Annotated in this window: 110 protein-coding genes (2 of these 110 cut by a window edge); 92 read left to right on the plus strand and 18 right to left on the minus strand. The window is 39.8% G+C overall.

Going from position 1 to position 115,343, the window contains the following annotated elements:
* The 15 genes from F0Q01_RS11560 to F0Q01_RS11630 all read left to right on the plus strand — a co-directional run.
* Window positions 1–136, plus strand: the final stretch of a protein-coding gene (locus F0Q01_RS11560; protein WP_090489488.1) for an MFS transporter. It extends 1,337 nt beyond the left edge of the window; the window shows 136 of its 1,473 coding nt (coding positions 1,338–1,473); its start codon lies off the left edge, out of view; its stop codon occupies window positions 134–136.
* Between the two features lie 828 nt (window positions 137–964).
* Window positions 965–1,969 (plus strand): flavodoxin family protein, encoded by a 1,005-nt coding sequence (locus F0Q01_RS11565; protein WP_090489486.1) that lies wholly within the window; start codon window positions 965–967, stop codon window positions 1,967–1,969.
* A 180-nt stretch (window positions 1,970–2,149) separates the two neighbouring features.
* The gene (gene buk, locus F0Q01_RS11570; protein WP_177209300.1) at window positions 2,150–3,256 is read left to right on the plus strand and encodes a butyrate kinase; all 1,107 of its coding nucleotides are present in this window, start codon (window positions 2,150–2,152) and stop codon (window positions 3,254–3,256) included.
* A 134-nt stretch (window positions 3,257–3,390) separates the two neighbouring features.
* Entirely contained in the window at window positions 3,391–4,686 is a 1,296-nt protein-coding gene (locus tag F0Q01_RS11575; protein WP_090489482.1) for a thiolase family protein, read from the plus strand.
* 15 nt (window positions 4,687–4,701) lie between these two features.
* The gene (locus F0Q01_RS11580) at window positions 4,702–5,124 is read left to right on the plus strand and encodes a Zn-ribbon domain-containing OB-fold protein (protein WP_090489479.1); all 423 of its coding nucleotides are present in this window, start codon (window positions 4,702–4,704) and stop codon (window positions 5,122–5,124) included.
* Window positions 5,125–5,277: 153 nt separating this feature from the next.
* A complete protein-coding gene (locus F0Q01_RS11585; RefSeq protein WP_090155059.1) occupies window positions 5,278–5,517 on the plus strand; it encodes an acyl carrier protein in 240 nt (79 codons plus the stop codon).
* 26 nt (window positions 5,518–5,543) lie between these two features.
* Window positions 5,544–6,554 carry a phosphate acyltransferase gene (locus F0Q01_RS11590; RefSeq protein ID WP_090489478.1) on the plus strand — a complete coding sequence of 337 codons (1,011 nt, stop codon included), beginning with the start codon at window positions 5,544–5,546 and terminating at the stop codon, window positions 6,552–6,554.
* Between the two features lie 38 nt (window positions 6,555–6,592).
* On the plus strand, window positions 6,593–6,985 hold the full coding sequence (gene acpS, locus F0Q01_RS11595; protein ID WP_090489474.1) for a holo-ACP synthase: 393 nt from the start codon (window positions 6,593–6,595) through the stop codon (window positions 6,983–6,985).
* Between the two features lie 155 nt (window positions 6,986–7,140).
* Window positions 7,141–7,524: a Fur family transcriptional regulator gene (locus F0Q01_RS11600; RefSeq protein ID WP_090489472.1), complete on the plus strand. Its 384-nt coding sequence runs from the start codon at window positions 7,141–7,143 to the stop codon at window positions 7,522–7,524.
* Window positions 7,525–7,550: 26 nt separating this feature from the next.
* Window positions 7,551–8,138 (plus strand): NADH peroxidase, encoded by a 588-nt coding sequence (locus F0Q01_RS11605; protein ID WP_090489470.1) that lies wholly within the window; start codon window positions 7,551–7,553, stop codon window positions 8,136–8,138.
* Window positions 8,139–8,385: 247 nt separating this feature from the next.
* Entirely contained in the window at window positions 8,386–9,237 is an 852-nt protein-coding gene (locus F0Q01_RS11610; protein WP_143096675.1) for a Rossmann-like and DUF2520 domain-containing protein, read from the plus strand.
* Window positions 9,238–9,254: 17 nt separating this feature from the next.
* A complete protein-coding gene (gene panB / locus F0Q01_RS11615) occupies window positions 9,255–10,133 on the plus strand; it encodes a 3-methyl-2-oxobutanoate hydroxymethyltransferase (RefSeq protein WP_090489466.1) in 879 nt (292 codons plus the stop codon).
* 13 nt (window positions 10,134–10,146) lie between these two features.
* A complete protein-coding gene (gene panC / locus F0Q01_RS11620; RefSeq protein WP_090489464.1) occupies window positions 10,147–10,989 on the plus strand; it encodes a pantoate--beta-alanine ligase in 843 nt (280 codons plus the stop codon).
* Window positions 10,990–11,090: 101 nt separating this feature from the next.
* Window positions 11,091–11,483, plus strand: coding sequence for an aspartate 1-decarboxylase (gene panD, locus F0Q01_RS11625; protein WP_090489462.1), 393 nt, complete (start codon window positions 11,091–11,093; stop codon window positions 11,481–11,483).
* Window positions 11,484–12,030: 547 nt separating this feature from the next.
* Window positions 12,031–12,351 carry a putative heavy metal-binding protein gene (locus F0Q01_RS11630; protein WP_090152834.1) on the plus strand — a complete coding sequence of 107 codons (321 nt, stop codon included), beginning with the start codon at window positions 12,031–12,033 and terminating at the stop codon, window positions 12,349–12,351.
* A 63-nt stretch (window positions 12,352–12,414) separates the two neighbouring features.
* On the opposite strand, the gene F0Q01_RS11635 is transcribed toward F0Q01_RS11630, so the two are convergent.
* Window positions 12,415–13,299 carry a LysR family transcriptional regulator gene (locus F0Q01_RS11635; RefSeq protein ID WP_090489460.1) on the minus strand — a complete coding sequence of 295 codons (885 nt, stop codon included), beginning with the start codon at window positions 13,297–13,299 and terminating at the stop codon, window positions 12,415–12,417.
* A 219-nt stretch (window positions 13,300–13,518) separates the two neighbouring features.
* On the opposite strand from F0Q01_RS11635, the gene F0Q01_RS11640 reads away from it, so the two are divergent.
* From F0Q01_RS11640 to F0Q01_RS11665, 6 genes are all read left to right on the plus strand, one after another.
* Window positions 13,519–13,758, plus strand: a complete 240-nt coding sequence (locus F0Q01_RS11640) for an acyl carrier protein (protein ID WP_090152827.1) — start codon at window positions 13,519–13,521, stop codon at window positions 13,756–13,758.
* A gap of 72 nt (window positions 13,759–13,830) precedes the next feature.
* Window positions 13,831–15,120: a thiolase family protein gene (locus tag F0Q01_RS11645; protein WP_090152825.1), complete on the plus strand. Its 1,290-nt coding sequence runs from the start codon at window positions 13,831–13,833 to the stop codon at window positions 15,118–15,120.
* 11 nt (window positions 15,121–15,131) lie between these two features.
* Complete coding sequence (locus F0Q01_RS11650) at window positions 15,132–15,572, plus strand: Zn-ribbon domain-containing OB-fold protein (protein ID WP_090489458.1); 441 nt, start codon at window positions 15,132–15,134, stop codon at window positions 15,570–15,572.
* Window positions 15,573–15,585: 13 nt separating this feature from the next.
* Window positions 15,586–17,553 carry an FAD-dependent oxidoreductase gene (locus F0Q01_RS11655; protein ID WP_090489456.1) on the plus strand — a complete coding sequence of 656 codons (1,968 nt, stop codon included), beginning with the start codon at window positions 15,586–15,588 and terminating at the stop codon, window positions 17,551–17,553.
* 14 nt (window positions 17,554–17,567) lie between these two features.
* Window positions 17,568–18,824, plus strand: a complete 1,257-nt coding sequence (locus F0Q01_RS11660; RefSeq protein WP_090489454.1) for an MFS transporter — start codon at window positions 17,568–17,570, stop codon at window positions 18,822–18,824.
* The gene (locus F0Q01_RS11665; RefSeq protein ID WP_090489452.1) at window positions 18,821–20,362 is read left to right on the plus strand and encodes a BglG family transcription antiterminator; all 1,542 of its coding nucleotides are present in this window, start codon (window positions 18,821–18,823) and stop codon (window positions 20,360–20,362) included. Before F0Q01_RS11660 ends, F0Q01_RS11665 begins: the two co-directional genes overlap by 4 nt.
* Before the next feature lie 89 nt (window positions 20,363–20,451).
* On the opposite strand, the gene F0Q01_RS11670 is transcribed toward F0Q01_RS11665, so the two are convergent.
* Window positions 20,452–22,011, minus strand: a complete 1,560-nt coding sequence (locus F0Q01_RS11670; protein WP_090489566.1) for a xylulokinase — start codon at window positions 22,009–22,011, stop codon at window positions 20,452–20,454.
* A gap of 190 nt (window positions 22,012–22,201) precedes the next feature.
* On the opposite strand from F0Q01_RS11670, the gene F0Q01_RS11675 reads away from it, so the two are divergent.
* From F0Q01_RS11675 to F0Q01_RS11700, 6 genes are all read left to right on the plus strand, one after another.
* Entirely contained in the window at window positions 22,202–23,350 is a 1,149-nt protein-coding gene (locus tag F0Q01_RS11675) for an iron-containing alcohol dehydrogenase family protein (RefSeq protein WP_090489450.1), read from the plus strand.
* 39 nt (window positions 23,351–23,389) lie between these two features.
* Complete coding sequence (locus F0Q01_RS11680) at window positions 23,390–24,049, plus strand: class II aldolase/adducin family protein (protein WP_090489448.1); 660 nt, start codon at window positions 23,390–23,392, stop codon at window positions 24,047–24,049.
* A 68-nt stretch (window positions 24,050–24,117) separates the two neighbouring features.
* On the plus strand, window positions 24,118–25,164 hold the full coding sequence (locus F0Q01_RS11685; RefSeq protein WP_090152806.1) for a 2-hydroxyacid dehydrogenase: 1,047 nt from the start codon (window positions 24,118–24,120) through the stop codon (window positions 25,162–25,164).
* A gap of 86 nt (window positions 25,165–25,250) precedes the next feature.
* Window positions 25,251–26,081 carry a ThuA domain-containing protein gene (locus F0Q01_RS11690; protein WP_090489446.1) on the plus strand — a complete coding sequence of 277 codons (831 nt, stop codon included), beginning with the start codon at window positions 25,251–25,253 and terminating at the stop codon, window positions 26,079–26,081.
* A 76-nt stretch (window positions 26,082–26,157) separates the two neighbouring features.
* Window positions 26,158–27,411, plus strand: coding sequence for a CynX/NimT family MFS transporter (locus F0Q01_RS11695; RefSeq protein WP_163927249.1), 1,254 nt, complete (start codon window positions 26,158–26,160; stop codon window positions 27,409–27,411).
* Between the two features lie 151 nt (window positions 27,412–27,562).
* Window positions 27,563–28,720 carry an MFS transporter gene (locus tag F0Q01_RS11700; RefSeq protein ID WP_090489441.1) on the plus strand — a complete coding sequence of 386 codons (1,158 nt, stop codon included), beginning with the start codon at window positions 27,563–27,565 and terminating at the stop codon, window positions 28,718–28,720.
* Between the two features lie 75 nt (window positions 28,721–28,795).
* Here the strand turns inward: F0Q01_RS11700 and F0Q01_RS11705 are convergent, their stop codons facing one another.
* The gene (locus F0Q01_RS11705; protein WP_090489438.1) at window positions 28,796–29,563 is read right to left on the minus strand and encodes a TraX family protein; all 768 of its coding nucleotides are present in this window, start codon (window positions 29,561–29,563) and stop codon (window positions 28,796–28,798) included.
* A 34-nt stretch (window positions 29,564–29,597) separates the two neighbouring features.
* Complete coding sequence (locus F0Q01_RS11710) at window positions 29,598–30,494, minus strand: hypothetical protein (protein ID WP_090489436.1); 897 nt, start codon at window positions 30,492–30,494, stop codon at window positions 29,598–29,600.
* A gap of 157 nt (window positions 30,495–30,651) precedes the next feature.
* Between F0Q01_RS11710 and F0Q01_RS11715 the strand changes: the two genes are divergently transcribed.
* The 3 genes from F0Q01_RS11715 to F0Q01_RS11725 all read left to right on the plus strand — a co-directional run bounded on the left by F0Q01_RS11715 (window position 30,652) and on the right by F0Q01_RS11725 (window position 32,603).
* Window positions 30,652–30,864, plus strand: a complete 213-nt coding sequence (locus F0Q01_RS11715; RefSeq protein ID WP_090489434.1) for a hypothetical protein — start codon at window positions 30,652–30,654, stop codon at window positions 30,862–30,864.
* A 9-nt stretch (window positions 30,865–30,873) separates the two neighbouring features.
* A complete protein-coding gene (locus F0Q01_RS11720) occupies window positions 30,874–31,977 on the plus strand; it encodes a hypothetical protein (RefSeq protein WP_090489432.1) in 1,104 nt (367 codons plus the stop codon).
* Between the two features lie 152 nt (window positions 31,978–32,129).
* Window positions 32,130–32,603, plus strand: a complete 474-nt coding sequence (locus tag F0Q01_RS11725) for a DUF2798 domain-containing protein (RefSeq protein ID WP_177209299.1) — start codon at window positions 32,130–32,132, stop codon at window positions 32,601–32,603.
* An 81-nt stretch (window positions 32,604–32,684) separates the two neighbouring features.
* On the opposite strand, the gene F0Q01_RS11730 is transcribed toward F0Q01_RS11725, so the two are convergent.
* The gene (locus tag F0Q01_RS11730) at window positions 32,685–33,329 is read right to left on the minus strand and encodes a DUF4867 family protein (RefSeq protein ID WP_090489430.1); all 645 of its coding nucleotides are present in this window, start codon (window positions 33,327–33,329) and stop codon (window positions 32,685–32,687) included.
* A gap of 410 nt (window positions 33,330–33,739) precedes the next feature.
* On the opposite strand from F0Q01_RS11730, the gene F0Q01_RS11735 reads away from it, so the two are divergent.
* The 5 genes from F0Q01_RS11735 (at window position 33,740) to F0Q01_RS11755 (ending at window position 39,714) form a co-directional block, all read left to right on the plus strand.
* A complete protein-coding gene (locus F0Q01_RS11735) occupies window positions 33,740–34,579 on the plus strand; it encodes a sugar phosphate isomerase/epimerase family protein (RefSeq protein ID WP_090489429.1) in 840 nt (279 codons plus the stop codon).
* A 265-nt stretch (window positions 34,580–34,844) separates the two neighbouring features.
* A complete protein-coding gene (locus F0Q01_RS11740; RefSeq protein WP_090152752.1) occupies window positions 34,845–36,128 on the plus strand; it encodes a Gfo/Idh/MocA family protein in 1,284 nt (427 codons plus the stop codon).
* 72 nt (window positions 36,129–36,200) lie between these two features.
* A complete protein-coding gene (locus F0Q01_RS11745; protein ID WP_090489427.1) occupies window positions 36,201–37,304 on the plus strand; it encodes an extracellular solute-binding protein in 1,104 nt (367 codons plus the stop codon).
* 1 nt (window position 37,305) lies between these two features.
* Complete coding sequence (locus F0Q01_RS11750; protein ID WP_090489425.1) at window positions 37,306–38,964, plus strand: sensor histidine kinase; 1,659 nt, start codon at window positions 37,306–37,308, stop codon at window positions 38,962–38,964.
* 9 nt (window positions 38,965–38,973) lie between these two features.
* Window positions 38,974–39,714: a response regulator transcription factor gene (locus tag F0Q01_RS11755; protein ID WP_090152744.1), complete on the plus strand. Its 741-nt coding sequence runs from the start codon at window positions 38,974–38,976 to the stop codon at window positions 39,712–39,714.
* Window positions 39,715–39,735: 21 nt separating this feature from the next.
* Here the strand turns inward: F0Q01_RS11755 and F0Q01_RS11760 are convergent, their stop codons facing one another.
* Window positions 39,736–40,578, minus strand: coding sequence for a DegV family protein (locus tag F0Q01_RS11760; protein ID WP_090489423.1), 843 nt, complete (start codon window positions 40,576–40,578; stop codon window positions 39,736–39,738).
* 192 nt (window positions 40,579–40,770) lie between these two features.
* Between F0Q01_RS11760 and F0Q01_RS11765 the strand changes: the two genes are divergently transcribed.
* The 25 genes from F0Q01_RS11765 (at window position 40,771) to F0Q01_RS11885 (ending at window position 66,057) form a co-directional block, all read left to right on the plus strand.
* Window positions 40,771–42,135, plus strand: coding sequence for a TrkH family potassium uptake protein (locus F0Q01_RS11765; RefSeq protein WP_090489421.1), 1,365 nt, complete (start codon window positions 40,771–40,773; stop codon window positions 42,133–42,135).
* A gap of 10 nt (window positions 42,136–42,145) precedes the next feature.
* Complete coding sequence (locus F0Q01_RS11770) at window positions 42,146–42,799, plus strand: potassium channel family protein (protein ID WP_090489419.1); 654 nt, start codon at window positions 42,146–42,148, stop codon at window positions 42,797–42,799.
* A 102-nt stretch (window positions 42,800–42,901) separates the two neighbouring features.
* Window positions 42,902–44,038: an ABC transporter substrate-binding protein gene (locus tag F0Q01_RS11775; protein WP_090489417.1), complete on the plus strand. Its 1,137-nt coding sequence runs from the start codon at window positions 42,902–42,904 to the stop codon at window positions 44,036–44,038.
* A 66-nt stretch (window positions 44,039–44,104) separates the two neighbouring features.
* Window positions 44,105–45,817: an ABC transporter permease gene (locus F0Q01_RS11780; protein ID WP_090489415.1), complete on the plus strand. Its 1,713-nt coding sequence runs from the start codon at window positions 44,105–44,107 to the stop codon at window positions 45,815–45,817.
* A gap of 18 nt (window positions 45,818–45,835) precedes the next feature.
* The gene (locus F0Q01_RS11785; protein ID WP_090489413.1) at window positions 45,836–46,897 is read left to right on the plus strand and encodes an ABC transporter ATP-binding protein; all 1,062 of its coding nucleotides are present in this window, start codon (window positions 45,836–45,838) and stop codon (window positions 46,895–46,897) included.
* Window positions 46,898–46,921: 24 nt separating this feature from the next.
* Window positions 46,922–47,611 carry an MgtC/SapB family protein gene (locus tag F0Q01_RS11790; protein ID WP_090152722.1) on the plus strand — a complete coding sequence of 230 codons (690 nt, stop codon included), beginning with the start codon at window positions 46,922–46,924 and terminating at the stop codon, window positions 47,609–47,611.
* Between the two features lie 373 nt (window positions 47,612–47,984).
* Window positions 47,985–49,208: an ROK family transcriptional regulator gene (locus F0Q01_RS11795; protein WP_090152719.1), complete on the plus strand. Its 1,224-nt coding sequence runs from the start codon at window positions 47,985–47,987 to the stop codon at window positions 49,206–49,208.
* A gap of 36 nt (window positions 49,209–49,244) precedes the next feature.
* On the plus strand, window positions 49,245–50,780 hold the full coding sequence (gene mmsA, locus F0Q01_RS11800) for a multiple monosaccharide ABC transporter ATP-binding protein (RefSeq protein WP_090489411.1): 1,536 nt from the start codon (window positions 49,245–49,247) through the stop codon (window positions 50,778–50,780).
* A gap of 32 nt (window positions 50,781–50,812) precedes the next feature.
* The gene (locus F0Q01_RS11805; RefSeq protein WP_090152713.1) at window positions 50,813–52,018 is read left to right on the plus strand and encodes a sugar ABC transporter permease; all 1,206 of its coding nucleotides are present in this window, start codon (window positions 50,813–50,815) and stop codon (window positions 52,016–52,018) included.
* Between the two features lie 23 nt (window positions 52,019–52,041).
* Entirely contained in the window at window positions 52,042–53,181 is a 1,140-nt protein-coding gene (locus F0Q01_RS11810; protein ID WP_090152711.1) for a sugar-binding protein, read from the plus strand.
* 90 nt (window positions 53,182–53,271) lie between these two features.
* Window positions 53,272–54,255, plus strand: a complete 984-nt coding sequence (locus F0Q01_RS11815) for a carbohydrate kinase family protein (RefSeq protein ID WP_090489409.1) — start codon at window positions 53,272–53,274, stop codon at window positions 54,253–54,255.
* 4 nt (window positions 54,256–54,259) lie between these two features.
* Window positions 54,260–55,063 carry a Cof-type HAD-IIB family hydrolase gene (locus F0Q01_RS11820; protein ID WP_090489407.1) on the plus strand — a complete coding sequence of 268 codons (804 nt, stop codon included), beginning with the start codon at window positions 54,260–54,262 and terminating at the stop codon, window positions 55,061–55,063.
* Window positions 55,064–55,091: 28 nt separating this feature from the next.
* The gene (locus F0Q01_RS11825; protein ID WP_090489405.1) at window positions 55,092–56,372 is read left to right on the plus strand and encodes an AGE family epimerase/isomerase; all 1,281 of its coding nucleotides are present in this window, start codon (window positions 55,092–55,094) and stop codon (window positions 56,370–56,372) included.
* Between the two features lie 395 nt (window positions 56,373–56,767).
* A complete protein-coding gene (gene abc-f / locus F0Q01_RS11830; protein ID WP_090489403.1) occupies window positions 56,768–58,300 on the plus strand; it encodes a ribosomal protection-like ABC-F family protein in 1,533 nt (510 codons plus the stop codon).
* 77 nt (window positions 58,301–58,377) lie between these two features.
* On the plus strand, window positions 58,378–59,256 hold the full coding sequence (locus F0Q01_RS11835) for a hypothetical protein (protein WP_090489401.1): 879 nt from the start codon (window positions 58,378–58,380) through the stop codon (window positions 59,254–59,256).
* 8 nt (window positions 59,257–59,264) lie between these two features.
* Entirely contained in the window at window positions 59,265–59,885 is a 621-nt protein-coding gene (locus tag F0Q01_RS11840) for a radical SAM protein (RefSeq protein WP_090152695.1), read from the plus strand.
* On the plus strand, window positions 59,882–60,250 hold the full coding sequence (locus tag F0Q01_RS11845) for a GNAT family N-acetyltransferase (protein WP_090489399.1): 369 nt from the start codon (window positions 59,882–59,884) through the stop codon (window positions 60,248–60,250). Before F0Q01_RS11840 ends, F0Q01_RS11845 begins: the two co-directional genes overlap by 4 nt.
* A gap of 5 nt (window positions 60,251–60,255) precedes the next feature.
* The gene (locus F0Q01_RS11850; RefSeq protein ID WP_330584331.1) at window positions 60,256–60,543 is read left to right on the plus strand and encodes an AAC(3) family N-acetyltransferase; all 288 of its coding nucleotides are present in this window, start codon (window positions 60,256–60,258) and stop codon (window positions 60,541–60,543) included.
* Between the two features lie 143 nt (window positions 60,544–60,686).
* Entirely contained in the window at window positions 60,687–61,577 is an 891-nt protein-coding gene (locus F0Q01_RS11855; RefSeq protein ID WP_090489395.1) for a hypothetical protein, read from the plus strand.
* Between the two features lie 94 nt (window positions 61,578–61,671).
* Window positions 61,672–61,950, plus strand: coding sequence for an acylphosphatase (locus tag F0Q01_RS11860; RefSeq protein ID WP_090152684.1), 279 nt, complete (start codon window positions 61,672–61,674; stop codon window positions 61,948–61,950).
* A gap of 15 nt (window positions 61,951–61,965) precedes the next feature.
* Entirely contained in the window at window positions 61,966–62,451 is a 486-nt protein-coding gene (gene msrA / locus F0Q01_RS11865) for a peptide-methionine (S)-S-oxide reductase MsrA (RefSeq protein WP_090489393.1), read from the plus strand.
* A gap of 112 nt (window positions 62,452–62,563) precedes the next feature.
* Entirely contained in the window at window positions 62,564–63,727 is a 1,164-nt protein-coding gene (locus tag F0Q01_RS11870) for a trans-sulfuration enzyme family protein (RefSeq protein ID WP_242941883.1), read from the plus strand.
* Between the two features lie 16 nt (window positions 63,728–63,743).
* On the plus strand, window positions 63,744–64,592 hold the full coding sequence (locus F0Q01_RS11875) for an amino acid ABC transporter substrate-binding protein (RefSeq protein ID WP_090489389.1): 849 nt from the start codon (window positions 63,744–63,746) through the stop codon (window positions 64,590–64,592).
* A 21-nt stretch (window positions 64,593–64,613) separates the two neighbouring features.
* Entirely contained in the window at window positions 64,614–65,291 is a 678-nt protein-coding gene (locus F0Q01_RS11880) for an amino acid ABC transporter permease (protein ID WP_090152674.1), read from the plus strand.
* A 13-nt stretch (window positions 65,292–65,304) separates the two neighbouring features.
* Window positions 65,305–66,057, plus strand: a complete 753-nt coding sequence (locus F0Q01_RS11885; RefSeq protein WP_090489387.1) for an amino acid ABC transporter ATP-binding protein — start codon at window positions 65,305–65,307, stop codon at window positions 66,055–66,057.
* Between the two features lie 42 nt (window positions 66,058–66,099).
* Here the strand turns inward: F0Q01_RS11885 and F0Q01_RS11890 are convergent, their stop codons facing one another.
* Window positions 66,100–66,960, minus strand: a complete 861-nt coding sequence (locus F0Q01_RS11890) for an AraC family transcriptional regulator (protein ID WP_090489385.1) — start codon at window positions 66,958–66,960, stop codon at window positions 66,100–66,102.
* Window positions 66,961–67,121: 161 nt separating this feature from the next.
* On the opposite strand from F0Q01_RS11890, the gene F0Q01_RS11895 reads away from it, so the two are divergent.
* From F0Q01_RS11895 to F0Q01_RS11915, 5 genes are all read left to right on the plus strand, one after another.
* The gene (locus F0Q01_RS11895) at window positions 67,122–69,323 is read left to right on the plus strand and encodes an alpha-galactosidase (protein WP_090489383.1); all 2,202 of its coding nucleotides are present in this window, start codon (window positions 67,122–67,124) and stop codon (window positions 69,321–69,323) included.
* A 135-nt stretch (window positions 69,324–69,458) separates the two neighbouring features.
* Window positions 69,459–70,757 carry an ABC transporter substrate-binding protein gene (locus F0Q01_RS11900; RefSeq protein WP_090489381.1) on the plus strand — a complete coding sequence of 433 codons (1,299 nt, stop codon included), beginning with the start codon at window positions 69,459–69,461 and terminating at the stop codon, window positions 70,755–70,757.
* Between the two features lie 77 nt (window positions 70,758–70,834).
* The gene (locus tag F0Q01_RS11905) at window positions 70,835–71,722 is read left to right on the plus strand and encodes a carbohydrate ABC transporter permease (RefSeq protein WP_242869226.1); all 888 of its coding nucleotides are present in this window, start codon (window positions 70,835–70,837) and stop codon (window positions 71,720–71,722) included.
* Between the two features lie 4 nt (window positions 71,723–71,726).
* Window positions 71,727–72,557: a carbohydrate ABC transporter permease gene (locus F0Q01_RS11910; protein ID WP_090152659.1), complete on the plus strand. Its 831-nt coding sequence runs from the start codon at window positions 71,727–71,729 to the stop codon at window positions 72,555–72,557.
* A 12-nt stretch (window positions 72,558–72,569) separates the two neighbouring features.
* The gene (locus F0Q01_RS11915; protein ID WP_090489379.1) at window positions 72,570–74,681 is read left to right on the plus strand and encodes a glycoside hydrolase family 36 protein; all 2,112 of its coding nucleotides are present in this window, start codon (window positions 72,570–72,572) and stop codon (window positions 74,679–74,681) included.
* A 43-nt stretch (window positions 74,682–74,724) separates the two neighbouring features.
* On the opposite strand, the gene fliB is transcribed toward F0Q01_RS11915, so the two are convergent.
* Window positions 74,725–75,801 (minus strand): flagellin lysine-N-methylase, encoded by a 1,077-nt coding sequence (gene fliB, locus F0Q01_RS11920; protein WP_090489377.1) that lies wholly within the window; start codon window positions 75,799–75,801, stop codon window positions 74,725–74,727.
* A gap of 791 nt (window positions 75,802–76,592) precedes the next feature.
* Between fliB and F0Q01_RS11925 the strand changes: the two genes are divergently transcribed.
* The gene (locus F0Q01_RS11925; RefSeq protein ID WP_090489375.1) at window positions 76,593–77,282 is read left to right on the plus strand and encodes a flavodoxin family protein; all 690 of its coding nucleotides are present in this window, start codon (window positions 76,593–76,595) and stop codon (window positions 77,280–77,282) included.
* A 75-nt stretch (window positions 77,283–77,357) separates the two neighbouring features.
* On the opposite strand, the gene F0Q01_RS11930 is transcribed toward F0Q01_RS11925, so the two are convergent.
* From F0Q01_RS11930 to F0Q01_RS11945, 4 genes are all read right to left on the minus strand, one after another.
* Complete coding sequence (locus tag F0Q01_RS11930) at window positions 77,358–77,825, minus strand: methylglyoxal synthase (RefSeq protein ID WP_090489373.1); 468 nt, start codon at window positions 77,823–77,825, stop codon at window positions 77,358–77,360.
* A gap of 50 nt (window positions 77,826–77,875) precedes the next feature.
* Window positions 77,876–78,658 (minus strand): histidine phosphatase family protein, encoded by a 783-nt coding sequence (locus tag F0Q01_RS11935; RefSeq protein WP_090489371.1) that lies wholly within the window; start codon window positions 78,656–78,658, stop codon window positions 77,876–77,878.
* A 39-nt stretch (window positions 78,659–78,697) separates the two neighbouring features.
* The gene (locus F0Q01_RS11940) at window positions 78,698–79,471 is read right to left on the minus strand and encodes a histidinol-phosphatase (RefSeq protein WP_090489369.1); all 774 of its coding nucleotides are present in this window, start codon (window positions 79,469–79,471) and stop codon (window positions 78,698–78,700) included.
* An 84-nt stretch (window positions 79,472–79,555) separates the two neighbouring features.
* The gene (locus F0Q01_RS11945; RefSeq protein ID WP_090489367.1) at window positions 79,556–80,161 is read right to left on the minus strand and encodes an HAD family hydrolase; all 606 of its coding nucleotides are present in this window, start codon (window positions 80,159–80,161) and stop codon (window positions 79,556–79,558) included.
* 223 nt (window positions 80,162–80,384) lie between these two features.
* Between F0Q01_RS11945 and F0Q01_RS11950 the strand changes: the two genes are divergently transcribed.
* From F0Q01_RS11950 to F0Q01_RS11990, 9 genes are all read left to right on the plus strand, one after another.
* Window positions 80,385–80,945: a biotin transporter BioY gene (locus tag F0Q01_RS11950; RefSeq protein ID WP_090489364.1), complete on the plus strand. Its 561-nt coding sequence runs from the start codon at window positions 80,385–80,387 to the stop codon at window positions 80,943–80,945.
* A 147-nt stretch (window positions 80,946–81,092) separates the two neighbouring features.
* On the plus strand, window positions 81,093–81,935 hold the full coding sequence (locus tag F0Q01_RS11955) for a hypothetical protein (protein WP_163927251.1): 843 nt from the start codon (window positions 81,093–81,095) through the stop codon (window positions 81,933–81,935).
* A 61-nt stretch (window positions 81,936–81,996) separates the two neighbouring features.
* Window positions 81,997–82,305, plus strand: a complete 309-nt coding sequence (locus tag F0Q01_RS11960) for a hypothetical protein (RefSeq protein ID WP_090152632.1) — start codon at window positions 81,997–81,999, stop codon at window positions 82,303–82,305.
* A 93-nt stretch (window positions 82,306–82,398) separates the two neighbouring features.
* Entirely contained in the window at window positions 82,399–83,427 is a 1,029-nt protein-coding gene (locus F0Q01_RS11965; protein WP_090489360.1) for a metal ABC transporter substrate-binding protein, read from the plus strand.
* A 12-nt stretch (window positions 83,428–83,439) separates the two neighbouring features.
* On the plus strand, window positions 83,440–84,120 hold the full coding sequence (locus F0Q01_RS11970) for a metal ABC transporter ATP-binding protein (protein WP_090489357.1): 681 nt from the start codon (window positions 83,440–83,442) through the stop codon (window positions 84,118–84,120).
* Complete coding sequence (locus F0Q01_RS11975; protein ID WP_090489355.1) at window positions 84,114–84,947, plus strand: metal ABC transporter permease; 834 nt, start codon at window positions 84,114–84,116, stop codon at window positions 84,945–84,947. The genes F0Q01_RS11970 and F0Q01_RS11975 overlap by 7 nt, the downstream gene beginning before the upstream one ends.
* 8 nt (window positions 84,948–84,955) lie before the next feature.
* Window positions 84,956–85,507: a hypothetical protein gene (locus F0Q01_RS11980; protein WP_090489353.1), complete on the plus strand. Its 552-nt coding sequence runs from the start codon at window positions 84,956–84,958 to the stop codon at window positions 85,505–85,507.
* A gap of 840 nt (window positions 85,508–86,347) precedes the next feature.
* Window positions 86,348–87,619, plus strand: coding sequence for a DNA repair protein (locus F0Q01_RS11985; RefSeq protein ID WP_090489350.1), 1,272 nt, complete (start codon window positions 86,348–86,350; stop codon window positions 87,617–87,619).
* Window positions 87,612–87,917, plus strand: a complete 306-nt coding sequence (locus F0Q01_RS11990) for a YolD-like family protein (RefSeq protein ID WP_090152615.1) — start codon at window positions 87,612–87,614, stop codon at window positions 87,915–87,917. The genes F0Q01_RS11985 and F0Q01_RS11990 overlap by 8 nt, the downstream gene beginning before the upstream one ends.
* 28 nt (window positions 87,918–87,945) lie before the next feature.
* Here F0Q01_RS11990 and F0Q01_RS11995 read toward each other — a convergent pair whose 3' ends face one another.
* Window positions 87,946–89,799, minus strand: a complete 1,854-nt coding sequence (locus F0Q01_RS11995) for a diguanylate cyclase domain-containing protein (RefSeq protein WP_090489348.1) — start codon at window positions 89,797–89,799, stop codon at window positions 87,946–87,948.
* 216 nt (window positions 89,800–90,015) lie between these two features.
* Here F0Q01_RS11995 and F0Q01_RS12000 point away from each other — a divergent pair, with 216 nt between their 5' ends.
* The 3 genes from F0Q01_RS12000 to sdaAA are packed head-to-tail and all read left to right on the plus strand — an operon-like array spanning window position 90,016 to window position 93,449.
* Window positions 90,016–91,878, plus strand: a complete 1,863-nt coding sequence (locus F0Q01_RS12000; RefSeq protein ID WP_090489346.1) for an RsiV family protein — start codon at window positions 90,016–90,018, stop codon at window positions 91,876–91,878.
* Between the two features lie 15 nt (window positions 91,879–91,893).
* Window positions 91,894–92,562, plus strand: coding sequence for an L-serine ammonia-lyase, iron-sulfur-dependent subunit beta (gene sdaAB / locus F0Q01_RS12005; protein ID WP_090489344.1), 669 nt, complete (start codon window positions 91,894–91,896; stop codon window positions 92,560–92,562).
* Window positions 92,563–92,579: 17 nt separating this feature from the next.
* Window positions 92,580–93,449, plus strand: a complete 870-nt coding sequence (sdaAA, locus tag F0Q01_RS12010; RefSeq protein ID WP_090489342.1) for an L-serine ammonia-lyase, iron-sulfur-dependent, subunit alpha — start codon at window positions 92,580–92,582, stop codon at window positions 93,447–93,449.
* Here sdaAA and F0Q01_RS12015 read toward each other — a convergent pair.
* Window positions 93,415–94,107 (minus strand): phosphatase PAP2 family protein, encoded by a 693-nt coding sequence (locus F0Q01_RS12015; protein ID WP_163927254.1) that lies wholly within the window; start codon window positions 94,105–94,107, stop codon window positions 93,415–93,417. The two genes, sdaAA and F0Q01_RS12015, sit on opposite strands and share 35 nt — an antisense overlap.
* Window positions 94,108–94,261: 154 nt before the next feature.
* Here F0Q01_RS12015 and F0Q01_RS12020 point away from each other — a divergent pair, with 154 nt between their 5' ends.
* The 3 genes from F0Q01_RS12020 (at window position 94,262) to F0Q01_RS12030 (ending at window position 98,054) form a co-directional block, all read left to right on the plus strand.
* Window positions 94,262–95,887 (plus strand): Mbeg1-like protein, encoded by a 1,626-nt coding sequence (locus F0Q01_RS12020; RefSeq protein WP_090489338.1) that lies wholly within the window; start codon window positions 94,262–94,264, stop codon window positions 95,885–95,887.
* 98 nt (window positions 95,888–95,985) lie between these two features.
* Window positions 95,986–96,870, plus strand: coding sequence for a DUF3737 family protein (locus tag F0Q01_RS12025; protein ID WP_177209298.1), 885 nt, complete (start codon window positions 95,986–95,988; stop codon window positions 96,868–96,870).
* 14 nt (window positions 96,871–96,884) lie between these two features.
* Entirely contained in the window at window positions 96,885–98,054 is a 1,170-nt protein-coding gene (locus F0Q01_RS12030; RefSeq protein WP_090489334.1) for a MalY/PatB family protein, read from the plus strand.
* Between the two features lie 65 nt (window positions 98,055–98,119).
* Here F0Q01_RS12030 and F0Q01_RS12035 read toward each other — a convergent pair whose 3' ends face one another.
* Window positions 98,120–98,455, minus strand: a complete 336-nt coding sequence (locus F0Q01_RS12035) for a PqqD family protein (protein WP_090489332.1) — start codon at window positions 98,453–98,455, stop codon at window positions 98,120–98,122.
* A complete protein-coding gene (locus F0Q01_RS12040) occupies window positions 98,445–100,415 on the minus strand; it encodes an OPT family oligopeptide transporter (RefSeq protein ID WP_242941882.1) in 1,971 nt (656 codons plus the stop codon). Before F0Q01_RS12040 ends, F0Q01_RS12035 begins: the two co-directional genes overlap by 11 nt.
* A 294-nt stretch (window positions 100,416–100,709) precedes the next feature.
* On the opposite strand from F0Q01_RS12040, the gene F0Q01_RS12045 reads away from it, so the two are divergent.
* Complete coding sequence (locus tag F0Q01_RS12045; RefSeq protein WP_090152584.1) at window positions 100,710–100,904, plus strand: hypothetical protein; 195 nt, start codon at window positions 100,710–100,712, stop codon at window positions 100,902–100,904.
* A 46-nt stretch (window positions 100,905–100,950) separates the two neighbouring features.
* On the opposite strand, the gene F0Q01_RS12050 is transcribed toward F0Q01_RS12045, so the two are convergent.
* Together F0Q01_RS12050 and F0Q01_RS12055 are read right to left on the minus strand one after the other, a co-directional pair.
* Window positions 100,951–101,235, minus strand: coding sequence for a hypothetical protein (locus F0Q01_RS12050; RefSeq protein WP_090489330.1), 285 nt, complete (start codon window positions 101,233–101,235; stop codon window positions 100,951–100,953).
* A gap of 12 nt (window positions 101,236–101,247) precedes the next feature.
* Window positions 101,248–101,493 carry a helix-turn-helix domain-containing protein gene (locus tag F0Q01_RS12055; protein WP_090152578.1) on the minus strand — a complete coding sequence of 82 codons (246 nt, stop codon included), beginning with the start codon at window positions 101,491–101,493 and terminating at the stop codon, window positions 101,248–101,250.
* 152 nt (window positions 101,494–101,645) lie between these two features.
* Between F0Q01_RS12055 and F0Q01_RS12060 the strand changes: the two genes are divergently transcribed.
* The 10 genes from F0Q01_RS12060 to F0Q01_RS12105 all read left to right on the plus strand — a co-directional run.
* Window positions 101,646–101,852 (plus strand): hypothetical protein, encoded by a 207-nt coding sequence (locus F0Q01_RS12060; protein WP_090489328.1) that lies wholly within the window; start codon window positions 101,646–101,648, stop codon window positions 101,850–101,852.
* A 35-nt stretch (window positions 101,853–101,887) separates the two neighbouring features.
* The gene (locus F0Q01_RS12065) at window positions 101,888–103,174 is read left to right on the plus strand and encodes a glycoside hydrolase family 5 protein (RefSeq protein WP_090489326.1); all 1,287 of its coding nucleotides are present in this window, start codon (window positions 101,888–101,890) and stop codon (window positions 103,172–103,174) included.
* Window positions 103,164–104,957, plus strand: coding sequence for an aminopeptidase P family protein (locus F0Q01_RS12070; protein WP_090152569.1), 1,794 nt, complete (start codon window positions 103,164–103,166; stop codon window positions 104,955–104,957). The genes F0Q01_RS12065 and F0Q01_RS12070 overlap by 11 nt, the downstream gene beginning before the upstream one ends.
* Before the next feature lie 45 nt (window positions 104,958–105,002).
* Window positions 105,003–107,705: a DNA polymerase I gene (polA, locus tag F0Q01_RS12075; protein ID WP_090489324.1), complete on the plus strand. Its 2,703-nt coding sequence runs from the start codon at window positions 105,003–105,005 to the stop codon at window positions 107,703–107,705.
* Between the two features lie 105 nt (window positions 107,706–107,810).
* Window positions 107,811–108,413: a dephospho-CoA kinase gene (gene coaE, locus F0Q01_RS12080; RefSeq protein WP_090152563.1), complete on the plus strand. Its 603-nt coding sequence runs from the start codon at window positions 107,811–107,813 to the stop codon at window positions 108,411–108,413.
* Window positions 108,414–108,417: 4 nt separating this feature from the next.
* Window positions 108,418–110,487: a cell division FtsA domain-containing protein gene (locus F0Q01_RS12085; RefSeq protein ID WP_090489321.1), complete on the plus strand. Its 2,070-nt coding sequence runs from the start codon at window positions 108,418–108,420 to the stop codon at window positions 110,485–110,487.
* Between the two features lie 18 nt (window positions 110,488–110,505).
* Window positions 110,506–111,306, plus strand: a complete 801-nt coding sequence (locus F0Q01_RS12090; RefSeq protein ID WP_090152557.1) for an MBL fold metallo-hydrolase — start codon at window positions 110,506–110,508, stop codon at window positions 111,304–111,306.
* A gap of 182 nt (window positions 111,307–111,488) precedes the next feature.
* On the plus strand, window positions 111,489–111,764 hold the full coding sequence (locus F0Q01_RS12095; RefSeq protein WP_090152555.1) for an ACT domain-containing protein: 276 nt from the start codon (window positions 111,489–111,491) through the stop codon (window positions 111,762–111,764).
* Between the two features lie 48 nt (window positions 111,765–111,812).
* Window positions 111,813–113,177 (plus strand): PFL family protein, encoded by a 1,365-nt coding sequence (locus tag F0Q01_RS12100; protein ID WP_090152552.1) that lies wholly within the window; start codon window positions 111,813–111,815, stop codon window positions 113,175–113,177.
* A gap of 194 nt (window positions 113,178–113,371) precedes the next feature.
* Window positions 113,372–115,343: the 5' portion of an HD domain-containing phosphohydrolase gene (locus F0Q01_RS12105; RefSeq protein ID WP_090489318.1), read on the plus strand. It continues 146 nt past the right edge of the window; 1,972 of the gene's 2,118 nt are visible here — the first part of the coding sequence; it begins with the start codon at window positions 113,372–113,374; its stop codon lies beyond the right edge, outside the window.

A 115,343-nucleotide genomic window follows, 5' to 3' on the forward strand; every position in this document is an offset into this window, starting at 1 on the left:
TGCAAACCTTCTTCCAGGTATTGTATTCCTTCTTGGAATCATTCCACTTCTTATCTACAACCTTGATAAGCCAGGATACATGGATAAGGTTAGAGACGGTCTTACAGAGAGAAATAAGGCTCGTTCAGCAGAATAAGATTACTTTTCTAGAAACTAATATAAACATCCTTTTACTTGGGGTCAGGAATGGGGTTCCTGACTCCTTTTTTTGTAATAGGAAAATTGTGGAATTGAGTTGCCTAGGGATTTTGGGGAGATTTCTATTTACCAGTGTCGATATATTATGGGCTTATAGAGGATAAGTGTAAGGAAGTTCTATATTGATTGTTGGAAATATTGTATGCACTTAATTATATATGAATTCTACCCGTGAATCATGGGAACATTACGGTAATTTTCGAAAAAATAGGATTTCACCCGTAGGTTTCATATCTCAAAAATTTTTGGATTTGAAAACCTACGGGTTTTTTTGCAATAAATAAAATTCTACCGTAGGATTAAGAGCTTTATCTAGAAAATTGGCAAAGTAACAACTCATAAATCAATTATCGCGGCATAACAGAAATGGTGAATACGGGTATTTTTGAGAAAAGATGAAAAAACACGTAATCAGAAATTTTTCTGCAAGAAATACTACGGGTAAAAATTAAGAAATGATTATAAACCCGTAGTTTTTCGATTCCAACAATATTTGAGACTGAGTTAAGAGGTCGCTTATGAATTATTGTTGTAGCTGAGTGCGCCTTTAAAGCAATATGTTTTATTAATGTTGTGGTTATAACAGGAACAGGCAGTTAATACGGATATTTTTTTAATGCAATAAATAATAAGGGACTATTGCGCTTTTGGGAATGCCGAAAAAGGGGTGCAATATTTGACAAAATAGAGCCCAACATTTTTAAAGAGCCACCGGGATTCTTCATTTATAGTATCAGTATAAAAGGAGAAAAACGGAGGTAAAAAAATGGAGAAGAAAAAAGTACTTGGTATTTCATTTGGTCGAAAGATGTCAAACTGCGATGTCATGGTTAAGGAAGCACTTATGGAGTGCCAGCGAGAAGGCTGTGATGTGGCGTTTATCAGAGCAGATGATTTAGAGATTAATAATTGTACCGGTTGTATCGCTTGTGTTATTGGAATGATGTCAGGCCGAGGTCGAGGATATTGTGTAAAGCATGATGATTTTGACATTCTTGATGAGGCAATTATGCAGTCGGATGCAGTAATTCTTGCATGTCCAACATATGAGACTTCTGTTACAGGTCGTTTCAAGACTATCTGTGACAGGATTGGACCAAGCCACGATATTACATTTAGAAAAGCAAGATATGAAGAGGGCAAAGAAGCGGGAGTTCCTGAGGAGCAGCTACCAGATGCTCGAGCATTTAAGAAGCGCTCAGCAGCCCTCATTTCTGTTGGCGGTGCCATGACAGAGGAGTGGATTGCACTTACACTTCCGATGATGTATGAGTTTACCTTCCCAATGGGAATAGATGTTGTGGATACAGTTGAATACTACGGTGCTATGGCTTGTGAAAATGTGGCTGGCAATCCTGAGATGATGAAGAGAATGACCCGTGTTGGTAAAAATATTGTGGAGTCAATTAATGCTGGTGACGAGGATGAGCGTATTAAGTATCGAGGTGATGAAGAGGGAACATGCCCGATTTGTCATACACGCCTCATCCAATTTTCTCACGATAAAAAGACTGCTTCCTGCCTAGTGTGCGGTAGCCTTGGTACTTTTGATATTGTGGACGGAAAATTTACTATGCATTATACCGATGAGGAATTGAATCGCTCACGTCTTCGCTGGGGTGGCAAGCTTGAGCATTCTACAGAGATTAAAACTCAGGCTCAGCCAGCAGGAACAATAAAAAATCTTAAGGAACTTAAGCAGCCTTATGCAGAGTTCAATCCTGGGGTATGGCCAGTAGATGAAAATGCATGTGGGAATGTAAAAAAGTAATTTTGAATCAATCACGTAGAGCCGAAATCTAGGTGCAACGGTCTTGATAAGATTGTTGCACCTATACTATTTATGGTTATTCCTGTTGCAATAATTAGTTTAGATAAATGGGACTAAAGAAAATGATTTCTGTTTTTTCAATAATATAATGAACTCAAATATCAGGACAGGAGAATAAAAATGAGTTATAGAATTTTGACAATTAACCCTGGTTCTACATCGACAAAAGTAGGGCTCTTCAATGGTGAAAAGCCGGAGTTTTCTGTAAATGTATCTCATGATGCAGAAAAGCTTGCGGAGTTTGCCAGTGTTAGTGATCAGCTTCCATATAGAAAGGAAGTAATCCTTTCGGAGCTTGAAAAAGCTGGAATAGACCTAGCTACAGTTGATGCGTACGTAGGCCGAGGTGGTGGACTTCTTGCTGTAGAAGGAGGCACTTACGAAGTTGGCCAGGTGCTTTTAGACCATGCAAAAAGAGGAGCAAATGGAATTCAGCATCCGGCGCAGCTTGGCTCACAGCTTGCTAATGAGTTTGCTAAAAAATATGGAAAGCCTGCATTTGTGGTAAATCCACCAGACACAGACGAATTTATTATTGAGGCTAGAATGACTGGTATCAAAGGTGTTTACCGTCAGTCTCATCTTCATGCATTAAATCTAAAGGAGACTGCTATTCGTCATAGTCAGCTAAATGGAGTTAAATACGAAGATGCGAATTATATTGTATGCCACATTGGTGGAGGAGTATCTATTTCAGCTCATCGAAAGGGCAAGATGATTGATGGCAATGATATTGTTACAGGAGATGGTCCAATGGCACCAACTCGCTGTGGTTCAGTGCCAGCTGCTCAGATGATTAGATATGCATATGACCATCCAGACAAAAAAGAAACACTTGCACTTACCACGAAGACAGGTGGATTTGTAAGTCATCTAGGTACAGCCGATGCCCTTGATGTATTCAATAGAGCAGAGGCAGGTGACAAGGAAGCCAAGCTTATTTGGGACACAATGACATATCAGATTGTTCGCTATATTGGCGCAATGGCCACAGTATTACATGGCCAGGTAGATGGCATTCTTTTAGGTGGTGGAATGGTTCACAATAAAAAACTAGTTGCAGACATCACAGAAGCCTGCTCATGGATTGCACCTGTCAGTGCCTACCCAGGTGAGTTTGAGCTTGAGGCAATGGCTGCCGGGGCCATCCGCGTCCTCGATGGCGTCGAAGCGGTTAAGGAATATACGGGGGTCCCTTGCTGGACGCCTAACGAACTAGCGGAATAACCCAACTAGATTATTAGAAGAGCTAGTAGTTGACAAGCTCTTAGTGTTGCTGAAGGAGACATGTAGTCGACGAAAGCAATATCTAAGGCTTGTCAATGTAACTAGCGGACTATAGTAAGAGAGGAGAATATAGTATGAATCAGACTAAGGTTAATAAGTATAGCCGCAGCGTTTCAATAATCGGCGTAGGCTGTACTCCATTTATGTATACGGTGGACAATCCAGAGACTGATGGTCTTACAGAGGGGGAGCTATTTGGCTACGCCGCTTTAAAGGCAATGGAAGATGCTGGTGTGAATCCACAGGATATTGATTTCTATTTTCATGGTGAGGCTTCGCCTCTTCACCAGTCAAATTACCTTACCCCAAATGTGCAGATCGCAAATTGGTTTGGTATGAAAGGCAAGGCTTCTATTCATCATTCGGAGGCTTGCTGTACAGGATATTATGCTATCGAGCAGGCCGTAAATGCGGTAGCTTCGGGCAAATACAATTGTGTACTTTCAGGTTGTGTGGAGTTTGGTGATAGTGCAGCAGTGCCAAATCATCCATATAAGAGAGAGAAGCTTTCAATGGAGAAGTTCCTCCAGACGACAGCTTGGCTCTATGACAGAACTTACACCCGTTCTCTTATGGCAGGACAGGAGCTTATTTATGATGATGCAGCAGAATGGTACAAGAGAACTAGAGGACTTACAGATGAGCAGATGGACGATACAATCAACCATATGTCAATAAACAATAGAAAAAATGCTTCCATGGATGAACTTGCAATTGAGAGACGCACATATGAGCAGATTGCCAAAGAGGCTGGCTTTGACGATGTAATGGACTACATGCGAAGCCCATACAATCCAAAGAATGGTGATTTCCTAAGAATGAGTGGTATTGAGCTGAAGTGCGACGGTGCAGCAGCTGTGATTGTTTGTGCTACTGACATGGTAGATAAATACATGGGTAATAAAAATCACAAGCCTATTGAGGTTTTAGGTGTGGGCTGTGCAGCTTGTGAGGCTACAACACCACACTTCGAAGTAAGAGCTACTGAAGAGGCAATTCGTCAAGTATATGAGGTGACAGAAGTAACGCCAGAGGATATAGATATTTTCTTTGCAAATGACTTTATTATTACTTCCCATTTGGTATCAGCTGAGATTGCTGGATATTTGCCTTATGGTGAGGGTTGGAAATACATCTGTGAAGGCAGAACTGCCTATGATGGCGACAAGCCAATTAATACAAATGGCGGTCGTACTTCATTTGGCCACGCCCATGCTGCATCTGGTCTAGCTGATTTATATGAATGTGTAAAGCAGATGCGTGGTGAGTGCGGAGAGAGACAGGTTAAGAAACTTCCTAAGACTGCTATGTTACGTGGTTATGGCGGTGCTCAAAATATCTGCTCGTACATCATCAGGACAATTGATTAATGGGAGGTGTGACAGATGGCAATTAAGTTAGAAAAGGTTGTTCAAGGTTTCTACGATAGACTTGAAGAAGGAAAAATATGTGGTAGAAAATGTCCTAAGTGTGGGGCTGTAGAATTCCCACCAGTTTATGCTTGCAACTCTTGCGGAAATTTAGAGACGGAGTGGTATGAAATATCTGGTAATGCCAAGATGCATTCGATCGTTATGCCGGCTGCACTTTCAAGCAAGCCTGAGTACAAGGCTCTAGGAAAGTTTGCATATGGCGAGATAGAGCTAGAAGAAGGGGCTAGACTTAATGCAGTAGTCCGTGGCATTTCTAAAAAGACCAGAAAGGAACTCTTAGATAAGCTTCCACTGGACGTCCACGCTGCCATTTACCAGCGTGACGGTTACAAGACTGTGGTATTTGATTTGGATTCTAAGTATTTTGATAACTAAGCCCTTACATATACTAGGTAAGCGCGAGCAGGGGATACCGTGCCGAGTGTGGGAGGACCTACGCCGGCAGAAGGACCCACACGAGAGTGCGGAGGGGGCCCTGCGGGAGCATGAGAAACTGGGATAGGGCTATTATAGAAAGGAAGTAAAGTAATGGACAGAAAAGAATTAGAGTCTCAAATAATTGAGATGGTGGCGAAGTGCTACAGCGTGGATGCCGCTAATCTTTCAATGGAGACTACATTTAAGGATGACTTAAAAGGAGCATCAGTTCTCATGGTAGGACTTGTTTCTGAGATTGAAAATGAATTAGATGCAATGATTGCACTTCAGGATGCAGCTGCATGTGCAACTATCGGAGAGCTTGTAGATAAGGTTGAAGAGGAATTGTAATAATTCGTATATACGAAGGAGAAAAAATGAGCGTACTTGATAATATTTACGAAAAGGCTAAAGCTAATCCACAAAAGGTTGCTTTTCCAGAGGCTGAAAATGAAAAAATGATGCAAGCCGCTTACGAATGCGGACAAGAGGGATATATTGTCCCTATTTTGGTAGGCGATGCTTCAAAGATTAGAGAATTAATAGCTGAAAGAGGCTACGAGGAATCCGTATTTACGATAATTGATATTGGAAATGAGGATTACAAAAACGATATTATTGCAAAATATGTTGCACTTCCACAGACTGTTCTTAAGGAAAAGGCATTGGGACGTCGAATGGAAAACCCACTTTATTATGCAATGGCAATGCAGGCTGTGGGCGAGGCAGACGTTACATTTGCTGGAATCGACAATACAACAGGAGATGTACTTCTGGCTGGTCAGATGATAATCGGTCTAAAGGAGGGAATCAGCACAGTTTCATCTATTGGACTCTGTGATATTCCTGGATTTGAGGGAAGCGAAGGACAGCTTCTGGCTGTTGGAGATAGTGCGGTATGCACAAATCCATCTGCCGAGCAGCTTGCTGATATTGCAATTTCTGCCTGCGATACAGTAAAGGGGCTTCTAGACTGGCAGCCAAGATGTGCAATGGTATGTTACTCAACACTTGGCTCTGGCCAGGGTGAGCTAATTGACAAGGTGAAGGAGGCTCTTGCAATTGCAAATGAAAAGCGTCCAGACCTTGATATTGATGGCGAATTCCAGCTTGATGCAGCAATTGTTCCAGCTGTGGCAGCAAAGAAAGTCAATCGAGAAAGCAAGGTTGCAGGTAAGGCAAATGTACTTATCTGGCCAGATCTTAATGTAGGAAATACTGCTGTAAAGCTCATTCAGCAATTTGGACATGCTGATGCATACGGACCAATGCTTCAGGGATTCAACAGCATTGTTTGTGATTGCTCTAGAGGGGCACCTGTTTCAGAGATTAAGGGAAATGTTATTATCTCTGCTGTTCGTGCTCTTGGCGCAAAGAGGGACTGCTAAGATTTAGCAGTAGATTTTAATAGGAGCAAATCTTAACTATGGGAAACGTTTTAGGGGTCGGAATCGACCTAGTTTCAATAAGCGAAATTCGTGATTTGGACGAGAGGACCAAAGGTGCTTTTGTCCAGCGGACATATACTAGCAAGGAACGTGAGGATGCTGTGGGGGCGTCTGATTACTATGAGTTTCTCGCCGGTAGATTTGCTGTCAAGGAGGCTGTTTACAAAGCTATTTGCAGCAGCTTCCCTGACGTTAATTTTGATTTTAGAAATGTGGAAACTATAAAACAGCCTAACGGAGCACCAAAATTTTCTGCCAATATAGAACTCCTCAATATATTTAAAACAATCGGTGCCGAGGATGTTTTGGTTTCCATTTCTAATCAGGGTGATTATGTTATAGCAATTGCCCAGCTGATAAAAAGAGAGTAGCCGCAAGGCTACTTTTTTTGTGGCAAAGATTGTGATTGACTATAAAATGATAATAATTACTAATTTTATATTGACAAAGCTATAATAAATGATATTATATAGATAATCATTATTGATTTTGCTTATCGAGGTTATTTGAAGAAAGCAGGTGTTATATGAATTACAGTAGACAGAGAGAATACATAAAAGAATATTTGATGTCTACCAAAGAGCACCCTACAGCTGAGGTTATTTATCAGAATGTTAGGGAAGAATATCCTAAAATTAGTCTTGGTACCGTATATAGAAATCTTACTCTTCTTGTGGAGTTAGGAGAGGTGAAAAAGATTTCCACTGGCGATGGCACTGAGCACTATGATGCGGACACATCAGCACATAGTCACTACTATTGCAGATGTTGCCACAGAATTATGGATGTTGAGATTACACCTAGCGTAGATCAAATTCTCGCAGCATCTAGCACGGGGCTAGGGACAGTTGAGCAAGCATCATTACTCTTTACAGGTGTTTGTAAAGACTGCATGGATAATGGTAAATAATGTTTAAAAATGAAAGGAGTCTAATTATGGCAAAGTACGTATGTCCGGTTTGTGGTTATATTCATGAGGGGGATAATCCACCTGAGGAGTGTCCTGTATGTCACGTTTCTGGTGACAAGTTTAAGAAGGTAGAGGGTGAGCTTACACTTGCTGCAGAGCATGAGTTCGGTGTTTATGCATCTACAGTTAAGAATAACCCTGATATTTCTGATGAGGACAAGAAATACATCTTCGAACAGCTCAAGGCTAATTTTGAAGGAGAGTGCTCTGAGGTTGGTATGTACCTTTGCATGGCTCGTGTTGCTCATAGAGAGGGATATCCAGAAATCGGATTATATTGGGAAAAGGCAGCTTTTGAAGAGGCTGAGCATGCAGCTAAGTTCGCAGAGTTGCTTGGTTCAGATCTCGAGGCTAACATGACAAATTCTACTAAGAAGAATCTTGCATGGAGAGTAGATTGCGAGTTCGGTGCTACACAGGGTAAGGTAGACCTTGCTACATGTGCTAAGAAGAACAACCTTGACGCTATCCATGACACAGTTCATGAGATGGCTCGTGACGAGGCTAGACATGGTAAGGCACTCAAGGGATTCTTAGATCGTTACTTTAACTAATTTAATAATTACTATTTTTCCCAAAAGAAGGGCAGGATTAATTCCTGCCCTTTTTTCTGTTTTACATAAAACACAAAAATGATTTCAAAATCTTCATTTACATTGGACCTCACATTTGTTATAGTGTCCCATGGATGGTATTCGACAAGAAACTATACCCTTATAATTTCTAAATTTTAAAAATAAAAGACCCGTGGCATGCTCGTATCACTTTGAACGAGACTGTATCACCTTGCGAATAAAGGAGGTGTTGCCATTGAAGGTTGGATTTGTAGGCGCTGGCAAAGTAGGCTATTCCTTAGGAAAGCTATTTAATGACTGTCAGCACAATCTATTGGGCTATTATAGCCGACATTCATCATCAGCTATTGATGCAGCTGATTTTACCAAATCAACTTATTTTCAAGATTTAGAGACATTAATTAAAGATAGTGATGCAGTGTTTATCACTGTTCCAGATGATGCGATTTCTATTGTGTGGGAGCAGATTAAGCACATGTCTATTACTGGCAAAATGATATGTCATTGCAGCGGATCTTTATCTTCAGAAATCTTTAAGGATATAGAAGAAACTGGCGCATTCGGTTTCTCAGTCCATCCATTACTGGCGGTATCGGATAGATACAAATCATACCAGGAACTTCCAAAAGCTTTATTTACTATCGAAGGAAATGAAAAACACATTGATGAAATTGAAGGCTTATTAAAGTCATGCAATTTGTCAACAGCACGTATAAGTGCAGCGATGAAAACTCGCTACCATGGAGCAGCAGTTTTTGCATCTAATCTTGTTGTAGGTCTGATTCAATCTGCACAGGAGGAACTTCGTATATGCGGATTTTCTGACGAGCAGGTGGCAGATGCAATAACCCCTTTAATAGTGGGCAATGTGAACAAGGTGCTTTCTGTTGGCACAAAAGATGCACTGACAGGTCCTATTGAAAGAAATGATGTGGGAACAGTGAAAAAGCACTTAAATACCTTCGAAGGAAATAATCATGATGTTTACAGAATTCTCTCCAGAAAGGCACTGGAAATAGCAATGGATAAGCATCCAGATTCAGATTATAAAGCAATGGAACAATTATTATCTTCTTAAAAAGGATGGAGAACGAAATGAAAAACACAGTTACAACTCTTCAGGAAATGAAGAGAAAGGGTGAAAAAATCAGCATGCTCACATGCTATGACTACACAACTGCATGCCTTATGGAGGATGCAGGAATTAATGCAATTTTAATAGGTGATTCACTTGGAATGACTATGATGGGATATAGTGATACTCTTCCTGTGACAGTGGATGATATCATTCATCATTGTGCAAGTGTATCTCGTGGATTAAAAGATACATTTCTTGTGGCAGATATGCCATTTATGTCTTATCAGACATCTGTTTATGATGCAGTGAAAAATGCAGGTAGACTTGTAAAAGAAGGACATGCTCAGGCAGTAAAGCTTGAAGGTGGAGCTTCTGTTTGCCAGCAAATTCAGGCTATCGTAAATGCGGATATTCCAGTTGTGGCTCACATTGGATTAACACCTCAGTCAATTAATGCATTTGGTGGATTTAAGGTTCAGGGTAAAAATGTAGAGCGTGCACTTCAGATAGTAGAGGATGCCAAGGCTGTTGAGGCAGCAGGTGCATTTATGGTTACTTTAGAGTGTGTGCCAGAGGAGCTTGCAACACTTATATCAGAGGAGCTTACTATTCCTACAATCGGTATTGGAGCTGGCGCAGGCTGCGACGGGCAGGTCCTTGTATATCAGGATATGCTGGGAATGTTTTCTGGATTCAAGCCAAAGTTTGTAAAGCATTATGCAAATATTGGCGAGGAAATGAAGAATGCATTTAAGGCTTATGATGCTGAGGTTAAGGCAAAGACTTTCCCAGCTGCTGAGCATAATTTTGCTATTGATGCTGATGTAATGAAAGCGGTCAAGGCAGCACAGGGTAACGCAGAATTTAGAGTAGAATTTGAAACTGAGACAGTGTAATAAAGGAGAGAAAATGTTAGTAGCAACAACAATTGAAGAAGTAAAAGCAAATGTAAGACAGTGGAAGAAGGATGGTCTTAAAATTGGTTTAGTACCAACTATGGGATATTTACATGAGGGGCATGCAAGCCTAATATCGCGTGCACGTGGGGAGTGTGATAAAGTAATCGTTTCGGATTTTGTTAATCCAATTCAATTTGGTCCCAAGGAGGACCTTGCAACATATCCAAGAGATTTTGATGCAGATTGCAAATTATGTGAGGGCCTTGGAGCTGATTTGATTTTCCATCCAGAACCAAGTGAAATGTACAGCCCAGATTTTCATTCGTATGTAGGTGTTAATACATTATCAGCTGGACTTTGTGGAAAGAGCAGACCAATCCATTTCAATGGTGTATGTACAGTAGTTAGCAAGCTTTTTAATATTACAGAAGCTGACAAGGCATACTTTGGACAGAAGGATGCGCAGCAGCTTGCTATCGTAAAGCGCATGGTTAGAGATCTTAATTTCAACATTGAAATAGTTGGTTGCCCAATCATCCGTGAGGAAGATGGACTTGCTAAGAGTTCTAGAAACACATACTTATCAGATGATGCTAGAGCAAAGGCAACTATCCTTCACAAGGCACTGACAAAGGGCGAAGAGATGGTAAGAGCTGGCGAGACTGATGCTATAAAAGTCCGCACAGAAATCACAAACATCATCGAATCAGAGCCTCTTGCAAAAATTGATTATGTAGAGGTTGTTGATTTAGGAGAACTCCAGCAGTGCGATGTTATTGATGGACCAATCCTTACAGCGGTAGCTGTTTACATAGACAATGTAAGATTGATTGATAACTTCATCGTTGAATAGCGATAAATAGATATTAGGAAATAGATAGTTTAATAGCTGATTTTAATTTTGATTAATAAGAAATTTGCTGCTATAGAACGATTCAGAGAAATGAGGATATTATGAATTTAACAATGCTTAAAGGTAAGATTCACAGAGCTACAGTCACACAGGCAGCCCTTGATTATGTGGGAAGTATCACAATTGATGAGGACTTGCTTGATGCTGCTGGGATTCTTGAATATGAGATGGTTCAGATTGTTGATGTAGAAAATGGCAATCGTTTTGAAACATACACTATCGCAGGTGAGCGTGGAAGTGGAGTAATCTGTTTAAACGGAGCAGCTGCACGCTGCGTTCAGGTGGGAGACCATGTAATCATCATGTGCTATTGCAGCATTGATGCTAGTGAAGCAAAGGACCACAAGCCTAGCGTAGTTTTTGTAGATGACAACAATGCTACAAAGCGCATCACATGCTACGAGAAGCACGGCAGACTAGAGGATATGGCATAGTTTAGTCTGAGGCAGATGGTTTTGATTGTGGGGGGAGTGGTAGAGAGATAAGAAATATGAATGGGTTGACGGAAGGCCTAAAATATTTATATGTTTTACGGTAAATATTAAAAAATATGGATTACACCCGTAGGTTTCAATTTTAGAAAATTTTTGGAATTGAAAACCTACGGGTATTATTGGGATTTTTCAATTTGCACCGTAGGATTTCGGGATTCATCTGGAAGTGAAGCTAAAATATTACTCTTGAATCCTGAAATGTGGTGTAGGGCGAAGCTAGCTTACGGGGATTTCTAGAAAAAATAGAAAAACACCGTAAACTAAAATTTTAAGGAGAGAAAACCTACGGGTATGATTACGAAAACGTAAATATACCCGTAGGTTTTTGATTCTGGAAATTTTTAGGGGCTGAAAATTGTGCTTTGAGGGAGAAAATAATTGGAAAGATGTCTAAAGTAAAAGGAAAGAGAAAAGACTCACTTTAATGTAGTCTAATTCTGGGGTAGAATAATTGTATTAAAAAGAATAATAAATTGGAGGGCAAACTATGATATCTACAACAACACCTTCTATTGAAGGCAAGACAATTATTGAGTACAAGGGAATTGTATTTGGAGAAGTGGTAGCTGGAGTAAATGTTATAAAGGATTTTGCTGCTGGGTTATCTAACTTCTTTGGTGGTCGTTCAACTACATACGAGGATGAATTGATTCAGGCAAGACAATCGGCGCTTGCTGAGATGGAGCAGAGAGCAGCACAGTTAGGAGCCAATGCTGTTGTTGGTGTAGATATTGATTACGAGGTATTAGGTTCTGACAACGGCATGCTTATGGTTACTGCATCAGGAACAGCAGTTGTAGTTCAATAGTGCTGCATATCTTTACTTGGTGTAGATAGATGATTTGGGTGAAGCTAGATAGCTTAGCGGGTCTTATATGGCAAGGGCCTTCAGAGTATCTAGGTATGCTTTCACTTGTGGATGGGTGCATTTGGATGGGTTCCAGATTGCTACAAAATGGGAACCAAAATCCATTTTATAAGATACATGATTTTTGGAATCAAGTATTGATTGCCATCCGTTTGCTACAGAAAAGCAGCGTCCGGATCTGAGGAATAATCCTACGGAGTCCATGCTGTCTAGATACATTACTTCAACTGGCATTTCGCCTAGTAGTTTTTTTATATTGCCAAAGAAAGTATTCTTTAGCTTGTCTGGTAAATTTTTAGGCAAGAAAAGAGTGGTATTTCTAATTGAATCAAAATTAGGAGCATCTGGGTTTTTAAAACCTGGGTGCTTTTTATTTGCAACGAGATAATAAGAAATTGGATTTTGGGTTAGTTGCATCGTCTTACAACCAGAATGTTTTTGTGCCTCTTCGGCTCGACAAATAAGCACTTCTCCATTATCTAGAACGTTTGAAAAATCAGATGGTTCTATGAAGTTGGTGAAGTGATGAAAATTAGGATGGAAGTCCATAAAAGATGCTGTGGCATCTACGTATTCGTCAGGAATGCTAGTTCCTCTGGCAAAATTAATAATAAGAGGACTTGAGATTATCTTTGAGGAAATGGAATTCATAGTATCCTCATATACACTTTTGCATTTCTTTAAACCCTTATAGTAAATAGCACCAGCTTCTGTAAGGGTGATATTTTTCTTAACAGAACGATCAAAGAGCTTTACATTCAGCTCATCTTCCAATGAATTTATATGACGAGTAACCGCAGGTTGTGATATGAAAAGCTCCTCTGCGGTTTTGGTATAGTTTAGGTTTTCTGCTAGCTTAAGAAAGCATGTTAAGTCTTGTATTGTCATATTTGCCTCCACTTACAGCGTAAAAACACAGCCACTTTAAATTGCCTGCGGCAAGGCTGTGTTGTGGTACATGATAATTCCGTCAATGTTAGGAAAATTATATATGGTTATTATAACATTTTTGTTATATCAAAACCAGTATAGGTATTAGAAGAGCGGTGGAGTGAAATATAAAATTATAGATAGAAAATAACTTAACTAATTAGAGGAGGTTTTATTATGACACGAGAGGAATTAGTAGCAAATTTAATTAATTATGCATCACTTGCATTCAAGGTAGACGCATCGACACTTTCTGAGGATACAAATCTTAATGAGCTTGGTACATCCTCAGTTCAGCGTGTAGCTATGTCTGCATCAATTGAAAATGAGTACGATGTAATGATTCCAGTTGCAAGATTTGGTCAGTTTGAAACAATTGGAAAGCTTGCTGATTTCGTAATGGAAGAGGCGGAGTAATATTTCAAATCGATTGATGTAAAAATTGTAAGGCCAGAGGCCTTTGGCAAATTATCTGAAGGGAATAGATTAATGGTTAACAATGTAAAATTAGGTAAAAATTTAAGGAGTGTTTCCATAGTAGGAATCGGTGCTACTCCTTTTATGAATCTTATAAAAAATGATACTTATCATGGACTTACTAATGGTGAACTTTTTGGACATGCAGCTTTGGATGCAATGAAAGATGCCCATATTGAGCCAAGGGATGTTCAGTATTTCTTCCATGGCTCAGCAAATCCACATGTACTTAACAACTGCATCACACCAAATGTGCAGGTGGCAGATTGGTTTGGAATGAGAGGAAAGGGTTCACTTTCTCATTCAGAAGGATGCTGTACAGGATATATTGCACTAGAAGAAGCTGTATTTGCAGTAGCATCTGGCGCATACGATATTGTACTTTCAGGCGCTTGCGATATGGGTACAGGTATGCCAGACGGCAATACACCTGATCACATGAGAGTGGAGCTTTCGACAGAGGTTCTCTTTCCAGATTTGGATTCGATTTTTGATAGAGCATATGGACGCTATTTAGGTGGTGGTCCAGGAATGAACCATGATGACTGGATTAACCTATATGCTCATGAGAACAACTTGACACCAGATCAGGTGGATGATGTTCTCAATCATCAGTCTTATCACATGAGACGTGCTGGCGCACTTTGCCCAAGAGCAGTTCGCAGAACTACATTCGATGAGATGGCAAAAGAGGCTGGATATGATGATGTTTGGGAGTACATGAAGAGCCCTCACAATCCAAAGATGACTCAGTATTTAAGAACAAGCTCAGACTCATGTGTTGCAGATGGTGCAGCAGCATGTATAGTTGTTCCTACTGAGATTGCACATGAATTTACAGACAAGCCAGTTGAAGTACTTGCAACAGGTGCATCAGTTTTGGATGCTATTGTTCCTCATCTTGAGAAAAAGGCTACAGCAGAGGCAGCTCGTCAGGTATTTGAGGCAACTGGACTTACAGCAGATGACATGGATCTTGTAATGGTAAATGACTTCATCGGCTCGTCAGCATTCCTTGCAGCAGAGGAAATTGGATATCTTCCAAAGGGTGAGGGCTGGAAATATGTATTAGATGGCCGCACAGCTTTTGATGGCGATAAGCCTATAAATACAAATGGTGGTCGTACTTCATATGGTCATGCCTTTGGTGCATCTGGTATGGCAGATGTATTTGAGGCTGTTACTCAGATGCGTGGCGAGGCAGGACTTCGTCAGGTAAAGAAACTTCCAAAGCATGTATTCTTACGTGGATTTGGTGGAGCACAAAATGTTAGATGTTCAATTCTTAGAGCAGGATTTTAAGGAGGTTTACCATGGATAACAACAACACAATTAAAACAGAAGACTTCTGGAATCCTGAGCATATAGTTGAAAAATTCTGGAATGGTCTTGCTGAGGGGAAAATATATGGAAGAAAATGCAAGGAGTGTGGTGCAATAGAATTTCCTCCACACCTTGCATGTAACGAATGTGGATATCATGAGACAGAGTGGACACAGCTTAGCGGAAAAGGAATGTTAAAAAGCTTTGTTTTCACAGGTATACTAAATGCCCGTCTCGAGCTTGAAGACAGAGGATTAAAGTATGTTTGTGGAGAGGTTCAGCTGGAGGAAGGTCCAGCTATTAATGCAGTAATTCTTGGCGTATCAAAGAAAAAGGGAAGAGAGATTGAGTCAAAACTTCCACTTCCTGTAAAGCCAGTATTTTTTGATATGGGAAGATATACAACACTTTTCTTTGAGATTGATGAATAGGATGGTGTAGCTTATGTCAAAAAGATTTCCAGGAAAAGATTTATATCCAAATTTGTTTTCGTCTATACGAATTGGAAATTTAAAATTAAAGAATAGAATAATTGCGGCCCCTACAAGCCCTAGCATGATTACAACAGAGGGATTGTTTACACCTGAGATGGCTGCGTATTTAGAGGAAAAAGCATTGGGTGGCTGCGCTGTGGTAACGTACGGCGAGGCTATCCCACATTCTAAAACAGGTAAGAGCCATAACAAACAGCTTCAGCTTGATGCTTTTGGTGTGCGTCAGGGACTGACAGAGTCTTCCCGAATGATTCACAATGCGGGAGGTCTTGCTAATATTCAGCTTTCTCACGGTGGTATGTATGGAGGACTTGCATCAGTTGGTGGAGACATAGGAAAAGATGGAAAGGCCTATGGACCTAGCGAGATGGATATGCCGGCAGGTCATGTCTATGAGATGCCTAAGGAATTAATATACGAGATTATAGAGTCCTACGGTAAGGCAGCAAAACTGTGTAAGGATGTGGGCTACGACATGGTTCAAGTCCATGCAGCCCATGGCTGGCTTTTTAATCAGTTTATGTCACCACTTTTCAACCACAGAACAGACGAATTTGGTGGTTCCCTTGAAAATAGGGTGAGATTTCTATCCCTTACCCTTGATGAGGTTAGAAAAAATGTTGGGCCAACTGTGGCCATAGAGCTTCGTATGAATGGAGATGATTTCCAGGAGGGGGGACTTACCCTTTCAGATTATGTGGAAATAGCAAAGATGGTTGAGGATAAAGTTGATATGTTCAACATCTCTTGCGGAAATCATGAGGACCCAGCGATGTTTTGCAGAACACATCCTAGTTCATTTTTCCCAAGAGGTGTAAATGTTTATCTTTCTGCAGAAATTAAAAAGCATGTAAATAAGCCAGTGGCCTGTGTAGGCTCACTTAATGACCCTGCACAGATGGAAGAAATAATTGCCACAGGACAGGCAGACATGGTTGAAATTGGTAGAGCTCTTGTGGCTGATCCATATTTACCAAAGAAGGCACTTGAGGGAAGAGCAGATGACATCAGTCCTTGCTTAAGATGCTATGAATGCTTTGGTGCAACGGGACAGCTTGAGATGATTAAATGTACTGTGAACCCAACTCAAGGTCAGCAGCTAGAAGAAAAATACGGTGTACCTGCCCCAGAATTCAAAAAGAAAATCTTGGTTGTAGGCGGTGGCCCTGCAGGAATGGAAGCTGCAATAACAGCGGCGAATCGCGGTCACGATGTAACTCTTGTTGAAAAAGAAAATCGTTTAGGTGGAAATCTTCATCCAGCTGGTGCAGCTTATTTTAAGGAAGATATTAAAAAGCTTTGCCAGTGTCTCGAGAGACGTGTTGAAAAAGCGGGAGTCAAGGTGATTCTTAACACTGAGGTGGACCAATATTATGTAGAGGGATTTGCGCCTGATGCACTTTTTGTGGCAATTGGTTCAAATGAGCTTAGGCCTCCAATTAAGGGAATCGATGGTGACAATGTAATTATGGCCATCGATGCTGAGCTCCAACCAGAAAAGCTAGGTAAAAAAGTGGCAATTATGGGTGGCGGATTAGTAGGTGCAGAGGCAGCTTGTTCATTTGCAAAAGAAGGTCATGAAGTTTCAATCATTGAGATGAAACCAGATGTGGCAATGGAGGTCAACTCCTTCTACAGAGGAGGTCTGATGCCACATGTACAAGAAAGTGCTGAGATATTCGTAAATACGAAGGTAACAGAGATAACAGAAAAGGGCGTTATGGTAGAAAATGCTGATGGCAGCTTTTTAGTTGAAGCCGATTCGGTGGTATGCGCTCTAGGATTTAGACCAAAGACAAAAGAAGTGGATGAGCTCTGCGAGAAAGTAGATGAGTACTACATAATCGGTGATTGCAATCGCGTAGCTATGATTTATCAAGCAATGGACGCAGGCTATCACGCTGCTAGAAGGGTATAGACTAGAAGGATATTATGAAGAGCAATAAATACAATTTTAGTAAAAAACATTGGGGGATAATATTTCTTTGCTATCTGCTATTTATGATTGCTACGGCAGTTACCACAGATTCTGAGAATGTTATTCTTCCAAAGCTTGCAGCACAAAACAACTGGGATTACAGTGTTGTACTTACGCTAGCTACTGTAGCTGGCGTAAGCACAGTTGTGGGCAATTTATTATTAGGAAAATTATGCGAAAAGCGTGGTGGTAAATTTTCCATTCTATTCGGAATAATTGCATCAGCTTTTTTCGTATTTTTATATGGAACATCAAAGAGCCTGCCTGTATTTGTTATAGGATTAATCGGTACTATTTGCTGCGGTCAGTCCATATCTTTTTTTGGAGCCAATTCAATTATTGCAAATTGGTTTCCTACAAAAAAAGGTCTTGCCATGGGATTTGTCACAGTAGGTCCACCTACATCCACAATTGTGATGGTTTCAGTCTTGAATATGATAATCAATAAAAATGGTGTAAATGGTGGAATCTATACCATTTGCATAGCATTGTTAGTAATGGCAATAGTATGTGTTCTCACAATCAAAAACACACCGGAAGAGGTGGGATGTACACCGGACAATTTGCCTGTGGAAAAAACAGTTGTTAATGAAAAAGATAAGATAAATATTAGCGACGATAGTAATAAGACAGTTTTAACAACTGGAGAGATTCTTAAAAATAGGGATTTTTGGGCTATTCTATTTATAGTTAGCATCAGTAATATGTGTCTTACAGGGCTTATGGCGCAGTGGCTTGTGAGATATACAAGCAGCGGATTTCCTGAGGCAAAAGCTGCGACTCTTATGTCTATTTGCGCAATTGTAGGTATATTTGGAAGCATATTTGCAGGTTATGTGGAAAACAAGCTTGGAACAAAAAAGGCCTATGCTGTTCTGGCAGCTGTTTTTGCTACAGCATTTATTTTAAATGTCTCAAACATACTTCCACTTATGTACATATCAGTTCCTATGTTTGGAATGTGCATTACACTTTTCCAAATATTTATGCCTGCATTTGAAATAACAGTTTTTGGTAGGGACAATTTTAAAAAAGTTAACGGAATGATTTTTCCTATCGCCTGTATGTCAGGACAGGCAGCATTTATAGTGATAGCTGCATGTATCCGGGCATTCGGTGAGGTTAGATTTTCATATATCGTATTTGCGATATTACTTTTGATTACTATTATGTTGGCATTGACGCTTAGAGCAGGTGAGGAAGAGAAATGATGAACTTATCCTCTAGAGAAAAGAAAATTCTTTCCCTTTTAAACTCTACACATGGAATAGTTACAGGCAAGGAGCTATCTACAAAGCTCAGTGTCAGCGAAAGAACTATTCGAAGTGACATAAGCGATATTAACTCGCTTTTGGAGCTATTTGAAATAAAGATAGATGCTGTCCACAGAAAGGGCTACAGGCTTAGTGTAAAAGACCGTGTAGCCCTTGTTGGCATCTTTTCTCAGGAGCAAAGCTACATCACAAAGGAAGATAGAATAAGTACCTTACTGTTGAAGCTTCTTCGAAGTGATGGCTGGTTTGATTTAGGAAATCTAGAGGATGAAATGTTTGTCAGCAGCACTACTCTGGAGAAGGATATAAAGGCCCTCAAAAGGCAAATTTCTGAGCAGCATCCTCATATTCAAATATTAAGAAAAGACAACAAGATACGCTTAGAGGATGATGAGAGAAAAAAGAGGGATCTTTTGACTAGATTCTATGCTAAAAACTGGGATTACGATTCAAAAGATGGCATAGTTTTTAAGGAAATGGAATTTGGTAATAGTTTGTTAGTGGAAGTCCAGCAGCTGGTGAAACAGAGATTAAATGAGTCTGGGGTACACCTAGATGATTTTGCTTTCATCTATTTAACTATTGCAATTTCAGTTATGTTTTTTAGAGTAAAATCTGGATATACCGTAAATACGGATTTACTAAATAGTTCAAAGGATTCACCCGCAGATGATATTATTTCAGATGATTATAAAATTGACGAGGACATTAGATGTATTTTAGATCAATTAGCGGATATTGGAGATACGGCATTTGATATTGGCGAATATATTTACATATCCCAGATTAAAAATCAGCTGGAGTTTCTATGTTTAAAAACATACTCAAAGAATTATGTTTTGACTAATACAAATGTTGTTTGTCACATGATTGTAAATGATTTATTGCAAAATATTTTTGATGAGTTTGGAATGGATTTCACAGAAGATGACAAACTGTTTATTGATTTGACAAGACATGTACAGGCGTTGATTAGTGGAATTGTGGCACCACACACTCAGAATCATTTGTTTGGATATGAGCTGAGAAAGAAGCATGCTATTTTGGCAGATATAGCAAGCTTTATGCGAAAGAAATTATCGAAAAAATGTGAGATAGAGCTAGGAATAGAAGAGGAAGATTATCTGCTTCCATTTTTAGTTTTATCTGAGGAGGCCTTGTACAGAAGACGTCGAGGCCAGGGAATTCAAGTGGCTGTTATTAGTCACTATAATGAGAGCATCACCCATTATTTAATGGAGACCTTGAAACAAAAATATGGAGGATATTTTAAATTTTATGGACCATACGCTCAGTACAATAAAGAGCTAATAGAATCGGATGTGAAATTCATTTTGACCACGGTGAAAATCGATGGATTTAGTGATTTGTTTCATGTACCATCCCTAGTGATTTCGCCCTTATTAACAGAAATAGATGAAGGTAATATCAATAGATACTTGGAAGATTTCAAAAAGGAATATTTGATAAAATAGTTTTCTCTTTATGAATAAGTGAATAGGTTTATACAAAGTAAAAACAGACCCAAATCAATTTAGATGAGGGTCTGTTTTTTATGGGTTTATTATAATTTAGCGATGGTTTGCTGTAGGTTAGCTAAATCTCCATCCAAATCCTGATATATTTTCTTGTAGTATGGATATAGCTGGTCGTAGGCTTTTTCCCATTCAGGGACAGGTTCTATGACCTCTTTTATTTTCACCATTTTTCTGACTGCTTCTGATAAATCAGGGTATATTCCAACTGCATGACCTGCTAGAAGAATGTCACCAAATGGCACATCACCAGATATGTCGTCTAGCACGTAAACTGGCATGTGAAGCATGGATGCTTTTATTTTGTTCCAGGTTTTACTTTTTGAGCCACCACCAGTGATCCTTAAATTTTCAGCAATACCACCGGCATCCTTTATTGCGTCCATAACATGTCGTAGGGCAAATGCTGTTCCCTCGAAAATTGAGCGAATTATGTGAGCTCTATCTGTTGTCAGATTCAGTCCAATAAACATACCTCTAGCGTGGGAATTCCAAAGGGGAGCACGCTCGCCGCCTGCCATGTAAGGAAAGAAAAATAATCCGTCGGCACCAGGATTAATTTTCATGGCAACTTTGTTCATGTAGTCATAAATGTTTTTCCCGGCTTCGATGGAACTTGCTATATCTGCTTCGCCCATTTGTTCCACATACCATCTGATTGCAGCACCGGTGGTGCCAATAGGGCCATCATATACAAATGGCATTGTTTCAAGTCCGACCGGGCGGGTTACAACTGGCACATCACAGGCACTAGCCTGTGGGGCACTAGCAAATATAAGTGATGAAGTTCCAGCACTTTCTCCTGCATCTCCTAGCTTACTGAGGCCTATTGCATACATGGAGGCCATGGCATCTGAGCATCCGGCAACAACAGGTGTGCCTTCCCAAAGACCTGTTTGAGCGGCCGCTTCCTTTGTAACGTAACCGATGATGTCGGTGCATTTTTTTACTGGTGGCATAATATCAGAAAGCGTTATCCCGATAACATCGCCAATTTCATCTGCCCATTCTAAGGTGGAAAGATTCATAAGTTGGGTGCGGCTTGCTGTATCAATATCGATAGTAAGCTGTCCAGTAAGTCTATAGTTGAGATAGCTATTTGCCTGCATGATTGTAGCAGTATTTTCGAAAACCTCAGGCATATTTCTCTTTAACCAAAGAAGCTTGCCAGGTAAAAATGCAACACTTGGCTGGCCACCAACTATGCTAACAAATTTATCGAAACCAATTTTTTCTGTGATTTCGTTTGTTTCCTTTACGCTTCGTCCATCGGCATAGATGATTGCGTTGTGGATGGGATTACCCTGCTCATCTAGTGGAAGAAGTGTAGGGCATTGGGAACTGATTGAAATACCTTTTATATTTGATACAACATCATCACCTGCAAGGGCTGTCATATATTTTAGAATAGCTATTGTGCTTGTCCACCAAGCAGATGGATCTTGCTCTATCATGTTTTGTCCTGGAAAAATTTTTCCAAGGCTTCTTGACGCTGTGGCAATTAGATTGCCCTCAGCATCCATAATGTTTCCTTTGACATTTGTTGTTCCTAAATCAATGCCAAGGAGATAGGCTTTATCTTCTCTCATAGAAACCTCCCATAACATAAAAATTCTCCTATAATCTTTCTTTTCCTAAATTATGTAAAAAGAAAATTGACTATTCAATTTCGTAGATTTCCGTTAATTGGCGGAAAAAAGAAAATTGATGGGAGATACCTCCTAAGGGTAATGTGGACATAGAAAGCCGACAGGCAAGATATATCGGGAGGAGAAATAAATGGCTTACAGTTTTTTTGTGCATACAGATCTTACCTTTGGTAAAGATGCAGTTCAGACATTACCAAAGATTGTAGAAAGGGAAGGACTAAAAAGAGTAATGGTAATTTACGATGCCGGAGTAAAGGCAGCGGGAATTGCCAAGAAGGTTCTTCAAGAACTTAATAAATTATCAGGTCTTACAGTTACTGTTTTTGATGGAGTGGAGCCAAATCCATCTAATGAGCTAGTAGAGAAAATATATGGAATAGCTAAGGCAGAAGAGGTTCAGGGCTTTGTAGCAATTGGTGGTGGTTCACCCATTGATTCGGCAAAGGCAGTAAATGTACTTATGACAAATGAGGGACCTATTGGTCAGTATGGTGGAATTGGCATGGTAAATAACACTGTTTTACCTCTAATTGCAATTCCAACTACAGCAGGAACCTCCAGCGAAATCACTAATGTTACTGCACTAACAGACACAAAGGCAGTTTGTAAATACGTAGTAATCGACAACAAGATTACACCTAAATACGTAATTGCGGATCCAGAATTTACACGAACAATGCCAAAGTCAGTTACGGCGGCAACTGGAATGGATGCTATCACTCACGCAGTAGAATCATATATTTCCAATATGTCAAATCCACTTACAAAATACAATTCACTGCAGGGATTAAAGATTTTCCATAGGAATCTTAAAAAGGCTGTGGAAAATGGTGATGATATGGAAGCTAGAGAGCAGATGATGCTGGGATGCATTATAACAGGCTTTGGATTTTCAAATGCAAATCTAGGATTTGTTCATGGAATCGCCCATACCTTAAGCGCGCATTTTGGCTTACCACACGGAATGGCAAATGCATGCGTGCTGCCATATGTAATGGCATACAATGCCCCTTGCTGCAAGGCAGAAATGATTGAGCTTGCTAAGGCAATTGACATACCAATGACTGGAAATGAGGAGGAGGATATTCTGGCGTTATCAAAGGAGCTTCTTAACATGACAAAGGCTCTTGGAATCAAGACACTTTCAGAACAGGGCATAAAAGAAAGCGATTTTGATATGTTGGCAGAAGATGTTTTGAAGGAGCCAGTATTAAATTTCAATCCACGTCAGGGAATTACAAAGGATGATATTATCTCGATTTTAAAGCAGGCATATTAGGTGACTGTTTTCAATTAATAGAAAAGGAAGGTAAAAATTATGAATTATGAAAAGACTAGACAGACAGTTTTAGAGGCGATTTTAGAGGCTGTTGAAAAGGGACTTATTAATGGTACATCAGGAAACATTTGCATGAGAACTCCTGAAGACAAAACTATTTGTTGCATAACACCATCTGGAATTTCCTACACAGGAATGACTGCTGAGGATATAGCGGTTGTAAAGATGCATGAGGATGGAAAAAATGAGTGGATTGAAGGAAATTTCAAGCCATCATCTGAGCTTCCAATGCACACAGCTGTCCTTAGAAGACGCCCAGAAATTAATGCAACAGTTCATACACACAGCATGTATGCAACAATTTGCGCTATGGGTGAAAACCCAGAGCTTCGCCCAATTACACCTCCACAGTGTGAATTTACACCAGTTGGAATTGTAAGCTTTACGATGCCAGGTTCAAACGAAGTGGCAGACAAGGTGGCAAATACCCTTGGTGACAATGGACTTGTTTGTCTCATTAAGAATCATGGTATGTTCTCATGCGGTGAGAACATGAAGCAGGCAATGCATGCAACAATTTACACAGAGGAAATGGCGCAGACAACAGTTATTGCAAATACACTTGGAACATACGAGCCAATGTCAAAAGAAGCAGAAAAGGCAATGCAGGATTTAATTGCCGCAGATAAGGCTGTTTAAAAAGCAATCCTGGATGTCTGGGTTTCCCCGTGGAGCGTAGAAAAAATAGGATATTAGGAGATTTTATAATGAAAAAATTAGCTTTATGTACTTCCCTTCCTGAAGGGGAGCTTGAAAAAATCAAAAAAGAGTGTGAGGTTACCATTTGCGGTGAATTAAAACACGGTAAAGGTAATGTTACAGAGGAAATGACTCGCGAAGAATGTATGGGAGCAGAAATCGTAGTTCTTGGTGATGAAGTTGCAGGTACAGACACTATTAACGCATGGATTGAGTCTGGTATGAAATTTATCGGTGTAGCAAAAGGCACACCAGTTACTGTGGACAATGATGCCCTTAAGGCAGCAGGAATTCCTCTTACATATACACCAGGAAGAAATGCAGTTGCAGTTGCAGAGTATTGCATAGGCATGATGATTGCATCAACACGTTTCATGACAAGAGCTGTAGCAGGTCTTTTGATGGGAGAGCATTTAGGACCAGCTGTAGATGATATTTACAATGTTCCTGATGTAAAAAATGTAATATGGGGACCACTTGATGAGAATCACCCATACACAGATTATGGTATTGGATTTGAGCTTTATGGAAAGAAGCTGGGCCTTGCAGGATATGGCGCAATTGGCCGAGAAGTTGCAAAGAGAGCAATGGCATTTGGCATGGAAATATTAGCATACGATCCTTATCTTGATGCAAAGGTAATTGAGGAGACAGGAGCAAAAGCAGTTGACTTAGATACAATGCTTGCTCAGGCAGATATTGTCAGCATCCATCTTCCTGTTGTGCCTTCAACAAGGGGAATAGTAAACAAAGACTGGTTCAATAAAATGAAGCCTACTGCATTTGTGATTAATACAGCACGTGCTGCTGTCATTGACCAAAAGGATTTTGTGGAGGCCCTTGAAAACAAGACTATTGCAGGTGCGGCAGTGGATGTATATTGGCAGGAGCCTGTTCCAGCAAATCACCCACTTCTTAAGATGAAAAATGTACTCTGTTCACCTCATTTTGCTGGTCTTACAACAGATGTAGACGGATGGTCAGGTCGCAAGATGGCTGAAAACGTAAATGCGTATTTGGCTGGTGCAGCGTTGCCATACGTGTGGAACAAATAAGAACATGTCTGTAGCTAACAAGCTCTGATATTTTTGCTGATAAATAAACAGGCTTGTTAGTGTAGCAGATAAGATATGAGGTATTTATGGAAAAGTTAAATATTTTATTTGTGACAGGTCTTGTTACAGCGGAGCATCAGGGCCGTGCTATTGCTAGTAGGATTAGAGAGCTCCTTGAGGCTACTGGAAGATTTAATGTAGTTATTACTGAGGAATTTAGAAACATTACTCATGAGTATTTAGAACCTTACGATGCTCTATTTATTAATTATGATGGTAAGCTCTGGCCAACCGAACATGCTAGACGTTTTGGGGAGCAGAGTGAGGCTGCTGTGTATGATTTTGTATCAAAGGGAAAGGGCGTTGTGTTTTATCACTCTACAATTTGGGTGGACCCAGATTGGCCTGATGAGTGGAGAAAACTCCTTGGTGGATACTGTGCTATGGATAAGGGCTGCAGACGTGTTCCAAAGGATGATCACTTTGTTGAAATCATGGATAAGAATAGCCCTATTACTAAGGACATTGATGCTAAATGGATGAATGTTTTTGATGATTTATTTACACAGGTGATTGTGCATCCAGAGGCAAAAATGCATGTATTAGCATCGATTTTTGATGATGTGGAGAACTATAAAGTTCCAGGTTGGCCACCAAAGCATCATCCAGTAGATATACCTGATGGAAAACTTGAGAATATGCCAGGTGTAAATGAATATACTCCAGTAATTTGGACTAATGAATATGGAAAGGGTCGAGTTTTTGTTTCATCTATCGGACATTGGGAGGCACTTGATAGATTTAACTTTATCACTATGCTTGTCCGTGGAACTGAATGGGCTACATCAGGAAAAGTAACACTTGAGCGTCCTAACAGGGAAGGGGATAACCGGCTGAAACTTTTCCCATATTATTAATTGATAAGTAATGCCACTAAAGAAGTAATTCTAGGTGGCATTTCTTAAATAAAATAACATGGAGGGTTTTTTTGTTATGGAGAAAAAGAAAGGATTTGGAAAAGGCTGGCTGTTGATTATCTACGGGTTTTTAGGATATTTCACAGCGACAGCAGTAGGTAGTGCCATGAATGCAGCCGCAGGAACTCTTGCGGAGCTAAGAGGCTGGCAGGCAGCGGTTCTGACAAGTTTGATTTCTCTGGGAAGCTTAGCAAATATTGTTGCTTGCTTCGTGCTTGGAAAACTTGCAGCAAGGCGTTCAGCAAAAACACTTAGCATCATTTGTTTTGTAATCTATGTTGTAGTAATGGTAGGTTTAGGCCTAACTACAAATTTAGCTGTGTTTGCTATTTGTCTCATTCTTGCAAATGGTATTTCCTGTGGTATTGGTTATCAACTTGGACCAGTAATGTTTTCAAAGTGGTTTCCTAAGAGAAAGGGAATTGTCATGGGAATAGTTACAATGGGAATTCCACTTTGCGCTGGTGTTGCCACAATGATCTATCAGAGAGGATATGAGGCAGGAGGTTCACTTGGCGGTTTCATGCCATTTATCGCAATTGCGATAGTTGCCTGTCTGTTACTTTGTCTATTTATAAAGGAAAATCCTGCTGATGCAGGCTATACTCCTGATAATGGTGTGGAAGTTGAGGGAGAATCAGAGCAGAAAGTGAATGTGGAAAGTATCTGGACTACATCAAAACTTCTAAAGACTCCACAAGTATGGGCACACAGCATTGCTTTAGGTTTTCAGTTATTATTTGCATCGGGACTTATGGTGCAACTGTTTCCACGACTTCTTGAGATTGGATTTGACCCAGGTACAGCCGGTGTGATGATGCTTGCCTCCGGTTTGCTTGCTCTTCCAGGCTCTTATTTATGTGGTGTTATTGACTCAAAAATTGGCGCAAGAAAAGCTGCAATTACTTCATATGTATTTGGAATGATTGCAATGGCGGCAAATCTTACAGGCACAACTGTAGGCGTATGGATTTCACTTGTTTGCATTGGTATGGTTGTAGGTGGAGCAGCTAACTGGCCAGCATCACTTTGTGTAGAGGAGTTTGGTGAAAGCTTTGCAAATGGATACGGAATTATTCAGCCAATGATTCAGTGTGTGGGAGCTGTAGGACCAGCTTTCTTCGCGCTTTTCTATGGCCTTACAGGAAGCTATAGAATTCCATACATCTGTGGTGGAATTCTTATGCTTGTGGGATTATTGATTTATCTTCTTGTCTGCAAACCTGGTTTTGTAAAAGAAGAGGAAGCTAGGCTAGCTTTGAAAAGATAATAGTATAATGATTGCAAAAAGCAGGTTATCAATTAGATGACCTGCTTTTTTATTGCAATAAAAGATAAGGTTACAGAAATCATTTAAGTATTCTATATGGGCCATTCCAATTAAAATTGTCATAGTAATAAATGAAGTAGGAGGAGTAACTATGAATAAACTAAAAATAAAAATTGGAATAATGTCACTTTGTTCAGTGGCTTTATCATATATGGCCTTGTCGCCAATTATAGCAAGCATTGGAGCAGATTTTACAGGGGTTGATGAGACTCTGGTGCAAATGGTCTTTACACTACCTAGCCTTTTGTTTATCATCGGCTCACCTCTAAGTGGAATTGCTATGAGTTATATAAATAAAAAGACCATAGCCTTGTTTTCCCTAAGCTGTTATTTGGTAGGTGGACTTTTTCCATTCTTTTTCAATTCCAGTATATGGTTACTTTTAGTGGGAAGCTTGATAATAGGTGTAGGCACAGGTCTTTTGATGCCACTTATCAATGGTTTTATAGTCCAATATTTTGATAAAAATGACAGGGCACCACTTATGGGAATGAACGCCATATTTACAGCTCTTGGAGCCCTTACATTTATATTTATAGGCGGGCAGTTATCTAAATTTGGATGGAGATATACTTATCTTGCATTTGCACTTGTGATTGGCATAATTGCAGTAGCAGGTATTTGTCTTCCAAATGGGGAGCCTCAGAGGGCTGAGGGCAGCGAGAAAGCTGGAAAAGCTAGTGCTTTTGAAATGAATCTATATATATTGGGATTATTTGTAATTGGATTTATTTATTTTGTAGTACAGAATGCATTTAACACCAATTCATCCGCATATGTGATAAATGTATTGGGAAAGGATGCGGCTATGGCAAGCCTAGTTACTATGATTAACACAATAGGAGGCATCATTGGAGGAATGAGCTTTAGCCGTATTGCATATAGGGCAAAGAGCCAAATCGAGACAATTACTCTAGCAGTAATAGCGGTGGGATTTTTTATTACATTTTTTATTCCTAGTACCGTAGCATTTTTTGCAGGCAGTTTTTTGATTGGTTATGGATTCGCCATTTTTAATGCAGCCGGTTCATATTTGCTTTCTTACAATACCAGACCAGAGACTAACGCATTTACGGTATCGGTATATTTGGCATTGATAAATTTTGGTGCTGCAATTTCTCCTATTGTGGTTAATGCTTGTACAGGATTTATGGGAGAAGGAATCCAAAATAAATTTTTATTCGTGGGTATCGTAATTACGATAATTGGTGTGGGTTCTTACTTGTTAAATGCAAAGAAGGACAATTAATTAGAATCTAAATGCAAAATAAAACCCCTAGTTAATCAGGATAAAATGATTAACTAGGGGATGTTTTTAGTAAACTTAAGACAATTTAAAAACAACATCTATTATTGCAATCACCCATAGGTGAAGAGGATAGAAAACATAGAAGAACCATTTGCTAAATGCAGTTTTTCTGCCTTCTTGGCCGTTATATAGAAAGATGAAAGGAACCACCAATAAAGTCATCCAATCACTGTTAAAACAGAACATTTGGAAGCTGTTTTGTATTCCTGCAAATCCACCGTATACGGCAAAGAACATAAGAAAGCTGTAGATGGTAATTGCAATGGCTTGCTTAGCCTTACTATCATGGAAGAAGTAAGCAAACAAGATGAATGGAATCAGTTGGATTCCACCTTCTAGATATATATAGGCACCAAATGGTAAAGGAATAAATAAGACGAGAGCAACTAAAGTTATGAGAATTGCTGCGCCTCTTAGTAAAAGTTTTTTTCCAGTCTCCTCAGTATTCTTTGCAATTTCAAAAAGCCATATGATGGTAAATCCAAAAGCAAGTGTTAGGAAAATATTATCAGGAATACCTTTACCATTGAAAATTGCATATGAAATAACACTACCTATTTGCATGAGGATTGCAGCAATCCAAAGTCGAGCACAATATTTGCCTCTGGATTTAGTGTGGAAAAATCCATCAACCATAAGCCAAGCAAATAGTGGTGAAACAAATCGTGTTATTGGATGTATAGCCGAACTTATTATGCCATTACAGCGTAGCCATAAATTATCAAGAACCATAAATACTAGCGCAATATTTTTCAATTGAGCTCTGTTTAAACCAAATTTCATAACATTACCTCCTAACATATATTCGCAGATACATCTAACTTGCGTATGCTACATTGGTAAACAAATCATACTCACTTACACCGTCTACATAGAACACTTCAATACCATCTTCCTCCTTAGAACTGTAGATGAGGTATCCTAAAAACTCATCATTCTCATCAGAAAAACCGATGCAATTTTGTCCTAGAATACAAGGATAAATTTTATCTCCTGCCTTTGCTGATTTTGGCTCCTCACCGGATTCATCGTAAAATGTAATATCCTGTTTCAGTTCAAGTCCGGTTGGGTTTGTGATTTTAGGATGTTTTTCGGCAGTCCAAAGGCCGGTCTTATCATAATAAAATTGATTAGAAGTTATCCATGTACCAAAGACGTCTACAACCTCTCCTAATAAGAGATTATTATCGGTAAATTCATAAACCTTATATCCATCTAAAGAGTCGATTTCCTTAAGCTCGCCATCTTCCCATCTGTACAAGATAGTCTGATAGGTACAACAAATTCCACTAAGAGAGGCAATTACATAATTGCCATCTTCAGCTTGAGAATAGTATGCCGATGCAAATTCGATGTCTGGATCTGTATTCTCATCTACGACGGATATAGTTTGATCCTTAATCTGAATGTCATAGTAGTATTTGTCTTCATCCTCTAAATAATTAGATTCAAAAGTGATTTCATCCATTTGACCATCAGAATCAATATCTATCTCTTTAGGGCTATTTTCCTCTAATTGAAGAGAAAAGAAGTCTTGGTCTGTGGTGTCACTATCATCTGAATCTTCTTCATCAGTTGATGTAGCAGTTTCAGTTGTGGTCTGCGCTGGTGTATTTCCTGCCACCTCTGTGTTGTCTGGTTTGTTTTCCCCACAAGAAGTAAGCATAGCTGCAGACAATGAAAGTGATATTAATAAATTTAATTCTCTTTTCATAACTACCTCCGTTTTAAAACATTAATTGTTTGTACAATAATATGCCAAATACTGTATTATGTCAAATAATACAGTTTGCGGACTAGAATGTTACTACTAAAAATGTCATAATAAGCTAAGGAAAATTGATGCAAAATTTAAATAAAGGGGGCTAATTATGAATAAAGAATTTCTTGAAGAACGTGAATTTAAAAAATTGCTGGCAGCAAAGAAATATAAGATTTATTTCCAGGAGGAAAGCGACTGCGTTATTGCTGAAACTGAAGTGGGAGATGTAGTTATCGCCTTCAGTGAGTATGAATATTACTCTATGAACCCGGAGGAAATCGAGCAAAAAATATATGAGGGAATAAAGTCTAGGAGTAGATAAGGATAATAAATGAGCGATAAAAATAAGATTGTTGTAAGAGCATATAAAGGGATTATTCTGGCTATAATTAGCTTCATATGTTTGGTGATTTTGACTGCGCTTGTGTTATTGGGCGGAGCATTTGATTTTGAAGCGTTTGAGTTTAGTTATGAAGATTTAAATATTGCATACGCATTTTACATTGCAGCAGGTGCGTTTTTGGTTTTAATAATTGCCGGTATTGGATTGTATTCTTCTAGCAAAAATGATTCTGCCTGGGATGACCTGATAACGATAGATACAGATAGTATAGAAGATAAAAGATTATTTATTACTGAGATAGCACGCAAGAATAATATTGTTTTACCAAAGCTTTTTATAGGTATGCTACTGCCTATTATTCCTTTTATCATTTTTTCAGCCCTTCAGAATGCTCTTGAGGATTACGAATTTAAAATGCCAGAGCCAGAAGTTGAAGTGGAAGAGGTGACAGAAGATACTATCAATACTGAAGAGTTAGACGAGAAACCGGAATTAACTGATTACCATGAGGTGGCAGTTGATGATGTAGAAGATAGCGAATCCACATATGATCCATTTGAGTATACAAATATAGAAGATGAAAAGATAAAAGAATTAATGACGGAGATGGAGAGTATAGCGGAGGAAAATGGGTATCAGGTATTAGATTTCTTTTATTCTGAGGAATATGATGACTATAGTATTATGATTACAAATGATTATGAGGATTATCGTAATTGGAGTGGAAATAACATTTATATCACAATGGATCTTGAAGGGGACGTTACATTTTGCTCATATAATTTTTACTTTGATAAAGAGTTGTCAGATTCAAGTAATTTAGCTGATGCAAAAAAGTATGTTGATGATATGAGTAAACTATTAGAACTATTCTATGATGCTGGTCTAATAAAAGATAAGGAATATTTTGAAGAGACAAAAATAGAAGATACTATAGTAGAAGATATAAGAAAAGAAGAAAAGGGATGGATAAAGAGAAAAATTAATTCAGAGATGAGTGTGGTATATGAAATTGAGAACGTCAATGGTGAATACCATGACTATGAGGATTGCTTCGAGGTGCATATTTACTATGAAAACCCTGAGAAATAAAAAACTTACACAGACAAAAAAATTCTGCTATAATCCCAACTTGTGTTAAAAATATAGAAGATGTACGCAGGTATCATTGGAAACGCACACCCTTGTGGTGATAACGAACAACACGCTGAAGTCTTCTCTGGTTTTATGAAAGGAGAAACAACGTGTTACCACAGAATAAGTTTCAAGAAGTTATTTTTACAATGTTTATGGCTTTTGTCATGGTGTATGCAATGATTTGCTACAATATCTCACTTAATGTTGGAGGATTAAAGAATTTTGTTTTTCTCGCTGCATTTAAGGAGATGATAGTCATGTGGCCTATTGCGGTAGTGCTAGAATTGCTTTTTGTTGGAAAGCTGGCACAAAAGCTTGCATTTAGATTAGTCACACCAGGCAAAGACCCAATTATAATGATGATTCTTGCAATTTCTACAATGTCAGTTTGCCTCATGTGTCCGCTTATGAGTTTGACAGCAACAATTCTTTTTAAGAATGCTGGAACTGAGATTGTGGCTGTATGGCTTCAGACTACAGCTATGAATTTTCTAGTAGCCCTCTGTTGGCAGATTTTCTTTGCAGGCCCATTTGTTAGAAATGTTTTTGGATTTTTTGTAAAGAAGAAAAATAAGCTCTGACCCTAAATAATAATCAATAAAATAAGCCTCACTAGAAGATAGAAGGAGATTCTAAATTCTAGCGAGGCTTTTTCTTTTTAATTACTGAATATCATTTGCAATATCGATATTTTCTCCTGTGATGCCTACCCATGCGCCATCCTTTGCTTCAGATGCCTCTGCATGTGCAAGAAGCCATTTGTTAGTAGCTGTAAGGAGCTTGTCCTCTGTGTTAAGTCTTGGGAAGTCTGGGCAGCCCACATTTGTTCCCTTTGGAAGACCAACAAGTACCTGGAAACCAGAATCCTTGTGAGCCTGACATGGAGCATAGTGAAGAGCTGTTGCATATACTTCTATCATTGTGCCAGCTGGGCAGAAGAATGCTTTTACCTTGCTAGAATCAAGCTTGAAATCAACGATTTCCTCTCTCTTTGCAAGAAGTAAAATGAAATCTGTAGCGCCTAAATTAATCTCGCTTGAACGGTGATACTCAAGGCAGTTAAGCTTTGTGTTGTGACCGTTGCACCATCCAAACTGCATTGGTGAACCACCAAATAAAGAATTTGTAATCTTGTCTGCAGCAGCAAGTGACTGAAGTGCCTGCTCCTCTGCAACATAATCTGTGCCTGCTGGAATAGGAGTCTTGTCTCTAAGTGCATCTACGATTGCCTTCTTTTCAGCCTCATACCCCTCAATGATTCTTCCATAGTTAGTAAACTCTGGATCTGTTACATTATAAATTTTCATCATATCCTCCTTTTACGTATCGTCGGACTAGTCCCATAGATACCATGGGAATGCCAGAATCTTGCCAGATGCCTTCTCTTTTATTTGGCAAGAAGTCCCACTTTTTCTTGAATAAAATTATACAGCTTATGTTTTTTTACTTCCTATAAATAATTAACTAAATAGAGTCAAAAAATTGTCGGGCAGAACTGATAAAGGCCACTGTTTCTGAAAAAAGGTTCTGTGCAAGAAATGACATAAATCTGTTGCAAGGCAAATTTAATTAAAATCCAATTATGCAAATATTGAATTAAAATCAAAAAAATTTCTAAAGTGGCCGTCTTCTTTTTTTCATAGAATAAAGCTAGTCAAAGACAAGAGAATCCTAGATGACAAAAAGAGAAATATTAACATAAGAAAAGGAGAAGAAAATGGAAAAAAAGCTTCCAGTTGGTATTCAGGTTTACGGTCTTAGAGACTTACTTGAAAACACACCAGAAAATTTCAAAAGTGTTATGACAAAAGTAAAAGAAATGGGGTATGACGGAGTTGAGCTTGCTGGTCTTTATGGACTTGAGCCAGAGTTTGTTAAGAAGACTCTTGATGAAGTTGGACTTACACCAATTTCAGCTCACGTAGCATTCCAGGAGATGATGGATGACATCGACAAGGTTATTGCTGACTATTCAGTAATCGGTGTTAAGTACCTTGTTATGCCATACATGGCTGAGGAATATCGTCCAGCTAATCCAGCAGGATTCAAGGAGTTCCTTCCACTTCTTAATGAAGTAGGTGAGAAGATTCATAAGGCAGGTATGACTTTCCTTTATCACAACCATGATTTCGAGTTTGTAAAGCTTGAAAATGGCAAATGGGGATATGACGAGATGTTTGATGCAATCCCAGCTGAGAACCTTCAGTCAGAGCTTGATACTTGCTGGTGCGATGTGGCAACAGGTGAGGCACCTGAGTTCATCAAGAAATACACTGACCGCATCCCAGTAGTTCACCTTAAGGACTACATCAAAAAGGGTGAGGTTAAGAATATGTACAAGCTCATCGGAATCGATGAGGAGGAATCTGCTGGCGACACAGGATACTTTGGATTCCGCCCAGTTGGATTCGGCCAGATGATTTGGGAGCCAGTTCTCGCTGCAGCTATGGAAGCCAACGCACAATGGGTCATCGTAGAGCAGGACGAGCACTACGAGCTTGAGCCACTTGAGTGCGCTCGCCGCAGCCGCGAATACCTACGTATCCTTGGCTGGTAAAAAACGTTAATCCGCTGGTTACGCCTACAAGCCTTAGAGTCTCTCCGCTCGACGACATGTCTCGCTTGAGAGACCTAAGAGCTTGATGTCTACCAGCTCATTTAATAGTGGCAGCTCATAGTCTTGGCGAGCGCGAGCAGGGAAGCGTCATGCCGGGCATGGGAGGGACCTACACCGGGCGGGTGGGGCCCGTGCCCGAGTATGAAGGGTGCCCTGCGGGAGCACGTAGTACTGAAGTACTGCCACGATAAATTAGGAGGAAAACATGAAAAAGGAAATTAGAATTGCGATTATTGGATGTGGTATGATTTCACATCGTCACATGACAGTTATTGAGAACCTCAATAAGAGAGGAGAGAATTTAAGAGTTGTAGCTGCTGCAGAAATCGACAAGGACAGGCTTTTAGCTTGGGGCAAGCAGTATGGCATTGATGAGAAGGACCTTTATCAGGACTTCCGCGAAATGCTTAAGAGAGATGATATTGATGAAGTTGAAGTTTGTGTCCACAACAACCTTCACACATCAGTTGCAACAGCAGTTATGGCAGCAGGCTTCCCTTGCTACTCAGAGAAGCCAATGGCTTGCTCATATGCTGATGCTAAGATTCTCTATGATGCACAGAAAAAGTATGGCCAGAAGCTTGCTGTTCAGATTAGCTCAATCTACAATCCACAGACACGTATTGCTAAGAAGATGATCGAGGAAGGAAAGCTTGGAAAAGTTTACCACGCTCGTTCAGTAGGTCACAGACGTCAGGGCCGTCCAGGCTATGATATGCAGTTCTTCTCAAAGGACTTCATCGATCCAGAGATTGGTGTACACGGACCATTATTTGATCTTGGTATTTATCACCTTGCTCAGATGCTCTATGTACTTGGTATGCCAGAGCTTGAGAGCGTATACGGTGTTCAGTCATGCGACTATTGGACACATCCAACAATCGATGCACAGACAAACCGCAAGGCTCCAGTAGAGGACCTTGGAATTGGTATCGCTAAGTTCAAGGGCGGTCTTTCAATGGATATCTATGAGGACTGGGCTATTCACATGGATGAAATCGGAACAAGCTTCATCGCAGGTAAGAATGGTGGTATCAAGTTTATCGATGTTGACTCAACAGGTGGCCCTATGGCTGTTCCAGAGGGTGGCGGAATTGTAGGTGGTGGACACCTTCAGACTCCAAAGCTTGAGCACTTCGGCGTTGATGAGGATGGCAATTTATTTGCAACAAAGCTTGATTGTGCAATCGGCGACATTACAGGCCAGCAGGAGCTTGCACTTCACCCAGAGATGGTAATGTACAATGACAACCAGCTTCATTGGTATTCATACCTTCGCGGCGATCTTACAGATGAGACAAGAATTGACTCACCATACATCGCTATGCAGACAGCATTCCTTTCAGAAGGTGTTGTTCTTTCAAATGAGCTTGGTCGTTCAGTAACAGCTGATGAAATCAAGAAGATGTCTAAGTCAATCGCTATCCGTGAGCAGAAGACTGACTTTGGCGTAATCAAGTATGATTTCGACGAGTATGTTCCAGAATAAAAAGTAAATATACAGCTTTGACAAATCCCAGCTAGTTCTATACTATAGTGTCTATCACTTAGGGAGAATGATATGTTGGGGAAGTTAAATCAATTGAATTCAAAGAAACAAGGTAAAGTCTACATTGTGCTAGCAGTCTGCCTTGTTTCTTTTTTTATTATAGGAATTGTTGCAGCTATTGGCGGCAATTTGTGGGCAAATAAAAATCGTGTAAATGACAAGCTTGTTGTGGTTTCACCTCATCCTGTCAGCTTTATGGAGCCTCTTATAAATGAATTTGAAATCGAAACCGGAATTCAGGTGGAGGTAAAAAGCTGCGGTACCACCGAGGCTATCCAAATGATTGAAGAGGATGAAAATGTGGACTTGATGTGGGGCGGTTCTGTTCTTACAGTTGGTCCATACAAGGATGATTTCCTGCCCTATAGGAGTACTGCATCAGATTGTATTTACACTCAGTTCAAGGACAATTCATTTAACACAAATTGTTTTACTGATGTACCTAGTGTGCTAATGATTAACACTGATTTGATTGGAGATATTAAAATCACAGGTTATGAGGATTTGCTACAGCCAGAATTGAAGGGGAAAATCGCATTTGCAGATCCTACAAAGTCCTCATCTTCCTATGAGCATCTTGTAAATATGCTTTATGCCATGGGCTCAGATGATTCTAATGGAAATGCCAAGAGTGATACTCCATCCGTTGATTCAGAAAAAGGATTTGAATACGTAAATGCGTTACTAGATCAGTTAGATGGCAATCTTCTTGATAGTTCATCCGATGTGTACCAAGGTGTTGCAAATGGAAAATATGTGGTGGGCCTCACCTTTGAGGAGGCAGCCCTTACTATGCTATCTGCTGGTAAGCACGTGCGCATTGTCTATATGAAAGAGGGAGTAGTGTCTACTCCCGATGGAATTTATATAAATAAAAATACCAAGCGAGCTGATGAGGCCAAGGCTTTTGTAGACTTTATGCTAAGCTATGACACCCAGGTTTATGTTGCCCAGTATTTAGGCAGACGCTCTGTTAGGACAGATGTGTCCAACTCGTCAGAGGTCCTTGCCAAGGCTCAAATCAATATAATCCAAGTGGACAGAAGCCTAGTTATAAATAGCAGAGAAAAATGGCTAGAAGAATTTAGCAATATAGCAGAAAAGAGGAGGGATTAGTATGGCTGGCGAAATAAAATCCTTCCAGGAAAACATCAGAAAGACATTTATCTGGTACTCACTGACACCGGTTATTGTAATTGTCATTACAGCTTTTATCATCTTTATTGCCGCCTGGGGAATTAGTCTTAGGGAATCCACCAGAGATGATAATGAAGGCATAACAAAACGCATTGAAAATGTTATGAATGACTATTATTCAATGGTTGATGATGTAAGTGCAGTAATGGTTGATTCTGATTCCAACAACAAAAGAGATGATATATTTTCAGCAATGTACGAGGCAACCTCCGACTATGATGAGCTAGGTGAAATGGTTATTTTAGACGGAGCTAACAATCAGATTTTCTCCAGCAGTGATGGCACCTATCCTTTTTTGACAAAAAGAGGCATGACAAACTGGGGCGTTTGGAAGTTGGCGAAAAACAATCCAAATCAGACCAGGACTATTCTCTTTGAAGGCAAGCTTTTTGTTGTTAGAAGTGTATATGAAAATGATAAATTGCAATACGGTATTTTTTACATAGTGCCTCCAGAGGTAATCAGAAATCAGTTTAAGGGTGAGGATAAAACAGTATTCATCACCGATAACCTTGGCTGGGTTTATTTATACAACAACAAGGTACTGATGGATGATTTGGGGAGAGTGGAGCCTCAGCTTGAAAACACCTATGGATACACTACCATCGATGGTCATATCTTCTATAGCTATAGAAATGATAGCGATATGGGAATATCCGTATATACGATATCTGATATACATAGGAGCATTCGGACGGTAGAGACTATTTTAGTTATTATCATTGTAATATTCATTGGAATTATCTTGATTTCCTATAGAAACGCAGACAACAGTTCAAAGGAATATACAAGAGACGTTAAAAAAATCGAGCAGGCATTTGAGTCAGTTCAGCAGGGAGATTTGGATGTTAGCTTAGATATTGACAGTAGCAAGGAGTTTCAGACTATAGGTCGAGACTTTAACCAGATGCTTGAGGGACTGAAGGAGGAGATCGCTCAAAATCAAGAGCTGGCAGAAAACGCCGCATTCTCCCAGGTAAAGCAGCTTGAGAGTCAGTTTAACCCACACTTTTTGTTTAACACCTTGGATAACATCAGATTCATGGCAAAGATTGACGCCAAGGCAGCAGATAAAATGATTGTTTCTCTATCTGGACTGCTTCGCTACAGTATCAGAGAGACAAGAGATGAGGTGACTGTGAGAGAGGATTTGCACAATCTCCAGTTGTATCTTAATATTTTACAAATCAGATTTAACAAGAGATTCTCCTACAGTATAGATGTGTCTGAAGAAATCTATGACTGCCTTATTCCAAAGTTAGTCATTCAGCCACTTATTGAGAATGCCATAAAATATGGATTTGAGGGAAGAGAGACTCTTGATGTAAAAATAAGAGGGACACAGCATCAGGACAATATTGTCTTTGTATGCGAGGACGATGGCGCTGGAATGGATGAATCCCTTTTAGCTGAGCTTAAGCAACAGCTGGAGGGAGAGAAAAATGAGTCATCACACCTAGGGCTATACAATATTCATCGCAGGATTCAATTGATGTACAAGGGAGACTATGGATTGAATATCGAAAGCGTGAAGGACAGGGGAACTACAGTTAGGGTTACAATACCAAAGCACAGATAGGGAATAGTTATGTATAGAGTGTTAATTGCAGAGGATGAGGACATCATCCGAAAGGGAATTGCCTACACAATGGACTGGGTATCTATGGGATGCACCATTGTAGGTGAGGCAGCAAATGGAAAAGAAGGCATAGAAAAGATAGAAGAGCTGCGACCAGACATAGTTTTGGCTGACATAAAAATGCCTATAGTAGACGGAATTGAAATGGTAAAAACTGCAGGCACAGAGTCAGATTTTAAAACCATTATCATGACTAGCTATGCAGATTTTGAGTATGCCAAGCAGGCAATTGATTTAGGGGTATCGGCATATTTGATGAAGCCTGTGGATGAGGATGAGCTCAAGAAAAATGTGGAAAAAATCATCCAGGAAATTGAAAAGGATAATCAGCTTAAGCAGATTTCAGAGAAGAAGACAGTCTATGTAAAAACTGATGCTGATAATGACTATGTGCAGCATATTTTAAGCGCCACTGAGTCTAGATATTCAGAAAAAATAAGCATAGAGAGCTTCTCAGAGGAACTGGGAGTGTCTGCCAGTTACTTATCTAGAAAATTCAAGGAAGCTACCGGCTCTACTTATCTAGATTTCTTAAATAAATACAGAGTGCAGAAGGCTATTAAGCTGCTAGAGACAGGCAAATACAAGGTGTACCAGGTCTCTGATATGACAGGATTTTCCGACTACAAGCATTTTAATTCTGTTTTTAAAAGATATACAGGCAGCGCTCCATCTGAATTTGTCAAATAGAAACACTGCCTGATGTAATTTTTATTCTGCTATAAATAAAACACCTAAAGTGCCAGGGCCGCAGTGGGACGAAACCACTGCGCCTGCATTAGTCTCAAGAATCTCATTAAAGTGGTTCAGTCCATTTAGATAATTGTAAACAGAATCTACTATTTCTTTTTTGCAGCCTGAGTGGGTGATGAAAACTCTCTCAGGTCTTGCAGAAAGAAGGTCATTTTCCATATCTTTTACATAATCCATAACATATTTTACATCTTTGCCACGGTATTTCTTCTCAGGATGCATGGCACCATCTGATACTGCAATACGAGGATGGAGCTTTAGTGCACCGCCTACTAAAGCAGCAAGTCCAGAGCATCTGCCGCCGCGATGTAGGTAAATAAGAGTATCTATTACAAAGCTGGCACGGACCTTGTCTCTGATTGCCATAACCTCATCCACAACCACACTGGCGCTCATTCCCTTTGCTGCAAGCTCAGCTGCATATAATACCTGAAGACCTATGCCAGTTGATAGATTAGCTGAGTCGATTACATGAACTCTATCGGAAATCTCTAAATCCTCTGCTGCCAGTCTACAGTTATTAAAGCTTGCAGACATAGACGATGAAATCGCAAATACGATATACTCATCATCGCTGTCTTTAGAAAGAAACTGTTCCACATCCTCAACACTAGGTGCAGCAGTCTTAGGAGTCTGGCCATGCTCATCTGACCAGGCATATAAATCCTGTGGGGCAATATTCATGCCATCTTTGTACTCCTCATCCCCAAGTCTAACGTAAAGAGGGATTATTCCAATATTATATTTCTCCACCAATTCTGGTGATAAATCGCATGTACTATCAGCTAGAATTTTAATCATAACCATCCTCCAGTATTCTCTTAATGTAATCAAAATAATTATCCTTATTAGTACAAATTTTAATACAAGTGGAGTGGGAACTCAAAGCTATAATTGAATTTGTTTACAATAGGGAGTATTTATACTATTATTTCATCTTAGTGATGATATATCACTCGGGTTTTGTAGGGGAGACCCTTACGGAGATATTTTATGGAAAAGAAGAAAATTTCATCAGTTCAATTGATACCACTGAGCTTTCTTATTGCTATAGCCATAGGAGGGCTCATTTTAATGCTTCCGATTTCTTCGGCGGCAGGTCAGTGGACCAATCCACTCGTGGCGTTTTTTACTTCAACTACTTCCACTTGTGTTACAGGCCTTGTAGTTGTAGACACTTACAGTTACTTTAGTACATTCGGTCATATTATTATTCTATGTCTCATACAGGTAGGTGGCCTGGGAATCATCACAGTTATATCCATGGTAATGCTTATCACTCAAAAGAAATTTTCTTTAGGTGATAGAAAAATGCTTCAGGAATCCCTGAACTTGGATACAGATGTGGGAATACTTAGGCTTTTGATTAGAATTTTCAAGGATGTATTTAAGGTTGAGTTATTCGGGGCAGTTTTATATTCCATATCATTTATTCCTGAGTTTGGCGTGGCAAGGGGAATTTGGTACTCCATATTCCACTCAGTTTCAGCCTTTTGTAATGCGGGGATAGATATTATTGGTGACAGAAGCCTTATGGACTACAAGTCCAATCCGCTGGTGATGTGTACAACAATGATTCTTATTGTTCTTGGCGGACTTGGTTACGTAGTTTGGTTTGATATGTCGGAGAAAATTAAGGCTGGCATAAAAAAGCGATTTACCCCAGTACAGATTTTCAAAAGATTTGAAGAGCATACCAAGCTTGTTGTCACAGTAACAGTAACACTTATTGTTTCAGGTGCATTATTCTTCTTTATTGCAGAATTTAAAAATGCAGGGACCATTGGAAATCTATCATTGTTTGATAAGACCATTAACAGCTTTTTTGAGTCAATCACTCTTAGGACCGCAGGGTTCAGCTCTTTTCCACAGGAAAATATGACTGATTTTTCTTGCGTAATGTCATATATTTTGATGTTTATTGGTGGTTCTCCTATCGGAACAGCTGGTGGTGTTAAAACAGTTACCATTTTCCTTGCTTTACTTAACGTGATTTCATACATTCATGATGATGATCAAAGTATTATTTTCAATAGACGAGTTACAGACGAAAGCATGCGAAAGGCCACAGTTATCGTATCAGTTGCAGCATTTGCAATTGTAGTGCTTACTCTTTTACTTATAGTTACTAACAAGGTAAATATGCAGGATGAACTTTACGAGGTCATAAGCGCATCAGCTACCGTAGGATTGTCCCGAGGACTTACATCTAGCCTGGATTCAATCGGTCAGATAATAATTATCGTTGCCATGTATTTGGGACGAATAGGACCTATTTCCCTGGCAATCTTTTTTGCTGGCAGAGGTCATCATAAGAGCAAATGTAGATATTTAGAAGGGGATTTCTTTGTAGGATAAGGAGAATAAAATGAAAAAGACAATAGCAGTTTTAGGATTAGGAAAATACGGAATCAGCCTTGCTAAAAGCATGTATGAAATGGGCGCTGACGTTTTGGTAGTAGATAACAATAGAGATAAGCTCAAGGATATGGACGGCTACTGTACAGCAGCTGTTTGCGCCGACCTTACCAACGAGGATGAGGTAGAGATGCTTGGACTTAAAAACATGGATATTGTTGCCATTGCAATGGGTGGCAATTTATCAGCCAGCATTATGTCAGTGGCAGTAGCAAAGGAACTAAAGGTGCCACTTATTGTTGCCAAGAGTTCATCTGATAGAATGACATCGATTCTCAAAAAAATAGGTGCTAACAAGGTTATTGTTCCTGAAGAGTACGGCGGAGAGCAGTCAGCAAGAATTCTAGCTTCTGATACATTCTTAGATTACTTTAAGGTAGATGAAAACCTGTGTATGGTAGAGATGCTTCCTATACCAAAGTGGGTAGGCAAAAATATGATAGAGCTTAATCTTCGTAAAAACTACAAGATTAACGTTATCGCATATATGAATCACAAAACTGGTCATTGGAAGACTATTGATCCAGCGGAGCCACTTGAGGCAGACAATGAGTTACTTATTGTTTTAGAGAGAGATCAGTTAAATAGAATTAATAAACAATAAACCTAGTTCAGAAAATCGGATAATAAAACAGAAAACTGGGTATTTATAAAAAGCTAACTTTTTTATCATGTAATTATCAATTAACCGAAAGGAGAAGAAAACATGAAAAAAAGGTTAGCTTTATTTTTTGCCGGATTAATGGCATGTAGCCTTGTTGGTTGTGGGGGGAATGATGGAAAGGAGGCAGCTACTTCTGAGGAGGCAACATCCATTGTTGCTGAGGAGAATGTAGACGAATTCCAGAAATTAATTGACGCAGCTAAGGAAGAGGGCACTCTTGTTGTATATGGTTCTTGCGAGGAGGAATACCTTGCAGCAGCATGTGAGAATTTTGAGAGACTCTATGGAATTGAAGTTCAGTACCAAAGATTATCTACTGGTGAAGTTCAAAGCAAGATTGAGGAGGAAAATGGAAATCCATCAGGTGATGTTTGGTTTGGTGGCACAACAGACCCTTACAATGTTGCAGCAGCAGAGGGACTTTTAGAGTCATACGATGCAATGAATGCAACACATTTAATGAGTGATGAATACAAGGATGCTGATGGATATTGGTACGGAATTTACAAAGGAATTCTTGGATTTATGGTAAATACAGATGAGCTTGAACGTATGGGAATTGAGGCTCCAGCAGATTGGGAAGATTTGACAGATGATCAGTACAAGGGATTGGTTTGGATGTCAAACTACAACACAGCTGGTACAGCAAAGCTCATCATCAACACAATGGTTCAAAAATACGGACATGACGAGGGTATCAATTACCTTGTTGACTTGGACAAGAATGTAGAAGTTTATACAAAGTCAGGTTCTGGCCCATCTAAGAATGTGGGAACTGGCGAGTGTGTAGTAGGTGTAGGTTTCTTACATGATGCATTGGCTCAGATTGTTGACAATGGATATGAGAATATCAATCTTATCATTCCATCATCAGGCACATCTTATGAAATCGGTGCTACAGCAATCTTCAAGGGATGCGCACATCCAAACGCAGCAAAGCTTTGGATTGAGTATGCTCTTAGTCCAGACTGCGTAGAGCTTGCAGCACAGAACGGTTCATACCAGTTCTTATTACTTGATAATGCAACACAGCCAGAAGTTGCTACAGAATATGGTCTTGATCCAGACAATGTAATGGATTATGACTTCGAGGATGCAAAAGAAAATACAGCTCAGTATGTTGAGGATGTAATGAGTGCATTAGGTAGCGCAGCTGACGATCGTTTCCAGACAGAATAAGTCACGTATCACTTTTAAGGCGGGTGTTTTTCATCCGCCTTATATATTAAGAGGGAGGAATAAAAGATGGCAAAGAGTCAAAGTGCCAGTCTTGAAAGAAAGAAGCTTCTAGCGGATCCAATTCTTTGTACAACAATAGTGCTTCTTGTTGTATTCTTAACAGTTTTCATTCTGTATCCGCTTGCAATTTTGCTGGTAGACAGCTTCGTTTCAGATAATGGAATTACAACTGATATTTTCAAAAGGGTAATGGGCCTTTCCAATTTTAGGAGAGCCATTACAAACACTTTAAAGGTAGGGTTTTTAGTGGGTATCATCTCCACATTGATAGGTCTGTTATTTGCCTATGTTGAGGTGTATGTAAAACTTAGAACCAGATTTATCGAGGGATTATTCAAATTGGTTTCAATGCTTCCTGTAGTATCACCACCATTTGTATTATCTCTTTCCATGATTATGCTTTTTGGTAAAGCAGGAATAATCACACGTTTTCTTCTTAAAATATATGACAACAGCGTCTATGGATTCTGGGGAATTGCAATTGTTCAAACCCTTACATTTTTCCCAGTATGCTACATGATGCTGAAGGGACTGCTTAAAAATATCGACCCATCTCTAGAAGAAGCAGCAAGAGACATGGGTGCATCTAGACTGAAGGTTTTTATGACAGTTACCTTCCCACTTATTTTGCCAGGTTTAGGCAATGCCTTTTTGGTAACCTTTATAGAATCAATCGCAGATTTCGCCAACCCTATGATTATCGGTGGCTCCTACGACACATTGGCCACCACCATTTACCTGCAGATTACAGGTGCCTATGATAAGCAAGGTGCAGCAGCCATGGCTGTAGTCCTCCTTGGTATTACACTTTTGATGTTTATGGTTCAGAAATATTATTTGGAAGCAAAATCAACTGCAACCCTTTCTGGAAAAGCATCAAGAGAGAGAATGCTTATCACAGACAAGAGCGTAACTGTTCCCCTGACTATTGCATGTTCCGCTCTGGCAATCTTTGTAATCGTAATGTATATCTGTGTTCCATTTGGGGCGTTGTTCAAGACCTGGGGATATGATTTCCATTTGACAACCAAGTGGTTTGAGCAGGTATTTGTCAGATACAAGGGACTAAAGACATTTAAGGACAGTTTTGTTTTATCACTGATTTCAGCACCAATAACAGCCCTTCTTTCAATGATTATCTCTTACCTTGTTGTTAAGAGAAAGTTCAAGGCAAAGGGATTTATAGAAGCGGTTTCAATGCTTGCTATGGCGGTGCCTGGAACAGTTCTTGGTATAGGTTATATCAGAGGTTTTGCAGGAGGAATATTTGGAACAGGCATTCTTCAAAGCCTTTACGGAACTGGAGCAATTCTTGTAATTGTTTTTGTAGTTCGAAGCCTTCCTACAGGAACCAGAAGCGGTATTTCAGCCCTGAGGCAGATTGATAAGAGCATTGAAGAATCAGCCTACGACATGGGGGCAGATAGTTTTAGAGTGTTTATGACAGTGACACTTCCATTGATAAAAGATAGCTTCTTAAGTGGTTTCATTACTTCGTTTGTACGTAGTATTACAGCTATCTCAGCTATCATTTTACTTGTCACACCATCATACTTACTTATCACAGTTCAGATTAATGAGTTTGCAGAAAAGGGTTCATACGGAATCGCCTGTGCATTTGCCACAATTCTTATCATGATTACCTATGGCTCAGTTTTGATTATGAATCTATTGATGAAGTATTTTGGAACAAGTAAAAAAGTAAAGTTTGATGAATAATTTGGAAGGGTGAATAAAATGGCAAAAGAGAAAAAAGGAGTTCGCTTAGAACATATTTCAAAAATATATAAAGATCCTAAATCAGGAAAAGATTTTTATGCAGTGCAGGATACAAATCTAGAAATCGAGCCAGGCAGCTTTGTCACATTGCTTGGACCATCTGGATGCGGTAAGACAACTACACTTCGTATGATAGCTGGATTTGAAAGTCCAGATGAAGGTGAGATTTATCTGGGAGGAGAGCCAATTAATGCGCTGACACCAAATAAAAGAGACACAGCAATGGTGTTCCAATCTTACGCATTGCTTCCTCACTACAACATTTTTGATAATGTTGCCTACGGATTAAAGCTTAGAAAAATGGACCCAGAGGTAATCAAGTCAAAGGTTGCAGACATCCTTGCCCTTGTAGGACTTGAGGGCATGGAAAACCGAATGACTAATCAGCTTTCAGGAGGTCAGCAGCAGAGAGTTGCTCTTGCAAGAGCCCTTGTAATTGAGCCAGGGGTATTGCTTTTTGATGAGCCACTTTCAAACTTGGATGCAAAGCTTCGCGTTTCTATGAGAACTGAAATTAGAAGAATCCAGCAGGAAGCTGGTATTACTGCAGTATATGTTACTCACGACCAGTCAGAGGCTATGGCTATTTCAGACAAGGTCATCATTATGAACAAGGGTATAGTAGAGCAGGTTGCCACACCTCATGAGGCATACTATTATCCAAAGAATGAATTTGTTGCAGACTTCATTGGCGAGGCTAACTTTATAGAGGCAACTGTTGTTGCACAGGATATGGTTCAGGTGGATGGAGTTAATCTCAAATGTACAACAGGCACACTTTCTACAGGCAGTTGTTGCGACATCGTCCTTAGACCAGAGGGAGCATTCCTTGCGGATGAAGGTGATTTATCAGGCCTAGTTGAGTATTCTTGCTTCATGGGAGCATATCAGGATTACCATGTGAGAGTAGGACATAATCTTGTAAAGATTCAGGAGTATAATCCTAAGAACAAAAAGATATATAATGTAGGTGATAAGGTATTCTTGAATTTTGAAGAAAACACACTTTATGCATTATAGAAATAGAATACGAGGTTTGTGCTTATGCAATTACTTAATGAATTACAGTCGATGTCAGAAGTTGCAGTAGTTATACGACTTACGGTTGCCACATTGTTTGGAAGTCTTATTGGCTGGGAGCGTCTCGTAAGACATCACAGCGCTGGTATTAAGACCTTTGCGCTGGTTAGTCTAGGCTCGGCAGTGGCTACAGTATTAAATCTTTATCTGGCTATGATACCAGGACTTAATGCTGATGTAAGCCGTATTCCAGCAGGTGTTGTAAGCGGAATTGGTTTCCTTGGAGCAGGTACCATTCTTGTTACAGGACGTCAACAGATTAAGGGCCTTTCCACTGCAGCGTCCCTCTGGGTTGCATCCTGCATGGGAATGGCAATAGGAGCTGGCTATATGATAGTTGGTTGTGCATGTTTCTTACTTGTACTCCTTGCCAACATCGTCCTCTATAGACTTAGCTCACGAGTTGAGGAAAATAGTAGACATATGAGTGTCTACATCGAAGTCAGCAAAAGCCGAGGCGTGTCCAAACTTCTAAAGGCCATATCGGATGCTGGATTTGAAATAAGCAGCATGATTAAAAGCCGTGAGAAAACAATCCAATCCACAGACATAGCGCTAATTATCGATATAGATTTTGATCGTCGTCGCTCTCATCAAGAGGTTATTAACATGATCAGTGATTTGGATTATGTAAGTTATGTAGAAGAGGTATAGTAAAAATTGGATATAAAATAGGTGAAAGAGGAACTGTCTAAAATTGCACAGTTCCTTTTTGCATTTATTGTGCAAAATCACATGCCCTTTGATTGGGTTACTGATTGGGTGATTTGAAAGTAATCATAGGACTTGATTACTTGAAGCATAAAAGTGTCAATTTTTGATTATTTGGATGATTAAGTTAATGATTGAAAAGGCTAAAAACGTTGATTTTATGGGATTTGTCGGGTTTTTACAAAAAATATGCAGAGTCATTTATTTACATCGCCGAAGTTGGGTCAATCATATTGACCAGGAAAAATAAAAGAGATAATGTGTTAACAGTGTTAAGTCATTAACACTTGAAAGCAACCGCTAGCGAGGATAAAAAATGAAAAAATTTAAGGAAGTTGCAGGTAATAACACCAGCGATTTATCAGAGATGAATCGCTCAGCTATTGTTAGAATCCTACAGCAAAAGGAGATATGCTCCAGAGCTGAGGTAGCTAAAATGATGGGACTGACCCAGGCGTCTATAACAAAGCTCGTTGGCGCACTTATAGATATGGGAATTGTCTCAGAAGTAGGAATAGTTAAGGGTAATGGAAATAGACGTTCCATTGGACTGAGACTAAATGCAGAAAAGAATCTGGTGATAGGCGTAAAGTTCTCACGACATGTGTTTGCAATAGGAGTATTTGATATCTCTGGAAAGCTATACACACAGCAGGAGACGGAATATAGCCTTAATGATTTTGCTGAGGATGTAATCGCCTCAATGAAAGAGCAGATTCATAAGCTTCTTAAAAAATATAAAAATGTTGTGGCAATCGGACTTGCAGTTCCGGGACCTTATCTAAGAGGTGAGGGACGCATTGCTATGGTAACTCGAATGCCAAATTGGAGAACAGTCAACTTTATTGATGAGTTCAAGCATGAGTTTGATAAGCCAGTGTTTATAGAACAGGATGCTAATGCCGGAGCCTTGGCAGAGTGGTGGTTTGGCAATCACGATAGACCACTTAATTCGTTAGCATATTTTCTTATAGGTGAAGGTGTTGGTTCTGGAATAGTAGATCACGACCGACTTCTCCTTGGCAACTTAGGAATAGCAAGTGAGGTTGGTCATATCAGCATCGACTATAAGGGACCTGTTTGCGAGTGCGGTAATAGAGGTTGTCTAGAGCTTTACTGCTCAACCATGGCACTCCTTAAAAAGGCTGAAAAGGATTTGCCTGAGCTTTTTGAAAAGCCATATGAAAACAGAGCAGAAGCATGCGCAAGAATATTTGATGCTGCAAGAGCTGGCAACAAAAAGGCAATCAAACTTGTAAATGAAATTGCTGAGTATTTAGGATTCGGATGCGTCACACTTATAAATGCATACGACCCAGAGATTATTGTGATTGGCGATAGCATAGCTCAGGGTGATGAGCTACTTCTTCCAACTATTAAAAAGATAGTTGAAGAGAGAACCCTTAAGGCAATCAGCAGCAATGTAAGAATAGAGATTTCAAAGCTTAAAATTGACCCAACCCTCTATGGGGCTGCGGCAATAGCTACAGATAGAGTACTTAGGAAACCAAGTGAGTATTTAACTTTGAACAAGGATTAGATCTCAGTGGTACATAAATAGGGAGGTATTAGATATATGGAGAACAATTCTTTTATCCTTCAGATGAAAGGTATAACAAAAGAATTTCCAGGTGTTAAAGCACTTGATGATGTAAATCTCTCAGTGAAGACAGGCACGATTCATGCTATATGCGGTGAAAATGGTGCTGGAAAATCTACACTGATGAAGGTTTTATCTGGTGTTTATCCATATGGCACTTACGATGGGGAAATCATCTTTGGCGGCCAGGAAATGAAATTCAGAAATATCAAAGAATCTGAGCATGCAGGAATTGCCATTATTCACCAGGAATTGACCATGATACCTGAGTTATCCATTACAGAAAACATCTTCATGGGTAACGAAATAATCAAGCATGGCATGGTGGATTGGGCCGAGGAAAAGAGAAGAACCTATGAGATTTTAAAGAAGGTTGGATTGTCAATCAACCCAGACATCTTAATCAAACATTTAGGTGTAGGTCAGCAGCAATTGGTAGAAATCGCAAAGGCACTTTCTAAAAATGTAAAGCTTTTGATTTTAGATGAGCCTACATCAGCCCTTAATGAGGCTGATTCAGAAAATCTTTTGGACTTGATGCTTGACCTTAAGAATAAGGGTATTACATGTATTATGATTTCTCACAAGCTCAACGAAATAGCAGCTGTATCAGATGCAGTTACTGTAATTAGAGATGGACATACAGTTGAAAGCTACGATGTTGAAGCAGGAAAAGTAGATGAGGACAAAATCATTAAGGCAATGGTTGGTCGTTCAATTGAGAATCGTTATCCAGAGCATAAATCAAATCCTGGAGAGGTCATTTTTGAGGTGGATGATTGGTGCGTAGAGGACCCAGACGTTGAAGGCAGAATGGTATGTAAAAATGCCAGCTTCAATGTAAGAGCAGGAGAAATCGTTGGATTCGCTGGTCTGATGGGTGCAGGTAGAACCGAGCTTATGCGCTCTATATTTGGTCGCAACTACGGTATCTATCATAAGGGCACAATCAAGATAAAGGGTAGAGAAGTAAAGCTCACATCAGTTGAGTCAGCAATTAAAAACGGTATAGCTTACGTACCGGAGGATAGAAAGAATTTAGGACTTAATCTTTTGGATTCCATTAGAAAAACAGTTGTCGCAGCTAATTTAGACAAGATAACTAAAAAGGGACTTCTTGATTTAAATGATGAGAAAAAAGCAGCTGAGGAATACAGAACTTCACTTAAGATTAAGACTTCTAGTGTAGATAGAGGGGTAACTACTCTTTCAGGTGGTAATCAGCAAAAGGTAGTACTTTCAAAGTGGATGTTCACAGAGCCAGATATTTTGATTCTTGATGAACCTACACGAGGTATTGACGTTGGCGCTAAGTACGAGATTTACAAGCTTATCCATCAGTTGGCTGACGAAGGTAAAGCAGTTATTCTTGTATCTTCTGAGTTGCCTGAGCTTCTTGGAATGGCAGATAGAATCTATACCATTTTCGAGGGAACAATCACTGGTGAGATTGGTAGCAGTGAGGCAAGTCAGGAAGGACTTATGAAGCGTATGACCATAACATCTAACTAGGGATGTCTATATATGAAAGGATGGAAAAGGGAATGAAATACATTAAACAAGTATTGGGCGGTGATCTTCGCCAGTACACAATGGTTTTAGCGTTAGGCTTGTTGATTATTATTTTTAATATTATTTCTGGTGGAAGAATGCTTACATCTTCTAACTTCCAGAATCTTTTATCTGGAAATGCATACGTATTGATTCTTGCTCTTGGAATGTTGATGGTAATTGTAATTGGTCAGATTGATTTGTCAGTTGGTTCAGTTGCAGGTTTTGCTGGAATGGTAATGGCACTTGTAGCGAAAAATTACAGCATACCATGGTGGGCTGCAGTTTTAGTAGCTCTTGCAATCGGCGTACTTGCTGGTGCATGGCATGGATTTTTCTTATCACAGCTTGGAATTCCAGGATTCATTACAACTCTTGGTGGCATGATGATTTTCAGAGGCGGTGTTATTTGGATTTCACGTTCAATTTCAGTGCCTGCTCCACAGGAGCTTAAGTGGTTTGGTTCTGGTTACTTACCAGAATGGGGACCATCCTTTACAGGCATGAACAATTCAACTCTTTTGCTTGGAATTATCGGAATCGCTTGCTACATTTTCGCTCAGATTAAAAAGCATAAGCACTCAGGTGATGCAACAGGCGTGAAAGATCCAGTATGGGCTCTTGTTGTAAGAATTGTGCTTATGTCAGCAATTATTGGTTACTTTACATGGTTATTTGGCTCAGGACGAGTTGGAACCTCCTTCCCTGTTCCAGGACTTATCCTTTTAGTTCTCACTATTATCTATCACATCATTACACAGCGAACCAAATTCGGACGTCATGTGTATGCTGTGGGTGGTAATAAAGCAGCAGCTGCACTTTCAGGTGTAAATGTAAAAAGAACATATTTCCTTACAATGATGAATATGTCTTTCCTATCAGCTGTTGCAGGTATTCTTTTCGTAGGTCGTGCCACAGCTGCAGGACCTGCGGATGGAACTTCCTGGGAAATGGATGCTATCGCATCAGTATTCATCGGTGGTGCTGCAGTATCAGGTGGTGTTGGTACAATCCTTGCTACTATCGTCGGTGGTCTTGTAATGGCAGTACTTAACAACGGTCTTATGCTCATGGGTGTTGGAGCTGACCGTACACAGGTTATCAAGGGCTTCGTTCTTTTAGCAGCGGTAGCATTTGATGTCTACAACAAAAAGAGTGGAAAGAGTTCTATCATAGGTAGACTTTTCGCAAATAAATAACTTTCACTAAAGGAGGAAGGAAAATGAAAAAAAGAACACTTTTGTCAATGGCGATGGCGGCAACAATGATGATGTCCACCTTCGTTGGTTGCGGGGGCGGCCGTGAAGGTGCTGGGGATGCAGCTTCAACAGACACATCAGCTTCTACTGAGCAGACAGCAGAGGCAACAACTGGAGAACTTCCAGGATTTGAAAAGGGGGCAACAATCGGTATTTCTCTTCCATGGCTTGGAACACAGAACTGGAAGGAAGCTGAGGAAATGTTCACAGAGCAGCTTGAGGCAGCTGGATATACTCCACTTGTTCAGGCAGCTGATAATAAGGTAACACAGCAGCAACAGCAGATTGAGTCTATGATTGAGAACGGTGCAAAGGTTATCGTTGTTGGTCCAGTTGATGGCTCACAGCTTGGTTCTGTACTTGAGCAGGCTAAGGAAGCTGGCGTATATGTAATCGGTTACGATAGACTTCTTGAGAACACAACAGGTGTTGACGGCGTTGTACAGTTCGGTTCAGTAAAGACAGGTGAGCTCCAGGCTCAGGCACTTTTAGATGGTCTTAAGGAAAAGAAGGGTGAGGGCCCTTACAACATCGAGCTTTTCGGTGGTGGTCCTGCTGATCCAAATGCACCAAACTTCTTCAAGGGTGCTATGTCAGTACTTCAGCCATACATTGATGATGGCACAGTAACAATCGTTTCTGGTCAGACAGACTTTACAGAGTGTGCAACAGTTGACTGGGACAACTCAAAGGCACAGGCTAGAATGGATACACTTCTTTCTGGATTCTATTCAGACAAGGAAATCCATGGTGTCCTTTGCCCTAACGATGGTATCGCACGTGCATGTATCACAGCTTGCGAAAACGCTGGTCAGGATATCCCTGTAGTATCTGGTCTTGATGCTGAGAATGAGTCAGTTGAGTGGGTATGGGCTGGCAAGCAGTACTCTACAGTTGCTAAGCCAACAGAGGACCTTGTAGCTAAGACAATTGAAATCATTGATTCACTTCAGGCAGGCAATGGTATGCCAGCAACAGATGTAACAGCAAACAATGGTGTTATCGATGTTCCAGTATATGAGCTTCCACCAGTAGTTGTTACAAAAGAGAATGCTAAAGAAGTTTTTGCAAATGATCCTTCAAGACTTGAATTATTAAAGTAAACAATTTCTTCATTATCTCTTATAATAAAAGGGCAGTGAGTAATTCCACTGCCCTTAAATAATAATTAGGTAACAAAGGGAGGTTTTATTTTGGAAAAGAAGATTGACGTTGTGGCATTAGGTGAGCTTCTAATCGACATGACAAACAATGGTGTTTCAGCAAGCAATAACGATTTATTTGAGGCAAATCCTGGAGGAGCACCTTGCAATGTGCTTGCAATGTTAAAACGATTTGGACATAGTGTTAGCTTCATTGGAAAGGTTGGGGACGATATATTTGGCCGCAAGCTTAAGGACACTTTGGACGAAGTTGGTATTAGCACAGAAAATCTTTTGATGGATAAGGATGTACGTACAACACTTGCATTCGTGAAGACGTTTGCAGATGGGGACAGAGATTTTTCTTTCTATAGAAATCCTGGAGCAGATATGATGCTTCGTAAAGACGAAGTGAATCCATCACTTATTGAACAGGCAAAGATTTTCCATTTCGGTACACTTTCTATGACACATGAAATGCCAAGAGAGGCTACCGTATATGCGTTAGAGATAGCAAAGAAAAGTGGTGCAATTATCACTTTTGATCCAAATCTAAGAGAGCCTCTTTGGAATAGTTTAGATGAGGCTAAGGAGCAGGTTGTAAAGGGCCTTGAGTACTGTGACTATCTTAAGATTTCCGACAATGAAATCCAGTGGCTTACAGGAGAAGAGGATTTTACAGCTGGTGTAAATAAAATTAGAGCTCAGTTTGATATTCCACTTATTACCGTTTCAATGGGTAAGGATGGAAGCCGAGCATACTATTTAAATAAAAAGACAGGTGTTGAACATATAGTAGAGGTAGCACCTTTCCTTTCGGAAGATACAATCGAGACAACTGGAGCAGGAGATACATTTTGCGCAAGCGTTCTCCATCATTTGCTTCAGAATGGACTTGAGGACTGGGATGAGAAAAAGCTTCAATCAATGCTTACTGTTGCCAATGCAGCAGCATCTTTAATCACGAGAGTAAAGGGCGCCCTTAGAGTGATGCCACAGCTAGAGGATGTGGAGGCTCTTGTAAAAACAAGGTGATTAAATGGATTATGAAATAGTTTTTTGTGATGTAGATGGTACATTGCTAAATAATGAACATAGGATGCTAGATAGCACCATACAGGCAATAAAGCAGTTAAAAGCAAAGGATATTCCTTTTGTAATTGTTACTGCAAGGGGGCCATCAGGGATTTATCCTATTTTCAAAAGATATAATTTTACATGCCCAATGGCGTGTTATAGCGGCGCACTAGTTATGGATGAGCAGGGCAATGTTTTACAGTCTAATGGATTTTCAAGAAAGACAGCAGCAACTGTTATTCATTTTATTGAGGCAGAGCAGTTTGATTGTACGTGGAATATTTATTCCATGAATATGTGGATTGTAAATAACAAAAATGATCCGCGAGTAAAGAGGGAAGAGTCTATTGTGGAGGTTGAGGCCACAGAGGGGGATATTTCAGATTTACCAGCTGGGGCCAATGTAGGCAAGATTTTGTGTATGTGTAATCCAAAGCAAACGGGGGCAATTGAGAATGCACTTAAGGCAAAATTTCCATGCCTATCAATTGTAAGGTCTTCAGATATTTTAATAGAAATAATGAATAAGGGTATATCTAAAGGGGGCAGCATAAGATTTCTTTGTGATGAATGGAATATCGGACTGGATAAAACAGTTGGATTTGGGGATCATTACAACGATTTAGATATGCTTGAAACTGTGGCCATGCCATTTATTATGGAAAATGGGCCAGAGGAATTAAAGGCGAAAATAGAGAATATAACTTTAAGCAATGAGTCAGATGGAATATACTATGGATTAAAGAAGATAGGACTTGTTGAATAGAGACATATAATGTATGGGAGGATATTACATGGGGAAGTATGAATTAGACTCAGCAGAAAACAGAGAATTTCTTTTAGGATTGAGGGACAACCTACTTTCCTTTGGACATAGGTTTCCATCCCCTGGTGGCGGTTCCTACTACCTGGGAGATGACGGCACACCTTGGACAGATAGACCTAGGGAAACATGGATTACCAGTAGAATGTGCCATGTGTACAGTATGGGAGCTATGCTTGGCCATGAGGGCAGTGGGGCTCTTGCTGCGGCTGCACTTAAGGGGCTTATGGGAGAGCTTCATGACCATGAAAATGGTGGCTGGTACGCAGGACTGACTGCTGAGGGTCAGGTGCTTCCTAACAAGGCTTGCTATGCCCATGCATTTGTTATTTTAGCAGGCTCATCTGCCATGCTTGCCGGTATTTCTGGGGGCAAGGAGCTGCTTCAAGATGCACTTCGTATATACGATAAATATTTTTGGGATGAAAAGCTGGGACTTTCTGTAGACACATGGAATACCCAGTTTACTGAACTTGATTCCTACAGAGGCCTCAACGCTAATATGCATACAGTTGAGGCTTTTCTTGCTGCAGCAGATGCTACAGGTGATGAAAAATATAGAGTCAGAGCAGGCAGGATAATAGACCACGTCCTTGGATGGGCTAGGGACAATGACTGGAGAATTCCTGAGCACTATCTCAGTGATTGGACTCCTGATTTAGAGTGTAATAAGGAAAAGCCTGATGATCAGTTCAAGCCTTATGGAGCTACACCGGGCCATGGAATAGAGTGGGCTAGACTTATTACCCAATGGGCAGTATCAAGTTTTGGACAGCCAGATGATGAAACAGATGCTATAGGGGGCACATCAAAAGCTATTCCAGAGGGGAAATTTGCAGACTACATTGAAGCAGCAGAATGCCTCTATAACAGAGCTATTTCTGATGCGTGGAATGCAGACGGGGCACCAGGCATTTGCTATACTACTGGCTGGGATGGCAAGCCTATTGTTCATGACAGAATGCATTGGACACTTGCAGAGGCGATTAACACCTCGGCGGTACTTTATAGGGTGACTTGGAATGATAAATATCTGAATGATTATGCTGCATTCATGGAGTACTTAGATACCTATGTTGTAGACCATGTAAATGGTTCATGGTTCCATCAGCTTGATCAAAACAACAAGCTCCTTACCACAGTATGGCCAGGCAAGTCTGACATATACCATGCACTTCAGGCGACATTGATTCCTTATAATGAAGCAATTGGAGTATCGATTGCAAAGGCTGTGGCGAGACCACAGGTTTGAAATATGAGATTTACCACCCTTGAAAGGAGAAAAAGGGGTACATATCAGTTCGGGCGGTTACTTTTTCTTTATCAAATTATTAAAATTTGGTTTAGAAGTTATTGACAATTTTAAATAAGATGCTAATATGAGTTTATACTCAAGAAAGGCGCTATGTGTAGCGAAGGTGGAGGAATGATAATTAGATAGTTTAATTCGGTAAATGCAAATGAAGATTTATGGCCCAAAAGGGTCTGTTTGTGTGTGCCTAATTAGATTATCGTTTTCATTTTTGAAGCTTTTGACACGTGGTAAATATCTACGTGATAATAGCGTGTATTTCAAATATGTACGTTAATCTGCTTTAGGTATAAAGCAGATTTTTTTGTGCTTATTTTTAGACAGGGGCGATGTTTATGGCACAAATACAAGTTAGCAATCTCACTTTTTCCTATGAGGGAAGTGCAGATGATGTTTTAGAAAATGTTTCATTCAACATAGATACAAATTGGAAGTTAGGTTTTATTGGCCGCAACGGTAAAGGAAAAACTACACTTCTTCGACTTCTTATGGGGGATTATAAATATCAGGGGAGTATAACTGCCAGCACGTATTTTGATTATTTTCCATACTATGTTTCGGGGGAGGATGTGGAAAAGACAGCCAGTGAGCTGATAGAAAAGTGGAAACCTGGGGTCGAAGAGTGGGAGGTTTTAATTCAGATGAATCAGATTCAGATAGATGCTGAATGTTTATACAGGCCAATTAAAACGCTAAGCCATGGCGAGCGAACCAGAGTTATGCTTGCGGTATTGTTTGCCGCTGAAAATGAATTTCTATTAATTGATGAGCCAACAAATCATCTAGACCAGGCAGCCAGAGATATTGTAAAAAACTATTTGGCTAGCAAGAAGGGCTTCATTCTCGTGTCTCACGACAGAGATTTATTGGATGCTGTTTGTGATCATGTTTTGGTTATGAATAGAAGCACCATAGAGGTGCAGATAGGAAACTTTTCGACCTGGTGGGAGAATAAAGAAAAAAGTGATGCCTTTGCCAAGGCGGAAAATGAAAAGCATCTTAAGGAAATTGGAAAGCTTAAGGCAATAGCCGACAGAACTGGCAGATGGGCAGATAAAAGTGAAGGGTCAAAAATCGGTTATGATCCTATAAAAGAAACCGATAGAAGTATATCGAGTCGTTCTTATATCGGTGGTAAGACAAAGAAGATGCAGGCGCGAGTCAAAGCATATGAAAAGAGAGTGGACCGGGAAATTGAAGAGAAGGAAGGATTGCTTCAGGATATAGAAAACGTTGTGGATTTAAAGGTCATGCCACTGGAGTTTCATAAGAATATTCTGGTGGATGCTCATAAGCTTTCACTTTCTTATAAAGATTCGACGCCATTATTTAACAACCTGACTTTTCAGATTAAACAAGGGGATCGAATTGTTATTTCAGGCGAGAATGGCTGCGGTAAATCAAGCATTATAAAAGCTATTTTGAAGGCCAATAATGCTAGAGAGTTTGGTGGACTAGATAATTTAGAAATAGTAGATGGAATATTGACCGTGACTACTGGTTTGGTTATCTCATACATAAATCAGGACACCTCATTTTTGAGAGGAACACTCGAAGATTTTTGCCAGTATAGAGGCTTGGATAAGAGTTTGTTTTTAGCCATCTTAAGGCAGCTTGATTTTAACAGAGAGCAGTTTGGCAAAAATATGGAAGACTTCTCAGAGGGGCAGAAGAAAAAAGTACTAATAGCAGCTAGCCTAATAACTCCTGCACATCTATACATTTGGGATGAACCATTAAACTATATTGATGTGTTTTCTAGAATGCAGATAGAAAAACTGATTCTAGATGCCTGTCCTGCTATGCTTATTGTTGAGCATGATGCCCGATTCCAGGAAAAGATTGCTACAGAGATTATTAAGTTGTAGTAAAGTCATTGATTTTGTGGCTTTTGGGGATTGGAACAGTTAGAATGGATATAAGTATTTAACTGAGGAGAAGAGCTATGTTGGGGAAAGCAAAATGTAAAATTTTAAAAGAGATTAGACAGAAGATCGCAGATGAAAATGATATTCCGTATGTGACAAGAGAATGCACCTATCAGGGTGATTGCTCTGGAACATGTCCACGTTGTGAGAGTGAACTTCGTTATCTCGAGCAGGAATTAGAAGCTCGTAAAAAACTTGGAAAAACAGTTGCTGTAACTGCACTTTGTACAGGAATTAGTTTTGGAACTGTGGCTTGTTCAATACCGGGGCAGGAACATGGTGGAGATTATTCAGGTGATGTGACTGTGGCTCCAGACGATGATTATGCCGGAGGTTTAATGGCGGATCCAGGAGATGATTACGAACTGGCAGGAGACACTCAATATATACCGGAGTTGGCAGGCGAAGCTGAAGACTGGAGTGACTGTGAGAGCAATTCTACAGAAGGAGAGATTCAAAAGACTGCTGATGGAGCTTTTGATAACCTCCATACTTTTGCAAGTACTGTTAATGGTGACGAGGTTTGTCGAATTGCTAGATACTGTTCAATGTTTATGCCAGATAAGGATATTAAGTTGTGCGCGCTGACAACACACAATTTGAATGAAGGCAACGGTACGGTTCCAGGTTATATACGTATCTATGATGTTACTTATGGCGAGGATGAGTTATTGGGAACCTGGAAGGCTACCTCTAGAGATGAAGAGGGCGCTCAAAATGTGTATTGGGATATTTTCCCAGATATCACTTTACAGGAAGGACATATCTATCACATAGTTGATTCCGCCCCTGAAACTTTATGCTCAAATTCTGAGTCTGAGGAAATTGGCGCTGTAGAGCTTTTCACTGATGAAGAAACAACTGTAGAAGGTGAATTTACACCTTGCTATAGATAGAGATTGTTATGAATGTTCAAAAATACTTATTTCCGTTGTTACGTATAGCTCGCCATCGTTTGGGAATTGATGGGCAGGGTGTAACAACGCTTGTGGCAGGGGCTTCTTGTCCGCTACATTGCAAATGGTGTCTTAATAAAGAGATATTAAAGAAAAATGAAGTAGAATTGATAAGCCCTGAGGAATTATATGACCGTGTGAAGATTGATGATTTGTATTATCAGGCAACCGGCGGTGGGGTTACCTTCGGCGGAGGGGAATCTTTGCTGCAGGCTGCTTTTTTTGAGCCCTTCCGTGAAATATGTGGTGATTCGTGGCGGCTATGTGCTGAGACAAGCCTTGCCGTGCCACGCTCACTGGTAGAATTGGCTGAGCAATCAATCGATGAGTTTATCGTGGATTGTAAGGATATGAATCCTGAAATATATCATTCTTATACCGGTGGGGACCAATCTCTCATGGAGTTAAATTTACAATTCCTTATAGAAAAAGCAGGCCCTGAAAGAGTTGTAGTTCGAGTACCTCTCATTCCGGAATATAACACAAAAGATGCACAGCAAAATAGTGTTAATCGTCTGAAGGAACTTGGAGTCACGAGATTTGACTTGTTTGAATACGTTAAGCGATGAGAAATAGTAGGTGTTTCACTGAAGAACTTATTTCCTGTAGTAAAAGATATTTTTTAGAGGGAAATCAGGTTACATGTTTAGCTTTTGATGGAAATGAAGCGATTGGATGTGCAAGCATTTCTTATTTTGAGGTAATGCCTACTTTTTCTCATCCAACTGGCAAAAGAGCTCACTTGATGAATGTCTATACCAGGAAGGAATATAGAAGACAGGGTATAGCGAAAAAAATGGTCGAGTTGCTGATTGAAGATGCTAAAGAAAAGCATGCTACAGAAATCAGTTTAGATGCGACTGAATCGGGTAGACCTTTATACGAGAGTCTTGGTTTTAAAGCATCTGATGAATGTATGGTGATGTGTTATTAATTGGCGTGGATTATGATAAGAATACATCCCTTAATCTTGCAGATGTGAGAGCTGATTATCCAAGCAAGCACAACTGTGTTGAGCACAGTGCCATCATGGAAAATGGTAAACGAGTTTGGAAAGCATATGAGACGCTATTTGTGGATGGCGAGGATTTTGTGGATATAGGAGCAGCATTTGAAAAGGAGCATCCGGTAAAAAAGGCTACTCTTGGAAATGCAACTCTTAGATTTATGAAGCAGCGAGAGCTTGTTGACTATGCTGTTAAATGGATTGAGGCAAACAGAAAATAGAGGATTTACATGAAATACAATAATAGTATAATTGCTTACATGGAGGGCTAGATATGGATTTTAGACTTGCGAACGAGACTGACATTGATAAGATTGGTGCATTGATTGAAAACGCCATTGTGGAAATGGAGAAACATTTATAAATGGTATTTTATCACCTGCCTGGGTTATTTGAATTTTATGAGTTATACAAAGTCTTTTTGCCATTGTTCTTTAATCATAGAGAATATTTCTATGATTGGTGCGAAATATGCTCTATTTACGGCGCTCCACAGGAATGTTTGTGGGGCGGAGGCCGTGTGGGTTTTGGTGATGCAGATCCTAAGGCAGTAGCTCGCTTAATGGAAAAATATGGCGTAAGTGCGCGCCTTACTTTTAGTAATTCTTTGCTCGAAAAAGAGCATCTTTCGGATAAAAAATGTAATCAGCTTTGCAGTCTGTTTGAACACAATGGATCCGCTCAAAGTGGAATTATAGTTCACTCAGACTTGCTTATTGATTATATTAAAGAAAAGTATCCAAACTTCTACTTTGTGTCATCCACAACAAAGGTGCTAACAGATTTTAATCAGTTTGTAGATGAGCTGAATCGAGAGGATTTTAAATTTGTTGTGCCTGATTTTAGACTGAATAAGGAATTTGATAAGCTTGATTCTTTGACAGAGGCTCAAAAGAATAAGGTGGAGTTTTTATGTAACGAGTGCTGCTGGTACGATTGCTTTGATAGAAAGAGATGCTACGAGAATGTCAGCAGGAAAAATCTAGACGAAGAATGCGATGACCATATTTGTGTGGCGCCGGAATCCATGAGATGTTACAGATTCTCAGATGCCATGACAAATCCAGGCTTTATAGGAATAGAAGATATTCAAAAGATGTACGCAAAAAAGGGATTTTCGCATTTTAAAATCGAGGGTCGAAGCCTTGGCAGCGCTATTATTTTAGAGTTCCTCTTATATTACATGATACGTCCTGAGTATCAGCTTAAAGTTCGTGAGGAAATATATTTAGATAGCTCACTTGATATATTTTAATAGCAGGTCACGCTTCTTAAATAATAAGGGTAGAAATGTGGGCTGATTCTTAGTAGAATTGTCTCTAGAAATAAGCTACAGGAGTACCATTTGGATGAGAGAATTAGTGCGCTACAAGATGATATTTAACGGCCGAGTTCAGGGTGTTGGATTTAGATATAAGGCAAGCTATATTGCGGACAAGTATCGCTTGACAGGCTACGTGAAGAACGAATATGATGGTTCTGTTTCCATGGAAGTACAGGGGACGGAGCAGGAAATCTATATGCTAATAAAAGAACTTGCAAATGACAGAATCATAGACATTATGGACATTGCAAAAGAGCGGATTCCTGTAGATGATGATGAGAGGGGTTTCATCACTCAATATTAATAAGAGGTAATTGTTATGAAGGCATATTTTGCAGGCGGATGCTTTTGGTGCGTCACACCAATTTATAAAATATATGGAGTGGATTCTGTTGTATGTGGATACTCTGGAGGAGACGAGGTTGCTCCTACATATGAGGATGTTAAGGCACAGAAGACTGGCCACAGAGAGACTATCGAGCTCACTTATGAGCCAGAGAATGTCACATTTGATAAGTTACTTGATATTTATTTTGCCAACGTGGACCCATTTGACGGAGAGGGCCAGTATATCGACAAGGGATTTTCATACACACTCGCCATCTACTATCAGACAGAAGAAGAGCGAGAGATAGCTGCTAGTAGAATCAGTGCTCTCGAGGCAGAGTCAGGGCAGAAGGTCCAGGTGAAACTAGAGCCATTCAAGTCATTCTATCCAGCAGAGGAGGAACATCAGGACTACTATCTCAAGAATCCTGAGGCCTTCGAAAAAGAGCTTATCGAAAGCGGCCGCAAGACAATTTAATATATAGTAAAGAGCAGGGCTATCAATTCTATTGATAGCCCTCTATTAATTTCTGCAATATATAAACCTATTGACCCGATAGGCAGGTATGTGTATTATAACAGCATGTTAAATGAAAGCAGAGGGAAAAGCAATGGGATTTAATACTACAGCAATTCACGGCGGATTTATTGACCAGGAAAAGAAGGCAGTAAACTATCCAATTTATTTGTCATCAACATTCGCTCAGCCGGATGTTGAGCACGAGGGAGAATATTGTTACAGCCGAGGCAACAATCCAACTCGAGCATCAGTTGAAAAACTTGCAGCTGATATCGAGGGAGCAAAACACGGCATAGCTACTTCCTCAGGTATGGCAGCTACAAGCCTTGTATTCGAACTTTTAAACAAAGGTGAGAAAGTTTTAATAAATGACAATGTCTACGGCGGAACATGGAGATTTGTTTCAAACCTTTTTGAAAAGAGAGGTGTTGAATACGAAATCGTAAACAACTTCAACGATTATGATTTTGACAAGGTAGATGAGAATGTAAAGATGGTATTCATTGAGACACCATCAAATCCACTACTTGAAGTTACTGATATTAGAAAGGTTGCAGATGCAGCTCATAAAAAGGGAATACTTGTAGTAGTTGACAACACATTCATGACAGCATATTTGCAGAAGCCACTAGACCTTGGTGCAGATATCGTAGAGTATTCCGCTACAAAATATTACGGTGGACATTCAGACATATTAGCAGGTCTTGTGATTTTAAATGATGATGAATTATTTACAAGATTAAAATTCATCAACAATACATTAGGTGGAATCCTTTCACCAATCGATTCATTCTTGCTTCAGCGAGGAATCAAGACACTGGGTGTAAGACTTGATAGACATCTTTCAAATGCTCAGAAGATTGCAGAGTACTTAGAAGGCATCGATGCAACTGAAGAAGTTTACTATCCAGGTCTTAAGAGCCACAAGGGATATGAGTTACAGAAGAAGCAGGCAAATGGTGCTGGCGCAGTTATCTCATTTAAGTTTAATGAAAACAGCTACGATTTAGATAAGTTTGTCTCTAAGTTAAAGCTATTCTCATTTGCAGTAAGTCTTGGGGGCGTTGAGTCACTTATCTGTAGACCAAGCACCATGACCCATGAGTCATACGCAAAGGAGCTTCAGGAGAAAATAGGAATTACATCAAATCTTATTAGACTCTCAGTTGGAATAGAAGATGTAGAGGATTTAATAAAGGATTTGGATGATGCATTTAATTATTCAAGAAAGTAGAAAAGGAGAAAATATTATGAAAAAATTAACAGCATTACTTTTAATATCAGCACTTTCAGTAGGAACACTTGTAGGATGCGGCAGCTCAGATTCTGCAAAGCCAGCAGAGGGTGCCCAGACGGCATCAACAGAGGGTGAGGGTGCATCAGCAGAGGCTACAACATTTGATGAGATCAAGGCTAATGGCTACATTACATTTGCAACAGAAGGTACATACGCACCTTACTCATACCATGATGAGGATGACAAGCTTGTTGGATTTGATGTAGAGGTTGCTCAGGCAGTTGCAGAGAAGCTTGGTGTTGAGGCTAGATTTACAGAGACACAGTGGGATGGTATCATCGCAGGTCTTGATGCTAAAAAGTATGATGCCATTGCAAATCAGGTAAGTATCACAGAGGAAAGACAGCAGAAGTATTTATTCTCTGAGCCATATACATACGCTTATGGTGCAGTAGTTGTAAAGGGAGACAATGACAGCATCTCAAGCTTTGAGGACTTGGACGGCAAGGATGTAGCTCTTACAGTTACAAGTAACTGGGCAGAGGTTGCAGAAAGCTATGGTGGAACAATCGTTTCAACAAGTGGATTCTCAGAGTCAATTCAGCTTGTAATCCAGGGCCGTGCAGATGCAACAGTAAACGACAATGTTACATTCCTTGACTTCAAGGCAAATCAGCCAGATGCAGATGTAAAGATTGTAGCCACATCAGATGAGGCAACAGAGTCAGCAATCCTTATTAGACAGGGAGATGATGATTTACAGGCAGCTATCAATGACGCTTTAAAAGAGCTTAGAGACGACGGCACATTAAAGAGCATTTCAGAGAAGTACTTTGGCGAGGATATTACAAGTCCTAACTAGTCTTCAGTTTGGGAGAGATATATGAATTCAAGATTATTGGAAATACTTGTTGGTTCATTACCTAAAATATTATTGCCAGGCATAGCCTACACTATTCCACTTACTCTCATTTCTTTTACTATAGGAATAGTGATTGCCATACTTGTGGCAGTGACACGAGTAATGAAAATCAAGGTATTATCACAGTTCTTTCAGTTTTATGTATGGGTTTTTAGAGGCACACCAATGCTGGTACAGCTGTTCATTATTTTCTACGGCTTGCCTAATATAGGTTTCAATATTGATGCATTTCCCTCAGCTATTATAGCTTTTTCCTTAAATATTGGAGCCTATGCCTCTGAAACAATAAGAGGCTCTATCTTATCTATTCCAAAGAGCCAGACAGAGGGGGCAGTTGCTTGTGGTCTTACAATATGGCAGACAATGATTCACATTGTTTTACCTCAGGCCATAAAGAACTGCATCCCTGCACTTTTTAACTCTTTCATATCACTTGTGAAAGATACATCACTTGCAGCAAACATAACTATCACAGAGATGTTTATGGCAACTCAGCGAATAGTTGCAGTTACATATGAGCCTTTGGCTTTATATATTGAAGTTGCAGCAGTTTATTTGTTATTTAGCACAGGACTTACATATTTCCAGAAATACACTGAGAAGAAGCTTAGTAAAAATAGTTCAGTAAGTCCCGCATAGACTGGAGAATATTATGATTAAGATTCAAAATTTACAAAAGTCATTTGGCGACAAAGTAATTTTAAAAAACATAGATTTAGATGTGGCAGAGGGAGAGACAGTTGCTATTATTGGCCCATCTGGCTCAGGAAAGTCCACAACACTAAGGTGCATTAATCTTTTGGAAAGACCTGACCAGGGTGAGCTTACTATAGGCAAAAACACCTATGATTTTAACAAGCTGACAAAGCACCAGATAACAGAAATCAGAAGGACTACAGCTATGGTTTTCCAGAACTTTAGTCTTTATGAAAATAAGACAGCTCTTCAAAATATTACCCTGCCTCTTATCAAGGCTAAGGGGTATGGGAAGCATGAGGCAGAAAAGACAGCCCTTGAGTATCTTGATAAGGTTGGACTTAAGGACTGGAAGGATCACTACCCAGCGCAGCTATCTGGTGGACAGCAGCAGAGAGTTGGTATAGCAAGAGCCCTAGCTCTAAAGCCAGAGGTGATTCTCTTTGATGAGCCGACTAGTGCTCTGGATCCGGAGCGAGTTCAGGGAGTCCTTGAGATAATAAAGGAAATCTCTAAGGAACGCATTACATCTGTAATCGTAACTCATGAGCTTGAGTTTGCTCTTGATGTGGCTGACAAGGTGGTATTTATTGCTGATGGGGAAGTAGTTGAAAAAGGTACTGCAAAAGAAGTATTAAAAAGTCCAAAGGATGAGAGAACCATCAAGTTCTTAGGACATTTTGCAGATAAACTTGAATATGTCATATAAGAAAAGGCTTTGCATCAATTGGTGCAAAGCCTTGTTTTGTGTCTAGACATTGGTAATGGTGCCGGTGCTTACTTTTATTTCTACACTGCGGTAGTCAGAAGGGGCCTTGCCATAGTGGCGTTTGAAGGCCTTTGAAAATGTGAATGTGTCGTTGTAGCCTACATTTTTAGCAATCTCTGCCACGCTTAAGGACTTGTCTGAAAGAAGCTTAACAGCCATCTTCATGCGGTAGGTAAGCAGATACTCCTGAAGTGAATAGCCTGTTGCGTCTTTAAAGAGACGGGTAAGGTAGCTCCTGTTGAGTCCTAAGGCTGATGCCACCTGCTCGATTTTTACTGGCTCAGAATATTTTAGCTGTATGTAGGAAATGGCATTTTTAACATATCGCAGAGAATTACTTACTGTTATTTCTTCTTTTCTAGAAGAATTCTCAATCATATAATCGCATATACGATATAGGTTTCCTATACAGTAGTATTGTCTTTTGTAATTTTTCAGAGTATCAAGTGCCAGCTCTGTAATAACTCGAGAATCTGAGACAGGAGTGTATACTGGATGTTCCGGAGTCAGTCCAGCCTCTTTAAGCATAAGTGGTATCTTAGGTCCTCCAATAATAAACCATATATACTCCCATGGATCATCCTTGTCCGCCTGGTAAAAGCAGCGGTAGTTTTCTGGAATGAGAAAAATCTGGTCCTTGTGGATGTCATATTGCTTGTTATTGATTCGAAGTATTCCCTTGCCCTTTTTAATAATGTGAATAATGATACGATTTTTAACAAGATGCTCGTAAGAATAAAGAGGTGTGCACTTGTTACGGCCTACCTCGTAGAGATATAAATCGTCAGAATCTTCGTAGTTGACAAACTTACGGAAGTCACATCCGTTCGCCTTTAACCCCATATAATTATTCCCCCTTTTACATGTGTAGGAATATTATATCACATTTTGACATTGTTTTATCAAATTATACCATTAGTGACTTTTTGTTTTTAAGTTACACTAAACATAACTTCTAGGAAGTAAAAAGGTATAGACATAAGCGAAAGGGAAAGGTTTAGCAGATGAACATTATTTGGCATGAAAAAAGTAAGCAATTTCATTTGTTTAACGATGAGTTAAGCTACATTATTGGGGTTTCTCCGATAGGTGAGCTTGGAAATATTTATTTTGGAAAAGCTATTCACGACAAGGAAGATATGTCCTATGTGGTCAATAGATTTTCTCTACCTAATGTACCAGTTGATGCGGATACAGAGAGCTACTCAATGGAGTTGAATCGTCAGGAGTACCCATCTTTTGGAACTACTGATTTTGGTACTTCAGCATTTGAGGTAGAGATTTCAAATGGCTCAAAAGTCAGTTCTTTTGTGTACAAAGACCACAAGATTTATAAGGGAAAGCAGCCACTAGAGGGCCTTCCAGCTACTTATGCTGATGATAGTGAGGCCATGACTCTTGAGATTTATTTGGAAGATGTGGTTGCCAAAACAACACTTGCTCTTTCCTACACTCTATTCAATAGATATCCGGTAGTAACAAGGCATGCAAAGTTTACTAATATTGGTCCCTCCAAAGTAAAGTTAACAAAAGCGCTAAGTGCATGTCTTGACTTACCGGATCAAAACTATCAGTGGATGCAGTTTTCTGGAGCTTGGGCTAGAGAGCGAACACCAATAGTAAAAAATCTTGGACCTGGTTCTGTTTCAATAGAAAGTAAGAGAGGTATTTCAAGTGCCAACCAGAATCCATTTATAATAATAAAAAGACCTAACACTGATGATTTTATAGGTGAGGCAATAGGATTTTCATTTGTGTACAGCGGTAATTTCCTGGCACAGGCCGAAGGGGATACATTTGGCCGCATGAGAGTACTAATGGGAATCAACCCAGATAGATTTACATGGATCCTTGAAAATGGGCAGTCATTTGAGACTCCTGAGGTGGTAATCGCCTATAGTGATTCAGGACTCAACTACCTTAGCCAGACCTATCACAGCCTATATAATAACAACCTGGTAAGGGGAAAATGGAAGAACACTCCAAGGCCTATTCTCATTAACAACTGGGAAGCAACATTCATGGACTTTGATGAAGAAAAAATCCTTAAGATTGCCAGCAAGGCAAAGGAAGCAGGGATTGAGCTATTTGTCCTAGATGATGGCTGGTTCGGTGAAAGAGATGATGATTTTGCAGGCTTAGGAGATTGGGTTGAAAATCCAAAGAAGTTGCCACAGGGAATCCCTGGACTTGCACGTAAAATAGAATCTTTGGGAATGAAATTTGGTTTCTGGATTGAGCCTGAGATGGTGAACCCAGACAGCAATCTATATAGAAAGCATCCTGAGTGGGCACTTTCTACACCGGGAAGAAAAGCATCTCTTGGAAGACATCAGATGGTACTTGATTATTCTCGACCAGAGGTTGTGGATTACATATACGGAATGCTTCACAAGATTATTTCAAATGCCCCAATTAGCTATATTAAGTGGGATATGAACAGATCACTTACAGAAGTTTACAGCGCAGACATTCCTGCTGAGCAGCAGGGGATGGTTTATCATCGCTATGTTATGGGCGTTTACAGCTTGTACGAGAGATTGAGAAATGACTTCCCAGATATTTTATTTGAGTCATGTTCATCAGGTGGAAATAGATTTGATGCAGGTATGCTGTACTATGCACCACAAGCGTGGTGTTCAGACAACACAGACGCCATTGATAGAATCAGGATTCAGTATGGAACCTCTTATGGATATCCAGTTTCATCAATAGGTGCTCATGTGTCAGCTGTGCCAAATCAACAGACAGGCAGAACTACATCAATTGAGACTCGTGCCAATGTGGCCTACTTTGGAACATTTGGCTATGAATTGGATTTGAACCACGTAAGCCATGAGGAGTTTGAACTGGTAAAGAGTCAGGTTCAATTTATGAAAGAATACAGACAGCTATTTCAGTTTGGTACTTTCTACAGATTGAGATCTCCTTTTGAAGCTGATCAGGCAGCATGGATTGTGGTTTCAGAAGATAAAGAAAAAGCTATTTTTGGATTCTATTGCATGAGATCAAATGTGACCATGCTTCCAGGATTCTTAAAGTTAGATGGTCTTTCGGCAGACAAGGTATACGTTCTTAATGATGAGGAATATTTTGGAGATGAGTTGATGAATCTTGGAGTCACCCTAACGAAACTCAGTAATAATGGTTTAAGTACAGGGCAAGACTTTATATCTTATGTGGAGGTCTTGGAAGCTAAAAAGTAATATCACAAAATGACATCAAAAGAACACGAAATACCATGCCTAAAGGAAGCTATATAAACTATGATTTAACTATAGTAATAACTAAGTATTGAGGGAATAAGAGAGAGGTAGTATTTACTAAAGGAGGTTATGTTTATGAAGAAAAAAGTCATTGCTATCTTACTTAGTGCAGTTACAGCCCTATCCATGATTGGATGTGGTGGCAGCTCAGATGCACCAGCAGCCGGGGGAGACGGCGCTGAAAGTCTTGGCGGTAGCGTTGAAGGCGAACTTTCAATTGCAATCTGGGATGAGGGTCAAAGACCTGGTCTTCAGAAAATCGTTGATGAGTGGAGTGAGCAGTCAGGTGTTAAGGCAACAATTCAGGTTGTTGATTGGAATAACTACTGGACACTTCTCGAAGCAGGAGCAACAGGCGGTGAGCTTCCTGATGTATTCTGGATGCATTCGAATGTAGCTCAGAAGTACATGGAGAATGATCTTCTCCTTGATCTTACAGACAAGATTGCTGAGAGCGACAAGATTGACATGAGCAATTATTATGAGGGTATCGTAAACTTGTATCAGTCAAATGGTAAGCAGTACGCTGTTCCAAAGGATATCGATACAATCGCTCTTTGGTACAACAAGACAATCTTTGATGAGATGGGTGTAGCTTATCCTGATGACACATGGACATGGGATGATTTTGCAGATGCAGCAGCTAAGCTTACAAATGATGAGCACTGGGGATTTGCATTAGCTCCAGGTAACAACCAGGAAGGTTACTACAACACAATCTACTCAATGGGTGGATATGTAATCAGTGATGACAAGAAGACATCTGGTATGGATGATCCTAATTCAATCAAGGGCGTAAAGCTCTTTACAGACATGATTGCAGCAGGTTCTTGCCCAGATCTTGCAACAGTTTCTGAGACAGACCCTAACGAGCTTCTTTGCGCTGGAAAGACAGCTATGGCTATCAATGGTTCATGGATGCTTGCAGGTTACAGAGACAATGAGTATGCAGCAGCAAACTGCGACATCGCAGTTCTTCCATACACAAACACTCCAGATGACCGCGTATCTATCTACAATGGACTTGGATGGGCAGCATCAGCAAACGGCAAAAACACAGATGCAGCATGGTCACTTATCGAGTACCTTGGTTCAAAAGAAGGTCAGACAAAGCAGGCTGAGAACGGTGTTACAATGTCAGCATACATTGGTACATCTGATGCTTGGGTAAATAGTGTTGATTGCTTCAATCTTCAGGCATACATGGATATGCTTGATGCAAAGCTTGTATTTAGACCATACTCTAGAGATACAACAGTATGGGAAGACATGATGATTGAAAAGCTCCAGGATGCATGGACTGGCGCAACTCCTGTAGAGGATGTTTGCAAGGAAATTGCAGAAGAGATGAATGCAGCTTTAGCAGAAGAATAATATTAGAGTTATGTGAATATGAGGGTGCGTTTTGGCACCCTCATATTTAAAAAGATTTGTTTTAAAAGGAGACTCACGTGAAGAAGAAAATAACAGCTAGAGAAAAAAGCGAATTCTTCTGGGGATGGATATTCATTCTTCCTACAATGCTTGGACTTATAGTATTAAATATTTATCCTATGATTGACACCATCAAGCAAAGCTTCTGCAAGATGGGTGATTTCGGTAGAGGTAGTCAATTCGTAGGTTTAGATAACTACAAAAAGGTTTTAGGTGATTCGGAAGTTTGGCAGGCTCTTTGGAACACAATTAAGTATGCAATTATAGAAGTTCCATTTTCAGTTGTAATAGCCTTGCTTTTAGCAGTATTACTAAATAAGAAAATTAAAGGACGAAGTATGTTTAGAACAATATTTTTCCTTCCAATGGTTGTGGCACCAGCTGCAATTGCCATGGTTTGGAAATGGCTCTACAACTCCAACTTCGGACTTATCAATAATATATTCCATATAAAGGTAAATTGGCTTTCTAATCCAAATCTTGCTATTTACTCACTGGCAATAATTGGTATTTGGTCAGTGCTTGGATACAACATGGTATTGTTTTTAGCTGGTCTTCAAGAGGTGCCAAAGGATTACTATGAGGCGGCAGCCCTTGATGGAGCAAATGGATTTAACCAGCTTATTCATATTACAGTTCCTCTTATTTCGCCAACAATTTTCTTTGTACTTGTTACAAGAATTATTGGTGCTATGCAGGTATTCGATCTTATCTATATGATGATTGATTTAAATAACCCAGCATGGAAAAAGACAGAGTCCCTTGTATTCCTTTTCTATAAGTACTCATTTGAGCAGAATAAAAAGGGATATGGAGCTACTGTTGTTGTAGTTTTACTCGTTGTAATTATGATACTCACAGTAATTCAGCTCATTGGACAGAAGAAATGGGTTCACTACGAATAGGAGCATGTATATGAAAAAGACAATTAGCAATTTTATTATGTATATAATTTTAATACTGGTGTCTATCACAATGCTTGTTCCTTTTGTTTGGATGTTTTTGACAGCATTTAAAACAGTTTCAGAAACAATGCAGATTGACCCATTTGTAATTATTCCAAAGGTGTGGCAGGTTCAGAATTTTGAGAATGTTATCAAGGCAATGGATTTTGTAAGACTATATGCCAATACACTTGGTATGGTAGGCCTTAGAATCTTATTTGCAGTGGTTACAGCTTCCCTTAGTGGATATGCATTTGCCCGCCTTAACTTCAAGGGTAAGAATGTAATGTTTGCCCTTGTACTTTTCCAGATGATGATACCGGTTCAGCTTTTCATTATCCCACAGTATGTAATGGTAAGTAATCTTCACCTTACAAACTCAATTATGGGACTTGTTTTCCCCGGTATCGTTTCTGCTTTTGGAACATTCTTGCTTAGACAGGCATTTTTACAGCTTCCTAGAGATTTGGAAGAGGCAGCTCGACTTGATGGATGCAATATTCCACAGACATTTATGTATATCATGGCACCTCTTACCAGGTCAGCAATGGTAGCCCTTGGTATTTTCACAGCTGTATTTGCTTACAAGGATTTGATGTGGCCAATGATTGTAGCGCCTGATAACAGAGCTACAACACTTGCAAGTGCTCTTGCAAAAATGAATGGTCAATATCAGCAGAAATACCCTGAGCTTATGATGGCGGCACTTATTTCATGTGTGCCAATGATAATTCTTTATATTATCTTCCAGAAGCAGTTTATCGAGGGTATTGCTACATCAGGCGGAAAGCTTTAAAGGAGGACCCAAGTGGATAAAAGACAGCAGATAATTCCATTAGGTGACATGAATGGAATTTACATAATTTCAGAAGAGGGAAGGGTTTCATTCTCCATCCTTCCTAACAATGAAGATGCGCTGTCCCTAGATAAAATTAATGAGGATCCCCTAGTGCAGATTTCATGCACAGGGGATTCTTCTGGTTTGGGATTCAGCGCAGGAGAAACTAGACACAACAGTGGACTAACTATGGATATGAAATATGAATCCATAGATGTAAAAGAAGATGGTGATGAAAAAACAGTCACCACTGTAACAAAGTCTGATAATGGTTTGGTTGCAAGGCATGTTGTGAAATTTACTCAGGGTAGTCGCGGAGTTAGAGTCCACACAGAGGTGTTAAATGAAGGCAAGGAGCCTGTAATGATAGAGGCCCTTTCATCAGTAAATATTACAGGCATCACTCCATACACCGATGATGCGGCAAGGGATAGGCTTGTTCTTCACAGATACAGAAGCAGATGGAGCGCAGAGGGCCGTCATGAGACACGTACTATAGAGGAACTTTTACTGGAGCCATCTTGGGCTAATTTTGGATTTAGATGCGAGAAGTTTGGCTGCCTTGGCTCTATGCCAATAAGAGGATTTTTCCCATTTGCAGCAATAGAAGATGTAGGAGCTAATGTGATGTGGGCCATTTCTCTAGCTTGCTCATCTTCATGGCAGTTTGAGATAACTCGCTCAGATAGTAACCTTAATCTCACCTGTGGCCTTGCTGATTTTGAGTTTGGCCATTGGAGAAAGGAACTAAGACCTGGAGAGGTATTTACATCTCCAGAGGCCTATATAACTGCTGTTGCTGGGAGTCTTGCAGATGTTGAAAGTGTAGAAACAAAGCTCATTGATAAGGCGTGTGATAGGCTTCTTGATGTGCAAAGAAGCAAGCTTCTTTCCCATCAGAGGGTAAGTGAACTTCCAGCTATTTTCAACGAGTACTGCACCACTTGGGGCGAGCCTAGTGAACAGCAAATCAAGGAACTTTTATCTGTTATAAAGGGTTCGGACTTTAAGTATTTTGTCATAGATGCCGGATGGTATGCTGATGAGATAACAGGCTGGCAGGACAATATGGGTGACTGGAATGTGGCCAAGGATTTGTTTCCAAATGGTATGAAGCCTGTTGTTGAAATGATAAATCAGGCTGGCATGGCGGCAGGAATCTGGTTTGAGCTGGAGACTGTTGGTAAGGATTCTAACATGGTGGATGACACTCCTCATCTTTTAACCCGTGATGGTAAGGTGGTTATTTCTGGAACTAGACGTTTCTGGGATATGAGACAGACTTGGGTAGAAGACTACCTTACTGAAAAGGTCATCAACTTTTTAAATGACAATGGCTTTAAATATATCAAGATTGATTACAACGACACCATTGGCATGGGCTGTGATGGAGCTGAAAGCTACGGAGAAGGCTTGCGCCAATGTGTGGAGGCTACCAAAACATTCTTTAGAAAAATACGTAAATGCGTACCGGATATCGCTATAGAAATATGCTCTTCAGGTGGACACAGACTAGAGCCTAGCTTTATGGAACTAGGAGATTTTCTATCATTTTCCGATGCCCATGAGGAGAGGGAAATACCTGTTATAGCAGCTGATTTACAGAATCTGATACTTGCTCAAAAAAGCCAAATCTGGGCAGTGCTTCGCAAGGATGATGAGCCAAAACGTATAGCTTATTCTGTATGTGCAGGAATGTATGGAGTGCTTTGTATCTCAGGCGATGTTGAGGGCTTATCAAAGGAGAAGTGGAAGCTTGCAATTGATGGGGTTAGCTTTTATAAAAAGGTATCACCTATAATCGTAAGTGGCATCACAAAAAGATTTGGTCCATTCCAAAATTCCAACAGGGCCCTAAAAGATTACCAGGCATCTGTTAGATATTTCGAGAATAAAGCATTAGTTTTAGTTCATTCATTTGAGCATGAGGGTGTGCAACAGATACAGATTCCTCTAGATGGCAAATATCGTATATGCGATATTTATGAAGCCGGTGATCATGGAGTATCAATAGAAGGAAATAATATGGTTGTTTCCTTTAAGGAATCATTTGATGCCCTTGCAGTGTTGATAGAAAGATAAAAAGAATCCGCGATAGCCTTATATTGGCATCGCGGATTTTTATTTAAACAAGTGGATTCTCATCCATATATTCTTCAGTGTATAAGATATTAGGAATAGAGTGTTCTAGCTCTCTAGCATATAGATATGTCAGTCTAATTAAATCATCAAGTGTAATGTCACCAGTTCTCATAAAATGGGCTAGGGCCAGATCCTGTATATGAAGGCATGTGCAAACAGCCAGCTGGGCCTGCCCAAAATAAAACTCATCATAAGCAGAACCACAGAAGTACGCGTAGATAAAATACAAAAGAATCTGCTCTAAAACTACAGATAATTCAACACCGTGACCTGCAAGACATTTGCACATGGCAGCCTTTTCTTTGGAGACAGTATCTTTTGTGTAAATAGTCTCCTCTGTAACTGATAGAAGGTCACTAAACTCAGAAGTTGTAAACTCCCAGCCTTTCATCACATCAAACATAGCCTTTCTATTTTTAAATGTGAGATTGAGAGAAGCATAATCTGTATTTAAAATGCTATCTATATCAAGCTGATCTAAATCACCATCCTCGAAGATGATATTATCGTAGGCATTTTGGAAGGTATCGGCAATACAGAGGATAAGGCCACCTCTATCCTTCAGGCTTAAGTTTCTATTCTGAATAACATCCACAAACTTTTTTCTCAAAACCTGTAAGTATTTGTAGACCTCTTGCTCCCCTGCATCATAGTCCTCCAAATCTTTTTCTTCATCATCTTCTTCATAAAAGGATATGGAATCTTGCCTATTAAGTATAATTCTTGCCACTTCTGGACAGGATATGCTCAGGGAATACTCTCTGACATTTTGAAACTCTTCTATATGCCTAGGAAAAGTGGCGCATGTGCGGCACAAAATCCCCTCGCCATGTTTAAGAATAAGCTTGCAAAGACCATCCTCCCTTAAGTTGCGGCACATTTTATCCTCATCATAATTGAAGATTTCGTTTTCATAATCCACATTATCAATACCCATGGATTTATAGGCTGCCAGAGATTCCTCGTCAATCTCTATCTGCCAACCTCCGCAGCAAGTCTTAGGACACTTGTCTGCAATACATTTGAACTTTTCATAATAATCTGGATATAGTTTTTTCATAGGAATAATTCTATCATACTAATCCCACCAGGCACAGCCCTACCCATTTTTGCTTGGCCAAGCCGGGGGTGTTGCAGTAATGCTAGAGTAAATGCTGGAGTAATGCCACAGATCGCTGACAATGTGGGATGACCCACCCTGTATGAAGGGTGAGAACGGGAAACCTACGGGTATTTTTGGAATTTCTAAATTTGCACCGTAGGATTTTGCACTGAAAAATTTCTGGTTACGGCGTTTTTGTGATTTTCCTCAAAATCCCCGTAATCCAAGGAATTCAAAGTGTCGCGAGTTACGGGTATAAATAGAAAAATTTAATATGTACCGTAGAGGTCGAAAAATGGCTACGGTACAAATTCCAAAAGTTGAAAAATACCCGTAGGTTTTCTATTCTGAAAAATTTCAATTTTGCAATCCTACGGTGATAATTTCAATTTTCGTATAATACCCGTAAATCAAGCCCCATAGAAGCTGAATTGGGCAAGAATAGAGAGTAAACTAGGGCAAGCAAGGAAAAAAATAAGAGAGCAGGCCACAAAGCACCCTGGAGGACAAGCCATAGAACATCATATATAGCAAATCAGAATGCAGAACATAGTGTAAATCAAAAAGTAAACCAGAGAATGGACCATAGAGCAAGCTCATATAGCACCACAGGGGCTAGGTGAGGGGGCAGATAGGAACGGCAATCGGATTGGATTAATGAAGAATGAGATAAGCATAAAATAATCAAGTGAATAATAGAAATAGAGAAAGGGTATATGCTATGATGAGATAGTAAAAGGAGATGGAAAATGAAAACAGTTATTATTCACGGGCAGTCCCATAAAGGGTCTACTTACCACGTTGCAAGGAAGCTTGCAGAAGAAGTTGGAGGGGAAATTAAGGAGTTTTTCCTGCCAAGGGATTTTGGCGAATTTTGTATTGGTTGTACAAAGTGTTTTATGGAGGGAGAGGATAAGTGTCCTCATTATGAGAAATTGGAGCCCATTACAAGGGCTATAGATGAGGCTGACTTAATAGTGCTAGAAAGTCCTGTTTATGTATATCATGCAACAGGAGCAATGAAGGCCTTTCTAGATCATTATGCATATAGATGGATGATTCATCGACCACATGAGGCTATGTTTAAAAAGCAGGGTGTGTGTATTGCAACTGCAGCAGGAGCAGGCATAAAGTCTACAATTATGGATATGAAGCACAGTCTGTTTTTCTGGGGAGTTGCAAGAAGATATGGCCTTGGCTTTGCAGTGGCAGCCGTTAGCTGGGATCAGATTGCGCCAAGAAAGAAGGCTGTTATTGATAAAAAGATTGCTAAGCTTGCAGCAAAGATAAAGAGAAGAAATGGCAAGATTAAGCCGACCTTTAGGACTAGGTTCCTATTTTGGGGGATGCATTTGGTACAGCGCAAAGGTTTTTTCCCTAGAGATAAACAATATTGGGATGAAAAAGGATGGACTGAAAACAAGCGTCCATGGAAATAAAGAAATTTAAAAGCACCTAATCTTATGAGGCTCCTAAACCAGGAGTTTAGGACCTCAAAAGATGGTGCTTTTGTTTTACAGTGTATTAGCTCTCTGCTCAATATTCTTCTGAAAGTTAATGACATCGTGGTTATAACTTTTATTCATGAAATCAGATTTGATTATGAAATCTGCAGATGCTTTGTTTACAGCGATTGGAATATCATATACCTGAGCAATTCTAATAAGCGCCTTAACATCTGGATCATGAGGCTGAGCTGTAAGTGGGTCAGAAAAGAATATAATCAAATCAATTCTGCCTTCTACGATTTTGGCACCAATCTGCTGGTCGCCACCTAGTGGACCTGAGTTGTAACCCTTTACAGTAAGTCCGGTCTTGTCCGAAATCATACGGGCGGTGGTACCAGTTCCGCATAGATTATGATTCTTCAAAATTGCCTTGTTATCCTCGCACCATTGAATTAGAACTGGCTTTTTGCCATCGTGGGCGATGAGTGCGATATTCTTTTGTTCCCCAATAGTTAGTGTTACTTTTTCTTCCATAGTATATCTCCTCCGTTAAGTAATATTATATATGATTTACCCCATAAATATTAGTGTCGCTGGTCGTGATTTTCGAATCGTTCGCAGAATCTAGCGGAGAATGATGGCTCCTCGCCACCTACTGCCAAGTGGCTTACATCGCCTGCTTTAAGTGTTCTAAATACTGCAATACCCTTTTGTCTCTCCTCAGTGACTACTTCAGTTACAGAAGTAGGTGCGAGGGCTGTAAATTGCATTGGAACAAATGGTGCTACATTCCAAAGTCGAGAAAGTAAGACGCATGTGAGTCCATAGTGGCAGAAAAATGCGATAGTCTTTTCATTGTTCTGCTCTACTTTATATGTGATGCCATCTCTAACGTAGCCATTTCTTGCAAGTAATGCATCAAATTCTTTTATAACATTGTCGTAAAGTGGTAAAACATCGCTGCCCTCAAGAAGAGGAGAAGTTCTCCAAGCTTCTTTATCAAAGAGCTCTGGGTGGTCATTGAAAAATGATGGTAATATATCCCACATTATACGTGTCTTGTATTTGTCAGATTCTTCGTCATAAATAAGGGCTGTTTCGTAAGCCTTTTTAACAGTATCAGATACATTTGGGTCAACCTGACCTGGAAATTCTCTAAGCCAATCAAGAGTAGTAGCTGTCATTCCAAGGGCATCAAGTGAATACTTGGCAGTGTCTCTAGCGCGACCTAGAGGAGAAACAAAAGCCTCGTCAATGTGATAGTTCTTGATGTACTGAGAGAGAAGCTTTGCTTCAATGTGGCCCTTTTCTGTAAGAGTGTCGTTTTCGTAGTCGGGGTCACCGTGTCTGATAAATAATAATCTCATAAATAAATCTCTAATCTTTCTATATTTCTTTGGTGATAACTATTTGATAGGTCTTAGCTTACAAATATTGTCACCGATTTTAATATGGTGTGTTGCAAGGAATTCCATGAATTCAGGAAGACTCTCAGGCTGAATTACTTTGTCTGGTGAGTGAGCATCACAACCAAGGATAAAGTCTGCACCCATTTCAGATGCCAAACTAAAGAATGGATCACAAGGATAATTTCTGTTGTCCTGAAATCCCAGCATATTCACTTCAAGTGGGATATGCAAATTGATTGATGCTTCAACAATGCGTGACATGTGCTTTTTAAATACATCGTCATCACCATAGAAGTTAATTAAATCTGGGTGGGCAAGGTAAGAAAAAAGTCCTGTCTCCATGCCCTCGATTGTATAATCAACATAATCGATAAGGTTCTTCTCGTCGTATGTAAGTGCACCTGAGTAGAATCCTTCTATTTCATCGGGAATAAAATGTTGACCTTGGATAATATAGTCTACAGGATAATTTCTAAGCTCATTAATCAGCTTGTCAAAATACTTTCTGGTGTACTCTACCTCAAATCCGATGAGAATTTGTAAATCGTCTTTGTATTCTTCTCGTAAAGAAAGAAGAGTGGTTACGTAGTTATCAAGCTCGTCCATGCCCATTCGTATATTGGAAGTATAGTCGCTAGGATAGGGCTGTGGTGTATGGTCTGAAAAACCAAGAACCTTAAATCCATTATTAATGGCGTTTTCAATGTAGCTGCGTTCGTCACCTACTGCATGCATGCAGCGAGGGGTATGTGTGTGATAATTTGCTAACATGTTATGTCTCCTAAAGTCCGATTATTAGAGTCAGTGTACAATAATGATATTACTTCAGGGAGTAGAATAAGCGTCCCGTTACAACTATTTTTCAAGCAATGCCTCAAGACCTGCAAGGGCGATATCGTGATTGTGGTCAACCACCTGTACGGCGTGAAGTCCACATTCTCTAGCGGCCTCACAGTTTTCTAATTTGTCATCTAAGAAAACGCATTCACTTGGGGTAAGATTATATTTCTTGATAATCTCCTGGTAGATAGCGTGGTCTGGCTTGATGAGCTTTACCTTGTAGGAGAATACTCCTCCATCCATGAGTGGGAGAAAATCAAGCTGCTTTTCGGCACAGTCTCTCACATGCTGTGACCAGTTTGAAAGATAAAGAAGCTGATAGCCTCTTGCCTTTAACTCTTTGAGCCAGTCCTTGGTGAAATCAAACTGCCACAAAGCCTCTCCAACATGTTCCCAGAAATATTCAATTTCTTTTCTAAGTTCTGGGGCATCTTTTGAAAAGAGATCAATGAGCTCTTTGTCAGACAAAACACCTCTATCCACCTCGGCCCAGTTCTTAAAGATTTGTTCTTTAAGTCTTTTGGCTAAGTCCTCATCGCCATTAAAAAGCTGGGTCAAAAAATCAAGCCAGTTATAGCCGATTAGAACACCGCCAATGTCAAAAATGATAGTTTTAATCATAGCATTCCTTTCAAAACCTATATTCAATAAGCCTAGTATAAATATAACTTTGATTTTATACAATCATAAGAATTAATAAAAAAGTTCCTGTCAATGATAGGAGACTCATGCATAATCATAATCCAAAAGACAAATTGTCAACTATTAACAATATAATGGTTGACAATAAGAGGGGCTTCCATTAATATTTACTTGTTGTAAAAAACAATTTAGGAGACTTACTATGGATAACACAAATATTTCAACTAACTCAAAAAGCTTAATTTCTACAAAGAGACTTGTATTATGTGGATTGTTCGCGGCGATACTTTGTATTTCAGCATATCTTAGCATCCCAACTCCACTTCCTATGGCACCTAAGATTACAATGATGAATTTTATGATTTTCCTCATTGCACTACTTTTCCCAGTGACAGAGTCTTTTTTGATTGGACTTGTATGGTTTTTACTTGGAATTGTTGGTTTGCCAGTATTCATCGGTGGAGGCAGTGGAATAGGATATTTGATTGCACCTTATGGAGCATATACTTGGGCATTTCCTATTGTTCTTGTTGTTCTTCCTTTGATTAGAGGTAAAAAATACAACAGAGTCTGGTATACAATTTGTGGCATCATAGGTGTTCTTATTATTGATTTAATTGGTATGTTTTGGCTTAAATCTAGCTTGGGATATGATTTGAAGACTGCATTCTTAACAGGATTTATTCCATTCATTCCGTTGGATTTGGTTAAGGCAGTTGTTGTAGCACAGATTATTCCAGCCTTTAAAAGAATTGTTGAGTAAAATAAATGAATTAGCCTGAGCTCATTAATGGGTTCAGGCTTTTTTGTGAGAAAAAATCACTGTTAAGGAAATTCAAGTTTTATATAGAAAGAATGACAAATATAAATAAACGAGTATAATATGACAGCGGAGGTTGTTATTATGAATATGAGTTTTCAAGATTACGTGGCACACTATTTTGAGCCAAGTGATTTTACTATTTTCTTATTAATTGCATTTGGATTACTAGTAGCTATTTATACTATTTTTTATACTTATTCAAAGGGAAAATACAAAAATCCACAGAGAGCAAAGGAGGAGTTTTTCTTTCTCTCAGAGAGATTCTATGAATTGATTTTTTCAGGCGGAAGCATAATCGGTTTCATGGCTGTATATTTTTATCTGGACTTCTTTAATCATTCAGGTGCATTTTTTGAATTCTGGGATAAATACAGTGATTATCTACTGCTTGTGTTTATGATAATCTCGATTGTATTTAATTCATTTTTGGACCATGTGTTAATAAGACTTAAGAGAATTCACAGGGATGAAATGGCATCCATTAGACTTATTGGAATGCTTTATATGATTTTGATTTTTGGATATATAAAGTTTATCTATGAGGATAACAACTATGATATGTTCATCGCATATTTCTTGACGCTGATGATTGGTCGTTTTGTTTATTTTGATGCCAGCTTCAAGGATTTCCTTAACTGTGTCAAGCTTGCAGCAGCCAATATACCTATTATGATTATGGGACTTGCCTATCTTGGCATCATGTGTTTCTACGGTTACAGTACAGGATATTTGCTCAAGCACAATGGTGTTATCACCAATATTTTCTTTGTTCACTTGTTTATAATAGTTGCCATATTCTTCTTGCATTTCATTCCTGAAATTCTTTTTAAAAACAAGAAGAAGGGCAAGGGCGGAAATAAAAAACATAGAGATGAATATCTGGAAGATGACGATGAAGAGGAAATTGATTTAGAAATATTGGATTTATAAATCGATTTATGTTATAAATTTTAATCAGAAATGACAGGCACCTTGTGAGGTTGAAATTAAAATGACAGGAAAAACAACGAGAAATAGAATAATTTCTCTGGTAGCACTTCTTGCTACTGTTTTTGTTGTGCTTATTTCAAACATGATGATTTCTGAAAATGTTAATCATCATTGCCACGGAGAGGCTGACTGTCCAATTTGTTCATTGATACTTCAGTGTGAGAAGAACATCAACACTGTTGGCTCAGGTTTGATTATGGTAGCTGTAGCAGCCATGGTATTTTTCGTGGCTGCTGTTACAGTTTCTAATTATAAATATCAGTCTGTTCAGACTACACTTGTTTCCCAAAAGGTAAGACTAGATTCTTAAATTCATGCAATGACCGGCTTATAGTACAGGAGTTTTGCTAAGCAAAACTCTATGTTTTAGTACAAATTTTTGCATGCATGAAAGGATTTAAGGATGAAGAAGAAAAATTTAATATTGGCAGTACTTTGCAGTTGTTTAATGCTTGTAGGTTGTGGAGCAAAGGGTGAGGTAACACCAGCTGATGCAGGAGAAGCAACTGAGGCAGCACAGGTTTCAGAGGATGGAAAGACTATTTCGGTTGTAACTACTATTTTCCCTGAATATGACTGGGTGCGTCAGGTGGTTGGCTCTAATTCGAATGTAGAGATTACTATGCTTCTTGACAATGGAGTTGATCTTCACAGCTATCAGCCAACAGCTGAGGATATTATGAAGATTGCTTCATGTGACTTGTTTATTTATGTTGGTGGCGAATCCGATGAGTGGGTTGAGGATGCACTTGCGGAGTCAACAAATCCTGATATGAAGGTAATCAATCTCTTAGAAACTTTAGGCGACAAGGTCCAGGAGGAAGAAGTCGTAGAGGGAATGGAAGCTGAGGAAGAAGAGGAAGAAGAAGGCGAAGAAGGTGAAGAGGAAGAAGTAGAATATGACGAGCATGTTTGGCTTTCTCTTAAGAACGCTGAGATTCTTGTAGATGAAATTGCAAACAATCTTGCGGAGATTGATGCAGATAACGTAGATACATACAAGACAAATGCTGCAAATTATGTAACTGAGCTTACAGCTTTAGACGAAAAGTATGCGACTGCAGTTAGCGAAGGAAACGCAGACACAATTCTATTTGGTGACAGATTCCCATTTAGATATCTTGTAGACGACTATGGATTGAATTACTATGCAGCATTTGTAGGCTGTTCAGCCGAGACTGAGGCAAGCTTTGAGACAATCAATTTCCTTTCAGAAAAAGTTGATGAGCTTGGCTTAAAGACAGTGCTTACTATTGAGAATTCAGATCAAAAAATAGCTGAGACTATTATTTCTAATACAAAAAATAAGGATGCTCAGATTTTGGCAATGGATTCTATGCAAACTACAACAAGTGAAGATGTTGCAAATGGTGTTACATATCTTGGTGTAATGGAAGAAAACTTAAAGGTTCTTACAGAAGCTTTGAAGTAAAAAGGAGATATTATGGCTATTCTAACAGCTAAGAATCTGGCGGTTGGTTATGAAAAACAGCCGGTTCTGAAAGATATTAATTTTAAAATTGAATCAGGAGATTATTTTTGTATTGTAGGAGAAAATGGTTCTGGTAAAACAACCCTTATGAAGACCATTCTTGGTCTTTTGCCTCCAGTGGAAGGCTCTATTGAAGTGGGGCAGGGACTTATGAAAAATCAGATTGGATATTTACCGCAGCAGTCTGATGTGCAGCGAGATTTTCCTGCTACAGTATATGAGATAGTTCTCTCAGGCTGCCAGAATAGTCTAAAGGGATTTTTTTACAGCAAGGCCCAAAAGAAAATGGCTCTTGAGAATATCGAAAGAATGGGAATATCTCATTTGAAAAACAAGTGCTACAGGCAACTATCAGGTGGACAGCAGCAGAGAGTTCTATTAGCTAGAGCTCTTTGCGCTACCACCAAAGTGCTGCTTTTAGACGAGCCTGTGGCAGGTCTAGACCCTAACGTAACAAAGGAAATGTATGAATTAATTGGTCAGCTGAATTCCCAGGGCCTTACTGTCATCATGATTAGTCATGATTTGGAGAATGTTAAAAAATATGCCACAGCGATTTTTGATGTAAATAAATTAGATGTCATAAAAACATCAGATGAAATTCAGTCAAGCAAGGAGGTGGGAGCATGCTAGAAAAATTAACTTTGTATATGACTTTTCCATATGTTAGATACGCCTTGATTGTAGGTACGTTAATTGCTTTATGCTCCTCACTGCTTGGCGTAATACTTGTACTTAAAAGATTTTCATATATTGGTGATGGACTATCACATGTGGCCTTTGGCGCCCTAGCCATAGCCACAGTCCTTAATTTTACCAACAGAATGATTATCATTCTTCCGATTACCATACTTACCGCAATACTAATATTGAAGAATGGAAACAACTCCAAGGTAAAGGGGGATGCCGTTATAGCCATGTTATCTGTAGGTGCATTAGCCTTTGGATATTTACTTATGAATTTATTTCCTGCATCGGGAAATGTATCAGGAGATGTATGCTCCACACTATTTGGCTCCACCTCACTTCTGACACTTACAAGCTCAGAGGTATGGGTAAGTGGAATCCTATCTATCCTAGTAGTGGTCGCATTTATCTTTTTATACAACAGGATATTTGCAGTTACATTTGATGAGGACTTTGCCCGTGCAGTGGGTACAAAGGTAAGTGTTTACAATCTACTCATAGCAACAATAACAGCTGTAATTATCGTACTTGCAATGAACCTAGTTGGCTCGCTGCTCATATCGGCCTTAATAATTTTTCCGGCCCTTTCAGCAATGAGCATACTAAAAAGCTTTAAAGCAGTAACAATTTTTTCAGCTATCATTTCTGTCACATGTGCACTGATTGGATTCTTGGTTTCCATTTTACAGGGCACACCAGTAGGCTCAACCATTGTTGCTGTTGATGCCATAATGTTCATAATCTGTTACATAGTCGGTAAAATCAAGGGATAGGAGTACTTATGAGAAAAATTAATGTAATAATTCTAAGCGCGCTTTTGGCATATAGCCTAGTGGCCTGCGGAAACTCATCAGAGGAGAATGTCTCAAAAGAGGACTCACAAACTAATACATATGATTCAGCAGACATATCAGATGACATCACTGCAGTAGATGATATCCAACTACAGGAAGAGGAAATGGAAGAAGTACAAACTGTAGCCGGTGACCCAAGCGTAGACGTGGACTTAACAGTACTTTCGTCTACACTCATTTACTCTGAAGTCTTCAACATGGTTACAACCCCAGCAGACTACGAAGGCAAAACTGTAAAAATGGAAGGCACCTGCAACATGTACCAGGACCCTGACACAGGCAAAAAATACTACGCCTGCATCGTACAGGACGCCACCCAGTGCTGCTCCCAAGGCCTAGAGTTCGTCCTAGACGAAAATACATATACCGAAGACGACTACCCAAAAGTAGGTGACGAAATCACCATCAAGGGCACCTTCACCACCTACCAGGAAAATGGAAACACCTACCTAACAATGCTAGATTCCACTTTAATCTAGCAACTAAATCGTCACCGCATATTTTTTTCATGGCCCCTCCACCGGCCCCCGCCCCCAAGGCTCTTAGGATATCGATTACGCGAATATTTTTAGTTTTTCACGCGCAAAAATTGGCGACAGCCATGTGTCTTTCTAAGGGGTTAAAATGCAGCCAATGAAAGCTGCATTTTAATCCTCCTTCGGAGGACAGCACATTTAAAAATGTGCTGCTAGTACAGAAATGATTAAGCCTGATGCTTAATCATTTCTTATGAACTGTTTTCAAAAATGTAGCTTTGCTGTGTGGACACCTATTTTGCATAAATGGCAGTTTTGCAAAATGATTCTAAAGAGGGTGTTATGGGCTCATGATACATTCACTAAGAAAAATTAAAAAAAGAGTTTTGTATATATTGGCGCCGTGCTCCATGCAACGTCGTGTTGCTTACGCACTCTCGCCGCCGTCCTTGGCGGCTCGTGCCAATATATTACAAAACTCTTTTTTATTTTTCTAAGCTCATTCCAAAATCGCCCATAACACCCTCAGAACCATTTTTAAACTGCCACCATAGTGTACCGAGTGTCCACACATAAGCTACCTTTTTGAAAACTGTAAAGGCTTGAGAAAGACACATGAAATGTATGGCGACAATTTGCGCAGTAGAAAAACAAAATATTCATGCGTTGATATCCAAAGAGCCTTGGGGCGGGGCCGGTGGAGGGGCCATGTAGATTATGGTAGGCGGTGACGGTTTGTGATTGATTAAATTGGAAAGTGGGTGTATTATTTAGGTAGGTGTTTCGAACGTAGTTTCGGAACAGTTATTCGATTTTGGCGAGAGTGGAGTAGTTTTTTGGTTTATGAAGCAGTATATGGTTATAGATTTAAAGAGTTTTTATGCTTCGGTGGAGTGCGCGGACAGAGGGCTGGATCCCATGAAGGACAATCTGGTGGTGGCGGATGTGGCCAGGAGTCGGGGCACTATTTGTCTTGCGATTACGCCGGCGATGAAGGCTCTTGGAGTGAAAAATAGGTGCCGGATATTTGAGATTCCAAAGTCTATAGAGTATATTGCGGCAGTGCCTAGGATGCAGCGCTATATTGATGTGTCGGTGGAGATTTATGAGATATATCTGTCCTATATTTCAAAGGAGGATATACATGTATATTCCATAGATGAGGCGTTTTTAGATGTTACGGCGTATCTGGATTTGTACGGGATGAGTGCCCATGATTTGGCCATTAAAATCATGGATGAGATAAAAGAAAAGCTCAAGATTAGAGCTACTTGTGGTATAGGCACTAATATGTATTTGGCCAAGGTGGCACTTGATATTTTGGCTAAGCATTCGCCGGATTTTATAGCTGAGCTTGATGAGGAGAGCTTTAAGAGGCGGCTTTGGAAGCATAAGCCATTGACTGATTTTTGGAGGATAGGTCCAGGGACTATGAGGCATTTGGCTACACTTGGACTTTTTACACAGGAGGATATTGCTAAGGCACCAGAGAAGCTGCTACTCAAGCATTTTGGTGTCAATTCAGAGTTTTTGATTGACCATGCTTGGGGTAGGGAATCCTGTACTATTTACGATATTAAGCACTACACTAATAAGTCACATTCACTTTCTTGTGGGCAGGTGTTGATGAGGGATTATACCTATGATGAGGCCATTACGGTTTTAAAGGAGATGGTGGGAGAGTTGTCTTCCGATATGGTGGCCAATCAGGTGGTTAGCAATTCATTTTCACTTTATATTGGATATTCCTATGATTCTTATATGTCTACGGGAGGGGGCACGACCATTCAGGTCAGGACCAATTCAATCCGTATTATGCAGGATGCTTTTGTGCAGCTGTATAAGAAATTTGCCCAGCCAGATGGGTTGATTAGGAGATTTAATATATCGGCCAATGGAATCGTGGATGAGTGTTACGAGCAGTATAGCTTTTTTGTTGACCCTGTTGTTATGGAAAAGGATAGGCAGATTACTAGGTCGGCAAATATGCTTAAAAATAAATTTGGCAAGAATGCCATATTAAAGGGGATTGATTTGCTGGAGGAGGCTACTCAGATGGAGCGCAATATGCAAATCGGTGGTCACCTTGCAAACGGGAGGGATGAGAATGCCTAGAGCAGATAGAGCAAGCCAGTTTATGCCATTTGCGGCACTAAAGGGATTTGAAGAGGCCCTGGCTGCCAAAGAAAAGATAATTGTGCCCAAGGTAGAGCTTTCCGAGGACGCCCTAGAATACTTGGATTTTCAGATTAGTAAGCTGCGGGTAGGAGATAGAGTTACCGTGGTATATTACGAGGATGATGCCTACGTTAAAAAGACTGGCATGGTTACAAAGATAAATCCACAGGCGGGATATTTGACTGTAGTTACTACGGATATTGGATTTGAAGATATTAGGGATATACAGTTTTAAGCAAAAAATAAGGACACGGTCTGTGCCCTTATTTTTTGTTTTTCTTGTAGATTCTCTTTTCTTCGTACATTTTGCTGTCGGCAATAGAGATGACTTTGTCCAAATCCAATGACTCGTGCATAGTGGTTTCGTAAAATCCTATGCTGGCTGAGACGGTAAATCCTAAGAGATTGCTTTTATCTTTTAGGATTTCATAAATCATAGTTTTTATAAGATTGACATCGCAGTCGCCCAGTATGAAGGCAAGCATTTCATCGCCGCCAAATCTGGCACAGAGAGCACCCTTAGGACAGGCTTCTTTTAGAGATTCAGCCACAGCAGAAATTGCGGCGTCTCCTGCACTGTGTCCTAGATTATCATTGATTTGTTTCAGGCCATTTAAATCAGACATGATGACAGTTGCTTTTCGGCCGTCGTGCTCTGGAGCACGTTTTAATTTTTCAAATTGCTCTAGGAAAGCCAGTCTGTTGTAGAGGCCGGTGAGGGCATCATGCTGGTAGATTTCCTGAAGCTTGTTTCTCAGATAGTGCTGATAGCGCATGCTGACGTAGCCACCGATACCCATGCTTAGGCTGTTGGTTATGCTAGGTGTTTTGGCGTATTCTATCATCTGGTATCGAGGATATGTATAGCAGACAAATCCAGGGGATTTACCCATATAATCAAGGCTGTTGTAGATTAGAGGATAGCCAAGCTCTAAAATTTGATCAAGATTTGGAATGATATCCTCTGGATTGTATGGTTTGATTCCCTCCTTAGAATCGTAGGCATCGTAGAATATTACCTTTTCCCCAGGTTCTACATCTTCCAGGAAGAAATTGTTTTCAAGATCAAGGCATGACTTTTCAATTACACAACAGACGCACTCAGTCATAGGGTTTCTCAGATAGTGAATGCATTCGTTTAGGGTCTGGCTGGCCATAACTTTTGCGGTGATGACCTGCATGATGTGGATGTCATCCTGGTGGTGATAAAATCTGTTGTTAAGTCCGCTTATGGCAGAAAGCAAATCCTGGGTGCATCGAGGACAACCACAGGATTCATTGGGAATAAATTTTGGCTCAATCCATTTATCCAAATTTCTATTGCCATCGATCAGAGATAAAATGGTATCCATAATAGTGCTTGCAAGGTCTGCACTATCAGTTATTGCGGTGGTAATTCCAGGCATAGACCAAAAGGCCTCGTCGATTCCGTCGAAGCCACTTACAATAACCTGTTCTGGAATTTTAACTCCTGCACTTTGGAATACATCGCAGACATTGATGGCCATTATGTCGTTGGCACAGATAACTGCCTCAGGCAAGGTGTCACGCTTCAGAAGCTCATAGGCAGCCTCACGAGAAGGCACTGACCAAAAGTCACCATAGCTTAGCATAGAGTCATCGTACTGTATTCCGTTTTCTGCAATGACCTTTTTAAAGACTTCAATTCTATCATTTGAGAACTCGCTAAAACGCTTTCCGGCCATAAAATGAGGGCGAGTGACATGATGGTCCTCGATTATATGGCGGACAACTTTTTCAAAACCCGTTTTATAATCATATCGAACCAAGGAAACATTTTCGTATTCTCCATCTACGATAATGGTTGGTACCTCGGCTTCGTTGGCTTTGTTTATGATATTTTGAACGGTGCTACGACTCTTGATTTTTTCATCTCTAATCACAATAACATCAACTTTATCATAGGGAATCAAGTCAAATACTTTTGTCTCTGCAAGATTATCGCCACTATTGCCAATCTCATTGTTTATAGCATAAATGAACATGCGACAATCGTGAGCCTTTAAAAGTTCATTAAGCTCAGTGACAAATTTGAATTCCTGTGAATCGTAAACACGATATTCGCATAAGGCTATAATCGTTTTCCCGTTAATCATCTTTCCTCCCAATACTTATGCCCTTGAATTAGCTGTCTTGGAGTATTTTACTATATGATTATGAATTTTCTGTTTCTATTGCGGGTGGAGGACTGTAAATAGTAACTGGAGTACAGGTTTCTTTGTTTTTGATGTAAAACAGGAAAGGATAAGGTTGCTTAAAGTTTGTTAAATGCATACTATATTTATAGAGGGGAAGTACAAAGGAGAGTAATTATGAAAAAAAGATTTTTAAGTTTGATTCTTGCCACAAGTTGTATATGCGGACTAGTGGCATGCAAGAACACGGAGAAACAAGAAAAAGATGAAACCACACAGGTTTCTGAGAAAAAAGAAGACGAGGAAAACGATGAGACTACTGAGGAAAGTAGTGAAGTGAAGGGACAGGAATACATTGTATATAGCTACGTTGACCCAGACAAAATCTATGTGGTTGATGACGATGGACAGAAAGTAGAGAATATTTTTGTAAACAAATATAAAAGTTATTTGTCTAAAGCAGGCTATGATCCAGAAAATGCATCAATTTCGTGTGTTAACGGTGACATTTTACTGATTGATTACGATGATTATGCTAATGATGTTTATGAAGTACTTGCATTGGATTCAAAAACTGGTGAAGTTACAAGTATTGATATTAACATGGATGAGGTAAGCCTTGTATCAAAATGTAGCTACAATGGATTGATCTATATTCATGACTTTGATTATGACAATAATGTTTACACAGAGAGGGCCTATGAAAAGGATGCAGACAGTCTGACCTTCAAAGAGGTAGAGGATGAGGCTCTTGAGCTTAAGGATTATGATTTATTGTCTAATAAGGATGGCAGACCTGTGATTGTAAACAGATTGGTTGATGATTATGGATTTGCCCTTGTGAGCATATATAGTGATGGAAAAAGAACTGGAATCGGCAAGTGTACACAGGACGGAAAAGTTGAAAAGGTAGAGGGCTTTAAAAAGAATAATTTCTCGGCAGAGTGCTATGACAAAGATTACTTTGTGTACGGGGTTTTTGATGAGGAATCCTATTCTACAACTGGCTATGAGGTGTATAACCTATCCACAGGGGAAACGAAAAAAATAGATATTCCTGTAGAGTACTCAATAATAGGATTAAAGGATGGCATCCTCTATTATCAGCAAGGACCAGATCATTATGCATCAAAGAATTCTGATTTTAAGCTTTATGGATATAATTTAGAATCTGATTCATCTGAATTAATTAGTACTGTAAAATCTGTTCCAGGTGTTGGAGAGCTTTCCACATATACACAGTTAGTGGGAAATACTATTTTGCTTGCAAAAATGGAAGGATCGGAGCTTAGGATTTATAAAGTTGACAACAAGAATTCTCTAAAGGATATAGATTGCCCAATTAAAACTTACAGCGCATATAAATATGGTTCTGTAATTAGCGATTGCAATCAGGTTAAATGTGTATATTGTGATGCGATTTTATATAAGACATATGGTGAGGCTTTTGTATTAGATTCAAAATATTCTCCTTATGCTGAGCAGATAAATGCGGCTCTTAAGGAAAAGCTAGATAGCGCTATGGCTTATACTCCTGAGGTAAATAGCGATGAGTGCGAGTATCATCAGGACGAGTCTTATTGCGAGACAGATGATGAGAGTGTTTCTGATGTTAGAATTATGAATGATCAGTATTTGATTATTGATATGGACTCTTATTGGTATGGTGGTGGCGCCCATGGTATGCCAGGTATGTGTGAGTACATTTTTGATTTGACTACTGGCGAAGAGCTTACATTTGCAGATTTTTATTCAGGAACAGAAGAGGAATTTAAAAATCTCGTAGCCACAAAGGTAAAAGAAGATTACGAGCGTCAGTCTGCTGGTGGTAATTCTCCTTATTACTTTGCAGAGAGTGCGGAGGAGATATATGACACAGCATATGAATATACACACTTGGATAGCCCTAATATAATTTTCCAAGAGGACAAGGTAATTTGCTACTTCTATCCTTATGATTTGGCAAGCTATGCCGATGGATTCCAGTATTTTGAATTTACATACGAGGAAATCTTAGGCACAAATACATTAACAAGATAATTATTGGAGATGAATATGGCTTTAATTAGTGCATTTGATGTATTAGGCCCTAATATGATTGGACCATCTAGTTCCCATACAGCTGGTGCTAGTTCTATTGCTTATTTGGCATGGAAGATGGCTGGCGGCAATATAAAAAAGGTGAAGTTTATTCTCTACGGTTCTTTTGCAGAGACTTATAAGGGACATGGTACTGACAAAGCACTGTTAGGTGGTATTCTAGGATTCAAAACCGATGATACTAGGATTAGAGATTCCTTTGCCATTGCAGAAGAGAGAGGCGTTGAGTTTACATTTGAGATAAATGAAACAGAGACGGACATTCATCCTAATACAGTTGATATTTTTATTGAGACAGAAGAGGGCAGAGCTCTTGATATAAGAGGAGAATCAGTGGGAGGCGGCAAATGTCGTATAGTGAGAATTGACGGAGTTCCCGTTGATTTTACCGGTGAGTACAGCGCTGCCATTGTAGTTCAAAAGGATATGCCTGGAGTAATCAAGCACATTGCCAGCGCAGTTAGCGACAGAGATATTAACATTGCATTTATGCGACTTTTCAGGGAGGGCAAGCACGAGAGAGCCTACACTATTGTGGAGACAGATGGCACACTGCCTGAGGATTTAAAAGATGCAATCCTAGAAAATCAGTACGTTGAAGACGTAATGATTGTACAAATTTAGTTATAAAGAGGCTTTGTATGGATTTTAAAAAAGCAGTAGAAATGCTAGCACTTTGTGATAGCAAAAATTTAACAATATCTCAGGTAATGAAACAGCGTGAGTGCCATGTGTTTGAGACTACTGAGGAAGAGATAATAGCCAGAATGGAACATGCCTGGCAGATTATGAAGGACTCTTCCAAGGAGCCTACTACCAAAGCCATGAAATCAATGGGCGGGCTTATTGGTGGAGAGGCCAAAAAACTGACAGACCATCGTTTGGATCAAAAGAGCATACTTGGTGATGTGGTAAACAAGGCAATCGCCTATTCAATGGCTGTTTTAGAGGTAAATACATCAATGGGCCTTATTGTGGCTTCACCAACTGCCGGCTCTGCCGGTGTATTGCCAGGAGTTATGCTGGCCCTTCAGGAGGAGTACGATATCCCAGATGACAGGATTATAGATGGACTTTTCAATGCTAGTGCTATTGGCTATCTTGCGATGCAAAACGCAACAATAGCAGGAGCTGTAGGTGGATGTCAGGCTGAGATTGGCGTGGCTGCAGCAATGGCTGCCAGCGCGGCAACAGAGCTTATGGGAGGTACACCACTTCAGTGTACCTATGCAGCATCTACGGTCCTTATGAATATGCTTGGATTGATATGTGATCCGGTGCTTGGACTTGTGGAATATCCATGTCAGAATAGAAATGCATCTGGTGCAGCCAATGCTCTCATTGCTGCTGAGATGGCCCTTGCAGGCATCACCCAGATGATTCCTCTTGATGAAATGCTTGAATGTATGTATAACGTGGGCAAGCGTCTACCTGTTGAATTCAGAGAGACGGCAAAAGGTGGTTGCGCCACAACACCTACTGCTTGCGCCCTTTGCAAATCGAAACAATAAATGATTCTATAGCGGCTACTAGTCTTTTATAAGGACCTAGTATGCCGCTTTTTTTCACGAATAAATAAGCAAGCTCTGCAAGAGCAATGCCTGTAAATGTATCTACTATCACATGCTGTTTTGTAGTCAAAGTAGAGACGCAAATGGCAAGTGCGATAATAACAGAAAGTACCTTGTACCAGTTAGGCACAGCCTTTTGCTTTCTGACAGCAATCACACAGAACCAGCTTGTAAGACAGTGGATTGATGGGAAAAGATTGTCAGGCGTATCTATAGAATAGAGAAATAGCATTGCTTTATTCATAAGGCCTGTGTCAGCTATCTCAGGGCGCACAATTGTAGTAGGAAATGCAACAAACAGAATGAAACATACTACTTTTGCACAAAGGTCTGCACATAAAAAAGCGGCAGCTTCGTCTTCTGCCTGAATAGTACCAAGAGCGTAGTTTGTTATCCAATAGATGTAGCAACCTAGATAAATGATTATTGTCCATGGAATAAGAGGAATAATACAGTCAAGTCTAGTTGACATATTATAGTGATGGAATCCATTTGTTATAAGGCGTGTGCCGTAATATGTGATGCAATTGAAACCAAGTGCCAATAGCACCATGATGATCATTCTAAGTGTTGTAGCTTTATTTGTATCTGCTTTCATAGACTCATTCTCCATTAAAAAACCTATTTACCATAATATTGAATTATGTGGCTGATATCAATGCTATCACAGAAATTTAAGAAAAAGTTTATTGTATTTAATAATTAAGATAGGTACTATTTTCTTATACAGTTGTAGATAAGAAGGGAAAGTTATGGATAGTTTATATGATTATATAAAATGGTATGGTGAGTTTTCATTTGAAGAAAAGCCACTTACTGAAGTAGATAATATTATTCTTTCAAGAATTTCATACTTAATCATAGAAGGGATTGAGTTCGACCATCCTTATAAATTTAAGGATGTGGTGAAAAAGCTTCAAGCCACAACTGGCATTCATGGATGTTTTTATGGCAACGAGCAGATAGTAATTGATGCTGCTGATTCAAAGCGATTTGGAGAAATGTATATCAGCAATTACAAGGATATATATGATGAGAGTATTTCTGCTCAGTTTGCAGCAATGACACTTGATTTGACAGATGATGTGAGATTCGTGGCTTTTCGCGGCACTGATGAGACTTTGTTAGGTTGGAAAGAAGATTTCATGATAAGCTTTACGGAGACTGAGGCTCAGAAGGAATCTTTAGAGTATTTGAAAAACAGTTTTGATGGAGTTCACGATGTGTATGTAGGTGGTCACAGCAAGGGCGGCAATTTAGCCCTTTACTCATCAGTTCATCTGGAGGATGAGGAACTTCAAAAGCAACTTAAGTTCGTTTATATCAATGATGGACCAGGCCTTTGTCCTGAGGTTTGCGACAATACATGTGTAGCTCGTATCAAGGATAAAGCATTGAGAATTATGCCGGAGTATTCTGTCTTTGGAAAGCTGTTTGAGGAGACACAGATTCCTGGAAAGATAGTAAAAAGTAGTTTCGAGGGTGTAGCTCAGCATGATTGTGTCAGCTGGGGAGTAGATCACGGCAAGCCAGATTATAGTGATAGCCATTCTCCAGGAAGTATTTTTATAAATCAGATTTTAGATCAGTGGATTGAAAGTGTTAACAACGAAAGACGAGTGGGTTTTGTTAACAACTTATTTAACGCCATCGAGAATAGTGGATATACTACCACTACTGAGATTATGGAAAAGGGACCTTTTGCCATTGAGAAGATTCTTATTGAGCTTTTATCCCTTGATAAAAAGACTGTTAGAACTCTTATGAAGCTGCCTGTTACAGCAGCTTTAGATAGGGCGCCAGATTCAGAAAAGGTCAATATTATTCGAAAAAAGGTTAAGAAAAAAGAGTGGTTATCATCAATATGCATGATATTGCTTAGCGCTATTCTTTTTTTGGTTCCTGAATATACTCTTCAGGTGGGCATTAGCCTAGTATTACTTGCTGTAATTCTTTTTGAAATAGGTGTTACTATCAGACACTTGCACAAGGCAGGCTGGAACCTGCAAGAAGAATCGGGGCGAGTCTATGTGTGCATTGTAATGATAGGCGTATACGCAATGCTTCTTGTAAAAGAGGATGCACTTTTCTTTATAGGAAGTGTGGCTATTGGTGTGGCATTTTTGTTCTGGGCATATAGAAACGCCATAGCTTATAAGAATTTGTGCGCCAACACTGAGAAAAAGGACCAGCGACTGGAAAAGATAAAATTAATTGTAGAAATAGTTGTTTTGATTATTTTAAGTGCCTTTATTTTTGTGGCGCCAAAGGATACACTTACTTGGTATATGACTTTCCTTGCAGTAGTTTTTCTGGTTGACGGAATTGTAAACTTGATAATAGTTTTACGAAATTTAATTTTACAAAACCGAAAATAGGTGTTACAATATCTCTGACTTCATGTGGAATTATTTAGGGAACAGTCCACAGGAATCTGGCATGGCCAGACAGCTTTTTTGGAGGTTATATTAAAAAAATGAAAGAGTATAGAGAAGAGTTTTTTAAGGGTGAAAGAGCGCTTTTTGCAGTAGATGGCGCCAAGATATATGACTGCATTTTTGACGAGGGTGAGTCACCACTAAAGGAGAGCAAAAATGTAGAGATATATAATTCACAGTTCAAATATAAATACCCAGTTTGGTATTCTAACAATGTTCTGATTCAAAACTGTAATTGGCTTGAGATGGGGCGTTCTGGCGTTTGGTACACCAACAATATTACAGTTAAGGACTCTCTTATTACAGCACCAAAGAATTTCCGTAGATGTGACGGAGTAACACTTGACAATGTTTCTCTTACAAATGCTGAGGAAACATTTTGGAATTGCAAAAATATTACCCTTAAAAATGTTAATGCCAAGGGTCATTATTTTGCAATGAACTCTGAGAATATTCAGGTTGATGGCCTCAGACTTGACGGTAATTATTCTTTTGATGGTGCTAAAAATATCACTATCAGAAATTCAGTTTTACTTTCTAAGGATTCATTCTGGAATGCAGAGAATGTAACTGTTTACGATTCTTATATCTGTGGTGAGTACTTAGGCTGGAATTCAAAGAATCTTACATTTGTAAATTGTACAATCGAGAGTCTCCAGGGACTTTGCTATATTGATACTATTACAATGAAAAACTGCAAGATGATTAATACAACTTTAGCATTTGAATATGCTAAGAATATTGATGCAGAGATAACAAATAAAATCGACAGTGTATTTAATCCAGAAAGCGGAGAGATTAAGGCAGCAGAGATTAAGACACTTATTGTTGAAAAGGATCAGGTAGACCCATCTAATACTAAGATTACATGTGATGCAATCGGCGAGAAGCAGGATGTGGTTGAATGGAGACGAACTAACTAGAATTGGAGGCATATATGGGAAAATACGATTTTGATAAGCAGATTGATAGACGAGGCAGCGGTTCTTTAAAGTGGGATGTGGCTGAAAACGAGCTTCCTATGTGGGTGGCTGATATGGATTTTCAGGCTGCTCCTGAGATTAGAGAGGCTCTTAGTGCAAAAATAGAGCACGGTGTTTTTGGCTATTCTGATTTAGTTCCAGAGTGGTATAGTGCTTATCAAAATTGGTGGAAGAATCGCCATAATTTTACAATCCAAAAGGATTGGCTGGTTTTCTCCACAGGTGTAATTCCATCTCTTTCTTCGATTGTTAGAAAGCTTACTACACCAAATGAAAAGGTTATCCTACAGACGCCGGTTTACAATATTTTCTTTAACAGCATTGTAAATAACGGCTGTAAGCCTCTTGAGAATCCATTGAAATATGAGAATGGAGAGTATTCAATGAACTTTGAGGACCTAGAGGAAAAGATGGCTAATCCACAGGCTACTCTTATGTTTTTGTGTAACCCACAGAACCCAGCATCTAAAATCTGGGATAGAGAGACTTTGGCAAAGGTGGGTGAGCTTGCCAAGAAATACGGGGTAGTTGTTGTTTCAGACGAGATTCACTGCGATATTACAGCCCCTGGTACTGAGTATATTCCATTTGCATCAGTATCTGAGGATTGCGCGATGAACAGCATTACCTGCATTGCACCTACTAAGGCATTTAATATTGCTGGACTGCAGACATCAGCTGTTTTTTCTGCTAATCCTTTCCTTAGACACAAGGTTTGGAGAGCACTTAATACTGATGAGGTTGCAGAGCCAAATGTATTTGCTCAGGCTGCTACAATTGCTGCCTTTACTAAGGGGGCAGATTGGCTTGATGAGATGCGTCAGTATGTATTTGAAAATAGAAAGATAGTCGAGGATTATGTGGCAAAGGAGATCCCTGGTATTTCTGTTGTTAAGGGGGATGCTACATACCTAGTTTGGATTGATATTAAATCACTTGGCAAATCAAGCGATGAGGTGGCTCATTTCATCAGAAAGGAAACAGGATTATATATCACCGAGGGTATTGAATATGGTGAGGCCGGCAGATACTTCCTTAGAATGAATGTTGCCTGTCCAAAAGCTACTCTTATGGATGGACTAGAACGCTTGAAAGCAGGAATAAACATGATTAACGCTCATTAATTAATATTGTGTGAACAACTATTAAAAATAAGACCCTAGCGCTTGCTAGGGTCTTACCTATTTAACTATTCAACTTTGTGTATGAAATTAAGTTGGTCTAGTCGCTTCATATAGGTGCTGAGGCGCTCGTAAAGAGGCTCTGCTTCATCACCGAATTTATCGTGGACTAGAAGGCCTATGTCATAGATGCTGCGCTTGCCATCGATAGAAGAGAAGATAAAACTTCCAAGTCCTTCTAAAGTGATATGGCTAACAGCCGGCTTTTTGAAAAACTTCTGAGCTATACGATTGGTAAAGCCCTTATTTTCCATTTCTACAACTACCTGTCCGGATTCATTTAAAGTCCAGGACAAGTCTTCTTTTATCATATAAACATAATCAAGATAGTTATTATTTTTCATTTGTTTTCTTTGTTGCTGACTTATAAATAGCAGCTGTTATGCCTACTAACACAATGATAGCTGGAAGGTTTACTAAAAGACCATTTACAAAATTATATACTCCACTTCCGCCGAATGGTGAAGCGATAGCTGTTGCAATATTATGAGATAAGTTTGTATATGGCTCAAGTGTAAATCTAGAAATATTAATCACATTAGTAATGCCTGTTACTGTAAGGATAGCAAGTAATACACCTACGATACCCTCACCAGCGATAAGACCTGAGCAGAAGAGGATACCCTTTCCTGACTCATCGTTCTGAGCACCGAACTTCTTGTCAGCAAACTTTCTGATGAGACCACCAATCATGATTGTTGAAGAAAGCTCAAGTGGAAGGTAGAGACCGATTGAAACAGGAAGTGCTGCAATACCAAGGATTTCAACAACGATTGAAATAAATGCACCGATGAAAATAAGTGCCCATGGAAGCTTGCCGTTCATAACACCTTCGATGATCATCTTCATCATTGTAGCCTGTGGAGCTGCAAGAGCATCTGAACCAAAGCCATATGCTGAATCAAGAAGAATCATAACACCACCGATAGCAAGAGCTGCTGCGATAGTACCGAAGATCTCACCGATCTGCTGCTTCTTAGGTGTAGCACCAAGGATGTAACCTGTTTTTAAATCCTGTGAAGTATCACCAGCCATACATGCTGCGATACAGATAACAGAACCGATTGCGATAGCACCCTGCATACCGTGTACGCCTGTGTCGCCAAGAACCTTAAGGATGATTGTTGCAATAAGGATAGTAGCGATTGTCATACCTGAAACTGGGTTGTTTGAGCTACCTACAAGACCAACCATACGTGAGCTTACGGCACTGAAGAAGAAACCGAAGATTACGATGATGATTGCACCAACTAATGTAACAGGTACTGCAGGTACAAGCCAGATTGCAAGGATAAGTAAAAGGATTCCGCCAAGTACTACGCGGATATCTAAATCAAGAGCTGTACGCTCGCTAGAAGTCTGACCAGCTGTCTTGATGCTCTTGATAGAAGCTACGAAAGTTCTAACAATAAGTGGAAGTGTCTTGATCAAGCTGATGATACCAGCTGAAGCAACGGCACCAGCACCGATGTACTTGATGTAGTTAGACCAGATTGCTGCAGCACCGCTTGTAGCATAAAGCTCAGCTACTGAAACGCTTGCAGGATACATAACGATGTCACCACCGAATGTAACGATTGCTGGGATAAGTACGAACCATCCAAGAACACCACCGGCAAACATGTAAGCAGAAATCTTAGGTCCGCAGATATAACCTACAGAAACAAGAGCAGGATAAACCTCTGCTGAGAATTCTGTTTTAAGTGCCTCAAGCTTAACTGTGAATACGCTCTGGATAGCAACGAGACCATCAACTACGAATTTAACAATAGCACCGATTCCCATACCAAGGAATACTGCCTTAGCAGAAGAACCACCTTCCTCACCGGCAAGAAGAACCTCTGCACAAGCTGTTCCTTCTGGATAAGGAAGAACACCGTGCTCCTGTACAATAAGTGCGCTACGAAGTGGTACCATGAAGAATACTCCAAGTAAACCACCGAAGAGGGCGATTACTGTAATAGTAACAAGTGAAGGAGTGTCCATTACACCTTCCTTTGCCCAAATGAAAAGTGCTGGCATTGTAAAGATTGCACCAGCTGCAAGTGACTCGCCGGCTGAACCGACTGTCTGTACCATGTTACTCTCAAGGATTGAATCCTTTCTCATGATAACACGGATAACTGCCATTGAAATAACGGCTGCTGGGATAGATGCAGATACTGTCATACCTACACGAAGTCCCAAATAAGCATTCGCTGCACCGAAGATAACGGCTAAGAGGATACCCATGATTATAGATGTAGGTGTCATCTCTGGTGTTATTTCACTGGCAGGAATATAAGGTTTGAATTCCTCATTCATGTCATATACTCTCCTTTATTTTTAAATATCGGTTTAAATTATACCGACACTTTAAAGTGTTTGCAATTTGATGTATTAAAGCGCTAAAGCAAAACTTAAATTCACATTTGAGAAATATGACTCAAACCCGCGAAAAAATCACGAAAAGTTCACAATTAAAAAGTGGACTTTTCAGGGCCTAGAGGGTAATATAAAACATGTTCGTGACGACATAATAAATGTAGGGTAAAAAGTCGTCTTAGACGGACATGTAACAAAAGTAGGGCTTATTAATTGAATAGGGGAGGCACGAGAATGACAGTAGGTGAGATCATTACTTGCACAGGACCAGAAGATTTGTACAGAAAAGCTGAGGACTTGCTTCTGAGTGGTATCAAGACAGTGTTTGTTGCGCGAAACACTCTCAAGATCGTAAGCATGCCAGCTTCAGATAAATTGGGTTCATCAAATATTACTGTATTGCAAAAGAAATCATTAAGCATAGCCTAAAGAAAAAGAGTGATGGAAACATCACTCTTTTTTACTTATGCTAGTATTAAATTACGTTGAGCTTAAGTCTGTTGTAGTCTCGCTCCTCAAGAAGGTCTAAAATGCGACGGGCTCTAGAGTACTGAGTTCTGTTGATGGAGATAATGCATACCTTGTTGGCTCCATTGTAAATTCTGCGTCTAAAGAAAGGAACCCTGCGCCATGACTTAGTGAAAGCAACTGACTGCTCTAAAAGCAGCTCAGAGGTTCTGTTAGATACGATTCTATTAGTGGTTCTACAAAGGACCACATCATTTCCGATATTCTTTGAAAGTTTTGGCTTTTTATTCATATGTCCTGTCCTTTAGTTTAAATGAATGTCTATTTTTTTCCCCATTGAATTGGCAACCTTCACCAGAAAATCCAGGGATGGATTGTATTTGCCGCTCTCCATACGGGATATGTTGGACTTTTTGGTGCCGGCTATGTCAGCCAGTGCTGACTGAGTCATATTAAGCTGGTGGCGGGTGTCACGAAGCTCCTTAGCGATGGAATTACGAGCCGCTAAAGCCTGGGGCGTGACAACTCCATCTGAATATCGATTCTTCATGGCATACCTCAGTTTTATATTATTAAGTTATCATATATGATAACACAAGACAATAGTATTCACAACAAAAACATCCTTTTTTTAATAGGTGGAATGTACTATAATCTTTACTGAGATATTTTTTAATTTTTTAAATAGAAAGAGGTTTTAATATGTACGATTTAACAGGAAAAACAATTGTAGAAATCAAAGATTATGTTAATTCCCTCAGCAACGAGGAGTTAGATAAGTTTATAGAAGAAGTTGATTTTGCAGATTATGATTTTGATCTTGAGGCTATTGACTTACTTACAAGTTCTAGACTTTACGATTACATTCAGTATTCACACGGCGGAGAGGCTGAGATTACTTTCGACTAAAATTTTGACTTGAATCATTTGATGTGGAGGTTGTTATGGTTTCTAAGAAAAAGAAATTTGGTGCATTTATATTTGCAGTGATTTTTTCTATAGCTATAGTAGGTGGCATTTTTGGAGTTTGTTATTACAAGGGGATAGTTTCATATCCTTGGCAGATTAAGAATGTTACCTCTGCTGATAATACCATCGCTTTCTCTAAGGAAGAGACAGTTTCAGAACCAGAGGAAGTAGTAGTGGAGGAGAAGCCAGAGGTTAAGCCTAGTGTAGAGACAGAGGAGACTAAGCCAGAGCCTGAGACTACTGTAGAGGAGCCAGAGACCACTGAAGAAGAACAGGATGTTGATTTTAATTCATTGCTTTCAGAGGATGGCATTGCTAATACTGGTGTGAAACTGGACTATTACGGTGCACTTTCTGTATCAGATGGCAAGCTTGTAGACTCACATGGCAAGGAAGTACAGCTTACTGGTATCAGTACCCACGGAATCAATTGGTTCCCTGAGTTTGCTGCACCTGAGACTATTGCAAGCCTTAGAAACAATTTTGGAATCAATGTTATCCGTCTTGCTATGTATACTAGCGATTACAACGGATACTGTGTTGGTGGCAGTGACAATCAAAAGGATTTGATGGATAAAATTTGTAGCGCAGTTGATGCTGCTACAGAGAATGATATGTATGTAATCATTGATTGGCATACATTAAACGATGAGAATCCTAACACATACAAGGCAGAGTCTATACAGTTCTTTGGCGAGATGGTTCGCAAATATAAGGGTAATGACAATGTAATATACGAAATCTGCAACGAGCCTAATGGTGATACTACATGGTCAGATATTAAATCATACGCTAAGGAAGTTATCCCAGTAATCAGAAACGTAGATTCTGATGCTGTTATTTTGGTGGGCACACCTGAGTGGTCTAGTGACTTAGAGTCAGTTCAGGATGATCCGCTTAATTTCAAAAATATCATGTATACATATCATTTCTATGCAGCAAGCCACAAGGATGACGCTAGAGCGGAGCTTGAGAGCGCCCTTGAGGCAGGCCTTCCAGTGTTCATTTCCGAGTATGGACTTGTGTCTGCAGATGGCAACGGAAGTGTTGACACTAAGGAAGCAAAAAAATGGTATGACCTTATAGACGAGTATAAATTATCATCATGTATCTGGAATCTTTCCAACAAGGATGAGGGCTCAGCTCTCATTAGCGCAGATTGCCAGAGTACATTAGATTGGAAATACGAGGACCTTTCAGATGAGGGCAAGTATTTCTTCGACAAACTTTCAGAGGGGAACAAAACAGGAAATGACAACTAACGAGAAAATTGCAAAGCTCAGAGAATTAATGAGTGGAAGAGGGATTGATATGTATCTTATCCCTACAGATGACTTCCATTCTTCAGAATATGTTGGAGAACATTTTAAGGCTCGCAGCTTTATTACAGGATTTACAGGTTCTGCTGGCACAGCAATTATAACTAAGACAGAGGCACACCTTTGGGTTGATGGACGCTATTTCGTTCAGGCTGCCAAGCAGATAGCTGATTCAGAGATTATTCTTGAGAGAATCGGTGAGCCAGGTGTTCCAGAAATAGATGAATTCATCGAAAAACATTTTGAAGAGGCAGGTTGCCTTGGATTTGACGGCAGATGTGTTTCTGCTAAAAACGCTGCTAAGTATTATGATATTGCAACTGAAAAGCAGGGTACACTTTTTACAACAGAGGATTTGGTAAATATCATTTGGGAGGATAGACCAGAGCTTCCAAAGGCTACTACTTGGGTGCTTGAGGATGAGTACTCAGGAGAGAGCATGCAGGCTAAGATATACCGCATCCGAGACAAGATGAAAAAGAAAAAGGCTGATGCACACCTTATTTCAAGCCTTTATGATATAGCATACATTTTAAATATCAGAGGAAATGACATTGAAAATGTTCCTGTATTTTTGTCTTTCCTTCTTATTACAGACGATAGTGTAATTCTATTTACAGACACAACTAACTGGCCTGAGGAGGTTATGAGTTATCTCAATGACAATAGCGTCAAGCTCTATCCTTACAATATGGTATATCACTATATGCAGAGTGCTGATATGGCTGACAGAAGAGTTCTTCTTGATGAGAGCCTTATTAATTACAACATTGTCAAGGAACTTAAGGGCTCAGCTAAAATCATCGATGGTAAGAACCCATCTGAGCTTATGCGTGCTATTAAGAATGAGACAGAGATTAAGAATACTAAAATAGCTCATATTAAGGATGGCGTTGCCTGCACAAAGGCAATTAAATACATCAAGGAAAATATTGGCAAGGTGCCAATGACAGAGATTACTGCTTCTGATTATTATGAAGCTAGAAGAAGAGAGCAGGAGAATTTCCTGGATCTTTCATTTGGTACAATCTCTGCCTATGGCGGCAATGCTGCTATGATGCACTATAGCGCTAAGCCGGGTTCAGAGGCTACTCTTAAGCCAGAGGGATTCTTACTTGTTGATTCAGGAGCACACTACCTTGAGGGTACTACTGATATCACTCGTACAATTGCTCTTGGACCACTTACTCAGCAGATGAAGGAGTACTATACTGTAGTGCTTCGTTGCCATTTGAGACTTCTTGCTGCTAATTTCCCTAAGGGTGTTACAGGAGCCAACTTAGATGTGCTTTCACGTGGACCTGTTTGGGATATGGGACTTGATTATCGCTGTGGTACAGGTCATGGTGTTGGACATATTTTAAATGTTCACGAGGGACCTAATAATTTCCGTTGGAGAGTACCAAAGGGACAGAATGCTGCAGAGCTTGTGCCAGGTATGATTACAACAGATGAGCCAGGTCTTTATATAGAGGATGGATTTGGCATCCGAATTGAAAATGAGCTTCTTTGCGTAGCTGGTGAGACTACAGAGTACGGCGACTTCCGTCACTTTGAGGCAATCACATATTGCCCAATCGATCTTGACCCAGTTATACCTGAGATGATGACAGAGGCAGAGAAGAAGACTCTCAACGATTACCATGCCATGGTTCGTGATACTCTTAAGCCATACCTTACTGATGAGGAATATGCATGGTTGGTTAGTGAGACTAGAGATATATAAAGCAGCTTTTAGCTGTAACGAACATGGTTTATAGAGGATGATGATATGAAGTTACTTTTAATGGATGGTCACAGCATCTTAAATAGAGCTTATTATGGATTACCAGACTTAACAAATAGCGCCGGAGAACACACCGGCGCCATTTTTGGTTTTCTTAATATGATGTTTAAATTTATCGAGGATGAGCAGCCAGATAATTTTGCTGTTGCCTTTGATGTACATGCGCCTACATTTAGACACAAGATGTATGACGCTTACAAGGGAACGAGAAAGCCTATGGACCCTGAGCTTAGGGAGCAGGTGCCTCGTATTCAGGAGATTCTCAAGGCTATGGGAGTTCCTGTAATCACAATGGAAGGCTGGGAGGCTGATGACATCCTAGGTACACTTTCTCGCATAGGCCAGGAAAAAGGTATGGATGTGACAATTGTCTCTGGAGATAGAGACTTGCTCCAGCTTGCCACAGATAAAATAAAGATTTCTATCCCAAAGACCAAAAAGACAGGTACAGAAATAGAGAACTATTTTGCTAAGGATTTTGAGCAAGCTTACGGAGTTACTCCAAAACAATACATAGACGTAAAGGCTCTTATGGGAGATTCATCTGATAATATTCCAGGAGTTGCAGGTATTGGTGAGAAGACAGCCTTTAAGTGGATTGCTCAGTATGGTTCTATCGAAGAGTGCCACGCTCATGTTTCAGAGATGAAAAAGGCTAAGGTAGTTGATAATTTTATAGAGCAGTGGGATACAGCAGTTCTTTCCAAGGAGCTTGCCACTATCAATCTCAACGCGCCAATAGAATTAGAAGAGGGCTCTACAAAGCTTGGCAATCTATTTACCGAAGAGGCATATTTGCTCTGTAAGAGATATGAGCTTAAAAAGCTTCTTCCTAGATTTGAAAATACAGATACAGCAAGTGTTACAGACAACACTGCTGATAGCTTTAAGCGTGTCAATGATTTCTCAGAAGTAGAGACATTCTTTGAGGATATTAAAAAGACAGGTAAGGCCTTTATTGGTGCCAGCATTATGGCAGGGGATGATAAGGTGATTCGCGGAGCAGCACTTTCTGACGGAGAGAGCACTGTTTACGTAGAATGTCAGGGATTTATTTCTGCAGATTATCTGTGCCACAAGTTAATGGAAATTTGCAAGGCTGGTGTGAGACTGTGCTTTTGGGATTTGAAAAATGTAATGCACCTGATTACTAATATTTTGTCAGATGATGAGAAAAAGGCAGTAATGGAAAAGGGCGGCAAGTCCCAGATTTTCCCTAACGCAGTGGATGTTTCAGTTGCAGCTTACCTTCTTAATCCTACTAAAAAGGAATACACAGCTGATGATGTAGCAAATGAGATGCTTGGAATTATCATTCCAGCAGCAGCTGATTTATTTGGCAAGAAAAAGCTGAAGGACGCTCTTTTAGATGATAGCTTACTTGAGGCTGTTACCACCTATGCTTGCTACGAGGCTTACGTTGCATATGGGGCCTTTGAAAAGGTGATGGCAGAGATCGAAGCAGCTGGCATGGGTCATATATTTACAGATATTGAGATGCCACTTCTCTATACTCTTTTTGATATGGAGATTCAGGGCATCGCCATGGACAAGGAAGCATTGGCTCAGTTCAGTCAGAAGCTTTCCACCAGAATAGAGGAGCTTGAAAAGGATATATACGCCCAGGCTGGTGAGGAATTTAACATCAATTCTCCTAAGCAGCTTGGTGTGATTTTGTTTGAGAAAATGGGAATAGAGGGAGGCAAGAAGACCAAGACTGGTTATTCTACTGCAGCAGATGTGCTTGAGGAGCTGGCTCCTGCCAACCCAATCATTGGTAGCATCCTAGAGTATAGACAGCTTGCAAAGCTTAAGAGTACATATGCAGATGGATTGCAGCCATGTGTTGGCGAAGATGGCAGAGTTCACTCTACTTTCATGCAGACAGTTACTGCCACAGGACGCATCAGTTCTATCGAGCCAAACCTTCAAAATATTCCTATTAGAATGGAGCTTGGCAAGGAAATCAGAAGAGTATTTTATCCAAAGGATGGATGTGTGTTCTTAGATGCGGATTATTCTCAGATTGAGCTGAGAGTGCTTGCGCATATGTCAGGGGATGACAATCTTATCGGAGCTTTTAAGGCAGGACAGGATATTCATCGTTCCACTGCATCACTTGTATTTAACACTCCATTTGATCAGGTTACTGACTTACAGCGCCGCAGCGCCAAGGCTGTTAATTTTGGAATAGTGTACGGTATCAGCGCATTTGGTCTTGCTAAGGATATTGGAGTTGGACGCAAAGAGGCACAGGAATATATAGATAATTATCTTAAGGCATACCCTAAGATGCATACATTCCTTGAAGGACTCAAGTCAAGTGCCAAGGAAAAGGGCTATGCAGTCACACTTTATGGAAGACGTCGTCCGGTTCCAGAACTTAACTCATCTAATTTTATGAACAGACAGTTTGGTGAGAGAGTGGCTATGAATTCTCCTATACAGGGAACTGCAGCTGACATTATCAAAATCGCCATGGTCAAGGTTCATGACAGACTTTTGGCAGAGGGACTTAAGTCCAAGCTCTTGCTTCAGGTTCACGATGAACTTCTAGTTGAAACATATATCGACGAGCAGGAAAAAGTGGAATCTGTTATTAGAGAAGAGATGGAAAATGCAGCTGAGCTTTCTGTTAAATTAGAGATAGATATGAATGAAGGCTCTAACTGGCTGGAGGCTCATTAAAAGCAAGTGATTTCTGCAACTTGATTGCAGAAACGCTTGCCACAGCAGGCCCATTGCCGCAGGCAATTTGCATGGGCCTAGCTTTCCCGTATGCAGGAGTAATGTATGTATTTTATAGGTATAACCGGAGGCGTAGGTGCTGGCAAGAGCACAGTGCTTACCCTTCTTAAGGAAAATTTCAACTGCAAGGTACTGCTGGCTGATGAGGTTGCGGCCCAGCTTATGACACCAGGACACCAGTGCTTTGACAGAGTTGTGGCACTGGGCTGGCCGGAGAGCATTTTAGATGCTCAGGGTCAAATAGACAGACCTAAGATGGCTAGGTTTATGTTTGAGGATAATGACTTAAGACAGCAGGTCAATTCTATTGTTCATCCCGCAGTGGAGGCTGAAGTACTAAATCAGGTAGAATGTGAGCGGCACAGGCACAATATAGAGTACTTTTTCTTTGAGGCTGCATTGCTCATAGAATGTGGTTATGGTAAACTTGTGGATGAGATGTGGTATGTTTTTGCCACCGTTGAAATCAGAGAAAAGCGTCTTATGGAATCCAGAGGGTACTCTAAGGAACGCATTGCAAATATGATTGCGTGTCAGCGAAGCGATGAGAGTTTTAGAGCTAATTGCGATTTTGTCATCGACAATAGTGGTAGCCCACAGGAGACATTAGAGCAGCTTAGAAAATATATTAAGTCTAAAGGGGACTAAGTTTATGGAGAAGAAAGATATCGTTTTTGGTCTAGATATTGGTACTAGAAATGTTATTGGTACTGTAGGATATTTAGATGGCGAGGAATTTCACGTAATTGCCCAGAATCTTAAAGAACATGATACCAGAGCTATGCTTGATGGTCAGATTCATGATATCGGCAGAGTAGGAGCCACTTGTGAAGAGGTTAAAAAGGAGCTTCAGGAGCAGACAGGTCTTACTCTTTCAGAAGTATGTATAGCTGCCGCTGGTCGTGTACTTCGTACAATTACAACTCACGTGGAACTTGAGTTTCCTGAAGAGACAGTTGTTACTGGAGAGGATTTGCATACCCTTGATATGCTTGGCATTGAGCAGGCAGGCAAGGAGATTAAGGGCGATGAAGACAATAAATACAAGTTTTTCTGCGTAGGATATTCTACAGTTAAATACTATTTAAATGGAGACCCATTTTCATCTCTTGAGGACCACAAGGCTGACGTTATCGGAGAGGATATTATTGTTACCTTCCTTCCTGAGGATGTTGTAGATGGTCTTTATTCTGCAGTTGGCAAGGCTGGACTTTCAGTTGCCAACCTTACACTGGAGCCTATTGCAGCTATTAATGTGGCTATTCCACAGAATTTCAGAATGCTTAATATTGCTCTTATTGATGTGGGAGCAGGTACATCTGATATCTGTGTGACTAAGGACGGCAGCATTATTGCTTATGGTATGATTCCTATGGCTGGAGACGAACTTACCGAGGTGCTTGTGCACGAGTTCCTTGTTGACTTCGCCACAGCGGAGACAATAAAGCGTGCATCAACTGAGGGTGGAGATATTACTTATGAGGATATCATGGGCATTTCTCACACTATTAAGTCAGAGGATGTTTGGAAGCTTACAGACCCAATCATGAAAAAGATTGCTGCAGAGGTTGCTGCTAAAATTAAGGAGCTCAATGGCGACAAGTCAGTTTCAGCAGCATTCGTAGTAGGCGGTGGCGGCAAGATTCATGGATTTACAGATGCTCTTGCTGATGAGCTTAAGATAGTTAGCGAGCGTGTGGCTCTTCGAGGAGAAGAGGTTATGAAAAATATCATTTTTGAGCAGGATGATATTAAAAAGGATTCTCTTCTTGTTACACCAATCGGAATCTGCTTGAATTACTATGAGACCAAGAACAACTTCATCATGATTCACTTCAATGGAGAGATGATGAAGCTCTATGATAATGGACAGCTTACAATTGTGGATGCTGCTATGCAGGCAGGATTTTCTGCTGAACAGCTTTTCCCACGTCGTGGTCGAGAGATTAATTTCACAGTCAATGGCGTATCTCGAATGATTCGCGGTACAGAAGGGGAGTCAGCAGTTGTCAAGATGAATGGCAAGCCAGTTGGCATCAATACACCTCTTGAGTTCAATTGTGATATTGAGCTTACTCCATCTACTGTTGGAGCAGGAGGCAATGGAACAATAGCTGATTTGGCTGAGTTCACAACTGAGTATCTCTACTTTACAGTGTGCGGTCACAGAGTTAAGTGTCCTAAGTTTGTTGAGGTTAATGGTTCTATGGAGCCACCTACATACTCTGTAAAAGAGGGAGATGTTATTGAGACTCGTCCATTCTATACAGTAGGCCAGTTGGCTGAGTTTATGGATGTTAATGTAGATGAGCGTTACGAGATTTTGGTTAACAACCGCCCATCTAGCTTGGATTCTCTTGTATACGAGAATTTTGTTATCGATTGGACAACAACTACTCCAGTTGCCTTTGGAGACTATGAGGCAGAAGAAGGTGAGGGCCTTCCAGAGGACTTTGTTCCAACAGAGCCTGAGACTGTCTCAGACGTACATACTAAGATGAAAGATGAGCTTCTTGATATGCCTGTTACAATCAACGGCAAAAAGGTAACTCTTAAGGGCAAAAAGGAGTACATCTTCGTAGATATATATAATGTAATTGATTTTGACCCAAGCGAAAGCAATGGTCGTTCACTAATCACTATGATTAATGGACAAAAATGTGGATACTCTGACACACTTCAGGAAAATGACGAAGTGGAAATCAGATGGTCTTCTTTATAAAACAAAGGATTTTAGGTAATGGATTTTTTTAGTATTGCAAGTGGTAGCAGCGGAAATTGTATTTGTGTTGGAGATGACAGCACTCATGTAATGATAGACGCTGGAATTTCTGGAAAGCGCATTGAGGCAGGTATGAATCAATATGATTACACCACAGCTGATATGGCGGGGCTACTTGTCACCCATGAGCACTCTGACCATGTGGCAGGGCTTGGAGTGATTTCCAGAAAATATCACATCCCAATCTATGCAACTGCTGGTACCATTAGGGCAATACGTTCTATGAAAAGCCTCGGAGCTATTGATGACACACTTTTTCATGTTATCAAGGCTGATGAGGATTTCTCTATAGGTAGTCTAAATATTCACCCTTTTAAGATTAGCCATGATGCTGCAGATCCAGTTGCATATCGTATAGAAAATACTAAATCTAAGGTTGCAGTCTGCACTGACTTAGGTTATTATGATGGCTATATTGTTGAAAATTTAACAAATCTGGATGCTATGCTTTTGGAAGCAAATCACGATATTCATATGCTTGAGGTGGGGGCTTACCCATATCCGCTCAAGCAACGAATCCTTGGAAAATACGGACATCTTTCAAATGAAGCCAGTGGTCAGTTGCTTAGTCAGGTGCTTCATGACAATATTAAGCATATATTTTTAGGGCATCTCAGCCATGAAAATAATTACCCTGATTTAGCTTATGAGACAGTTCGCCTTGAGGTTACCATGGACAAGGCGACACCATATTCAGGCTCAGATTTCGACATTACTGTGGCTTCCCGCTCGGAGGTATCCGAACGCGTAATCGTATAATATGTAACTATGTGAGTAAGTTGGTAGATAACAATTGTTGACCTCGTCAGTAGGTAGCAAGCTCTTAGATTTCTCAAGGGAATCGTTTTAGATGACCGGAGAAATACTAAGGCTTGTTGCCGTAACTGACAAGTAGGTCAAGGCTTGTTATCGTAACCAACGTAGTATAGAAAGGGAAAAAAATGGAAAACAAAGTTATTATTACTGTAGTTGGTAAGGATACTGTAGGTATCATTGCTCGTATTTGTACTTATTTGGCTGAAAATGGTGTGAATGTACTTGATATCACACAGACAATTGTTCAGGGATTCTTCAACATGATGATGATTGTTGATATTGAAAAAGCTACAAAGAACTTTGGTGATATTCAGAAGGATTTAGAGAGCCTTGGCAACGAAATCGGAGTTCAGGTAAAGGCACAGAAGCAGGCAATCTTCGACGAAATGCACCGTATTTAATTTACATGGGTGCAACTTTCCCGTATTCACTATAAGGAGTAAATTTTCATGGTAACTTTAAAAGAGGTAATTGAGACTAATAAGATGGTGGAGGAGCAGACTCTTGATGTCCGCACAATCACCATTGGTATAAGCCTTCTTGAGTGCATTGACTCAGATCTTAAGAAGGTTAATGAAAATGTATATAACCGCATCACTACTGTAGCTAAGGATTTGGATAAGGTAGCTAAGGAAATCGAAAGAGACTACGGTATTCCTATTGTTAACCGCCGTATTTCAGTTACTCCTATTGCTCTTATCGGTGGTGCTGCTTGCAAGAAGCCGGAGGATTTCGTTACACTTGCCCATACTCTTGATAAGGCAGCTGAGGCTGTTGGAGCTAATCTTATCGGTGGTTATTCTGCTCTTGTTTCAAAGGGTATGACTACAGCAGATGAGATGCTTATTCGTTCAATTCCACAGGCTCTTTGCGAGACTGAGAGAGTTTGTAGTTCAGTTAATTTAGCTTCTACTAAGACAGGTATCAACATGGATGCTGTTCGTCTTATGGGAGATATTCTTCTTCAGGTTGCAGACCGTTCAAAGGACAGAGATTCTGTTGACTGTATGAAGCTTGTTGTATTCTGTAATGCTCCAGACGACAATCCATTTATGGCTGGTGCATTCCACGGTGTTACTGAAGCAGATGCTATTATTAACGTCGGTGTTTCAGGCCCAGGTGTTGTTAAGAAGGCTCTTGAAAAGGTTAGAGGAGAGAATTTTGAGGTTCTCTGTGAGACAATCAAGAAGACTGCTTTCAAGGTAACACGTGTTGGACAGCTTGTTGCTCAGGAAGCATCTAAGCGTCTTGGTATTCCATTTGGTATTATTGATCTTTCCCTTGCACCTACTCCAGCAATCGGAGATTCGGTAGCAGATATTTTATGTGAAATCGGTCTTGAGTATGCAGGTGCTCCAGGTACTACAGCTGCTCTTGCTATGCTTAATGATCAGGTTAAGAAGGGCGGCGTTATGGCTAGCTCTTATGTAGGTGGTCTTTCAGGTGCTTTCATTCCTGTTTCAGAAGATCAGGGTATGATTAATTCTGTTGAGGCTGGTGCAATCACACTTGAGAAGCTTGAGGCTATGACTTGTGTTTGCTCAGTAGGACTTGATATGATTGCTATTCCTGGTGATACTCCAGCAACTACAATTTCAGGTATGATTGCTGATGAGATGGCACTTGGTATGGTTAATCAGAAGACTACAGCTGCAAGACTTATTCCAGTAATTGGCAAGACTGTTGGTGATACAGTAGAGTTTGGTGGATTATTTGGCTATGCACCAATCATGCCAGTTAATAAGTTCTCTTGCGCCGACTTTGTTAACAGAGAGGGACGTATTCCAGCTCCAATCCATTCATTTAAAAATTAAAAAATTTTTAGACGACCGGTTAACTGGTCGTCTTTTTTTGATATAATAGGGATGTGTGCATTGCAATTACAATTTTGTTGTGAGAATACAATAGATTATGGCAGGCCATAATTATGAATAGTAACTGTTTATTCACAATTGATGGCAAGGGGTTTGCTATAATTTATATGATTAAATAGTAGGGGCTATAAATAATGAGTAAAATTTCAAAGGCTAGGCTTATGATGATTGCCACCATTGCAGGTGGTATTCTTGTAAACGTTGTTTTTGCATTCTTGGCTTCTAGACTCAATTTTCCCATTTATTTAGATGTTATAGGGACTATTGGAGTTGCCTTTACAGCAGGCGCTCTACCAGCTTTGATTGTGGCAGTGTTTACAAATCTTTTTTGCGGCATTTTTGATGGTATGGCTATGTACTATACCTTAATTAGCATGTTTATAGCTATTATTTCTTCATACTATAGTACAGATAGAGATAATAAAAAAATTTCTAACATAATCAAATTTACATTTCTAATTGGTCTTCTTGGAGGCGTTCTTGGAGCAAGTATTCAATTATTGCTTCTTGGTGAGCCTGAGTTTGCATCAGTTTCAGATGCATGTGATCTGCTTACTTCTTCTATTGGGACTAATTACTATTTCAACTTTTTCCTTTTGAATTCAGGACTGAATATTGTGGACAAGGGTATTGCTGTTTTTGTGGTACTTTCAATAGTCAAATTTCTTCCGGCTAAAAAAGTAAACACACTTAGAAATCTCGGTTGGAAGCAGAGACCTCTTTCTAGGGAGACAATGAGAAAATATGGAGCTTTAAGCAAGAAAAGCGGAAAGCTTCAGAGAAGATTCACAAGACTTCTTGTGGGAGCAGCGGTAGCTATCACTATTGTCATGGTATTAATTAGTATGAGCATTTATTTTGAGCATACTAAAAAGGAATATACTCTAAATGCTCACGGAGCTGTACGTCTAGCGGCAACTGAAATAGATGTACACAGAATCGAAGAATTCTCTAAGCGTGGACAGGAAGCTAAGGGCTATGAGGAGGCAAAACTTCGCCTTACTGCCGTTAAAAACAACTATCCAGGAATTGAGCATCTATACGTCTACATTATTAGGGAAGATGGATTACAGGTTGTATTTGATGTAAATGATTTGGAAGAAACTGAGGATTCCTTTGGAAAAGTGATTCCTTTTGAAGAGGCATTTGTTCCATATATTGATAGGCTTTTGGCAGGAGAGGAAATTCAGGATATCCAGTCCGGTCATACATTTGGATGGCAAAATACTATCATGCATCCAGTGGAAGATGCTGACGGAGTCACAAGATGTTATGTGAGAGCAGATGTTTCCATGGATATTATTTCCGATTTCATTAAGGAGTACTTGATTAGGATTGTGCTGATTTTTACTGGCTATTTAGCTGTAATATTGGCTATTGGTCTATGGGTTTCCAGATATTATCTTGTTCATCCTATTAATGCTATGGTTGATTGTACCAATAGTTTTATGTATGAAATGGATAATCAGGCTGTTCTTCAGGACAATGTTAAGAAAATCAAGAGACTTAAGATTAAAACAGATGACGAGCTTGAAAATCTTTATAATGCTCTCTGCAAGATGACGGAGGATACTGCCGAGCAGGTCAATGATATTCGCTATCAAAACCAGACTATTAACCAGATGCAAAATGGTCTTATTGTGACTATGGCAGACATGGTGGAAAATCGTGATGCTGATACTGGTTATCATATTCAAAAGACTGCAGACTACGTAAGGATTATCCTAGAGGGACTTAAGAAAAAGGGCTACTATGAAGGTAAGCTCACTCCGAAATTTATGAGTGATGTGGTAATGTCTGCCCCACTTCATGATATTGGCAAGATTAACATCTCAGACACTATATTAAATAAGCCGGGTAAGCTTACTCCTGAGGAGTATGAGATTATGAAGACTCACACTACAGCTGGCAAGAACATTATGGAGAAGGCGATTAATACAGTTAAGGGTGAAAACTACCTAAAAGAGGCTAGGAACATGGCTGCATATCACCATGAGTGGTGGGATGGAAATGGATATCCAGAAGGGCTAAAGGGACAGGTGATTCCCCTTTCTGCCAGAGTAATGGCTGTGGCAGATGTGTTCGATGCTCTTACTTCAAAGCGTA

The sequence above is a fragment of the Pseudobutyrivibrio xylanivorans genome (assembly GCF_010906925.1).
Lineage (GTDB): Bacteria > Bacillota > Clostridia > Lachnospirales > Lachnospiraceae > Pseudobutyrivibrio.

Excerpts from the sequence above, each read along its gene's own strand:
- F0Q01_RS12100 (WP_090152552.1), top strand. The coding sequence starts at position 111,813 with ATGGTAACTTTAAAAGAGGTAATTGAGACTAATAAGATGGTGGAGGAG.
- F0Q01_RS11835 (WP_090489401.1), top strand. The coding sequence starts at position 58,378 with ATGTTGGGGAAAGCAAAATGTAAAATTTTAAAAGAGATTAGACAGAAG.
- F0Q01_RS11875 (WP_090489389.1), top strand. The coding sequence starts at position 63,744 with ATGAAAAAATTAACAGCATTACTTTTAATATCAGCACTTTCAGTAGGA.
- F0Q01_RS11775 (WP_090489417.1), top strand. The coding sequence starts at position 42,902 with ATGAAAAAAAGGTTAGCTTTATTTTTTGCCGGATTAATGGCATGTAGC.
- F0Q01_RS11765 (WP_090489421.1), top strand. The coding sequence starts at position 40,771 with ATGGAAAAGAAGAAAATTTCATCAGTTCAATTGATACCACTGAGCTTT.
- F0Q01_RS11805 (WP_090152713.1), top strand. The coding sequence starts at position 50,813 with ATGAAATACATTAAACAAGTATTGGGCGGTGATCTTCGCCAGTACACA.
- panC (WP_090489464.1), top strand. The coding sequence starts at position 10,147 with ATGTTAGTAGCAACAACAATTGAAGAAGTAAAAGCAAATGTAAGACAG.
- F0Q01_RS11755 (WP_090152744.1), top strand. The coding sequence starts at position 38,974 with ATGTATAGAGTGTTAATTGCAGAGGATGAGGACATCATCCGAAAGGGA.
- F0Q01_RS11670 (WP_090489566.1), bottom strand. The coding sequence starts at position 22,011 with ATGAGAGAAGATAAAGCCTATCTCCTTGGCATTGATTTAGGAACAACA.
- F0Q01_RS11630 (WP_090152834.1), top strand. The coding sequence starts at position 12,031 with ATGATATCTACAACAACACCTTCTATTGAAGGCAAGACAATTATTGAG.
- F0Q01_RS12095 (WP_090152555.1), top strand. The coding sequence starts at position 111,489 with ATGGAAAACAAAGTTATTATTACTGTAGTTGGTAAGGATACTGTAGGT.
- F0Q01_RS11770 (WP_090489419.1), top strand. The coding sequence starts at position 42,146 with ATGAAAAAGACAATAGCAGTTTTAGGATTAGGAAAATACGGAATCAGC.
- F0Q01_RS11885 (WP_090489387.1), top strand. The coding sequence starts at position 65,305 with ATGATTAAGATTCAAAATTTACAAAAGTCATTTGGCGACAAAGTAATT.
- F0Q01_RS11855 (WP_090489395.1), top strand. The coding sequence starts at position 60,687 with ATGGTATTTTATCACCTGCCTGGGTTATTTGAATTTTATGAGTTATAC.
- F0Q01_RS11565 (WP_090489486.1), top strand. The coding sequence starts at position 965 with ATGGAGAAGAAAAAAGTACTTGGTATTTCATTTGGTCGAAAGATGTCA.
- F0Q01_RS12055 (WP_090152578.1), bottom strand. The coding sequence starts at position 101,493 with ATGAAGAATCGATATTCAGATGGAGTTGTCACGCCCCAGGCTTTAGCG.
- F0Q01_RS12070 (WP_090152569.1), top strand. The coding sequence starts at position 103,164 with ATGACAACTAACGAGAAAATTGCAAAGCTCAGAGAATTAATGAGTGGA.
- F0Q01_RS11735 (WP_090489429.1), top strand. The coding sequence starts at position 33,740 with ATGGAAAAAAAGCTTCCAGTTGGTATTCAGGTTTACGGTCTTAGAGAC.
- F0Q01_RS12090 (WP_090152557.1), top strand. The coding sequence starts at position 110,506 with ATGGATTTTTTTAGTATTGCAAGTGGTAGCAGCGGAAATTGTATTTGT.
- F0Q01_RS11690 (WP_090489446.1), top strand. The coding sequence starts at position 25,251 with ATGGAAAAGTTAAATATTTTATTTGTGACAGGTCTTGTTACAGCGGAG.
- F0Q01_RS11960 (WP_090152632.1), top strand. The coding sequence starts at position 81,997 with ATGACAGGAAAAACAACGAGAAATAGAATAATTTCTCTGGTAGCACTT.
- F0Q01_RS11685 (WP_090152806.1), top strand. The coding sequence starts at position 24,118 with ATGAAAAAATTAGCTTTATGTACTTCCCTTCCTGAAGGGGAGCTTGAA.
- F0Q01_RS11995 (WP_090489348.1), bottom strand. The coding sequence starts at position 89,799 with ATGATTAACGGGAAAACGATTATAGCCTTATGCGAATATCGTGTTTAC.
- panD (WP_090489462.1), top strand. The coding sequence starts at position 11,091 with ATGAATTTAACAATGCTTAAAGGTAAGATTCACAGAGCTACAGTCACA.
- F0Q01_RS11640 (WP_090152827.1), top strand. The coding sequence starts at position 13,519 with ATGACACGAGAGGAATTAGTAGCAAATTTAATTAATTATGCATCACTT.
- F0Q01_RS12035 (WP_090489332.1), bottom strand. The coding sequence starts at position 98,455 with ATGAAAAATAATAACTATCTTGATTATGTTTATATGATAAAAGAAGAC.
- F0Q01_RS11600 (WP_090489472.1), top strand. The coding sequence starts at position 7,141 with ATGAATTACAGTAGACAGAGAGAATACATAAAAGAATATTTGATGTCT.
- F0Q01_RS11660 (WP_090489454.1), top strand. The coding sequence starts at position 17,568 with ATGAAGAGCAATAAATACAATTTTAGTAAAAAACATTGGGGGATAATA.
- F0Q01_RS11935 (WP_090489371.1), bottom strand. The coding sequence starts at position 78,658 with ATGAGATTATTATTTATCAGACACGGTGACCCCGACTACGAAAACGAC.
- F0Q01_RS12015 (WP_163927254.1), bottom strand. The coding sequence starts at position 94,107 with ATGAAAGCAGATACAAATAAAGCTACAACACTTAGAATGATCATCATG.
- F0Q01_RS11930 (WP_090489373.1), bottom strand. The coding sequence starts at position 77,825 with ATGGAAGAAAAAGTAACACTAACTATTGGGGAACAAAAGAATATCGCA.
- fliB (WP_090489377.1), bottom strand. The coding sequence starts at position 75,801 with ATGAAAAAACTATATCCAGATTATTATGAAAAGTTCAAATGTATTGCA.
- F0Q01_RS11880 (WP_090152674.1), top strand. The coding sequence starts at position 64,614 with ATGAATTCAAGATTATTGGAAATACTTGTTGGTTCATTACCTAAAATA.
- F0Q01_RS12045 (WP_090152584.1), top strand. The coding sequence starts at position 100,710 with ATGACAGTAGGTGAGATCATTACTTGCACAGGACCAGAAGATTTGTAC.
- buk (WP_177209300.1), top strand. The coding sequence starts at position 2,150 with ATGAGTTATAGAATTTTGACAATTAACCCTGGTTCTACATCGACAAAA.
- F0Q01_RS11700 (WP_090489441.1), top strand. The coding sequence starts at position 27,563 with ATGAATAAACTAAAAATAAAAATTGGAATAATGTCACTTTGTTCAGTG.
- F0Q01_RS11780 (WP_090489415.1), top strand. The coding sequence starts at position 44,105 with ATGGCAAAGAGTCAAAGTGCCAGTCTTGAAAGAAAGAAGCTTCTAGCG.
- F0Q01_RS11675 (WP_090489450.1), top strand. The coding sequence starts at position 22,202 with ATGGCTTACAGTTTTTTTGTGCATACAGATCTTACCTTTGGTAAAGAT.
- F0Q01_RS11760 (WP_090489423.1), bottom strand. The coding sequence starts at position 40,578 with ATGATTAAAATTCTAGCTGATAGTACATGCGATTTATCACCAGAATTG.
- F0Q01_RS12025 (WP_177209298.1), top strand. The coding sequence starts at position 95,986 with ATGAAAGAGTATAGAGAAGAGTTTTTTAAGGGTGAAAGAGCGCTTTTT.
- msrA (WP_090489393.1), top strand. The coding sequence starts at position 61,966 with ATGAAGGCATATTTTGCAGGCGGATGCTTTTGGTGCGTCACACCAATT.
- F0Q01_RS11955 (WP_163927251.1), top strand. The coding sequence starts at position 81,093 with ATGAGTTTTCAAGATTACGTGGCACACTATTTTGAGCCAAGTGATTTT.
- F0Q01_RS12085 (WP_090489321.1), top strand. The coding sequence starts at position 108,418 with ATGGAGAAGAAAGATATCGTTTTTGGTCTAGATATTGGTACTAGAAAT.
- F0Q01_RS11870 (WP_242941883.1), top strand. The coding sequence starts at position 62,564 with ATGAAAGCAGAGGGAAAAGCAATGGGATTTAATACTACAGCAATTCAC.
- F0Q01_RS11970 (WP_090489357.1), top strand. The coding sequence starts at position 83,440 with ATGGCTATTCTAACAGCTAAGAATCTGGCGGTTGGTTATGAAAAACAG.
- F0Q01_RS12000 (WP_090489346.1), top strand. The coding sequence starts at position 90,016 with ATGAAAAAAAGATTTTTAAGTTTGATTCTTGCCACAAGTTGTATATGC.
- F0Q01_RS12060 (WP_090489328.1), top strand. The coding sequence starts at position 101,646 with ATGTACGATTTAACAGGAAAAACAATTGTAGAAATCAAAGATTATGTT.
- acpS (WP_090489474.1), top strand. The coding sequence starts at position 6,593 with ATGGGAAACGTTTTAGGGGTCGGAATCGACCTAGTTTCAATAAGCGAA.
- F0Q01_RS11825 (WP_090489405.1), top strand. The coding sequence starts at position 55,092 with ATGGGGAAGTATGAATTAGACTCAGCAGAAAACAGAGAATTTCTTTTA.
- F0Q01_RS11845 (WP_090489399.1), top strand. The coding sequence starts at position 59,882 with ATGAGAAATAGTAGGTGTTTCACTGAAGAACTTATTTCCTGTAGTAAA.
- abc-f (WP_090489403.1), top strand. The coding sequence starts at position 56,768 with ATGGCACAAATACAAGTTAGCAATCTCACTTTTTCCTATGAGGGAAGT.
- F0Q01_RS11710 (WP_090489436.1), bottom strand. The coding sequence starts at position 30,494 with ATGAAAAGAGAATTAAATTTATTAATATCACTTTCATTGTCTGCAGCT.
- F0Q01_RS11635 (WP_090489460.1), bottom strand. The coding sequence starts at position 13,299 with ATGACAATACAAGACTTAACATGCTTTCTTAAGCTAGCAGAAAACCTA.
- F0Q01_RS11820 (WP_090489407.1), top strand. The coding sequence starts at position 54,260 with ATGGATTATGAAATAGTTTTTTGTGATGTAGATGGTACATTGCTAAAT.
- F0Q01_RS11680 (WP_090489448.1), top strand. The coding sequence starts at position 23,390 with ATGAATTATGAAAAGACTAGACAGACAGTTTTAGAGGCGATTTTAGAG.
- F0Q01_RS11590 (WP_090489478.1), top strand. The coding sequence starts at position 5,544 with ATGAGCGTACTTGATAATATTTACGAAAAGGCTAAAGCTAATCCACAA.
- F0Q01_RS11985 (WP_090489350.1), top strand. The coding sequence starts at position 86,348 with ATGAAGCAGTATATGGTTATAGATTTAAAGAGTTTTTATGCTTCGGTG.
- sdaAA (WP_090489342.1), top strand. The coding sequence starts at position 92,580 with ATGGATTTTAAAAAAGCAGTAGAAATGCTAGCACTTTGTGATAGCAAA.
- F0Q01_RS11785 (WP_090489413.1), top strand. The coding sequence starts at position 45,836 with ATGGCAAAAGAGAAAAAAGGAGTTCGCTTAGAACATATTTCAAAAATA.
- F0Q01_RS11720 (WP_090489432.1), top strand. The coding sequence starts at position 30,874 with ATGAGCGATAAAAATAAGATTGTTGTAAGAGCATATAAAGGGATTATT.
- sdaAB (WP_090489344.1), top strand. The coding sequence starts at position 91,894 with ATGGCTTTAATTAGTGCATTTGATGTATTAGGCCCTAATATGATTGGA.
- polA (WP_090489324.1), top strand. The coding sequence starts at position 105,003 with ATGAAGTTACTTTTAATGGATGGTCACAGCATCTTAAATAGAGCTTAT.
- F0Q01_RS11745 (WP_090489427.1), top strand. The coding sequence starts at position 36,201 with ATGTTGGGGAAGTTAAATCAATTGAATTCAAAGAAACAAGGTAAAGTC.
- F0Q01_RS11980 (WP_090489353.1), top strand. The coding sequence starts at position 84,956 with ATGAGAAAAATTAATGTAATAATTCTAAGCGCGCTTTTGGCATATAGC.
- coaE (WP_090152563.1), top strand. The coding sequence starts at position 107,811 with ATGTATTTTATAGGTATAACCGGAGGCGTAGGTGCTGGCAAGAGCACA.
- F0Q01_RS11975 (WP_090489355.1), top strand. The coding sequence starts at position 84,114 with ATGCTAGAAAAATTAACTTTGTATATGACTTTTCCATATGTTAGATAC.
- F0Q01_RS11605 (WP_090489470.1), top strand. The coding sequence starts at position 7,551 with ATGGCAAAGTACGTATGTCCGGTTTGTGGTTATATTCATGAGGGGGAT.
- mmsA (WP_090489411.1), top strand. The coding sequence starts at position 49,245 with ATGGAGAACAATTCTTTTATCCTTCAGATGAAAGGTATAACAAAAGAA.
- F0Q01_RS12065 (WP_090489326.1), top strand. The coding sequence starts at position 101,888 with ATGGTTTCTAAGAAAAAGAAATTTGGTGCATTTATATTTGCAGTGATT.
- F0Q01_RS11945 (WP_090489367.1), bottom strand. The coding sequence starts at position 80,161 with ATGATTAAAACTATCATTTTTGACATTGGCGGTGTTCTAATCGGCTAT.
- F0Q01_RS12030 (WP_090489334.1), top strand. The coding sequence starts at position 96,885 with ATGGGAAAATACGATTTTGATAAGCAGATTGATAGACGAGGCAGCGGT.
- F0Q01_RS11650 (WP_090489458.1), top strand. The coding sequence starts at position 15,132 with ATGGATAACAACAACACAATTAAAACAGAAGACTTCTGGAATCCTGAG.
- F0Q01_RS11990 (WP_090152615.1), top strand. The coding sequence starts at position 87,612 with ATGCCTAGAGCAGATAGAGCAAGCCAGTTTATGCCATTTGCGGCACTA.
- F0Q01_RS11655 (WP_090489456.1), top strand. The coding sequence starts at position 15,586 with ATGTCAAAAAGATTTCCAGGAAAAGATTTATATCCAAATTTGTTTTCG.
- F0Q01_RS11910 (WP_090152659.1), top strand. The coding sequence starts at position 71,727 with ATGTATATGAAAAAGACAATTAGCAATTTTATTATGTATATAATTTTA.
- F0Q01_RS11940 (WP_090489369.1), bottom strand. The coding sequence starts at position 79,471 with ATGTTAGCAAATTATCACACACATACCCCTCGCTGCATGCATGCAGTA.
- F0Q01_RS11730 (WP_090489430.1), bottom strand. The coding sequence starts at position 33,329 with ATGAAAATTTATAATGTAACAGATCCAGAGTTTACTAACTATGGAAGA.
- F0Q01_RS11950 (WP_090489364.1), top strand. The coding sequence starts at position 80,385 with ATGGATAACACAAATATTTCAACTAACTCAAAAAGCTTAATTTCTACA.
- F0Q01_RS11645 (WP_090152825.1), top strand. The coding sequence starts at position 13,831 with ATGGTTAACAATGTAAAATTAGGTAAAAATTTAAGGAGTGTTTCCATA.
- F0Q01_RS11665 (WP_090489452.1), top strand. The coding sequence starts at position 18,821 with ATGATGAACTTATCCTCTAGAGAAAAGAAAATTCTTTCCCTTTTAAAC.
- F0Q01_RS11895 (WP_090489383.1), top strand. The coding sequence starts at position 67,122 with ATGAACATTATTTGGCATGAAAAAAGTAAGCAATTTCATTTGTTTAAC.
- F0Q01_RS12020 (WP_090489338.1), top strand. The coding sequence starts at position 94,262 with ATGGATAGTTTATATGATTATATAAAATGGTATGGTGAGTTTTCATTT.
- F0Q01_RS11900 (WP_090489381.1), top strand. The coding sequence starts at position 69,459 with ATGAAGAAAAAAGTCATTGCTATCTTACTTAGTGCAGTTACAGCCCTA.
- F0Q01_RS11740 (WP_090152752.1), top strand. The coding sequence starts at position 34,845 with ATGAAAAAGGAAATTAGAATTGCGATTATTGGATGTGGTATGATTTCA.
- F0Q01_RS11810 (WP_090152711.1), top strand. The coding sequence starts at position 52,042 with ATGAAAAAAAGAACACTTTTGTCAATGGCGATGGCGGCAACAATGATG.
- F0Q01_RS12040 (WP_242941882.1), bottom strand. The coding sequence starts at position 100,415 with ATGAATGAGGAATTCAAACCTTATATTCCTGCCAGTGAAATAACACCA.
- F0Q01_RS11965 (WP_090489360.1), top strand. The coding sequence starts at position 82,399 with ATGAAGAAGAAAAATTTAATATTGGCAGTACTTTGCAGTTGTTTAATG.
- F0Q01_RS11695 (WP_163927249.1), top strand. The coding sequence starts at position 26,158 with ATGGAGAAAAAGAAAGGATTTGGAAAAGGCTGGCTGTTGATTATCTAC.
- F0Q01_RS11575 (WP_090489482.1), top strand. The coding sequence starts at position 3,391 with ATGAATCAGACTAAGGTTAATAAGTATAGCCGCAGCGTTTCAATAATC.
- F0Q01_RS11585 (WP_090155059.1), top strand. The coding sequence starts at position 5,278 with ATGGACAGAAAAGAATTAGAGTCTCAAATAATTGAGATGGTGGCGAAG.
- F0Q01_RS11790 (WP_090152722.1), top strand. The coding sequence starts at position 46,922 with ATGCAATTACTTAATGAATTACAGTCGATGTCAGAAGTTGCAGTAGTT.
- F0Q01_RS11715 (WP_090489434.1), top strand. The coding sequence starts at position 30,652 with ATGAATAAAGAATTTCTTGAAGAACGTGAATTTAAAAAATTGCTGGCA.
- F0Q01_RS11580 (WP_090489479.1), top strand. The coding sequence starts at position 4,702 with ATGGCAATTAAGTTAGAAAAGGTTGTTCAAGGTTTCTACGATAGACTT.
- F0Q01_RS11840 (WP_090152695.1), top strand. The coding sequence starts at position 59,265 with ATGAATGTTCAAAAATACTTATTTCCGTTGTTACGTATAGCTCGCCAT.
- panB (WP_090489466.1), top strand. The coding sequence starts at position 9,255 with ATGAAAAACACAGTTACAACTCTTCAGGAAATGAAGAGAAAGGGTGAA.
- F0Q01_RS11750 (WP_090489425.1), top strand. The coding sequence starts at position 37,306 with ATGGCTGGCGAAATAAAATCCTTCCAGGAAAACATCAGAAAGACATTT.
- F0Q01_RS11925 (WP_090489375.1), top strand. The coding sequence starts at position 76,593 with ATGAAAACAGTTATTATTCACGGGCAGTCCCATAAAGGGTCTACTTAC.
- F0Q01_RS11860 (WP_090152684.1), top strand. The coding sequence starts at position 61,672 with ATGAGAGAATTAGTGCGCTACAAGATGATATTTAACGGCCGAGTTCAG.
- F0Q01_RS11795 (WP_090152719.1), top strand. The coding sequence starts at position 47,985 with ATGAAAAAATTTAAGGAAGTTGCAGGTAATAACACCAGCGATTTATCA.
- F0Q01_RS12050 (WP_090489330.1), bottom strand. The coding sequence starts at position 101,235 with ATGAATAAAAAGCCAAAACTTTCAAAGAATATCGGAAATGATGTGGTC.
- F0Q01_RS11890 (WP_090489385.1), bottom strand. The coding sequence starts at position 66,960 with ATGGGGTTAAAGGCGAACGGATGTGACTTCCGTAAGTTTGTCAACTAC.
- F0Q01_RS11705 (WP_090489438.1), bottom strand. The coding sequence starts at position 29,563 with ATGAAATTTGGTTTAAACAGAGCTCAATTGAAAAATATTGCGCTAGTA.